The following is a 113,943-nucleotide window of genomic DNA, read 5'->3' on the forward strand; positions in this document are numbered from 1 at the left end:
ATGACACCGCACGAAGTTCCAGACGTTCCGGTCTGGACGGCCGTACTGGACGAACTCGTGCGCGACGATCGCATCACCCCGCAGCTCCACGGCTTCATCAGCCTCGCGGTGCCGCAGGGCGTGATGGGGGGAACGCTGTACCTCGACGTTCCCAATGATCTGACCGCCGCACAGTTCACCAAGCGCATGCGCGCACCGATCCTCGAGGCGCTCACGCGCGTCGGGCAGGACGTCCAGGACCCGGCCTCGAACTTCCGTGTGGTCGTCAATCCGGACCTCGCCGACGCCCACCTCACCGCGCCGATCCCGATCCAGTCCACCGCGCCGGTCATGCAGACGTCCGCGCCGATCGGCCGCCCGCACGTCGACGAGCCCGCGGAGCCGGCATCCGTCTCGCGCAGCGATACCCGCCTGAACCCCAAGTACACGTTCGACAACTTCGTCATCGGCCAGTCCAACCGCTTCGCCCATGCCGCGGCGGTCGCGGTGGCGGAGGCGCCGGCGAAGGCGTACAACCCGCTCTTCATCTACGGCGACTCCGGGCTGGGCAAGACGCACCTTCTCCACGCGATCGGCGACTACGCGCTCAGCCTCTACGCGGGCATCCGCGTGCGCTACGTGTCGAGCGAGGAGTTCACGAACGACTTCATCAACTCGATCGCCAACAACCGCGGCTCCGCATTCCAGGCGCGGTATCGGGATGTCGACATCCTGCTGATCGACGACATCCAGTTCCTGCAGGGGCGCGCCGAGACGCAGGAGGCGTTCTTCCACACGTTCAACCAGCTGCACGATCATGACAAGCAGGTGGTGATCACGAGCGACGTGCCGCCCAAGCACCTCACCGGCTTCGAGGACCGCATGCGCAGCCGGTTCGAGTGGGGCCTCATCACCGACGTGCAGGCGCCCGACCTCGAGACGCGCATCGCGATCCTCCGCAAGAAGGCGCAGTCCGAGCGTCTCCACATCCCCGACGAGGTGATGGAGTACATCGCGACCGTGGTGTCGTCGAACATCCGCGAGCTCGAGGGCGCACTCATCCGCGTCTCGGCGTTCGCGAGCCTCAACCGCTCGACGCTCGACATGTCCCTCGCGCAGACGGTGCTCCGCGACATCGTCGACCAGGATGACGCCAACGTCGTCTCGCCGACCGACATCATCACGGCGACGGCGGCCTACTTCAAGCTCACCGTCGACGACCTGTACGGGTCCAGCCGCTCGCAGCAGGTCGCGCAGGCCCGGCAGATCGCGATGTACCTGTGCCGGGAGCGCACGAGCCTGTCTCTGCCCAAGATCGGGCAGCTGTTCGGCAATCGCGATCACACCACCGTGATGTACGCCTATAAGAAGATCAGCGAGCTCATGAAAGAGCGCCGGTCGATCTACAACCAGGTCACCGAGATCACCGCTCAGCTCGGCCGCAACGGCCGCTGACCAGCCCTGTGCTTGCCTCGATGGGTCCGTGCGTCACGACGCACGGACCCATCCGCGCATATGCCCCGAAAAGTTCTTGACAGGTGCCGCGAGCAGGGCCATTATTCCGGTTCTGCACAGTGTGGAAAACCTGTGGATAACTCTCCAAGCCTGCGGAAACTCCTGTGAACGGGCGGGGGAAGCCTGTGGATGGATTGCGGATGCCGGGGGCCGCGGCATCCGTCTTCCCGACGTCCCTCCGCAGCCGTTCCACAACTCACACTCTTGTGGTTTCCCTGTCCCGACTGGCCACGCGCGAGTTGTCCACAGTTTCCACAGTCGTTAACACCATGACAAGAAATCTCTTTGATGAACCCGTCCGATCACCTTTGCGGTGGAGAGCGCCTCGCGGAACGGACCGGGCTGGCAATCCTCAGGCCTGGCACTAGCATGAGAACCCCGAGCCCGCAGTCGAAGGGCCCGCTGCAGAGGGAGCGTTCGTGAAGTTCCACGTCAATCGCGATGTGTTCAGCGAAGCCGTATCGTTCGTCGTCAAACTCCTGCCGCAGCGCAACCCGCAGCCGATCCTGGCGGGCGTGCTGATCGAGGCATCCGCCGAGGGCCTCTCGCTCGCCGCCTTCGACTACGAGGCGTCGGCCCGCACGACGATCGAGGCGACCGTCGACGACCCGGGCACGATCCTGGTCCACGGCCGGCTGCTCTCGGACATCGCGAGCCGTCTGCCGAACGCGCCGATTCAGATCGAGGTCGACGACGACGGCGGCATTCTGCTGACGTGCGGCTCGGCCCGGTTCACCCTCTCGTCCATGCCGGTGCAGGAGTATCCGGCCATCCCCGAGGTCACCGGCGATTCGGGTCTGGTGCCTTCCGAGGACTTCGCCACCGCGATCGCCCAGGTGGCCTTCGCCGCCTCGCGCGACGACGTGACCCCTGTGCTCACGGGTGTGCAGCTCGAGGTGTCGGGGACGACGCTCAGCCTCGTCGCCACCGACCGCTACCGTGTGGCGCTCCGCGAGATCCCGTGGGACGGCGGCGGCACCGCGACCGACGAATCGACCACGGCGCTCGTGCCGGCTCGCACCCTCACCGAGGTCGGCAAGACGTTCGCGCACGGCGGCGACATCTCGATCGCCTTCTCGGGATCGGGCGATCGCGAGATCATCGCGTTCACGGCGGGCAACAAGACCGTGACGTCGCTGCTCATCAAGGGCAACTTCCCGCCGGTGCGGCGACTGTTCCCCGAGGCGACCGAGCACCACGCGGTCGTCAACACCGCCGAGCTCGCCGAGGCGGTGCGACGCGTGTCGCTCGTGCTCGACCGTTCCGCGCCGCTCCGGTTCACCTTCACCGCCGACAGCGTGTCGATGGATGCCTCGGGCACCGAGCAGGCGCGTGCCACCGAGTCCGTCGACGCCACGCTGCTGGGCGGCGACGATGTGACGCTCGGCCTGAACCCGCAGTACCTGCTCGAGTCGCTCGGCGCGGTCAAGAGCGAGTTCGTGCGCATCACGTTCACCTCGAGCGAGAACGCCAACAAGCTGAGCCCCGTGCTCATCACCCCGCAGACCTCGGTCGATCGGGCCGGCTCGGACTCGTTCCGCTACCTGCTGCAGCCGAACCTGCTCCTGCGCTGACGTCGGCGGCGATCACTAGGCTTGTCCGGTGATCGTGGAGCACCTGAGTCTCGTCGACTTCCGCAACTATGCGGCCGCCGACGTCGAGCTCGGGCCAGGGCCCAACGTGTTCGTCGGCCGCAACGGTCAGGGCAAGACCAATCTCGCCGAAGCCATCGCGTTCTTCGCGACGCTGGGGTCGCATCGCGTCTCGAACGACGCACCGATGGTCCGCGACGGGGCCGAAGCCGCCATCATCCGGGCACGGCTGGCCCACGGCGAACGCCGGGTGCAGCTCGAGGCGCAGGTCAACCGGCAGGGTTCCAACAAGGCGCGGGTCAACGGCGCCGCGGTGAAGCCGACCGAGCTACCCCGCTACGCGCAGGTGGTCCTCTTCGCACCGGAGGATCTGCAGATCGTCCGCGGCGACCCGTCCGCACGCCGGCGGTTCGCCGATCAGCTGCTGGTGCAGCGGGCTCCGCGCATGGCGGGCGTGATCTCGGACTACGACCGCGTGCTCAAGCAGCGCACCGCCCTGCTGAAATCCGCGAAGGCACGGCGGGTCCGCGGCGACGCCCTCTCGACGCTGGATGTGTGGGACGACAAGCTGGTCTCGCTCGGCACGCAGCTCATCGCTGCCCGGCTCGCACTCGCGACCGACCTGGCGACACCGCTCGCCGCCGCGTACACCGCCATCGCCGGTGCCGACCACCGTCCCGAGATCGAATGGGCACTCTCGGTCGCCGGCGCCGTCACCGATGAGGAAGGCGACGGCGCCGCGCCGAACTCTTCGCCCGATTCCCCGCGCGACGCGGCCGGCACGTCGGCGGAGCGCATCGCGGATCTCTTCCGTCAGGCTCTCGCCGCCAAGCGCTCCTCCGAACTCGAGCGCGGGCTCACGCTGGTCGGGCCGCACCGCGACGACCTGCTGCTGCGCATCCGCGGACTTCCGGTGAAGGGATATGCGTCGCATGGCGAGTCGTGGTCGGTCGCGCTGTCGCTCCGTCTCGCCTCCGCCGAGCTGCTCCGGGCCGAATCGCGCCTCGGCGATCCGGTGCTCATCCTCGACGACGTGTTCGCCGAGCTCGACACGGATCGCCGCGCCCGGCTCGCGCTGCTCGCCGTCGGGTACGAGCAGGTCGTGGTGACCGCGGCGGTCGAGGGCGACGTGCCCGAGGAGCTGCGGGCGCGGATGGTGCGGGTGGAAGCCGGACGCATCCTCGATCCGGCCGATGCGGAGGCGACCGATGCCTGACCCTTCGACAGGCTCAGCGACCGGGGCGGGTGCGGACGGCGTGCCCGACCGGTCCGACATCCCCGAGACGATCGCGACCTATCTGCGGCTTCGCGGACTCGAGCCGTCCGGGCGGTCGTTCCGCAAGCGCCGGCGCCGCACGGTGGACGACGAGAACATCCCCTTCGCGCCCGGACGCGACCCCCGCGGGGTGGGCGACGTGATCGCCGACCTCACGCGGGAGGCGGGGTGGAACGGTCAGCTCGCCCGCGAGGACGTCGTGCGCGCCTGGGCGGAGGTCGCCGGAGAAGACACCGCGCGGCACACCCGTCCGGTCGCCTTCTCGGAGGGGTCGCTGACCGTGCAGGCGGACTCCACGGCATGGGCGAAGCAGCTCCAGCTGATGCGCGCGCACATCCTCTCCGAGATCGTCCGCCGCTTCCCCGAGGCGAAGGTGGATGCGGTCCGCTTCATCGGGCCGGACGTCCCCTCCTGGAAATGGGGTCCCAGAACGATTCCAGGCCGCGGTCCGCGCGATACCTACGGATAAGGCACGTTCGGAGTCATCCGGGCAACTTTCATGCGCTCACAGGGGCGTAGAGCGCTGTGATCGGGCCGTTACCCGATAGACTGTCAGGGCACCCGTCGAAGCATTTGGAGCCCTCGCGAAGATGACGTCTGACACCCCCGATAACGTTTCCGAGGAACCCGAAACGCCCGAACGGGCTCCCAACGCATACGGGGCAGATGACATCCAGGTCCTGGAAGGCCTCGAAGCGGTGCGCAAGCGCCCGGGCATGTACATCGGGTCGACCGGGCCGCGTGGCCTCCACCACCTCGTCCAGGAGATCGTCGACAACTCGGTCGACGAGGCCATGGCCGGCTACTGCGACACGATCGATGTCACGATCCTCCCCGACGGCGGCATCCGCTGTGTCGACAACGGCCGCGGCATCCCTGTCGACATCCACCGCACCGAGGGCAAGTCGACCGTCGAGGTCGTGCTCACCGTGCTGCACGCGGGCGGCAAGTTCGGCGGCGGCGGCTATGCCGTCTCCGGCGGTCTGCACGGCGTCGGTTCCTCAGTGGTGAACGCACTGTCGACGCGACTCGAGGTCGAGGTGAAGCGTCAGGGATACGTGTGGCGACAGTCCTTCCGCAACGGCGGTACACCGCTCGCGCCGCTCGAGCGGGGTGAGACGAGTGATGAGACGGGCACGACCATCACGTTCTGGCCGGATCCCACGATCTTCGAGACAGTGCACTTCGACTACGACACCCTACGCACCCGCTTCCAGCAGATGGCGTTCCTCAACAAGGGACTGCGCATCGACGTGCGCGACGAGCGTCCCGACGCGGCGTATGAAGAGGCACTCGAGCCGGGGGGCGATGTCGTGATGCAGCAGCCGAACGACAGTTTCCTCTACGAGCGCGGGCTCGTGGACTACGTCGAGTACCTCAATCGCGTCCGCAAGGCGGAGCACGTCAACGAGGAGGTTATCGCCTTCGAGAGCGAGGATCCCGTGCGCAAGATCTCCGCCGAGGTCGCGATGCAGTGGACCACGAGCTACACCGAGAACGTCTTCACCTACGCGAACGTCATCAACACCCACGAGGGCGGCACGCACGAAGAGGGCTTCCGAGCCGCGCTCACGACGCTGGTCAACAAGTACGCCCGCGCCCAGAACCTCCTCAAGGAGAAGGACGAGAACCTCTCGGGCGACGACGTGCGCGAAGGCCTCACGGCGGTGATCTCGGTCAAGCTCTCGGAGCCGCAATTCGAAGGTCAGACGAAGACGAAGCTCGGCAACACCGAGGCGAAGGCTTTCGTGCAGAAGGTCGTGGGCGAGCAGCTCGGCGACTGGTTCGATCGCAACCCGGCACAGGCGAAGAACATCGTGCGCAAGGCGATCGACGCCGCGTCCGCACGCATGGCCGCCCGCAAGGCGCGCGAGACCGCACGCCGCAAGAGCGTCTTCGAGTCGGCGGCGATGCCCGACAAGCTGAAGGACTGCACGAGCAAGGATCCCTCGATCAGCGAGATCTTCCTCGTGGAGGGCGATTCGGCCGGCGGCTCCGCCGTCTCGGGCCGCGACCCGCACACCCAGGCGATCCTGGCCCTGCGCGGGAAGATCCTCAACGTCGAGCGCGCACGCCTCGACAAGGCGCTGGCCAACAAAGAGGTCCAGGCGATGATCCAGGCCTTCGGCACGGGCATCGGCGAGGACTTCGACATCGACAAGGCGCGCTATCACAAGATCGTGCTGATGGCGGATGCCGACGTCGACGGTCAGCACATCACCACGCTGCTGCTCACCATGCTGTTCCGCTACATGCGCGGGCTCATCGAGGCCGGCTTCGTGTACCTCGCGATGCCCCCGCTGTACCGCCTGAAGTGGACCAACGCGGCCCACGAGTACGTCTACTCCGACAAGGAGCGCGACGCGCTGCTCGAGGACGGGCTCGCCAACGGCAAGCGGATCCCCAAGGACTCCGGCATCCAGCGGTACAAGGGCCTCGGCGAGATGAACGCCAAGGAGCTGTGGGAGACCACGATGGATCACACCACCCGGACGCTGCGCCAGGTGACGATCGACGACGCCGCGGCCGCGGACGAGATCTTCTCGGTGCTGATGGGCGAGGACGTCGAGTCGCGCCGCACGTTCATCCAGCGCAACGCCAAGGACGTCCGCTTCCTCGACATCTGACCGGCACCGACCCGGTCGTTGAGCGAGCACAGCGAGACGAAACGCCCAGACACGAAAGAAGCCCATGGCTGAAGACGAACGCCCCGAGCCTGAGCACGATCACGGCCGCATCGACCAGGTCGACCTCCAGCTCGAGATGCAGCGCAGCTATCTCGACTACGCGATGGCGGTCATCATCGGCCGCGCGCTTCCGGATGTGCGCGACGGCCTGAAGCCGGTGCACCGCCGCGTGATCTACGGCATGTACGACGGCGGCTTCCGCCCCGACAAGTCGTTCTCGAAGTGCGCGCGCGTCGTCGGCGAGGTCATGGGCCAGTACCACCCGCACGGCGACACGGCGATCTACGACGCCCTAGTCCGCCTCGTGCAGCCGTGGTCGCTGCGCTACCCGCTGGCCCAGGGCCAGGGCAACTTCGGCTCGCCCGGCAACATGGGCGCCGCCGCCCCGCGGTACACCGAGACCAAGATGGCTCAGCTCGCGCTCGAGATGGTGCGCGACATCGAAGAAGAGACCGTCGACTTCCAGGACAATTACGACGGGCAGACGCAGGAGCCGTCGGTGCTCCCGGCGCGCTTCCCGAACCTCCTGGTGAACGGCTCCGTCGGCATCGCCGTCGGCATGGCGACCAACATCCCGCCGCACAACCTGCGCGAGGTCGCCGCGGGTGCGCTGTGGGCGCTCGAGCACCCCGACGCCTCGCGTGAAGAGCTGCTCGACGCGCTCATGGAGCGCATCCCCGGGCCGGACTTCCCCACGGGCGCGCAGATCCTCGGCACGAAGGGCATCCGCGAGGCGTACCGCACCGGCCGCGGCTCGATCACGATGCGCGCCGTGGTGTCGATCGAGGAACTGCAGGGACGCACCTGCCTCGTGATCACCGAGCTGCCGTACCAGGTCAACCCCGACAACCTCGCGGTCAAGATCGGCGACCTCGCGCGCGACGGCAAGATCACCGGCATCGCCGACATCCGTGACGAGACCTCCGACCGCACCGGTCAGCGTCTGGTCGTCGTCCTGAAACGGGATGCCGTCGCGAAGGTCGTGCTGAACAACCTGTACAAGCACACGCAGCTGCAGGAGAACTTCGGCGCGAACATGCTCGCGATCGTCGACAACGTGCCGCGCACGCTCGCGCTCGACGGCTTCATCGCACTGTGGGTCGAGCACCAGATCGACGTCATCGTCCGGCGCACCACCTACCGGCTGCGCAAGGCCGAGGAGCGCATGCACATCCTGCGCGGCTACCTCAAGGCGCTCGACGCGCTCGACGAGGTCATCGCGCTCATCCGCCGGTCGCCCACCGTGCAGGAGGCGAACGAGGGTCTGCAGAAGCTCCTCGACATCGACGACGTGCAGGCCGAAGCGATCCTGCAGATGCAGCTGCGTCGCCTCGCCGCACTCGAACGACAGAAGATCATCGACGAGGCCACCGAGCTCGAGCGCCAGATCGCCGATTACCAGGACATCCTCGCGAAGCCCGAGCGCCAGCGCACGATCATCCGCGACGAGCTGACGGCGATCGTCGACAAGTTCGGCGATGAGCGTCGCACCCACATCCTGCACGGCTTCGACGGCGACATGTCGATGGAAGACCTCATCCCCGAAGAGGAGATGGTCGTCTCGGTCACGCGTGACGGCTACATCAAGCGCACGCGCAGCGACAACTACCGTCAGCAGCACCGCGGCGGCAAGGGCGTCAAGGGCGCACAGCTGCGCGCCGACGACGTGGTCGAGCACTTCTTCGTCACGACCACCCATCACTGGCTGCTGTTCTTCACGGACAAGGGCCGTGTGTACCGGTCGAAGGCGTACGAGGTGCCGGAGGCCGGGCGCGATGCCAAGGGTCAGCACGTCGCGAACCTCCTGGCGCTCCAGCCCGATGAGGAGATCGCGCAGATCCTCGACATCCGCGACTACTCCGTCGCGACCTACCTGGTGCTCGCCACCCGCAACGGCCTCGTGAAGAAGACCCGCCTGACCGAGTACGACACCAACCGGCAGGGCGGCATCATCGCGATCAAGCTCCGCGGGCAGGTTCCCGAAGAGGGCGATGAGATCGAGGCCGGCCCCGATGACGAGGTCGTCAGCGCCCTCCTCGTCGACGAGGGCGACGACATCCTGCTCATCAGCCGCCACGGCATGTCGCTGCGCTTCTCGGCGACCGATTCGGCGCTGCGCCCGATGGGCCGCTCGACCTCGGGCGTGAAGGGCATGGACTTCCGCGCCGGCGACAGCCTGCTCTCGGCTTCGCTCGCGAGCGACGAAGGATACGTCTTCGTGGTGACAGAAGGCGGCTACGCGAAGCGCACGGCGGTGGACCAGTACCGGGTGCAGAACCGCGGCGGACTGGGCATCAAGGTGGCCAAGCTGAGCGAGGATCGCGGCGATCTGGCGGGCGGTCTCATCGTCTCCGAGGACGACGAGGTCTTGGTGGTTCTTGCCAGCGGCAAGGTGGTACGCTCTGCCGTGGCCGAGGTCCCCGCCAAGGGTCGAGACACGATGGGTGTCGTGTTCGCCCGCTCCGGCGGCGACGACCGCATCCTCGCGATCGCCCGAAACGGGGAACGCGGCCTCGCCGAAGAACCCGAGGACGCCGCTGACGCAGCCCCCGAGGCCACGTCACCTGAGACCCCGTCATCAGAAGACACCGACGGGTCGGATGCCTCCCCCGAGACCCCCGAAGAGAGCACTGACGCATGAGCACGGTAGCCGACAAGCTCGCCAAGAAATCAAGTCACAAGACCAGCGCCAAGCAGGTGCGCCTGCGCCTGGTGTACGTGGACTTCTGGTCCGCGGTGAAGCTGTCCTTCCTCGCCGCGATCGCGATCGCGGTCGTGACGGTCGTCTCCTTCGTGATGGTGTTCCTGGTGGTGTCGACCACCGGTCTCATCGGCAAGGCCGACGAGTTCTTCTCGAGCTTCACCGACGGCAGCATCCTGCTGTCGGACTTCGTGAGCTTCCCGCAGGTCCTGGCCTTCTCGGCCGTCGTGGCGATCCTCAACCTCGTCGTCGTCACGGTGCTCGGCGCCGTGATCGCGGGCATCTACAACCTGGCCGTCAAGGTGACCGGCGGGCTGCTCGTCGGCTTCACCTCGAACTGACGGAAAGCCGACGGGCTCGATTCGTGAAATCGCGCCGCGTCGGGTAAAGTCTTGGAGGTTGCGGAACGCAGTTTCCATAGACATTCGGGGCTATAGCTCAGGCGGTTAGAGCGCTTCACTGATAATGAAGAGGTCCCAGGTTCAAGTCCTGGTAGCCCCACACAACGCCCCGGGGCCTTAGCTCAGTTGGTAGAGCGCCTGCTTTGCAAGCAGGATGTCAGGAGTTCGAATCTCCTAGGCTCCACAACGTGAGGAAAGCCGGCTCCCGCAGGGGACCGGCTTTCCTCGTTTTCCCGAGAGCCTCCCGTGGGTATGGTGAAGCATGGACCTGCGCGTCGCGGCCTACGCGGTGATCCTCGATGAGGACGACCGCATGCTGCTCGCCCATTGGAATGAGGGACGACGCTCCGCCTGGACGCTGCCCGGCGGCGGGCTCGAAGAGGGCGAAGACCCCGAGCGGGCCGCTCGTCGCGAGGTCAGGGAAGAGACCGGCTATCGGGTGGCGATCGACGCGCTGCTCGGCATCCACTCCCGCGTGATCCCGCCCGGCCGGCGGCTGATCCCCGGCGCCGACCTTCCGCTGCACACCCTGCGCGTCGTCTATCGCGCCCATATCACCGGCGGGCGCCTGCGCCACGAGACCAACGGCACCACGGATCGCGCCGAGTGGTTCCCGCTCGCCGAGGTACGGGCGCTGCAGCGCGTGAAGCTGGTGGACATCGCACTCGAGATGGCCGGGCTCGAACTGCCGGTGCGCTGACCGGCGGAGCGCGCCGTCAGTCGGTCGGCTGCGAGATGTCGGCGACCGTCGCGCCGTAGGCGGCGATGAGGTCATCTGCGTCGACGAACATGCTGTAGCCGTGCGCGCCTGCACCCATGGCGATGCGCTGACCGACGATCTCGCTGTCGGCGTAGATCGGCCAGTCGTGGGTGCTCCCCAGGGGCACGATCGTGCCCCGCTCGTATCCCGTCGCGGCGAGGGCGCGCGCCGGATCCGGCAGCTGCAGCTTGTTCACGCCGACGACCGCGCGCAGCTTGGGCCACGATATGGCCCGATCCCCCGGGATCAGCGCGAACAGATATGTGTCGTCACTGCGCTTGACCACGAGGGTCTTCACGATGCCCGAAGCCGGGATCCCGAGGATCGCGGCGGCTTCCGGCAGGCTGTTCGCGGCCGGGCGCTCGCGGATCTCGATCGCCAGGCCGCGAGCGGAGGCCGCCGCGCGAACGCGGTCGACCCCCGTCGGTGTCTCGTCGGTCGTCGGCTCAGGCATCCGGCGCGCGCAGCGGGTCGTCGGCGACCCACAGCTCGTCGTCGGCGCGGAGCGTCTGCCACGCGGCGTAGAGCACGCCGACCGCCGCGGCCACACCCAGGATGATGGCGATGACGCCGCCGGCGCCGATGCCCTTCTTCTGGGGCTCGGCACGGTCGAAGCGAGCCGAGAGGGCTCGCGTGGCCTCGCGTGCGTACTTGTCGGCCTTCTTGGCGTACGTCTTCTTGTCGGGCAGTGCGCGACCGCCGGTGAGGTGCGCGCGGGTGTCGTTCGCGGCATCCCACACCGAGAGCGCGGAGCCGACCACGGCACCGGCTGCCGGGATGACCGTGCTGCTCACGACCTTCTTGCCCTTGTCGACGTAGGGTGCTGCGTACTTCTCGTAGCCTGCCTGCACCTGCGGCTTGACCTGCTCGCGTCCGAAGTGTCCGAGCTGCCGACTGGCCTCCCGTGCGACGGACGCGGCCTCACCCACCAGAACCTGCTGGGTCTCCCACAGCTGATTGGCCTGCTTCTGAAGCTTTACGAGTTCCTTCTTGCGCTTGCGGCTGACGCTCACGGTTGCCCTCCCTGTCGTGGGGATGTCGGTCTCCCCATCTTGCCAGACCACCGCCAGGACGGGAGGGGTTGCAGGGAACTCTGAGACAATGTAGGAATGCCGCTTCACACCGCTGTCGCAACGATCCACACCAACTACGGCGACATCGTCGTCAACCTGTTCGGAGACCACGCCCCCCGCACCGTGCAGAACTTCGTCGGGCTCTCCGACGGTTCGCAGGCGTGGACGCACCCGGCGACCGGCAAGCCGGGCGAGGGCCCGCTGTACAAGGACGTCATCTTCCACCGCGTCATCTCGGGCTTCATGATCCAGGGCGGCGACCCGCTCGGCCAGGGCGTCGGCGGACCGGGCTACAACTTCAACGACGAGATCAACGGCGAACTCACCTTCACCGCGCCGTACAAGCTCGCCATGGCGAACGCGGGCCTGCGCCGCAACGCGATCACCGGCCAGCCCGAGGGCACCAACGGCTCGCAGTTCTTCATCACCGTCCCCGGCCAGGGCGGCCGCGGCCCGGAGTGGCTGCAGGGCAAGCACTCGATCTTCGGCGAGGTCGCCGACGACGCCTCGAAGGCCGTCGTCGACACCATCGCCGAGGTGCCGACGGCAGCCGGCGACCGCCCGGTCGAGCCGGTCGTCATCGAGTCGATCGACATCGCCTCGGTCTGATCCTCCGCGAACCGGGCTTGCAGCGATGACGCCGCTGCAAGCCCGGATCCCGGCAGGCCGGCGTTCCGCGCCCGAGCCCGCGAACCCCTGAGCCCACAAACCCAGAGCCCCACGACAGAGACGGGCGCCGCGTGACCACCGACGAATTCCAGCGCAACCGCGAGAACTTCTGCTACCGGCATCCCGACCGGCAGAGCTTCGTGCTCTGCCAGCGCTGCCTGCGCACCATCTGCCCCGAGTGCCAGACGCCGGCCGCCGTCGGCGTGGTCTGCCCCGAGTGCCTGCGCGATCAGCAGAAGGCGCAGTCGCCCGCACAGCGCAAGGCCGAGCGCCAGTGGTCGCGTCCGCGCGCGGTGGCGGCGTCGTCGGGACGACCCATCGTGACGTACGCCCTCATCGGCATCACCGTCTTCGTGTACCTGCTGCAGCTCATCCCCGGGTTCGGCGACACCGTCACCCGCGCGCTGATGTTCACGCCGGCCTACCTCTACCCCGGCTGGTTCGGCGTCTTCGAGCCCTGGCGGCTGATCACCGTGCTCTTCGTCCACGATTCGAACGGCATCTGGCACGTCGCGCTCAACATGCTGGCGCTGTGGATGCTCGGACGCAGTCTCGAGCCGCTCCTCGGACGCGGCAGGTTCCTCACCCTCTATCTGCTGAGCGGTCTCGGCGGCTCCGTCGCGGTGGTCCTGCTGGGCTTCGACACCTTCGTCGTGGGTGCATCGGGTGCCATCTACGGATTGTTCGGTGCCCTGCTGATCATCGGGCGCCACATCGGTGCGAACATCACCGGCATCGCGGTGGTCCTGGGGATCAACCTGGTCATCACGTTCCTGCCGCTCCTGTACGGCGGCGGCGTGCGGGTGTCGTGGCAGGCGCACCTCGGCGGTCTGCTGGTCGGTCTGCTGGTGGCCTTCATCTTCACGCGCACGCGTGCGGTGCGACAGCGAAGGCTGCAGATCGGCTTGCTCGTCGCGGTCGGAGCCGGTCTGGTGGCGCTGCTGTTCGTGCCGGTACTGTTCCCTCCACTCATCCTCGGCTAGGCGTCTCTCCCCTCCTCCGACCGGAGTTATCCACAGGCCCATCCACAGCCTGGGGAGAATGACAGCGGTGTAATTCACAGGTGTTAACAGAGTTGTTAACAACTCCGGATGCCGGACGCCGAGTGCCTCGCGAGCCACGACTGCCGGCATCCGGGCACGGAAAAACCCCGGTCGTCGTAGACCGGGGTTTCTCGTTCGCAGGGTTCTCTATCGCCAGCGCGTCGTCATGAGGAAGCCGATGAAGGCGATTCCGAAGCCGATCACCAGGTTCCACGCCCCGATGTCGGGAATCGGGAACGCCATGCCGCTCAGATAGAAGACGAGGATCCAGACCAGGCCGATGAGCATCAGTCCGATCATGATCGGCTTGAACCACACCGGATTGGGTGCGGCTTCGCCTTCTGCGCGCTCGACGAGCGAGTCGTCGTCTTTGCCGGGTCGTGCCATGGTCAAGAGTCTAACTGCCAGCCGGCCCTCACCTGTGCTGTGGGAGAATCGGCCTGTGGATGAAGCCGTGTCCGACCCGGGGCGCGCCGCGCGCAGGGGACGTACGCCGCAGCGGCGCACGTCGGTCGTCGGCGTCATCGGCGAGGTGCTCATCACCGCCGGCGTCATCGTCCTCCTCTATGTGGTCTGGCAGCTGTGGGTCGGCGATCTGATCTACGGCGCCGAGCGCAACGCCGAGGGCACGGAGCTGTCGCAGGAGTGGGCCGAGCAGTACGAGCAGGAGGCCCCGGTCGCGGCGCCGACCCCCGATGCCGCGGCGCCGGTGGAGCCTGTCACCGCGCCGCCGCCCGTGCTGCAGGAGCCTGCCGACGCGCAGGAGTTCGCGGTCATGCGCATCCCCCGCTTCGGCGACGACTACGCGGTGCCGATGGCGGGCGGCGTGACGCGTGCGCGCACCCTCGACACGATCGGGATCGGCCATTACCCGGGCACCAGCATGCCCGGCGAGCCGGGCAACTTCGCCCTCGCCGCACATCGCACCACGTTCGGCGCTCCGTTCAACCGCATCGCCGAACTGCGCGTCGGCGACGCCATCGTGGTGGAGACGCAAGAGGGCTGGTACACGTACCGCTTCCGCACGCTGCAGTACGTCCGCCCGGACGAGGTCGAGGTGCTCCTGCCCGTCCCGCAGGCGATGGACGTCCCCGCGGGCACCGCGTACATCACCTTGACCAGCTGCAGCCCGAAGCTGTCGATGACGGAGCGCATCGTCGCCTACGGGGTGTTCGAGTCGTTCACTCCGCGCGCCGCCGGTCAGCTGCCGCCGTCCCTCCAGGCGGTGGCCTGATGTACGGCGCTCTCTGGCGGGTGCTCCCGGGACCCTGGTGGGTGCGGGTGCTGATCCTGCTCGTGCTCGTGGCGGCCGTGCTCTACGGGCTGCTCTTCTTCGCGTTCCCGTGGGTGAGCCAGTTCGTGAACCCGCAGGAGGTCACGGTCACCCTTCCGGCGGCGCCGGCCGGCGCGTCGGTGTCGTGAGCGCCCGAGCGTCTTCGTCGCGCATCCTCGTCGTCGACAACCACGACAGCTTCGTCCACACCCTGGTCGGGTACCTGCACGAGCTCGGCGCCGAGACGGATCTCGTCGAAGCCGACGCGATCGACGACGTGGCGGGGGCCGTCGAAGGTCGGCCGGGCGTGCTGGTCTCGCCCGGTCCGGGCACGCCGGGTGACGCAGGGGCGTCCATCGCCGTGGTCCGCGCGGCGGCGGCCGCCGGCACCCCCCTCCTCGGCGTCTGCCTCGGCCACCAGGCGATCGGCGAGGCGTTCGGTGCGACGGTCGATCACGCGACCGAGCTCATGCACGGCATGACGTCGCTCGTGCATCACGACGGGTCGCCGCTGTACACCGGGCTGCCCGACCCGTTCACCGCGACGCGCTACCACTCGCTCGCGATCGTCCCTGAGACACTTCCCGCCGAGCTCGAGGTCACCAGCCGCACGGCGAGCGGCGTCATCATGGGCGTCGCACACCGCACCGCACCGATCGTCGGCGTGCAGTTCCACCCCGAGAGCGTGCTCACCGAAGGCGGGCATCGGCTGCTGGGCAACTGGCTCGCCTCGGTGGGATACACGGATGCCGCGGCCCGCGGCGCGACACTGAGCCCGCGGCGCGACACTGAGCCCACGTCGCGACGCCTGACCGCGCGTCGGGACGGCTGAGCCCCGCTGCTCGCGACGCCTGAGCCTCGCGCGACCGCGGGCTACGACCCGGTGCAGTAGGTCAGCGTGATCTGCGAGTGCACCGGAACGTCGCCCGGGGTGAGCGACTGCGACTGCACGGTCCGCGGGTCGGCCCCGGGGCAGTTCGGGTCCTCCTGTGCGGTCACGATGAGTCCGACATCCTCGAGTTCGCGGGTGGCGGCGTCCACGGTGTAGCCGCGCACGTCGTCGATCGCCACGCGGCCGGACGCCACGACGAGGTTCACCATCGTGCCGGCGGCGACACTGGCACCGTCGACCGGGTCGCTCGAGATCACGGTGCCGGCGGCGAGATCCTTGTCGTTCTGCGACGTCACCGTGCCGAGCTGCAGGCCGGCGCCGGTGATCGCGGAGATCGCGACATCCTGTCCGAGGCCGCCCAGTGGCGGCACCGTCGACATCTGCTGCCCGGTCGACACGTAGACGCTGATCTGCTGGTCGACCTCCACCGACGTGCCCTCCCCCGGCTCGGTGCGGATGACATTGCCGGCGGCGACCTCGGTGTTCTCCTCGTCGACGCGGATCGCCCGGAGGTCAGCGTCGGCCAGGGCCTCGTTCGCCCGCTCGTAGGTCATGCCCGACACGTCGGGCACCTCGCGCACATTCGTGGGCAGATCGTCGCGCGGCTGGATGGAGAGCACCCAGAACAGCAGCGAGATGAGGAGCACCGCGAGCAGTGCCACGCCCGCCCAGATCCAGGCGACGGGCGGGCCGGCCTGGGTGCGCTTCATGGTGGTGTCGGTGCTGAGCTGGCGCAGCGACCGCGCCGTCTCGGCGGCCTGTCGGGGGTTGGGCCCGTACAGCTCGCTGGTGAGGGCGCCCACCTGCCGCTTGGACGGCTGCCGGCCGTCGACGGTCGCATCGAGCGCCTCGCGGAAGCCCGCGGCATCCTGGTAGCGCTGGAACGGATCCTTGGCGAGGGCGCGCAGCGCCACCGCGTCCAGCGCCCGGGGCACCGTCTCGTTCACCTCGGACGGCGGCACCGGAGCCTCGCTCACGTGCTGGTACGCCACCGCGACCGGCGAATCGCCACGGAACGGCTGGCGGCCGGTGAGCAGCTCGTACAGCACGACGCCCGTGGAGTACACGTCGGCGCGGGCGTCGACCGGCTCACCCTTGGCCTGCTCCGGCGAGAAGTACGCCGCGGTGCCGAGGATCTGCGTCGTCTCGGCGACGGTCGACGAGCTGTCGGACACCGCGCGCGCGATGCCGAAGTCCATCACCTTGACCTGGCCGGCGTCCGTCACCATCACGTTGCCCGGCTTGATGTCGCGGTGCACGACGCCGGCGCGGTGCGAGTACTCGAGAGCCTCGAGGATGCCGTCGACATAGCGGACGGCATCCGTGACGGGAACCGGCCCGGCCGAGATGATGTCCTTGAGCAGGCGCCCCTTCACGAGCTCCATCACGATGAACGGCACCGGGCGCACCGTGCCGTCGGGCGAGGTGAGGGAGTCCTCGCCGGCGTCGTAGACGCGCACGATCGTCGGGTGCGCCATGCGCGACGCGGCCTGCGCCTCGAGGCGGAACCGGGTGCGGAACGCGTTGTCGTCGGCCAGTTCGCGGTCGAGGATCTTGATCGCGACCTGGCGGCCCAGCGTCAGATCGTATCCGCGGTAGACGCTCGCCATTCCTCCCCGGCCGATGGGCTCGTCGATGCGATAGCGCCCCGAAAGCACACGCGGCTCAGCTGTCACGGTCACTCCCTGCCTGGAACATCAGCCACCCTAGCCGAGGCCGAGCGGGTCACGCGTGTCGCGCGACCCGCTCGGCGCATTCACTCAGCTCGGCTCACGGGGTCGGCGTCGGCGACGGCTCGGGCTCGGCGGCTTGGATGAGCACCGTGGCCTCGCCGGACGCACCCGATGTGCGACTGCCGGCGCTGCCACCGCTGCACGTCACGTTGTAGGTGACGATGACCGTCTGACCGGGCGCATCGGCGGCCGTCACCTGGGCGGAGCGGGCGTTCTGCGGGAAGCTCGGGCCGTTCGCGATCGTGCCGTTCTGCACCGTGAAGGTGTAGGCGCTCACGGAACCGGTCCCCGAGGGACAGGTGTAGCCGTCCCACATGACGGTGAGCTGGCCGTTCGGCTCTACGGTGGCCGGCGCACCCTGGAAGGTCGGGCTGTTGGGCGTCGGCATCGGCACCTGGCCGGCGTACGTCGTCAGCTCGATGACGGTGCCCTTCTGGACGTTGCCCGTGGGGCTCACGTCGTAGACCTTGCCTTGGCTGGCCTCGTCGGGCGCGGCGTTGCCCTCGGCACAGCTGGCGCCGAGACCGAGCGCGTCGAGCGCCGCGGATGCGGTCGCGCAGTCCTGCCCGAGGTAGTCCCCGGCGACCACGTTCGCCGTGGTGGGCGTCGGGGTCGGCGTGTTGGTCGGGGTCGGGGACGGTGCACTCGTGGTGGTGCTCGTCCGGGGCTCCGGCTCATTCTGGTTCGCGGCGACGACCGCCCAGATCGTGCCGATCAGCACGAGCAGCAGCAGGGCGATGAGGGCGATCAGGGGCCACGTCCAGGGGCTGCGCTTCTTCTTCTCGCCCTCCCCTTCGACGCCCTCTTCACCCGGCGCCGGCATGACGCGCGTCGCGGCGGCCGTGTCGGAGCCCGGCACGAGCAGCTGCGTCGCCGCATCGCCCGCGGCGAGGCCGGCGATCGCCGGGACGGCGGCGGCGGCCGCGGCGACATCGCCGCGACGCAGTGCCGTGGCGGCACGTGCGACGGCGGCAGCGGACGCCGGGCGCTCGTCGGGCTTCTTCGCGATCATCGCCATCACGAGGTTCTGCACCGGGGTGGCGACCGTGGCGGGCAGCGGCGCGGGCTGCTCATTGATCTGCGCCATCGCGATCGCGACCTGCGACTCGCCCGTGAACGGGCGCTTGCCCGCGAGGCTCTCGTAGGCCACGATCCCGAGCGAGTAGATGTCGGTAGCGGGGGATGCCGGGTGCCCCGAGGCCTGCTCCGGTGACAGGTACTGCACCGTGCCCATCACCTGACCGGTGGCGGTCAGCGGGACCTGGTCGGCGATGCGTGCGATGCCGAAGTCGGTGATCTTCACGCGACCGTCGGGGGTGATGAGCAGGTTGCCCGGCTTGATGTCGCGGTGCACGAGGCCGGCCGCGTGGGCCGCCTGCAGCGCCGCGGACGTCTGCGCGACGATGTCGAGCGTCTTGTCGGTCGAGAGAGAGGTGTCGCGCTCGAGGATGGTCGAGAGCGCCTCACCGGGCACGAGCTCCATGACGAGGAACGCGCTGCCGGCCTCCTCGCCGTAGTCGAACACGCTCGCGATGCCCTCGTGGTTCACGAGCGCCGCGTGGCGGGCCTCCGCACGGAAGCGCTCCAGGAATCCCGGGTCTCCCATGTACTCGTCTTTGAGGATCTTGATGGCGACGGTCCGTCCGATGACGTGGTCGGTCGCTTCCCAGACCTCGCCCATGCCGCCGATCGCTATGCGCGAATCGAGTTCGTATCGGCCGCCGAAGGTCACGCCCTGCGTCGGTCTCATTTGCCCAGCACCGCCTCCATGACCTTCTTCGCGATAGGAGCGGCGATGGTGTTGCCGCTTCCCGATTGTCCTTGCCTGCCGCCGTCCTCCACGACCACTGCGACCGCGACTTCGGGATTCTGGGCCGGGGCGAACCCTGTGAACCAGAGGGTATACGGCTCGTCGCCGGTGTTCTCCGCGGTACCGGTCTTACCGGCCACGTCGACCCCGTCTATTCTTGCACCCGACGCAGCACCGTCACTGACATTGGCCACCATCATGGCGACCAGCTCGTCCGCGAGGCTGCCGTCGAGCGCCCGCCCGAACTCACTGTCGTCGAAGGTCTTCTGGACCGACAGGTCCGGGCCGATCACGCGGTCAACCATGCGGGGATTCATGACCATTCCACCGTTCGCGATGCCGGCCGACACCATCGCCATCTGCAGCGGTGTCGCCGTCACCTGCCCCTGGCCGAACCCGCTGAGCGCGGTCTGGGCGTCGTCCTGGATCGTCCGCGGGTAGCCCGAGGGCGTCGACAGGAGCGGGATCTCGACAGACTCGTTGAAGCCGTACTTCTCGGCCTCTTCGCGGATCGCCGTGTCGCCGAGTTCCACCGCCAGCTCGGCGAAGGGGATGTTGCAGCTCAGCCGCAGCGCGTCCGCGAGGGTCACCGTGTCGCCGCCGCCGCACGTGCCGCCGCTGGCGTTGTGGACGATGCTGCTGGACTGCGGCAGCTGGTAGGTCGCGGGGTTCGGCAGCGTCGACTCGGGCGTGTAGTCGCCGGAGGCGAGCGCGGCCGAGGCGACCACGAGCTTGAAGGTCGAGCCGGGCGGATTCAGATCCCCGGCGATGGCACGGTTCGACAGCGGCTTGCCGGGATCGGCCACGAGGGCGTCGTACGCCGCATTCACGTCGTCGGTCGCGTGCGACGCGAGCACGTTGGTGTCGAAGCTCGGGCTGGTGACCATCGCGAGGACGCGGCCGGTGGCCGGCTCGATCGCGATGATGCCGCCCTGCAGGTCGCCGAGCGCCTCGTAGGCGGCGCGCTGCACGTCGGCATCCAGCGACAGCACCACGTTCGAGCCCCGCGGCGGCTGTCCGGTGAAGATCCGCTCGACGCGCGAGAAGAACTGCGATCCCGCCGTGCCGCTGAGCTCCTGGTTCATCGCCTGCTCGATCCCGGTCACCGAGCCGGGGCCGAGTGCGGGGTTGATGTAGCCGGTCACGGGCGCCCACATGTCGGCATCCGTGTACACCCGCTGCCAGCTGTAGACGTCGTCCGACGGCACCGACGACGCGATGGCCGAGCCGCTCGCGATGATCGAGCCGCGCTGCACCTCGAACGAGTCGTACAGCGCCCGGCGGTTGGCGGAGTTGGCCGCGAGCTCGTCGGTCTGGATCACCTGGATCCAGCTCGTCGACGCGAACAGCGCGAGGAACATGACCAGCATCAGGATGCTGAGCCGCCGCAGTTCCTTCGTCATCAGCCGATCACCACCCGGGGCCGGCTGCGCACGGCGTCCGAGATCCGCAGCAGCAGCGCCACGATGATCCAGTTCGCCACGAGCGACGAACCGCCCGCCGCGAGGAACGGCGTCGTGAGGCCGGTCAGGGGGATCAGGCGGGTGACGCCGCCGACCATGATGAACACCTGCAGCGCGATCGTGAACGACAGGCCGGTCGCGAGCAGCTTTCCGAAGTCGTCCTGCCCGGCCAGGCCGATGCGGATGCCGCGGCTCGTGAAGACCATGTACAGGCAGAGGATGGCGAACACGCCGATGAGGCCGAGCTCCTCGCCGAGCGCCGGCAGGATGTAGTCGCTCTCTGCGACGGGCGTCAGGTACGGCCGCCCCTGTCCGAGCCCGGTGCCCAGCAGGCCGCCGTTGGCCATGCCGAAGATGCCGTTGACCAGCTGGAAGCTGGAGTTGTCCATCAGCTCGGGGTTGAAGGCATCCAGCCAGTTCGTGAACCGCGCGCCCACGTACGGGAGGATCCGCGACGCGAGGAAGGCACCCGACACGGCGAGCACCACGCCGATGAGCACCCAGCTGGTCTTGCCCGTCGCGACGTAGAGCATGGCGACGAACATGCCGAAGATGAGCACACCGGTGCCCAGGTCGCGCTGCAGCACGATGATGCCGAGCGAGATGAGCCAGATCACCAGCAGCGGGCCCAGCTCGCGTGCGCGCGGCCAGGTCATGCCGAGGAACCGGGTGCCGGTCGATGTGAGGCTCTCGCGGGTGCGCACGAGGTACCCGGCGAAGAAGATCGCGAGGGCGATCTTGGCGAGCTCGCCCGGCTGGAACGTGAAGAAGCCGAGGTCGACCCACACGTCGGCGTTGCCGCCGCCGCTCAGCCCGGGGATCACCGGAAGCACCAGAAGCACGATGCCGACGAAACCGAAGATGTACGTGTAGCGGAACAGCACGCGGTAGTTGTGCAGGAACATCACCACGAGGATCGCCGCGATCAGGGCGATGGCCGCCCAGGCGAGCTGCCGCGTCGAGTACGCCTCCCAGCCGTGGCGCTCCCACTGGAGGTCGAGCCGGTAGATCATGGCGAGGCCCAGCCCGGTGAGGAGCGTGGCGATGGGCACGACGAACGGATCGGCGGCGCGGGCGCGCAGGCGCAGCAGGATGTGCAGCGCGATCACGAGGGCGGTGAGGCCGCCGCAGTAGACCAGGAAGGTCCAGTCGATGGCGCCGAGCGCACCGAGCTGGACGAGCGCGATGGCTGAGCCGTTGATCGCGAACGCGAAGACCAGCAGGGCCAGTTCGCGGTTGCGCTGCGTCTGCGGCACGCGGATGCGGCGCAGCGCCCGCACCACCGCGGTGTCGGCCGAGACGGCGTCCGTCGGCGTGCTCGTGGGGGCGCTCATCCGCCTCCTCCCGACAGGTCGCTGATTCCGGACACGATCAGCCGCGCGTGTGAGAGCGAGTTGGCCGAGATCGTCCCCTCCACCGTCGCACGGGCGAAGTCCGACAGCGAATCGAGGGGGATGTCGGTGTCCTCGAACGGAGTGGACAGCGAGATCGGCCCGATGTTCTGCTGCACGCCCTGGTAGATCACCACGGTGTCCTCGTCGGCGCCGACGAAGTAGCGCGTCTGCGTCCACTGATAGCCGAGCCAGGCGGCGCCGGCGAGGATGACGAGCACCAGGGCCAGCCCGACGATCCACCCGATCCGTCGGCGTCGTGCGCGTCGGCGGTCCTCCTCGATGAGCTCCTCGAGGAACTCCGCGGCGGGCTCGAAGTGCGTGGGCTCGTTCGCCGCCTGCCGGTTCGGGTGCAGCCAGCTGGTGCGTCCGGGACGCGCGGCGGGCACCTCGACGCCGGTCGGGTTGGACGCGGACCCCACGATCGTGGGGGTGCCCGAGAAGAGCGGATGCTGCCCGCCGACGTCGACGATGACGATCGTGACGTTGTCGGGGGCGCCGCCGTCGAGGGCCTGCTTCAGGAGGCTGTCGGCGGTGCGGCCCGGGGCGAGGCCCATGCCCATCGCCTTGGCGGTGTGCGGGTCGTCGACGACGCCCGACAGGCCGTCCGAGCACAGCAGCCAGCGATCGCCCGGCTGCGTCGGCATGATGAACGTGTCGAGCTCGGGCTCGGTGTCCATGTCGCCGAGCACGCGCATGAGCACGGAGCGCCGCGGGTGGTACCGGGCCTCCTCCGGCGTGATGCGGCCCGAGTCGACGAGTCGCTGCACGAACGTGTGGTCGGTGGTGATCTGGGTGAGTGCGCCGTCGCGGTACAGGTAGATGCGCGAGTCGCCGATATGGGCGATGACGGCGTAGTCGTCGACCATGATCAGCGCGCTGACGGTCGTGCCCATGCCGGCGAGCTCGGCACGGAGGTTGACCGTGTCGGCGAGGTCGACCGCGGCATCCGAGATCGCGTCGCGCAGCGCCCGCTCGGCGTCGGACGTCGAGTCGTAGGGGCGGTCGAGCGTCTGCAGGCGTGTGATGGCGATGCTCGAGGCGACGTCGCCGCCGGCGTGGCCGCCCATGCCGTCGGCGACGACGAACAGGTTCGAGCCGGCGTAGCCCGAGTCCTGGTTGTTGGAGCGCACCTTGCCGGTATGCGAGATCGCGGCGCTCGAGCCCTGGAAGACCATGTGGGAGGGGTCCGCCCGCTACTTCCGCAGCTCGAACGTCGTCGCGCCGACCTTGATGGGCGCGCCGATGTTCACGGGGACGGGTGAGGTCACGCGGGCGCCGTCGTGCCAGGTGCCGTTCGTGGAGTCGAGGTCCTGGATCATCCACTGGTCGCCCCACAGCACCAGGCGCGCGTGGTGGCTCGAGGTGTAGTCGTCGCGGATCACGAGCCCCGACTCGCTCGAGCGCCCGATCGTGAGGGGCTCGTTGCCGAGCGGCAGCTCGAGGCCCGTCTTGGGGCCGCTCGTGATCACGATGCGAGAGACCGCCGCGGTGGTCGCGGGTCCGCCCGGCTGTGCGGGCGCGGAAGACGGCGACGCGACGGGAGCAGTGACTCCGGCGGCGGAAGCGGGAACGGATGCCGCCGGCCCGGCCGCAGCGGCCGCGGCATCCGGCATCCGGCGCACCTTCACGCCGAACAGGTCGGCCCGCAGCGAATACACGACGGCGAAGACGAACGCCCACAGCAGCACCAGGAATCCGATGCGCAGCAGCAGCAGGGTGAGTTCGCTCATGCCAGCGGCCCCCTCTCCTGCGGGTCGTAGGCGCTCCGGGCATCGAAGGCCCGCGTGGCGTCGTCGACGGGTGCCTGGGGGCGGGGCGTCGAGGCCTGCGCGACGACGCGGAACACGATGTCGGTGCGGCCGATGCGGACGGTCGAGTCCGGCGGCAGCGCGGCCTCTCCGACCTTGCGGCCGTCGAGCAGCGTGCCGTTCGTCGAGCCGAGATCGCGGACCATGGCGCGCTCGCCGTCCCACAGGATCTCGACGTGCTTGCGGCTGGTGCCCGAGTCGGCGACGGTGATGTCGGCGTCGCTGCCGCGGCCGATGACCGTGCGAGATTTGGTGAGGGGGATGCGGCGGCCCTCGACATCCACCACACCGCGCCAGGCGACCCGCCCGCCCTGCGCCGTCGAGGACTCGACCCGCAGCGTGCCGGTGGAGAGGTCGTCGTCGCGTCGCAGCGAGATCGTCACCGGACCGGCGAACGAGTAGCCCTGGGCCTTCGCATGCGCGTGCACGAGCGTGTCGAGCTCGTGCGTGAGCGCGTCGCCGAGCGCCGAGATGCGGTCGTCGTCGGCGGGTGACAGCCGCACGGTGAAGGTGTTGGGCGCCAGGATGCGGTCGCGGCTCACCACGGCCGCCTTCTTGTCGAGCTCGCTGCGCAGGGCGGACGCGATCTCGACAGGCTGGATGCCGCTGCGGAAGGTCTTCGCGAACGCGCTGTTCACAGCGCGTTCGAGACCTTTCTCGAAGCTGTCAAGTAGTCCCACGGAGCTCCTCTGGAGGGGGGTGCCGGTTGCTACATGCTAATTGCACAGTCTGTGCCGGCGATGGACCGCGCTCGCGACCGGGCCGAGTTAGAAGCAGGCCGCGACGCATGATATCCTCGGCAAGTTGAGTTTCGCGGGATCTTCGGATGCGGCGACTCGCGCGAGTGGCGGAATAGGCAGACGCGCTGGCTTCAGGTGCCAGTGCCCGAAAGGGCGTGGGGGTTCAACTCCCCCCTCGCGCACAGCGCAGAAGAAGGGCTCCCCGGAAGGGGAGCCCTTCTTCGTATCCGGCAACCTCAGGCGCCGTCGAGGGTCGGAGGCAGCGTGAAGACGATCTCCTCGATCTCGCGGCGGACGCCCGGGGCGTAGTCGACATTGCGCGACACCTCGGTGAACCCGACCTTCTGCAGCACGGCGATCGAGGCGGTGTTGTGGGCGGCGGCACGCGCGTACAGCGGGCGGATCGGCTCGCGCGAGATCAGCAGACGCAGCGCCGCGGTCGCGACGCCGCGGCCCCACGCGTGCCGGGCGATCCAGAATGTGACCTCGCGGTCGCCGTCGACCGTGAACGCGGCGATGGTGCCGGCGAACCCGCCGTTCTCGGTGACGACGAACGACTGCACGTGGGCGTCCGCCCGGTGGCGGGCGATCCATGCATCGAACGCGGCGCGGTCGTCGGGATCCTGAGCCGTGAACGCGGCCATGGCGATGGCCTCACGGTCGCGCATCATCTCGAAGATCGCGTCGAGGTCGTCGTCATCCAGCGCCCGCAGCTCGATGTGATTCACGTGCCCCACGCTAGCCACGGCATCCGTCACGGAGAAGAGCGCGCGGCCAGTGGGTTCAGACGAAGCCGTGGATGCGGCGCAGCACTTCCTCGGCGTGATGCCCGTCACGGCGGATGAACGCCTCGCGGAACTGCTCGTACGCCGCGGTCCGGCCGATCGGGCACTCGATGAACGGCTGCCAGCCCGCGATGTTGCGACGGATCGCGATCTCGTACTCGCGGATGAACTGGATGAGGGCGATGTTGTCGGTCGCTCTCGTGACGACGGCGAAGAACGCGTGACTGGCGTGTGCGAGCCCGGAGTGGTCATCGGCGCGGGAGGCGGCGATCACGTCGTCCAGCCGGTCGATGGCGGTGGCCAGGGTCTCGTCGCTGCAGCGGGCGGCCGCCATGCGGACGGCCATGCCCATGTTGTAGGCCACGAGCTCGAACGTGTCGGCCTCGGCCTTGTCGTTCGGCTGCGACACCCGCGTGTAGCGGTGGGGCGACACCTCGACCAGGCCCACGCGCTCGAGTCGCTGCAGCGCTTCGCGCACCGGCGTGCGCGAGACGCCGAGCCACTCGGCCAGCTCGTGGTCGCGCAGTCGCTCGCCCGGCGCGAGGCGTCCGTCGAGGATCGCCTCGCCGAGGCGCACGTACACCTCATCTCCGAGGACGGCGCGGCCCGGCTCGAGCGGGAGGAAGGGGGCAGTCATGGGTGGCACAAGTGTACGCCGGAGGATTCACGCGCATATACCATCCGGAGCGGTCCCTGATGCGGGCGATCCGAGGGTCTCCGATGCGCGGTATTCCGCGGCATCCGACCCTCGCCCTGACGCTGATATATCGGTACGATGAGTGCGTCCACGTTTCGACGTGGCCTATCCGGGGGGATCCGTCGACGCCCGGGCTTTCGAGCCTTGCTCAGCCCGGGCGTACGATGGGAAACCTTTGCCCAGGGGTCTGCAACATTTGTGTCACCTTCCGAAAAGGGTCTCGCCGCGCGCGCGTGTCTTCACTACGTTGGAGTCAATCGCCGCAATCGCGGGGAGATCAACGAAGAACGGCAAGTAATGAGCACGCAGGGCACCGTCAAGTGGTTCAACTCCGAGAAGGGCTTCGGCTTCATCGCTCCCGATGAAGGCGGCGCAGACGTCTTCGCGCACTACAGCGCGATCGAGTCGAGCGGCTACCGCTCGCTCGAAGAGAACCAGCGCGTCGAGTTCGAGATCGCCCAGGGACCCAAGGGTCTCCAGGCCGAGAACATCCGCCCGATCTGATCGGCGGATCGATCGCTTCACGCGATCGAAGCCGCGGTGTCCCGCTTCTCTGGAGCGGATGCCGCGGCTTCGTCGCGCCTGGCCCACCCCCGCCGGTGGCAGGCGAACCCTTGTGCGCGTTCGGTTCGGGCGCGGACCGACGCTAGTCGCGGTCGCCCCTCACCAGTTCGATGCCCGCCCCCGCGAACTGTCGCAGCGTCGCGTCCGGCAGGAACGCCCGCGTGAGCGCGCCGCCGATCCGGGTGAGGTCGCTCTCGTCGCGGAACAGCAGGTACATCGTCTCGTACCGGGGATGGAACTTCTGCTTGAACCGGTGCAGCGACCGAAAGCCGTAGACGGGCTCGAGCGCCTCGGCCAGTCTGTCGCTCAACGCCGCGATCATGCCGGCGTCCGGGGGGTAGTCGTGGGCGAGCGGCGCTCCTGAGAGCGACATGATCTCGGCGCCCTCTTCGCTGAACTGCCGGGCGGACGAACCGATGAGGTACTCCATCACGGGGCCGAAGCCGCCCTCTCGGCGACGCATGAGGTCGAGCGTCCAGCCCCGCACGGCCCCCTCCGACCCGTAGACCGGCAGCCACGACAGGAAGCCGTCGACGTCGCCGTTCGGCGCGATCGCCAGGGCGAGGCGCACTTCCGGGTCCTCGGCCTCGACGAGAGTGCCGAGCGTGAACCCCATCTCGGGCAGCCCCTTGTCGCCGACCCACATCTCGGAGATCGCGCGCAGCTGCTGCTGCACGCCCCACGACTCGTCCTTCAGCCGCGTCATGCGGAATGTCATCTCCTCGCGGCCCGCGCGGTTGAGCGCGGTGCGCACGGAGTTCCACCGCTTGCCGGTGAATTCGAGGCCCGGCAGGTCGACGATGGTGTCATCGGCCACGACGAGGCTGCGCCACGACGCCGGCACCGCGGCCCGCGTCGCCTCGTCGGCGCTGAAGAAGCAGGGGACGAGCCCTGCGCGCTCGGCATCCTGGATGAACTCCCGAACGGATGCCGCACGCGACGCGGGCGGTCCGAGCGGGTCTGCCAGGGCCAGCGCGACGCCGGCGCGGCGCTGGTAGCAGACGATGCCGTCGGCGGTGCGGGCGTAGCTGTTGCCCTCCCACGTGGTCATCCACGACAGCGTGCCGCCGCCGTCGGCGTGCAGCATCCGCTTGACGTCGTCGACCTCCGGCGCCGGCTGCCGGCCGAGCGCCGATCTGCGGCGGGCGCGGAACGCCCGGCGCACCAGGGTCAGGTACACGAGCATCAGCAGCCACATCACACCGCTCGCGAGCGCGAGCTCGGTCTCGGCGTCGATCGTCGCCTCGAGCTGCGCCTGGCTCGTGACGATGATGACCACGAGCACGAGCAGCGCCGTCAGCACGTTGACGACGGCGAGGATCACCGCGACCACCCAGCTCCAGCGGCGGCCTCTGCGCAGTCCGTTGGCGACCACCAGGATCACGATGGCGTCGACGGCGAAGTCGATGAAGCCGCCGGACGCCGGCTCAGTCGGCCCGAAGGGACCGTCGGTGGGCACGAGGATGGTGACGATCTGGACCGCGCCCAGCACGAGGACCGCGATGAAGGCGATGAGGCGCTGCTCGCGGATCGTCGTCCGCTGGATGCGCAGGGACCGGTCGACGAACAGCACCAGCAGCACGGCGAGCAGGTGCTCGAGGTCGGCGAGGGTTCCCCAGAACAGCATCGCGACGAAGACGAAGCCGAGCAGCACCAGCCACGCCCGCACGCGCCACGGACTGCGGAAGAGGCCGATCGCCGCGGCGATGCACGCCATGGTGCCACCGGACGCGCCGACGTCCAGCGCCGCGGCCTGCGTCTGGGCCCACGCCCACGGCAGCTGCGAGAACCCCCACAGCATCAGGGCGGTCGCGAAGATCGCGAAGAGCTGGCCGACCCAGTAGTACGCCAAGGCGATCCGTGTGCCCCGCCGGAACTCGAGGTACGCCATGCCGACGAACCCGGCGATGGTGAAGACGTACACCCACGGCTGGTTGACGAAGAAGGTGCCCGTCAGTGGCGTCCACCAGCGACCGGCCTCGAAGGCGGGCAGTCCGTATGCGACGAGGTCGTAGAGGTCGGACTCCTCGAAGGGCCGCCACAGCCCCTGCCACACCACGCCGACCACGAGGATCAGCGCAACCATGGTCAGCGTCCCCGGCACGCGCCTCATGCCCGCGAGCACGCGGTTCGGTCGGTGAGTCGCCCCGTCGCTCATGCGATCACGATAGCGGTGGGCCGTCCGGCACCTGCGCGGCAGGGCGGCTCGGGGCGTTTCGTCTCGGTCGCTGGCGCTCCCTCGCTCAGCGACCGGGACCTCTCCTCCCGGTCGTTGAGCGATCGAGGAACGCGTTCGTCGTTCCTGCGGGGGAGGTCAGTGTCCGGGCGAGAGCCGGGCGTCCTCCGCGAGGGCCTTGGCGTCCTCGGCATCGCGCATCGCGCGCCGCGCGGCGTCGAGCGCGGCCACCGGCTCCTCGGCCTGGCGGGCCTGGGCCAGCTCGCGCTGGGCAGAGAGCAGCCGCGACCGCGCGTCGGCGCCGGCATGAGCACGGGAGACGGATGCCTCGGCCTGCGCGAGTGCGCCGCGCGCGGCGGCGAGGGTTCCGGGCAGCGCCGTGCGCGCGCTCCGCAGGCGCTGCTGCGCGGTGCGGGCGTCACCCAGAGCGAGGTCGAGGCGATTGCGCAGGCGTGCGATGGCGTCGACCGTGCGGGTCGGGTGGCGCGCGGCATCCGTCTCGATGCGGGTGAGGTCCTGCTCGATGACACGGAGCTCTCCGCCGAGCCGTTCGGCGTCGGGGGCGGCAAGGTGCTCGCGGGTCACGGACGCCTGGCGCAGGGCGGTGCGCGCCGCCGCGATCTCTCCGGGAGCGGCCTGCGCCGCCTGCAGGACGAGGCGGTGCGTCTCTTCGAGGTGGCGCGCGTCGGCTTCGGCCTGACGGAGCGCCCGTTCGGCGGCGGCGAGATCGGGCAGCGCACTGAGCGAGGCGTCGGCGGCGCGCGTGGCGGCCGCATCGAGGTGGCGCTCGGCGACAGCGACCCGCGAGAGGGCCGCATGCGCCGAACGCGAGGCCGCGTGCCATTCCTCCTCGGCGAAACGCGACGACAGCTCGGCGACCAGCGCGGCCGGGTCGCCCATCGACGCACGAAGCTCGGCCAGCCGGCGGCGGGTCGCATCGATCTGGCCCGCGGCAGACACGTGCGCGGTGACCCACGCGCCGTGCTCGCGGCGCGCGGCGGCGACCGTGGCGAGCGCCTCGCCGGCGTGCTTGTCGATGCGCGTCGAGACGCGGCGCACCTCGGCGGGGGCGACGGCGGGGTCGCTGATCGCGCGGTAGTCCTCGAAGGCGTCGTCGCGGACGTGCTGCGCCGTCAGGCGAGCTCGCCGGAGCGACGACGGCGCATCCCCGCCGTAGAGCGCTCCCGAGAGCGCGACCTCGAGGTCGAGCTCGCCGACCTCGTCGTCGAGCTGCACGAGGGTCGCACCGGCTTTCGCCCGCGCCCGCTCGGCCGCAGCGCGGGCGCGAGGCGAGCGCCGTGCGCGCCGTACGGCCCACACCAGGACGGCGACGGCGATCGCCGTCACGCCGAACACCACCAGGGCCGGCACGAGCCACCCGACGACCGCGGCGCCGAGCTCAGCCATCGGCGCCCACGACGGCGTCGGCGGCGGTCTCGCGCGCGTTCTCTTCGACGAGGAGCAGTGCGCGAAGCTGGTCGACGTCGTCGACGGCGGCCTGCGCGCCCTCGGACTCGTGCGGCCAGCTGAAGCCCCACCGCACGAAGATCACCGGCACGCCGTGGGCGGCGCCGCCCTCGACGTCATGGTGTCGGTCGCCCACGAGCACCGGACGGCTGATGTCGACGCCTGCCGCGGCCAGCCGGCGCAGCGCCTCGGCGACGATGTCGGCCTTGGCGCTGAGGGTCTTCTCGTCCTGCGTGGCGCCGACGATGGCGGTGAGCGACGTCGAGAGGTCGAAGTGGTCCATGAGGGCCACGACCTGCACCTCGGGCTTCGAGCTGGCGGTGGCCTGCGGGATGCCGGCGGCTGCGACATCCGTGATCAGCTCACCCATTCCGGGGAAGAGCTTGGCGCCCGTCGAGTAGCCGTCGATCTTGTTGAGGCCGCGATAGAAGGCGACGGCCTCGGTCGCCTGCGCGGGCGTCATGCCGACGTTGACCTGGAACGAGTCGTACATCGGCGGGCCGATCCAGTGCACGAGCTCGGCGCGGGTCGGCGGGCGCCTGCCGAAGTGCTCGAGGGCGATCGTGAGGCGGCGGAGGATGCCGTCGGACGCGTCGACGATCGTTCCGTCCACGTCCCACAGCACACAGGTCCACGGCGATCGTCTCGGCATGCCACCAGCCTATTCGCCAGTCGCCCGGCCCTCCGCGCCGGCTCCCGCCGAGGACTCAGCGATCCCGCCGGTGCACGCGGGCGAGCCGCGCCATCATGCGCCGGAGATCATCCAGCTCGGCGGGCGACCAGTCGGCCAGGAGGGTCTCCATGTTGGACTCGGCGGTCGCCATGATGCGCTCGCCGATGCGGCGCCCCTCGTCGGTCAGCGCCACCAGCACGCCGCGGTCGTCGTCGGGTGCGGCGACCCGCACCGTCAGACCCGCCTGCACGAGCCGCCCGACGATCTTGCTCATGTTGGTCGGCGTCTGGCCCAGTGCGAGCGAGAGCTCGACGGGACGCATCGCGCCGTTGTACGAGAGCTGATTGACCACGAGGAACATGCCCATGTCATCGATCGGGAACGCGACCTTCGTCATCACGTCGCGGCGGACGCCCGTGCTGTCGGCCCAGTGCACGATCGACGCCAGCGAGAGGCGCAGGTCGAGCGGGTCGTCGCCGATGACGGGACTCAGGTCGGCGGAGGCACCGGGGTCGACGTCGCCTCGGGCCATCGTTCCTCGTTCCTCTCGGTGCCGGGCTCGCCGTATGCGGTGCCCGGATCAGTCCTCGCGCAGCAGCAGCACCGGTCCGACGAGGCCGTACTCGCGCACGACCGCGTTCTGCGTGCGCGCCTCCCCGGTGAGCTGCGCCCCGATGTCGGGGACGCGCTCATAGTATCCGCGGGCGCGGAGCCGGTTGTTGAGAGAGCTGGCGACGCGCACGGTGACGGTGTTGTCGCCCGGGCGGAGGTCGCCGCTCACGTCGACGATCGGGTTCGCGGTGTCGAATCCCCGCGCGGTGCCGTCGCCCACGCGTACCGAGCCCAGGCCGCCGCACGTCGATCCGAGGTCGAGGACGTAGCGCGCGCCGGGTTGCATGTCGGAGACCGAGATCGTCGTGGTGTACTCGCCCACACCCGAGACGTCGGGGCCGACCGCGGGCAGCTCGGACCAGGGCACGAGCTCCGTCTCGCCGGCGTCGAGGCGTGTGACGGCGGTGGTCGGGCGGACCTCGCGAGAGACGTAGCCGAGGCCGCGGTCCTCCGTCAGCACCTCGGGCTCGCCGGCGTCCCAGCTCTCGACGACCACGCGCCACCGCTCGGGGCGGGCGATCTCGGTGACGGCGGGGGCGGCCGAGTCAGAGGCATCCGACGTCCTGTCGAGGACGACGACGGCGACCTCTCCCGGCGCGAGCGTGAGCTCGACGATCGTGCGGTCGCCGTCGCGGCGCGCGCCGCGGTGCGGGCGCAGCTCGCCCGTCCACGCGTCGAGCCGGTGCGCGGAGCCGGTGCCTTCCAGCGCGATCCCGACCGTCGTCGGCTCCGCGGTCTCGTAGAGGAAGTGGTACGCGTACAGCACCGTCAGGTCGCCGTCCTGGCGCAGGTGCGTGAGCACGCGGGGGTCGTCATCGACGAACCGGGCACGGCCCCCCGCACCGAGACCGTCGAGGGCCGCCACGACGCCGGAGGGTGCGGTGACGCGGACCCCCGGCATCCGTCGCAGTTCCGCCATGATCGCTGCGAGCTCGTCGTCCCGCCCGTCGAGACCGGGAGTGGCGGATGCCGCCGCCTCGTGCGTGCGGTGGCGTCCGGCCATGAGCGACTCGAGCTCGCGTGCACCGTCGACGATCACGAGCCGCAGACCGCTGCGCGCCCACGCGAGGAGGTGCGCGGCGACGTCGGCGTCGAGCGTGCTCTGGTAGACGATCAGCGCGCGGTAGCCCGGGCCGGCGGGCTGCACCTCGTCGCCGTCGAAGGCGACGTCGTCGCGGAGCAAGAGGGAGCCGTCGAAGAACTCGTAGGTGATGCCGGCGTCCTGCATGCCGAGGTCCTGCCACCAGTGGTTCTCGCGGTCGCGCATCCACATCGTGCCGTAGGCGACCTCGTCGGGGATGCGCTCGCCGTTCGGGCCGATCAGCGCCATGCCGATGAGGTTGTCGGTGAAGTGGTCGGTGCGCAGGATGCCGACGTCGATGCGCGGCCGGCCGCGTCGCAGCGCGTACTGCAGGCGGGCGATCGCGGCGGTCCACAGCGGGTAGAACTCCGATCCCGGCTGGCGGGTGTCGAATCGCTCGGAGAACATCGGCCACATGCCCTCGTGGCCCGGCCACTCCGTCACGCCTTCTGCGCCGGCGGGGCTCGCCCAGCCGTGCAGCACGGTCTTGGTGATGCCCGCCGCCAGCTGCGTCGCGATGATCTGGTCGTAGAAGCGGTGGTCGAGCATGTGGTTGCGCGTCGTCGCGCCCGTCTCGGACGAGTACTGCTTGCCGAACAGATGCGCGGGACCCGCCATGAGCCGGTACGCGTCGATCTGCGCTCCGAACTCGAGGGACTCGGTCTCGATGCCGTCGACCTCGGGACCGGGGCGGGTCAGCTCGAAGGGCAGGCCGTAGCTGATCTCGGCGCGCAGCGTCATGCCGACCTCGTGCAGGAACGCCGCGAAGGGGCGCAGCATGTTCTCGATGTAGAGGTCGGTGAGGGTGCGCACGTAGTCGAACCGCACCTTCTCGACGGTGACCCGGTCGGCCCCGTCGGCGGGCTGGTGGTGGTAGACGGTCGAGACCGCCATGAACGGCGCGTCGCGCGTGAGGAACGGCAGCCATGGCGTGATGTCGTACCCGCGCCGGGTGCGGAACTCGTCGGCGACGGTGAAGCCCCAGAACATGCCGCCCGCGCCGTAGGTCGAGAGCTCGAGCGAGTCCATGTACATCTGCGCGCGCGGGTTGCGGGCGACCTCGGCGCGCAGCGCGGGCGTCAGGACCACGTCATCCCAGTAGGCGATGACGGCGTCGACGCCGTCGCGGTCGAGGTAGTTGACGGTGTAGTTGACGCTCGCCGAGGGCGAGGCCGTCTGCCCGGTGCCGTGCACCCAGTACGCGAACAGGCGCCAGTCGCCCTCGCCACCCGGAGCGGTCCACTCCAGCGCCTCACCGTCCACCTCCTCGGTGAGATCGATGACGGATGCCGCATCCAGCAGCCCGTCCCCGGTGACGCGCGCCGCCACCACGGCGACGAGGTGCTGCTGCGTGATGGTGCCGCGGTGCCCGGGCAGCGTCGTCTCGGCGATCGGAGCCTCGAGATCGATCCGTGGCAGCGCGCCGCTGCGCGCCTGCCCGGCCGAGAGCGTCTCGTGCACGACGTCGAGCTCCTGCGCGGCGGCGCGCTGGTCGGGGTCGATCGTCGGAAGGTTCGCGTTCGACCAGTTCGTCCCCGACGTGAAGCTCACCGACATGCCGCGGCGCGTGGTCTCCTCGACCACGATCTGCGAGTCGTGCACCCATTCCTCCGAGCCCCAGCCGTAGCGCGCGTGGTCGATCGCGCCCTCGTCCATCGCGAGGAACTCCATGCCGCCGAAGCCGAGGCGGTGCGCGTCCTCGATCTCGCGCCGCAGCGTCGCATCGCTGTGGAGCCCCTCTGCGAGCCACCACCGCAGCTCGGGGCGGAAGTCGATGGCGGGTTCGGCGATCTCGCGCCGGAAGTCGTCGAGCGTCATTGCGCGGCATCCGTTCGTCAGAAGAACTGTCTGCGCGACAGTATGTACTTTCCTGACGACATGAACAAGCCCTTGTCGCTGTCACGCGACGGGCTGGTGGGGGCGGTCAGAAGAGACGCGGGGCGCCGGACTCGATGCCCTTCATGCCTTCGTAGTCGAGGGTGACGCAGCGGATGCCGCGGTCCGCAGCCAGCACCTTGGCCTGGGGCTTGATCTCCTGGGCCGCGAAGACCCCGGTCACGGGCGCGAGGTGCGGGTCGCGGCCGAGCAGCTCCAGGTATCGGGTGAGCTGCTCCACGCCGTCGATGTCGCCGCGCCGCTTCACCTCGACGGCGATCGTGCCGCCCTCGGGGTCGCGGAGCAGCAGGTCGACGGGGCCGATCGCCGTCGGGAACTCGCGTCGCACGAGGGTCAGGCCGTCGCCGATGACGTCGACCTGCTCGGCGAGCAGGCGCTGCAGGTCGGCCTCGACGCCGTCCTTCTGCAGGCCGGGGTCGATGCCGAGCTCGTGCGACGTGTCATGCAGCACCTCGTAGATGCGCACGAGCAGCGCGTCGCCGGTCTTCGCGTGCGTGACCCGCCAGTGCTCGAGCACTCCGGCCGCGGCGGAATCGGCATCCGGAATCTCGACGTCCAGGCGGCACGGCGGGCTCATCCAGTTGAGCGGCTTGTACGAGCCGCCGTCGGAGTGCACCAGCAGCGAGCCGTCACCCTTGTGCACCAGCAGGCGGGTCGCGAGCGGCAGGTGGGCATTGAGCCGGCCCGTGTAATCGACGGAGCACCGGGCGATGACGAGACGCACCCGACGAGCCTAGCCCCGCGGCTGCGAGCAGCGCCCCGGGCCGGATGCGCCGCGCTCAGTGATGGGCGTGGCCGGCGCCGACCTGCGAGCCGGCGATGGGCTTCGCCGCCCCCGAGGCGAGCCCCGACATGACGATGAGGCCGACGATGATCCAGAGGGTCGGGAGGATGCCGATCTCATGGCTGATCCAGCCGAGGATGGGCGGGCCGCAGAGGAATGCGAGGTAGCCGATCGTGGCGGCGGCCGAGACGGATGCCGCGGCCTTGGCCGGATCGTCGGCCGCGGCCGACATGCCGAGCGGGAAGCCCAGCGAGGCACCCGCACCCCAGAGCGCCACGCCGATGAAGGCGATCGGGAGCGACGGCGCGAGGATGAACATGACGAGGCCGATCGCGGCCATGACGGCGAGGATCCGCAGCGTCCACACCCGGCCGATCCGGTCGACGAGCGGCCCGCCGAGGATGCGGAAGACGGTCATCGCCACCGAGAAGACGGTGAGCGCGACGGCGCCGACCGCCTCGGTCTGGCCGTGACCGTCGACCACGGCGATCGCGAGCCAGTCGTTGGCGCTGCCCTCGGCGAACGCCATGCCGAGCATGATCGCGCCGATCGCGTAGGTGCGGGGGTCGCGCCAGACCGACAGCACCTCGGCGAATCGCTCGCGCCGGGTGGTCGTGGTCGCCGGGTCGTCGTGGACGATCTCGCGCGTCGGCACCGCCCGCAGCGACAAGAGCCCGGCGGCGAGCACCAGCACGCCGATGCCCCACAGGTGCCAGGCGACGCCGATGTTCCAGGCGGCCATGGCCACGCCGATCCCCGCGCCCACCACGGTGCCGATGCTGAAGAACGCGTGGAAGAGCGGCATGAGCGTCCGCTCGAAGGCCTGCTCGACGGCCGCCGCCTCGACGTTCATCATGACGTCGGTGGCGCTCATGCCGATGCCCATCAGGCCCAGCCCCACGGCCGTGATCGCATACGACTGGAAGAACTGCACGCCGAGGCCGACGACGATCACGCCGAGCGAGAAGGCGATGATCGTCGCGATCATGCCGCGACGGGCCCCCCACCGCACGACGATGACGTTCGCCAGCGACAGCCCGACGATGGACGCCGCGCCCGAGACGAACAGCAGCACGCCGATCTCCAGATCGGTGATGCCGAGGTCGTTCTTCACCGCGGGCAGCCGCGATGCCCACGACGCGAAGCCCAGGCCGGTCACGAAGAAGATCGTGAAGATCGCGGTGCGCCAGCCGACCAGCTGCGTCCGGGTGAGCACGGTGTCCATCCGGACACTTTACCGAATCGATTCGACCCCGCTTCGCACAGGTGACCCGGCCGGGGCGCGCGACGGGCTACGATCATCACGACATGAGCCGTCAGGACTCCGGCACCCGCCGTGCCACGATCTCGGACGTCGCCCGTGAGGCAGGCGTCTCACCGTCGACGGCCTCCGTGGTCTTCAGCGGCAAGACGCCCGTGTCGGAGGCGACCCGGCGCCGGGTGATCGATGCGGCGGCCGCCCTCGGCTACACCGGTCCCGATCCCCGGGCCGCGTCACTGCGCCGCGGGCGCTCGGGAATCGTCGGCGTCGTCTTCGAGGAGCATCTGCGCACGGCGTTCCTCGACCCCGTGAAGACGCTGATGATGGACGGCCTCGCCGACGCCGTCACGCCGATCGGCGCCGGGCTCCTGCTGCTCCGCGACCACGATCCCACCGGGGTCGGTCCCTCGCTCACGACCGCACCCCTCGACGCCGCCGTGCTCATCGGCTGCAGCGGCCTGCTGCGCGAGTCGCTCGAGACGGTCAGGGCACGCGGCATCCCGGTCGTCGTCATCGAGGGCGATGCCGGCGAGGACATTCCCCGCATCGGCCTCGACAACCGCGAGGCGCAGCGCCAGGCGGCCAGCCATCTGCGGGCTCTGGGGCATCGCGAGGTCGCCGTCGTCGCGCTGCCGGTGCGCGCGGGCTGGGAGCGCGGCTGGATCGACGACGGCGCCGCGATCGCGGTGGACGTCACCCGCGAGCGGCTGGCCGGTGCTCTGGACGTCTTCCCGCATGCCTCGACCTACGCGGCCGCCGGCAGCTTCATCGACGAGGGGCACGCGGCCGGCCGCGCGATCTTCGCCGATCCGCAGCGGCGGCCCACCGCGGTCATCGCGCAGAGCGATCTTCTCGCCGCCGGCGTGATCCGCGCCGCCGAAGAGGCGGGCCTGCGGGTGCCCGAGGACGTGAGCGTCACCGGCTTCGACGGCATCGTCGTCGACGGACTGGCCCCGTACGAGCTCACGACCCTCGTGCAGCCGGCGACCGACAAGGGCCGCGCGGCGGGGGCGGCGGTCGCCGCGATGCTCGAGGGCGCCCCGGCGGCCTCGATCCGCTTCACCTGCACGTTCCGCGAGGGCAACACCACCGGCCCCGCGTCGATCGAGGGCTGACCCGGCGTTCGGCCCTGGCCCGACGCGGCGTACCCGGGGCTGATGTATGCCGCGGCGGTCAAGCATCGGAATGCGCCGGGTAGGATGATTCCGACACCCCGATCGCCTGGGCCTCTGCGCTGTCCGCCTTCGACAGACGCAGGCCGACGACCACGAGGAGGCCCGAATGCTCCTCGTGCTCGGCGCGTTCGCGGTCGTGCCGATCCTGCTGCCGTGGCTCGTGGCACGCATCGGCGCTCGCGCGTTCTACGTCGCCGCGGTCCTGCCGATCGCCGCCTTCGTGCACGCGGCCGTGCTCACGCCGCGCATCGTCGCGGGAGACATTCCCTTCGAGACATACGCCTGGATCCCGCCGCTCGGCATCGACCTGTCGATGCGCATGGACACCCTCTCGTGGCTCATGACACTGGTGGTCACCGGAGTCGGGGCGCTCGTGATGATCTACTGCCGCTGGTACTTCCGCGGCAAGACCGACAATCTCGGCCAGTTCGCCGCGGTGCTCCTCGCCTTCGCCGGCGCGATGTACGGGCTCGTCCTCACCGACGACCTCGTCGTGCTCGTGATGTTCTGGGAGGTCACCAGCGTGCTGTCGTACCTGCTGATCGGGTACTACAACAAACGCGCGGCGAGCCGACGTGCCGCACTCCAGGCACTCCTCGTCACCACGCTCGGCGGACTCGTGATGCTGATCGGCGTCGTGCTGCTCGTCGTCGACGCGGGCACATCGAGCATCTCGACGATCCTGGCCGAGGCGCCGACCGGGGCGGTCGTCGACGCCGCACTCGTGCTGATCCTCGTCGGCGCCCTGAGCAAGTCGGCCATCTTCCCGTTCCACTTCTGGCTGCCCGGAGCGATGGCGGCGCCCACGCCGGTGAGCGCCTACCTCCACGCCGCCGCCATGGTGAAGGCCGGCATCTACCTCATCGCCCGCCTCGCCCCGGTGTTCGCGATCGCCCCCACCTGGCGGCCGATCGTGGTCGGGCTCGGCGTCTTCACGATGCTGCTCGCCGGCTTCCAGGCGCTGCGCGAGACCGACCTCAAGCGCGTGCTCGCGTTCGGCACGGTGAGCCAACTCGGCATGCTGACCGTGGTGCTGGGATACGGGACGAGGGATGCCGCTCTCGCGGGTCTTGCGCTGCTGCTCAGCCATGCGCTCTTCAAGTCGGCGCTGTTCCTCGTCGTCGGCGTCATCGACCGCCAGCTCTCCACGCGCGACCTGACCGAGCTGTCGGGCGTCGCACGCCAGGCGCCGGTGCTCACCACGTTCTCGATCATCGCCGTCGCCTCGATGGTCGGCATCATCCCGACCATCGGGTTCGTCGCCAAGGAGGGTGCGCTCGCGTCGCTCCTGCACGAGGCGCTCGGCGGCGCGGTGTGGGGCATCGTCGCCCTCGTCGGCATCGCGCTCGGCTCCGTGCTCACGGCCGGGTACGGCATCCGCTTCGTGTGGGGCGCGTTCGCGACCAAGCGCCAGCCGGACGGCGACCGTATGCCCGATACGGAATGGCCCGACCCGCCCATCGGCTTCCTCGTGGCCCCGATCGTGCTGGCCGGCCTCACCGTGGTCGCCGGTGTCGCAGCGCCGTGGCTCGACAAGGTCTTCACCCCGTACGCCGATCAGGCGCCTGCGGCGACCGCCGGCGTCACCGCTCCCGAGCACCCCGCGCACCTGCTCGTCTGGCACGGTTTCGAGGCGGCGCTGTGGATCTCGCTCGCCTCCATCGCGCTGGGCGTCCTCGTCTTCTGGGCGACCCGCGGCTGGCGCCCGGTCAAGCGCCTGCTGCCCTTCACCGCCGCCGAGGCGTACAACGGCGCGCTCCGCGGCATCGCGCGCCTCTCGGTCCTGACGACCAGCCTCACTCAGCGCGGCTCGCTGCCGGTGTACGTCGGCACGATCTTCGTCGTCTTCGTCGCCGCCGAGGGCACGGCGCTGATCGCGAGCAACGAATGGCGGGCACAGCTCGATGCCTTCCAGACGCCGACGCAGCTGTTCGTCGCGCCGCTCATGATCGCCGCCGGACTGATCGCGATCCGGGCCCGCAAGCGCTACACCGGCGTCGTGCTCGTCTCGGTGACAGGGCTCGGCATGGTGCTCCTCTTCGCGACGAGCGGCGCGCCCGACCTCGCCCTCACGCAGATCCTGGTCGAGACCGTGACCCTGGTCGCGTTCGCGCTCGTGCTGCGCCGCATCCCCTCGCGGCTCGGCGAGCACAACGCCTCGGTCTGGCCCATCGCCCGCGCCGTGCTCGGTGCCGCGGTCGGCGTCACCATGGCCCTGATTGCGATCGTCGCCACGGGGGCGCGGGTCGAGAAGCCGATCTCGGAGCGCTTCCCCGAGCTGGCCTACGAGCTCGGGCATGGGAAGAACGTCGTCAACGTCGCCCTCGTCGACCTGCGCGGCTGGGACACGATGGGCGAGCTGTCGGTGCTGATCCTCGCGGCGACGGGTGTGGCATCCCTCGTCTTCGTCACCCACCGGGCCGACACCCTGTCGCGGTTCATCCAGCCGCTGCCCTCGGGCGCGACGCGCGCGCGCCGCCCTCTCGTCGAGACGTCGGACGGGCTCAAGCAGCGCGGCGATGAGCGCGGCAGCGGGCGCATGGCGTGGCTGGTCGGCGGCCAGCGGGTGCGGCCTGAGAACCGCTCGATCATGCTCGAGGTGATCGTGCGGATCCTGTTCCACACGATCATCATCGTGTCGCTGTACCTGCTGTTCGCCGGCCACAACCTGCCGGGCGGCGGCTTCGCCGGCGGCCTCGTGGCGGGCATGGCGCTCGTCATGCGGTATGTCGCGGGCGGCCGGTACGAGCTCGGCGCTGCAGCGCCCACCGACGCGGGCCGTCTGCTCGGCGCCGGCATGACCATCGCGGTCGCCTGCGCGGTGGTGCCGGTCTTCTTCGGGCTGCCACCGCTGTCGAGCGTCTTCTTCGAGACCACGCTGCCGGTGCTGGGCCACGTCGAGTTCGTGACCTCGACCATCTTCGACGTCGGCGTCTACCTCGTCGTGATCGGCCTGGTGCTCGACGTGCTGCGCAGCCTCGGCGCGGAGGTCGACCGTCAGGCCCAAGAGGCCCGCGAGCAGCAGGGGGTGAGCGTCTCGTGAACGTCTCGCTCGTGCTCATCATCGTGATGGCCGTGCTGTTCGCCTGCGGCGTCTACGCGATGCTCGAACGCAGTCTCACCCGCGTGCTCATCGGGTTCCTGCTGCTGGGCAACGCGACGAACCTGCTGCTGCTCATCGTGATGGGGGCGCCGGGTGTCGCGCCGTTCTTCGGCTCGGCATCCGTCGAAGAGATGTCGGACCCGCTGCCGCAAGCCCTCACCCTCACCGCCATCGTCATCACCTTCGCGGTCTCGGCGTTCCTCCTCGCGCTCATCTACCGCTCGTGGCAGCTCGGTCAGGCCGACACGGTCACCGACGACATCGCCGACCTCGAGGTCCGCGAACGCGGCCCCGCGGACGAGGACACGATGGACGAGGAGACCGAGATCGAGCACACGGACGACGATGCGACCACCGACTTCGTGGGCACCGACACCGCGCCGATCATGATCCTCGGCACGCGCGACTTCGCCGGACTCCGCGACGACGCGCCGGTCGACCGCCCCGAGCAGCGCCGTCGCACCGACGAGCGCGATCGAGGTGATGACGCGTGACGCAGATCGCCCCCGCCCTCGTTCCGCTGCTCGTGACGCTGCCGCTGCTCGGCGCCGCCATCGCCCTCATCGCCGGACGCCACCGCAAGACGCAGGTCGCCGTCTCGGTGGTGACCCTCACATCGGTGCTCGTGATCGCGGCGGTCCTGCTGTACGTCGTCGACGCGGGCGACGAGCCGATCGCGGTCTCGGTCGGCGGCTGGCCCATCCCGTTCGGGATCGTGCTCTACGTCGACCGCCTCTCGGCGCTGCTCGTCGTCGTGTCGAGCATCGTGCTCCTCGCCGTCCTGCTCTTCTCGGTCGGGCAGGGTGCCGCCGACGGCGACGACGAGACCCCGGTCTCGATCTTCCACCCGTCGTACCTGATCCTGGGCGCCGGCATCTTCAACGCGTTCATCGCGGGCGACCTCTTCAACCTCTACGTCGGGTTCGAGATCCTGCTGGTCGCCTCGTATGTGCTGATCACCCTCGGCTCGACCGAATCCCGCATCCGCACCGGCGTCGTGTACATCGTGGTGTCGCTGGTGTCGTCGATCCTGTTCCTCGCCGCGATCGCGATGATCTACGGGGCGCTGGGCACCGTGAACATGGTGCAGATCTCCGAGCGGATGGGCGAGCTGCCGCAGGAGACGCAGCTGATCCTGCACCTGATGCTGCTGCTCGCGTTCAGCATCAAGGCGGCCGTGTTCCCGCTGTCGTTCTGGCTCCCCGACTCGTACCCGACCGCCCCGGCGCCGGTGACCGCGGTGTTCGCGGGCCTGCTGACCAAGGTCGGCGTGTACGCGATCATCCGCACCGAGACCGAGCTGTTCCTCTACAACGACGTGAACCAGCTGCTCATGTGGGTCGCGCTCGCGACGATGATCGTCGGCGTGCTCGGCGCGGTCGCGCAGGCGGAGCTGAAGCGGATCCTCTCGTTCACGCTCGTCAGCCACATCGGCTACATGATCTTCGGGCTCGCGATCGCGACTCCGGCGGCCATCGGGGCGACGATCTACTACATGGTCCACCACATCGTGGTGCAGACGACCCTGTTCCTCGCCGTCGGGCTCGTCGAGCGCCGCGCCGGCTCGACGTCGATCCTCCGGGTGAAGGGGCTGATGAAGGCCGCGCCGGTGATCGCCGTGCTTTACTTCATCCCGGCCGTGAACCTGGGCGGACTGCCGCCGTTCTCCGGCTTCATCGGCAAGTTCGCGCTGTTCGACGCCGCCGCGCAGGTCGGCACGCCGATCATGATCGTGCTGATGGTGGGGGGCATCGCCACGAGTCTGCTGACGCTGTACGCCCTCATGCGCGCGTGGAACCTCTCGTTCTGGCGCGAAGAGGACGACTCGGCCGAGACCGAGGCGCGCATCTCGTACCTCGGCGCGGCGCCCGCGGCCGGCGTCGAGACCGAGCGCCGCGTCATCCCGAAGATCATGACCGCGGCGACGACCGGCATGGTCGCGATCACCGTCGCGCTCACGGTCTTCGCCGGACCCCTCTACGACGTGTGCACGCGCATCGGCGAGTCGCTGCTGCAGCCGGTGTCGCTCACGCAGCTGCAGGACGACCTGCAGAGTACGGAGAAGACGCCGTGAGCCCCGACCTGCCCCGGAACCGCCTGCGCCGCGCGACGCTGACGGTGTGGCGGCAGCTGCCGTTCTTCGTCTGGCTCATCGCGCTGTGGATGCTGCTGTGGGGGCAGTTCACGTGGCTCGCCTTCCTCACGGGACTGGCCGCCGCGGTCATCGTGACGCGCATCTTCCGGCTGCCGCCCGTCGAGCTCTCGGGGCGCGTGAACCTCTGGTGGGGTTTCGTCTTCGTGCTCGAGTTCCTCGTGGCGGTGGTGCAGGGCTCGCTCACGGTGGCGTGGCATGTGCTGGACTTCCGCCGGCAGCCGGGCGTGGCGATCATCGGCGTGCAGCTGCGCACCGACGACGACCTGATCATGACGCACACCGCCGTGACGGCATCCCTCATCCCCGGCTCGCTGATCGTCGAGTCGGATCGAGACCGCCGCATCCTGTACCTGCACGTCATCGGCGTGCGCGACGACGCCGGCGTCGAGAAGCAGCGCGCCAAGGTGCGCTCGTGGGAGGCGCGCATTGTGCGCGCGGTGGGTTCGCGGGCGCAGCTGCGGGCCATTCGAGCGGATGCTGCCCGAGGCGCAGGAAGCGCGGGCCGCGGCCCAGACATCCTGAGAAGCGGGGGGAGTGGGCGATGAACCTCCTGATGCTGGCCATCTACGTGGTCTTCGGCGTGGCGGCGCTCCTCACGCTGTGGCGGATCGTGATCGGGCCGTCGATCCTCGACCGGGCCGTGGCAGCCGATGTGCTCCTCACCGAGGTGATGTGCGTGCTCGGGGCCGAGATGGCCATCAACCAGCACACGCGTACGCTGCCGGTGCTGCTGATCATCGCCGCCGTGGGCGTGTTCGGGTCCATCTCGATCGCCCGGTTCGTGGCGAGAAGGGATCAGGAACAGTGATGGATGCCGCAACCGCCCTCGACGCCGGGCTGAACGTCGCGTCGCTGATCCTGATCCTCATCGGCGCCCTGCTGTGCCTCACCGCCGCGATCGGGCTGCTGCGGTTCCGCGACGTGCCGACGCGCCTGCACGCCGCGACCAAGCCGCAGGTGCTGGGGCTGATCCTCATCTGTCTCGCGGTCGCGCTGTCGCTGCGATCCTGGCCGGTCGTGGCCTTCCTGGTGCCGATCGTGCTCATCCAGCTCGCGACGGCGCCGCTCTCGGCGCACATGGTCGGGCGGCAGGCATACCGCAACGGCACGATCGACCACACCGCGCTGCACGTCGACGAGCTCGCCGACTCCAAGCAGACTCCGCCTGCCGCCGGCGGCTGAGGCCGAAGCCGACGCCGGCGCCCCGGGCCGCTGTCAGCGCGACGTGCTCGCGGGGCGGCGCGCCCAGGTGGGCGCCCTCTCGGGTCGGGGGCCGACGCCGATGATGAACGCGGGGATGACGGTCAGTCCGGGCAGGCGACGGAGGACGCGGATCAGCCGGCGCGGCGGGGTGACTCCTGCGCCGCTGAGCGCGGGCAGGATGAGGCGCGCGTGGATGAAGCGCTGCAGCGCCTGGATCATGACCGTGGGCGGCGTCCGCCGGCGCTGCACCCGCGCGAGCACGCGCTCGCCGTCGGCCGTGGGGCCGCGGAACGTGCCGCGACGCAGCGGGTTGGCGAGGATGCGCGCCGCGGCGACGGCATCTTGCACGGCGAGGTTGATGCCGACGCCTCCGACCGGCGACATCGCGTGTGCGGCGTCGCCGATGCAGAGCACGCCGGGCGCGTGCCAGCGGCGCAGGCGATCGAGGCGGACGTCGAGGTGTTTGACGTCGTCCATGGACGCGATGCCGCCGACGTCGCCGGCGAGCTCGGGGAGCAGCTGCGCGGTGTCGGCGCGGAAGACGTCGATTCCCCGGCGACGGACGGCGGCGTCGGTGCCCTTGTGCCCGAGGGCCGCGACCTGGACGTAGCCCTTGCGGGGGATCGCGATGGCGACGCGGCCCCTTCCGATGCGAGGCAGCAGGGACTCGCCGAGCGGCTGCGCCGTGTTGACGCGGTACCACCAGACATCGAAGCCGACCCGGAACTGCCGCGCCGGCAGGCCGACGGACCGGCGGACGACCGACCAGCGGCCGTCGCAGGCGACAGTGAGGTCAGCGAGGAGCCGGCCGTCGCCTGCCGGCGACGAGTACTCCACGCCGACCACACGATCGCCCTCGCGGATGACGCCGGTCACCTCATGCTCGGTGCGCAGCGAGAAGGGCTGCTCGGCGGCGGCGGCATCCGCGATGAGGTCGAGCAGGTCCCATTGCGGCACCATCGCGATATACGGATGCCGCACGCGCAGGCGCGAGAAATCGGCCATCTGCACGTCCTGCCCCGCGGGGCCGGGAAGGACGACCCGGCTGATCCGCGAATGGGGCAGCGCGTCGAACCGGTCGAACAGGCCGAGGTCGTCGAGCAGGCCGAGGGTGGTCGGATGCACCGTGTCGCCGCGGAAGTCGCGGAGGAAGTCGGCGTGCTTCTCCAGGACCGTGACCGCCACGCCCGCGCGGGCGAGCAGGAGGCCGAGCACGAGGCCGGCAGGGCCGCCGCCCACGATGACGCACGTGGTGCGCGGCGGCCCGCCGGCGTCTGGGCCTGCGGTCGTATCGGCATCCGTCTCAGCACCGCTCTCGGTATCCACCTTCGACGCCTCCTCGAGTGCCCGCGCTCCGCCGAGCCATCCGCACCCAGGGTACGACCGCGGCGTCCGTGAGCGGCTAGGCCCGTTCGACGGGCAGCCAGAGCTCCGTCGTCGAGGTGCTGAAGTCGTCGGCGCGCTCGAGGACCGCGACGATGGAGGGGCCGGGTCGCAGCCGCCACGGGTTCGACGGGAACCAGTCGGCGGCCGTCGCGGCCCACGTGGACTGCAGAGCTGCGGGGTACGGTCCGGAGGTGCGGAACACCGCCCAGCTCCCGGCCGGCACCTCGATCACGTCGACGTCGTCGGGCACGCTGGTGCCCTCGCCGACGGCGACACCGTGCAGATAGGTCAGCTCGCTGCCCTCGGTGTAATCGGGGTCGACGTCGGCGCTCACCTGCAGCAGCCCCGCGGGCTCGGTGCTGCTCAGTGCCTTGAGGCGGAGGTGCTCTTCGGCGGGAAGCGCGGCGATGTGCGCCTGGATGTGCGGGTTGACCCCTTCGTGGATGAGCGGCACGCGGGCGGCGTGGCCGACGAGCCGGAGGTCGGGGAGTTCGGCGATGCGGGTGTCCATGGGTGTGTTCCCTTCTACGGTCAGGCGGAACCTGAGCTGCGGTTGTGTGCGAAGGGGACCGCCGTCTCGGCGCACGTCGCCCGGGCTGACGCCGTGCACCGCCCGGAACGCCCGGCCGAACGCCTCGGTCGAGCCGTAGCCGTAGCGGACCGCGATGCCGAGCAGGTCATCGCCGCCGACGACATCGGCTGCCGCGACGGACATGCGCCGCCGCCGGATGTACTCCGACAGGGGCATGCCGGCCAGCGACGAGAACATGCGACGGACGTGGTACTCCGTCGTGCCGAGGCTCGCCGCCAGGCCGGCGATGTCGATGTCGTCGGCGAGGTGCTCCTCGACGTCCTCGACGATGCGGTTGAGAATCGCGATCACGGTTCCTCCTTCGACATCCAGCCTGGCCGTCGGTGGCATTCCGCACCCTACTATCGCGGTCCGATTCGATCGGCGCCGCACCTCGCGATCAATCCACCCGCGCTCGCCGCGGGCTCAGGCGTTTCGTCTCGCTCGCTGGCGCTCCCTCGCTCAACGACGGAACCTGTCCCTGGGTCGTTGGCGTCGCTCGCTCAACGACCGGAACCTGTCCCTCGGTCGTTGAGCGAGCGAGGAACGAGCGAGACGAAACGTGCTGCACCCCGCGGAGAAGGGCGGCTCGTCGAGACGCGTCAGGGCATCAGCACCAGGGTGTCGGTGGTGGCCGCGTCGACCGCCTTCGACGAGAACGCCCACGGCGTCAGCTCGGCCTTCTGCCAGGACTCGACCTGGTCGGTGTAGTTCGTGTGGAAGGCGTGGCCGCTCTGGCCGGTGAGCTGGTTCCAGCGCGAGTCGTCGAAGTCCGAGAGGTCGACGATCATGCGCATGGACGGCACGGTGACGGTCTCGAAGCTCTGCCCGAGGTCCCAGCCGGTCGCGTTGACCACCGACGAGCCGCCGCCGACCGGGTACGGTCCGCGGTTGAAGAGCCACTCGATCGGCGCGATGCCCGACTCGCCGAAGCTGCCGTTGGTCAGGGGCAGCGCATGCAGCGAACCCCAGTTCCACCGCGACGGGTTGTCGTCCTGCTCGTCGACGAGCCGCTCGTACGCGTCGATCGCCGAGCGCTTGAGCATGTCGGCCATGCCGGAGACGCCCAGCTCTTCGTTGGTCCACCACGGCGATGCCTCGTCGTCGAGCAGCGCGTCCACGACGAGGAACAGCCGCCCCTGGCCGCTCAGGGGCGCCGGGTTCTCGCGTCCGTCGACGAAGACGTTCTCGACCAGGGTGTCCCACAGCACGTTGGCGTAGGCGGCGGCCGGCGAGTCGGCGTTGTTCTGCGCGTCCCATTCCTGCAGGAGGTCGAGTGCGGCATCCGTCTCGTCATCGCCCGTCGTGATCTCGGAGTAGGCCGCCGTCAGACGCATGCCGATGAAGGAGTAGTCGTCGGCCTGGATGGCGTTCAGGTCGTCGGCCGTGACCGGCCCCTTCGCGATCGCGCGCTGGATCAGCTCGTCGATGCGCGCGGCGCGCCAGCCGTAGTCCCAGTCGGCCGTGAGGCCGTACTGGTAGTCCGCGGCGACGATCGCGTTGTTCGCCGTCACGATGTAGCCCTCGGTGGGGTTGTACGAGACCGGGAGCTCCTCGAACGGGATGAAGCCCTGCCACGCGTACGTCGAATCCCAGCCGGGCTGCGGCATCGAGCCGTCGCCGGCGCCGCGGATCGGCAGCTTGCCCGGCGTCTGGTAGCCGATGTTGCCGTCGACGTCGGCGTAGATGAGGTTCTGCGCGGGCACGTCGAACAGGGCCGCGGCGCCGCGGAAGTCGTCGAAGTCCTGCGCGGTGTTGAGCGCGAAGATGGCGGATGCCGTGGTCCCCGGCTGGAGTGCGGTCCAGCGCAGGCTCACCGCGTAGTCTCCCGCCGGGGCATCGGTCGGCGCGACGACCGTGCCGCCCGTGCCGACGTAGGGGCTCTCGGCGATGGCGGTGAAGTCCTCGGTGAGGCCCGACACGATCGGGCCGCTCGCCGTGGAGCGCACCTCGAGCTCGACGTCCTCGCCGCCGGCGACCTTGAACGTCTCGGTGCGCGTCTCGAGCGGCACGAGCGCGCCGTCGTACCAGTACGAGTCGCCCTCGAGCTTCTCGAGGTAGAGGTCGGTGACGTCGGTGGTCAGGTTGGTGAATCCCCAGGCGATGCGCTCGTTGTGGCCGATCACGACGCCGGGCAGACCCGAGAAGCCGAAGCCGGCGACGTTGAAGGGGCACTCCTCGGAGACCGTCGAGCACTTCAGCTGGATCTGGTGCCAGACGCTCGGCAGCGAGGCGCCGAGGTGCGGGTCGTTGGCGAGGAGCGGCATCCCGGTGTCGGTCACGCTGCCCGACACGACCCACGAGTTCGAGCCGATGCCCTCGCCCGCGTCGCCCACCAGCTCGCTCACCGCGTCGATGACGCTGTCGGCCTCGGTCCACTCGATCGCGGCGGTGGAGGCATCCGTGTCGCCCGAAGCATCGCCTCCCGTGTCGCCCTCGGTCTCGCCCTCACCCTCAGCGGCCTCGCCCTCCGCGGGGAGGTCGGGCGCGGTCCCGACGGCGGGCACCGTCGCGATCTTGGGCACGATGACGGGGTTCCGGTCGAAGGGGTACCCCGGGTAGAGACCGTCGATCTGCGCCTCGGTGAAGCCCGCGGCGAGGACCGCCCGCTCCGTCTCGTTCTCGATGTTGCTGCGGAGGTCCCAGGCCATGGCCTTGAGCCACGCGACCGAGTCGGCGGGCGTCCACGGCTCGATCTCGTAGTCCGGGTTCTGCAGACCCAGTACCGCGTACTCGAAGGAGGCGTCGGCGCCCTGGTTCTCGGCGAGGTAGGCGTTCACGCCGTCGGCGTAGGCGTCGTAGTGGGCACGCGCGATCGGGTCGAGCGCTTCGACCTCCTGCTCGGCGGTCGCGTGCCAGCCGAGGGTGCGCAGGAACTTGTCGGTCCCGAGCTGAGATTCGCCGAACAGCTCCGACAGGCGTCCGCTCGTCACGTGACGGCGGAAGTCCATCTCCCAGAAACGGTCCTGCGCCTGGACGTATCCCTGCGCGAAGAAGAGGTCGTGCGAAGAGTCGGCCGTGATGGTCGGGATGCCGAGCACATCGCGCTGCACCGTCACCTGTGCATCGAGGCCCGGCGCCTTCACCTCGCCGCTGAGCTGCGGGAACGAGCGCTGCGCGGTGAACGCCACGAAGCCGACGGCGATGAGGGCGAGCACGACGATGCCGGCGACGATGCTGAACAGGGTGATGCCGACCGTCCGCCCGACGGATCGACGGGGGGCGGTGTCGTCGACGGCATAGGGCGATGGCTGGGGCTTCGGCATTGAAGTGCTTTCCGAGCGAGGGTGGGGGAGAGACGCGGTGCCAGGCACCGCGGGATCGGGTCCCTATGCGTTCGGGTGGCACAGGCACCGCTCCGCATGCTAACCCCGACTCGCGGGTTGTGCCGAATCGTGTTCGCTTTTCGCCCCGCGACCGGCCCTTGTCGCAGCAGCGCGGTGGTGACGGAGTCGGCGGTTCCCGGGCCGCATGTCAGCCGATGACGCTGGGATGCAGGTCGCGCGCGTCGAGTTCGACCTTCACGCCCCCAATGGCACGAGGGTTGCCGCGGAGGCGGGGACCAGCACGTCGGGGTGCTCCTCGAGCAGCGCCGCGGCCTCGCGCCACGAGAGGCCGGCGACGCTGAGCACCGCCCGCACCGCGAGGTCGCGGGCGGCCGGCGACGAGGCATCCATCCGGGTGATCACGGTGCGCGCGGTCTCTTCGAGGAGCCGCGCGAGCGTCGGGGCGGCGACGTCGGTGCGCAGCACCTCGGCCTCCTGGCCGTCGCGGACGATGCGCACGACCGTGCGCCGCAGCGGGGCCAGCGCGGTCGCGGTCTCTTCGAGGTGGGCCTCATCGAGCGCGATCGCCGCGAGCACCTGGACGTGCGACGCCTCGGTCCACAGCGCGGCCGCCAGCCGTGCCAGTGCCACGCGTGCGTCTGCGTCGTCGACCGTCTCGGCGATGGCGTTGAACCTCTGCGCGCCCAGCGTCACGAGCTCGCGCACCAGTGCGTCGCGGTCGTCGAAGTGGCCGTACAGCGCTCGGCGCGACAGTCCCGCCTGCCGGGCGATCGCGTCGACCGATGCCCGCGGGTCGTGGGCGAGGGCCACGAGCGCGGCTGCCAGGATGCCGGCGCGGTTCTCCAGGGCGTCGCGTCGCGGCCGGCGCACGGCATCGATCGAAGAGTCCATGCCTCCAGGCTAGATATGTTGCACGATGGTGTGCAATTTGCCGGGCAGAGGCACGGCGAAAGCCCAGGTATCGCGGCTTTCGACGCGTGAACCGGGACGCGGGTGCGCCGGTCAGTCCGTGCCCGAGTCGAACGCGGATGCCTCGTTCGCGGCATCCGTCGCCTCTGCGAGCTCTTCCTGCTCGGCGCTGAAGCCCTCGGCGTGCTCGGTGATCTCGCCCGCCTCGCCCTGCGTGAGGTGGCCGACGAGCTCGCCGGTCGTGCCGCCGATGATGCCGGCCGCGGCGTAGTGCTCGAGGCGCACGCGCGAGTCGGCGATGTCGAGGTTGCGCATGGTGAGCTGGCCGATGCGGTCGGTGGGGCCGAACGCGGCGTCGCCGACGCGCTCCATCGACAGCTTGTCGGGGTGGTACGACAGGCGCGGGGCGCTGGTGTCGAGGATCGTGTAGTCCTCGCCGCGGCGCAGACGCAGCGTCACGGTGCCGGTGATCGTCGATCCCACCCACTTCTGGATGGACTCGCGCAGCATGAGCGACTGCGGCTCCAGCCAGCGGCCCTCGTACATCAGGCGGCCGAGGCGGCGGCCCTGCTCGTGGTAGGTCGCGAGGGTGTCCTCGTTCAGGATGCCGTTGACCAGGCGCTCGTACGCGGTGAACAGCAGCGCCATGCCCGGCGCCTCGTAGATGCCGCGCGACTTGGCCTCGATGATGCGGTTCTCGATCTGGTCGCTCATGCCGAGGCCGTGGCGGCCGCCGATGCGGTTCGCCTCGAACACGAGCGCGACCGGGTCGGGGTACTCGACGCCGTTGAGCGCGACCGGCCGCCCGGCTTCGAAGGTGACCGTGACGTCTTCCGTCTCGATCTCGACCGACGGGTCCCAGAACCGCACGCCCATGATGGGCTCGACGATCTCGAGCGACACGTCCAGGTGCTCGAGGGTCTTGGCCTCGTGCGTCGCGCCCCAGATGTTGGCGTCGGTCGAGTACGCCTTCTCGGCGGAGTCGCGGTAGGGGAACCCGTGCGCGACGAGCCACTCGCTCATCTCCTGGCGTCCGCCGAGCTCCGTCACGAAGTCGGCGTCGAGCCACGGCTTGTAGATGCGCAGGGCGGGGTTGGCCAGCAGGCCGTAGCGGTAGAACCGCTCGATGTCGTTGCCCTTGTAGGTGGAGCCGTCGCCCCAGATGTCGACGCCGTCCTCCTTCATGGCGCGCACGAGGAGCGTGCCGGTGACGGCGCGGCCGATCGGCGTCGTGTTGAAGTAGGTGCGCCCGCCCGAGCGGATGTGGAACGCGCCGCAGGCGAGGGCGCCGTAGCCCTCCTCGACGAGCGCCGGCTTGCAGTCGACGAGACGCGCGACTTCGGCGCCGTACTCGAGAGCCCGGTTCGGGATCGCGTCGATGTCGTCTTCGTCGGGCTGACCCAGGTCGCCGGTGTACGTGCACGGGATGGCGCCCTTGTCACGCATCCACGCGACCGCGACGGAGGTGTCTAGGCCCCCTGAGAAGGCGATGCCGACGCGCTCGCCGACGGGCAGGGACTGAAGGACCTTCGACATGGTCCCTAAGTCTAGTTTGGGCGGGCGGGGCGCCGCGGGCAGGCGTCAACGGTGCGGATGACGGATGCCCGGAGCCCGCGGCATCCGTCCCGGTGAGGGCCCTCCGCAGACCGGACAATTTTCACAATGGTCACACGCCGGGTCTGGAATCTGCTCCTGATCTGGCCCTAGGCTGACGAAGGCACGGGCACTCAGGGGGTTGGTATGAAGCGGCGTCGGAGTCTTCTGGCAGGGGTCACAGCACTGACACTGGCGGCCGCGTCCGTCTTCGTCGGGGTCGCGTCCCCGGCGTTCGCGGTCGCCGCGTTCGCGATACAGAAGACCGCCGTCGAAGCGGGACCCTTCGGGCCCGGCGACTCGGTGACGTACCAGATCACCGTCAACTGCTCGTCGACCAACGAGCCCGGCTGCGACAACACGCTGGTGAGCGACGCGCTCCCCGAGCCCCTCCTCTTCAACCCGGGAATCCCGAATCCGGTCACGGTGCAGATCAACCCGCCCGCCGGCCAGCCGGCGGGCACGTACGACCTCGAGGTCGACGCGGCCGCCAACAGCTTCACCGTCGCTCCGGGTCTGGATCTCGCGGCGAATCCCGTGCTCTGGCCGGCCGGCTACAGCATGACGATCACGGTGAACGCCATCGTCGACCCCGGCACCGACGGCACGTGGGACGGTCAGACCGTCACCAACACGGCGACCGCCACGGGCGACAACGCCCCCTCTGCTTCGGCCACCGCCGACATCGTGCTCGACATCGAGACGACGCTGCTGCCGAGCATCGCCAAGTCGGTCGAGCCCACGAGCACGATTCCGGCCGTCGCCGGGCAGCCGGTGGACTGGACCGTCACGCCGGGCAACGGGTCGAACCAGAACGTCGACACGATCGTCATGCAGGACCCGGTGACGCCGCCGGCCGACTTCGGCGGCTACCTCGACTTCGCCGGCGTCGACATCACGGCGCCGCCGGGCACCACGTCCACGACCACCGAGTACTTCGTCGCGGGCGCCTGGACGACGACCGAGCCGGACCCGCTGTCTGACGCGGGCGGCGTCCGCGTCACCTTCACCGGAACCTTCGCGCCCGGCGCGACGGGCGAGGTCATCGTGCACAGCGCCACGAACGACTCCGTGACGGACATCCCCGACGAGACCGATGTCACGGTGACCAATGACGCGCAGTCGACCGTGGCGATCGGCGGCGAGACCAGCGACCCGGTCACCGCCGAGGCCAGCGTGACGATCGCGCAGCGCGAACCCGACGTGAGCATCGAGAAGTCGTTCGCCGACAACACGCTGGTGAGCGGCCAGAGCACCACCGCGAGCATCACGGCGACCGTCGGCGAGCAGACCGTGCAGACGCTCACGATCACCGAGCCGTCCGCCGGGACGTCGACGTTCACCGACCAGGGACTGAGCTTCGACGGCTTCGGCGACGGGGTCGAGTGGCCCGTCGCCGCCACCACCGCAGAGATCACCTACACCTACAGCGACTGCACGGAGAGCACCGCCTCCACGACGGCCGTCGGCACGCTCCCCGCGCCGACCGCGGGATGCACCGTCGACAGCTTCACGGTGGTGTACTCGGCCGACGGCGACGACATCGTCTCGGGCGCTTACGCGACGATCCCGATGAACGTCACCGCGCTGCCGACAGACGCCACGCTGTCGTCCACGAACGTCGTCGACACCGCTGTCGAGAACACCAACGGCCAGACCGGCGTCGACGACGCCGAGGCGCCCTTCACCATCGAGCCGCAGACCCTCGACACGACGGTGACGAAGTCCATCACGCCCGAGACCATCTGGGGCGTGCCGGGCACCAACGCCGATGTCACGCTCACCGGCAACGTCACTCCGGAGTCGACCGTCGGCTCCGAGAAGCTCGTGATCTCGGATCCCGTCGACCCGGCCGCGGGAACCGACTTCTGGGACAACTTCACCGCGACGTCGATCAGCAACACCGAGATCCCCGAGTGCACGACGCTCACGTTGCGCTATTGGCCGATCCCCGATGGACCGTGGACGGACTTCCCGGGCGCCACCGAGGTCCCCGGGCCGGAGGAGCTGTGGTCGTACCAGATCCCCGCCGACCTGCAGGACGACATCGGCGGCATCCAGTTCGAATACCTGCCGATGGACGCCGCCGGATGCCCCGAGCTGCTGCCGCCCGGATTCACGGTCGCCGCCCACATCGACGTGCAGGTGACGGAGCCCCACGACGAAGAGGTGACGTACACGAACGACGCGCAGTCGCTGGTGGACAACCCGGACGCCGGCGGCGAGCACACCGACACCGACAGCGACGACATCAACCTGCTTCCCATCGATGGCGGCCCCGGCCCTGACTTCCTCGACAAGGAGTGGGTCCCCGATTCAGGCGTGGCGGCGTTGTCGGGCGACACCCGCACCGCACGCCTGTGGTGGTCGACGGACGGGCTGAACATCAGCGAGATGACGCTGACCGACATCTCGGAGCTCGAAGACCCCGAGGACACGGTGGCGTCGGTGTACGACGCGTTCGATCTTGTGGCGATCGACCCCATCACGACGGCCACCGACCCGCTGATCGTCGACGCCGAGGTCACCGAGGTGTCGCTGTGGCTCGACGACGCAGGATGGACCGACATCACCGACGCCGCCTGTGCGAACGGCTGCGTGGGCGAGTTCGGCGGTTACGAGCTCAGCGAAGCGGAGAGTGCAGCCGCGCTCGCCGTGCGCGTCGTGCTCACCGAGCGGACCGCGGGTGCCGGCGTGGGCGCGTCGTACGATCGCCGCCCGTTCGACCTCGACTTCCGCGTGCGTGACACGCTGCGCAGCAACTCCGAGGTATGGGTCCTGGGAAACTTCCACGACTACACGTACAACACCGACTCCCCGGGTCTCGTGAACAACACTGCGAGCGCCCACGGCGTGAATGAGGCGACCGGGGTCGACAGCACCGATGTCGACGCCGACACGATCCTCATCGTCGACGAACCCATCAACGCGACGCTCACGAAGGAGTTCGATCAGGAGGTGCTGGGCCTGCCCGACCCCTCGCTCGGTGTGGATCCCGTCGACTACCCGCTGATCAGCGGCAAGCTCGTGGCGACGAACACGTCCTCCGCGCGCGTGACCGGCATGGTCATCTCGGATCCGTCCGCCGACCAACCCGCTCCGACGGCGTTCGACACGCTCAACCTGTACGACATCGATGCGATCCAGCGACCTTCGGGGATCTCGGAGACCGAGACGATCGTCACCCTCGATCGAAGCGGCATCGAGACGCCGTACACCTACGCCGACGCGCTCGCCCTCGAACGGGATGATCTGCTCGACGTGACGGGGATCACGGTGACGTTCCGCTCGGCCGACGCCAGCGCTGTCATCCCCTCCGCGGCGAACGGCGTCGTCGACCTGACGTGGCAGCTGCGCGACGTGCTGCGCTCCGACCCGAGCACTCCGGTCACGGTGACGCCCTCCGGCGAGACCATCCTCAACGAGGCCGAGACCCAGCTCCAGAGTCCTGTGCTCGATGGCTGCGCCGACAACCAGTGCGGCACCGGGTCGGCGGACGCCGGCGACGAGTTCGCGATCGTGGCCGCGTCCTATGCGATCACCACGACGAAGTCGATCGCTCCCGAGTCGATCTACGAGGACCAGTCCAACAGCTACGTCACGCAGCTCGGGGGACGCCCGAACGGCACCGCTCGCGCCACGTTCTTCAGCCTGACCGACACGACGCCGACGTTCTGGAACACGATGGACTACCTGGGCGCGCAGATCACCGTGCCCGCACCGGTGAACCAGGTCGCCATGGACGTGCTCCTCGATGACGATGGCGCCGGCGACATCGAGTACACCGAGGTCGGCGGCGTGCTGACCGCGACCTGCAACGGCGCTCCGCTCGAGGACGACTCGCCCTGTTGGTTCGACGGCGACTGGGTGGATGCCGCGCCGGGCGACATCGTGACCTTCGACCTCCCCGACGGGGTGACCGACGAGAGCACCGTCGTAGGGGTGCGGTTCCGTGCCCAGGAAGTCGATGAGGCAGGCACCGTCCTGCAGTGGGAGCGGCCCTACAACCCGCAGCTGACGTTCTCGGTGACCACCGAGCGCCGCGAATTCCTGCGCAGCGACCCGACCGTGCTCGTGTCGACGACGCGGCCCGACCTGCAGCCGAACCCCGGCGAGACCGGTCTCGGGGTCATCAGCGACGACGTGCAGTCGTTCAGCGAGGCGCAGTTCGGCGCCCAGACCTTCGAGCAGTCTGGCGAGGCCGCGGATTCGACGGTCGTGCTGCACCGCCCCAACGCCGTGAGAGTCACCAAGACGCGCGGCTCGTCGGCGCTCATCAGCCAGAACGGCACCATCCCGTACGTCATCACCGTCACCAACACCGGCCAGTGGAACATGACCGGTTTCACGATCGTCGACCAGGTGGACACGGATGCCGAGGGCTCACTGCTCGTCGAGCCCGACCCGACCGCCTACACCTTCGCGCTGAGCGGCACCGGCGCACCCGCCGGTGACCCCGGATTCACGGCATCCCTCGACGAGACGACAGGGTTGCTGACGATCGAGGCTCCCGCCGACTTCGTGTTCAGTGCCGGCTGGACCCTCACCGTCCAGGCGCCGCTGCAGTTCCGCGACGACGTCACGCCCGACACGACGGTGAGCAACGAGGTCACCGTGTCGTCGGACCGGCTGTTCGAGACGTGTGAAGGTACGACGGTCGTCGACGGCAGGGACCTCACGCCCAAGCCGATCGAGAACACTCCGCCGGGAGTCGCCGAGTGCTCGGCCGACACCTCGATCTCGCCGATCGCGATCGCGACGATCGCCGCGAAGAAGTACGTCAAGGGGGACGACGCCGGTGACCCAGCGGTGCCCGGCGACGACGATCTCGGTGTGCTGAACGTCGAGGGCGACGCGGCCGCGTGCGACCCGAGCGTGCCGGGCGTCACGAACGACGGGTTCTACTCCTTCCCGTGCGCTCCGGTGACCCGACCCGGCGGACTGGAGACGTGGCGGCTGGACTTCACGAACACCGGCAACACGAGCGCGCGCGTCGTCGCCGCGCTCGATGTGCTGCCCGCCGTCGGCGACGAGGGTGTCATCGTTCCCGGTGCGCGCGAATCGCAGTTCCCGGTGACCCTGAACGGCGACGTCTTCGCGAACTTCGGTGAGCTAGCCGACAGTGCGAACGCCATGGGCAGTGTGCTCATCTCACCGGTCGAGCTGAGTCAGGAGTGCAACACCAACGCGATCAAGGTGTACACCGAGGACGCGGCGCCGCTGCCGGGCTGCGACTTCGGGTGGGTCCCGGTGACCCCTATCACCCCGGTCAGCACACTCAACGCCACCCGCAGCATGCTCCTGGTGCTCGAGTACCAGAACCCGGAACAGCTGTCTCCCGCCCCGGGCCTGCGGCCCGGCGAGACGCTGCGTCTGATCTACGACACGCAGACGCCGTACCTGCTGCCGGCCCAGTCGGCGGTGCCGTCGGGTCTGCCCGTCGCGTACAACTCGTTCGCGACGGCATCCCGCTCGAACCCGACGGTGACCCAGCCCGAGCGACCTTCGCTCGTCGTCGAGCCCCAGAAGGTCGGCGTCGCGGCTGCGACGGGTCAGCTGCTGCTGTCGAAGGTCGTCGAGGCGCCCGAGTTCGCCACCGACATCGAGTTGCCCGCCGGCTACCCGCTGCTGGTGACCTGCACGTCGGGCGGCCTGCCGGTGACCCTGCTGCACGCCGACGGCTCGGACGCCAGCCGGCCCTCGGTGGATGCCGACGGGACGGTGCTCGCCTACAACAGCATCACCGGACCGGTGAACCTTCCGCTGTTCTCGACGTGCACCGTGGCGGAGGATCCGCTGATCCCCGGTGTCACGGTGACGGTCGACCCCGAGGACGGGGTGACCGCCGACCGGGACTGGAGCGAGGAGCCCTCGGTCTGGAATCCCTACAGCGGAGATCCTGAGCAGTCGTCCATCGAGGTCACGAACGTGTTCTCCGCCGGCGGTTTCACCGTCGAGAAGAGCGTCGACAACGGCGGTGCGGTGAACCAGGGCGGCGAGCCCATCGTGTACGAGCGCACCTACGCGTTCGAGGCGAGCTGCATCTATCTCGACCAGGAGACGATTCCCGAGGCCGACCTCGAGTTCACCCTCGTCGACGGTCAGTCGAAGACGTTCTCCGGCATCCCCGCGGGCGCGGAGTGCACGGTGACGGAGACGGATGCCGCCGGTGCCGCCGACACCACCATCACGATCGCCGAGAACGGCGGTGAGCCGGCCGCGGTGGATGCGGCATCCTTCACCGTCCTTCCCTACGCCGACGAGACGAGCACCGCGCTCACCGCCGTCGCGTTCGAGAACGCGTACACGACCGGATCCGTCGAGGTCACCAAGGTCATCGTCGATCCGGGCGGGTGGGGCACCGCCGACTTCACGGTGGACATGACGTGCACGCTCGACGGCGTGACGCCGAACCCGGTATTCGAGGACTCGGCGACGCTCAACGCGACGAACACCACATGGCTGGTGGAGAACCTGCCCACCGGCGCCGAGTGCACCGTCACCGAGTCGGAGGACGGCGGCGCGAACTCGTCGACCGAGAGCGTCACCGTGATCGTCGGAGACGACCCGGCGGCTCCGGTCGAGGCCGACATCACCAACACGTTCACGATCGGCTCGCTCGAGGTGCAGAAGCAGCTCGAGGGTGCTCCGGCGAACGCCCTCGACCCCGCCACGACCTACGAGTACGAGGTGAGCCTCGCATGCACCCGCGTCGTCAACGGCGAAACGGTGGACGTGGCGATCCCCGGCGGCGCGACGCGCACGATCACGGGTGCCGGCACGGCGGTCTACGAAGGCCTGCCGACCGGTGCGCAGTGCACGGTGACCGAGACCGATGACGGATTCGCGACCGATCGCACCATCGACCCGACGCCCGTGGTCGTCGGGGACGGCGAGACCCCGGTCGTCGTCACGGTGACCAACGTGTTCGAGAACGGCTCGGTATCGGTCGCCAAGACGGTGGACGCCCCGGAGGGCTTCCCGGTTCCCGAGGAGTTCACGGCCACGGTGTCGTGCACGTGGCAGGGCGCCGACGTGCCCCTGGCGGGCGACGGGGTCGTGACGATCGTGCCCGGTGAGGACCCGGTCGTGATCCCCGACGTTCCGGTGGGGTCCGTCTGCACGGTCGTCGAGGACGACTTCGGCCAGACCGCCACGACGCCGGATCCGGAGTCGATCACCGTCACCGAGGCCGACCAGACGTTCGCCTTCGACATCGAGAACACCTATGAATGGGCGTCGCTCGCGGTCGGCAAGCAGGTCGTGTCCCTCGCGCCGGAGGTGCCGACCGGCTTCGAGTTCCACGTCGTCTGCACCTTCCAGGGACAGACCGTGGTCGACGAGACCTTCACCCTGGATGCCGGAGAGACCGAAACGATCACCGAGATCCCGGCACGCTCGGAGTGCACGGTGACCGAGACCGACGACCGCGGCGCCGACGGCACCGTCACCGCCGCCGACGTGCCCGGCGTCGATGGCGAGCTCGCCCCGGTCATCGACCAGGAGACGCGCACCGTCGTGATCCCCGAACTGCAGCCCGACAGCACCGCCGAGGTGAACACCGTCACGTACACGAACCTCTTCGACGCGACTGCCGTCGTGCTCGTGAAGGAGTTCGAGGGTGCCGGAGCCGACCAGTTCGGACGGGACCAGACGTTCACCTTCACTGTGATCTGCTCCTACGCCGGTGAGACGGTGCTCGATGAGCAGGTCGAGCTCAACGCCGAGAACGGGTTCAGCACGGCCGTCCACGAGGTGATCGCCGGTGCGGAGTGCACCGTCGAGGAGAACGACCTCAACGGGGCCGACGCCGTGGTGATCGAGCCCAACGACGGCGAGAACACCTCGGTCGGCAGCGGCGTCGTCCCGGAGGGCGGCGGCCTGTTCACCGCCACGGCGACGAACTGGTACCTCACCGGATCGCTCGAGGTCACCAAGACCCTCGTGGGCGACGGAGCCGAGAAGTTCGGCACCGCCGCGTACGAGCTGCGCCTGGCGTGCCTGCGCGACGGCGAGATCGTCGACATCCCTGATGGCGGCATCCGCATCGTCAGCGCGGACGCGCCGACGGCGCTGTGGGAGAACCTGCCGACCGGTGCCGAGTGCCGGCTCGTCGAGGTCGATGCCGGGGGCGCGAACGAGACCGAGATCCTCGACGCCGAGGGCAACGTCGTGGCCGGAGACGGCGAGGGCTATGTCTTCACCGTCGAGACCGACCCCACGAACCTGAGCGTCGAGGACCAGCCGCAGCCGAGCCTCGAGGTGCGCAACACGTTCAATCTCGCGCAGGTCTCCGTCTCGAAGTCGGTCGAATCGGAGGCGACGGGCATCGACGGCGAGCCGATCGCGTATGGCCCGTTCGAGGTGACCCTCGCCTGCCTCTGGGACCAGCAGCAGGTGACCGCGGCGGAGCCCATGACGCAGCAGATCGCCGATGGCGAGACGGTGACGTGGACGGAGCTGCCCGAGGACGCCGAATGCACGGTCACCGAGGCCGACACGGCGGGCGCCGAGTCCACCACCATCGTGGTGACCGAGGGCGGCGAGGCGGGTGACCCGGCGACGGCGACCACGACGGAGCTCGCGCCGCTTCCGAACACGGATGCCGAAGACCAGACGGCGGTGGCGATCACCAACGCGTTCGGCGCCACCGATCTGAGCATCTCGAAGATCGTCGACGGCACCGCGGCGTCGACGATCACGCGCACCTTCCCGGTGGACGTGGTCTGCGTGCTCGTCGATCCGTCGCATCCGGCGCCCGGTCTCGTGGTGCACGACGCCTCCTATGAGATCGGCGGCCCGCAGGGGCTGTCCGCCGAGGTCGAGAACCTGCCGGCCGGCAGCGAATGCACCGTCACCGAGACCGACACCGGCGACGCGGATCAGACGACGATGACGGTCGACGGCGAGGAGCAGCCGGGTGCGTCCGGCACGGTCACCCTCGCGTCGGGGAGCGTGACGATCGCGGTCACGAACACGTTCATCGCCCCGCTGCCGCCGACGGGCCTCGAGGGACGCGCCCTCGTGATCGCCCTGTCGGTCGGGTTCGCCGTGCTCGCGGGCGGCGTCGTGCTGGTGGTCGCCGCGATGCGTCGGCGCCGGCTGAGCTGAACCGCGTGAAGGGCGGGGCCGGATGCTCCGGCCCCGCCCTTCACATCTGCGCGCGATGTGCCTGTCATTCAGACCGGCTGCGCATGCTCGCTGTTCAGACGGGCAGTGCTCCGCGGGCGGCCGGTGCGCCGTGGCGCATCGCTCGGCGCTCCCGGTAGCGGCCGATCACGATGATCGCGGTGCCGATCGCCAGGAAGCCGGCCAGGATCGCGCCGATGTAGAGCAGCGCCGACGGGTATCCGCCCGTGCCGTGCGGGTCGAGGAACGGGTAGGGATACCACCACGCCGTGGTCCCGTCGGGATTGCCGACGCGCTCGCCGCGGACCATCGTGTACGCGGTCCAGCCGAGCGGGTAGCCCACCAGCACGGCCAGCGACCACCACGGCAGTCCGCGCCGGTGCGGTGCCAGCAGCAGGTCGAGCAGGAAGTAGATCGGCAGCACGACGTGCAGCACCTCCGCGGCGTAGCTGTCGAGCATCGCTATGCCGACCGAGTCGCCGAGGGCGACAGGTGCCGGCAGACCCCGCAGCAGCGCGTTGTACACGAGGCCGAGCAGCAGCACCGGTCCCGTGACCGCCGCCAGGGCGAGCGCGATGCCGAGCGGCTCACGCCCGGTGCCCGCGTGCCGCATCCCCCATGATGCGGCGACGAGCAGCGTGACGACAGCGAGCAGCGTCGAGATGATCGTGAACAGGCTGAAGTAGTTCGCGAGCACCTCGTCGAGACCGTGCCCCTGACGCGCCGCGCGATCCACGTTGACGATGAATCCGGCGACGACCCCGGAGAACCCGGTGATCGCCGCGACGATTCGAAACCATGACCAATGCATGTCTCCCCCTTTTCGACACCACGCGGTTGCGTGTCGTCTTCCCCGAGCACAGATGTACTCCTGCGGATACCCTCGCGGCGGAAACATGTGTGTCGGCAGGCGGTGGAAAGCGCGCGCCAACCCGGGCGCGTTGTGCAGAACCTACAACGTGTCCGCCGTTAGGGGGACAGAACCGATAAACGGCCTTTCGCGGCGATTTTGCTCAGTCCGACAGGGCGGAGGAGCGCACGGATGCCGCCGCCGGCGCCTCGGCCGAGGCATCCGTGTCCGTCATGCCGGACCGACGGCCCCACCACACGACGAAGGCGCCCACCGCGACGATCGCGACCGCGATGCCGATGACGTAGACGAGCACCGAGGGCCACCCGCCCGGGTTGTTCGGGTTCAGGAATGGGTACGGATACCAGAACGGATCGCTCGACACCGGGTTGGTGATGAGAGGTCCCCGGATCAGCGTGTAGGCGACCCAGAGGATCGGGAAGGCGACCACCGCCCACAGGCTCCGCCACGGCAGCGCGCGGCGCAGCGGGCCGACGAAGACGTCGGCCAGGAGGAACAGTGGGCCGATCAAGTGCAGCACCTCGTTCGACCACGGGATGGGTTCGCTGCCCTGCGGCAGCGTGATGCTGCGCAGCAAGGTGTTGTAGACGATGCCGGTGATGATCATGTAGGTGCTCACGCAGGCGAGCGCGACGGCCAGCGCAGGTGGTTCCGCGATCGTCCTGCGTCCGCGCGCGAAGTACCAGACCGCCGCCCAGATCAGCACGACCGCCGCCAGAGCGTTGGAGAGGATCGTGAAGAAGCTGAAGAAGTTGGCGATCGTCGTGGTGACGTCGCGGCCGAGATCGGTCGCGGTGCCGACCGACTTCGACAGCTGTGCGGTGATGGCCGTGACGGTGACAGCCGCCATGGCCAGTCGCAGCACCGTCCACACCGTCGCCCATGCCCGAGAACGCGTCATGGCCACACCATAGCGATCCGCGTCCGCGGTGCGGCGCCGCGGTGCACACGGCGTGGCGCGGGTGGTGGCGCGGCGTGCTGCGACCCGTTCACGCGCAGACGATGATCAGCCGCCGAAGCGATCCGCCTGCATCCGGAGGGCGGCGGTGGCGGGATCCTCGTCCCACACGCGCGACTGAGCGCCCTCCAGCACGCGGACGAGTGGCACCCAGCCGACCCAGCGCAGGGGCTCCCAGCCCGGCGCAGGTGGCAGTGCCTCGAGCTCCCGGTACTCGTCGACGCGCACCCGATCCCAGGCGTGGACGACTCGGTGGTTGCCGAGGGTCAGGCCGACGTGGCCCCAGTCGCGGCGATCGCCGAAGAGCTCGCCGACGCCCTCGTAGAACGCCAGGGCGTAGGCAGGGGGCGCACCGGTGTTCAGCGACGCGCCATACAGCTGCGCCGATTCGGCCGCATTGTCGCCGCCGAAGACCTCGAGGTCGTTCGAGCGCTCGATCGCATCCTCGACGAACGCCAGGCACCGCGTCGCGTACGCGGTCGAACCGGTGTGCCCGAGCGCCCAGGCCGCGGCGTTCGCACCGCACGTTTCCACATCGAAGCTCATCCACAGCAGGCTAGCGAACACGAACCGTCCATGTGATCGGCGGGCATCGGATACCGGGGCCTGCGTCGCCGGAATTGCGCGGAAGCCGTGCGAAGGTCCCGGCGCCGCACGTGTCGTGCGGTCTGAACAGCGCATCCTGCGGTGAACGGGACGTCTCGTGCGATCAGAAGGGCGCGTCGCGGCTCCCCGTCGAACGGAACACCGGAACCGCGCGTTCCGGCTCGACCAGGTAGCGACGGCCGGAGGGCGAGGTCCAGAGGATCGCGCCGCCGGACCCGGCGACCTGTCGGATGCTCCAGTCGGTGTGATGTCGGACGGTGTGATGCCCCTCGCACAGCGGCCCGAGATTCGTGAGCTCGGTGTGTCCCCCCAGCGCCCAGTCGATGTTGTGGTCGATATCGCACCGGGAGGCCGGCATCCCGCAGCCTGGTCCCATGCATCGATCGGCGCGCCATTTCACCAGCTTCTGAAGCGCCGGTGGCGGGCGGTACTGATCGCGGCCGACCGAGAGCACCATGCCCGTCTCGGGGTGGGTGAGCACGCGCGTCCATCCCGACGCGCCGCCCGCGAGTTCCCGCGCCACCGGCAGCGGGATGGGTCCGATGCCCTCGACGACCGGCGGGTCGATCCCGGCGGCCGCGCGGGAGGCGTCTGACTCGTGCAGGAGCGCGAGCACCGGGGTGGTGACGAACACCGTCGCCTGCACGCCCCGTACGTGGTCGGGGTGCGTATCGAGCACGCCGTCGATGAGAAGGTCGAGGACCACATCGGCGCGCGCCTGGTCGAGGGTGCGGGTCTCTCCCTCGCGGGCCGCGATGCCCTTCGCCATGGCGGTGGTCCGACCGAATGCGGCCTGGATGGCGACCATGGGTGCATACACGTGCACCCATCCCATGGCGTCGTCGTCTGGCTCGATCGCGATCCGTCGCCGGTTGAGGGCGCGCTCGTAGCGTTCGGTGAGGGTGGCCGACCGCACTGCGTCGATGAGGGCGCGCAGCTTGCGGCGGAAAGTGCCGACGGCCTCCGCCTCCGCGAGGGCGATCCCCGGCTCGAGCACCTGCGGGCGGAACTCCGGCTCGAGGTCGTTCACGGCGGCGATCAGGATCTGCGCGTGCCGTTCCGTGATCCGTGCCCGCTCCATCGAGACGAGCACCGCGGGGTAGGAGTGCACCAGGGCTTCCGAGAAGCCCAGCAGATCGCCGGCGGCGTGCTCGGTGATCCGCAGCGCGGCCGCGAGCTCCAGCCGCACGCCGCGCTCCACGACCTCGGTCAGAACCCGGCCGTTGCGGGTCGCCTCGCGAAGCGCCTCACGCCGCATCGCGTCGATCCGGACCAGTCGCTGGGCGGCGAGCACCGTCATCATGTCGGCCGCCTCGATGACCAGATCGAGCTCGTCGGGGAGCATCCGATCATCGAGGTCGAGGTCGTGTGACATGCTTCAAGAGTAGAACATACGTACGACACTAAGCTCATGATGTGGCCCGTCAGGCCTCGATCGTGCGACGGATCGACACCAGGGCCCGCAAGCGGTCGTACGTACCCTTCGACGAACACTGCGGTGGGGATCCGTTGACAAGATGGACCGATGGGACAGCCGCCGGGCTCACGCTGGAACCACAACATCCACTTCCACCCGCTCGTGATGAACGCCATCCGGCCGGGAGCAGCATCCGCTCTCGATGTCGGCACGGGCGACGGTGAGCTGGCCGGCGACCTGCGGAGCTCTCTGTCCGACGTCACCGCCGTCGACGTGGATGCCGATGTCCTGGCGAGAGCGGCGGCGAACCATCGCGGCATCCACTGGATCCACGGCGACTTCATGACCTACGACTTCGGCCGGACGTTCGACATCGTGGCGGCGGTTGCCACCATCCATCACCTGCCGAGTCTGCCTGACGCGCTGCAACGGTTGGCCGACCTCACCTCACCTGGCGGCGTCGTGGTGATCATCGGCCTCGCACGGCCGACAACGCCCCGCGACCGCCTGCTCGGTCTGGCGGGGGTCGCACAACACCAGTGGCTGTCGCGCACGCGGAACTTCTGGCAACATTCCGCGCCCACAGTGTGGCCGCCTCCGCACACGTACTCCGAGGTCCGCGAATGCGCAGCCCGTGTCCTTCCGGGCGTTCGGTGGCAGCAGTTCGCCTTGTGGCGCTATGCACTGACCTGGACGAAGCCCCACCTCTCCGGCGCGGATGCCCGCTGAGGGATCCGACGTCCTGCACCATCGGCTACTGCGGGGCTCCGGGTGCTGCGGGGATGCCGATCTCGTCGAGCCAGTCGGAGAGGAGCGCTGCCATGAGACCGGGGCGCTCGTGAGGAAGCGCATGTCCGGCGTCGCCCGCGGTGACGACAGTGGCACGGGGGTACTGATCTCCGAGGCGCTGCTGCCGTTCCCAGCCGACCCAATGATCGTGTCGGCCTGAGACCACGAGCACCGGAGTGTCCACGGGCACCGTGTCGGGATCCGCGGCATGCGGTCCCGCGGTGATCGCGCTCTCGAGCGTCTCATCGTCGACTTCCCCGACGACGGGCAGCACCGCGCGACGAAATCGCTCGAGGGTGTCTGCCGTCCGAACGACGAAGTACCCCTCGTACTCGGCTCGCTGATCCGGATCGAGTGCGGTGGACACCTGATCGTCTCGCACCACTGCCGGCGCAGGGATGCGCTGTTCCCCGGCAACGGCCGGGCAGATCAGCGCGATCCCGGCGATCCGGTCGGGATGCCGCGCCGCGATGGCGCGCGCGAAGTGCCCGCCGAACGAATGCCCGAGTACGAGAAATCCGCCGGTCGGTGCTTCCCTGTCAAGGAGGCGGTCGATGAGCTCCAGCACATCATCTGGTTGCCGAACCCCGGATGAGGGGCGGGAGTCGCCGTGGCCGGGTAGGTCGACGTACACCCGGCGAACCGGCCGTGCATCGATCATCGGCTCGAGGAAGTCGCGTACCTCGCCCCGCGCCGAGTACGCGCCGTGAAGAGCGAGGAGCGGGATGCCGGCCCCGACCGCCTCGTAAGCCAGCGAAGCGGTGTCGCTGAGCTGAACCCTCATCGTCATGGTCCCCATGATGGTTCTATCTCAGTACTCGCCCACAGAGACCCGTCGCGGCTTTGAACTACGCGGTGACGGCGGTCGCACGGATGGACACGAGGATCCCGGGCAGTTCGACGCCGAGCTTCGCGACGTATCGCGCCGGTGCAGCTGACGGGAACCAGCGTGCGTACTCCTCGTTGAGACCTGCGAAGTCCTCCGGCCGCGTGAGGAGGATGCCGATCTCGACGACGTCCTCCAGTCCCGCCCCGGCCGCCTTCAGGATCGCCTCGCAGTTCGCGAGCGCCTGGCGCGTCTGCTCTTGGATGGTGTCGCCGGCCAGTGTGCCCGTGCCCACGTCTACGCCCACCGTGCCCGAAACGTACACGTGCGTCCCCGCACGCACCGCCTGACTGTAGAACGGCGAGCTCGGTGCGTCCGGCGTGGTGATGGTCTCCCTGGGCATCGCGAGCCTCCTCATTGAGCGGATACCGCTGCCGTGCATGCTGGCAGAAGACCACAGGCATTTCCAGGGGCCGGGCGGCACCGAGGGGCCGTCACGTTAGCATTCGGGGATGACGAAGCCCGCTCCGAGGGAAGACGCACCGATCGAAGATGTGCCGATCGGCGGTGAGGTCATCCGCCTCGGGCAGTTCCTCAAGTTCGCCGGGCTCCTCGACTCCGGTGGCAACGTGAAAGAGGCCATCATCGACGGCTATGTGACCGTGAACGGCGAGGTCGACCGCCGCCGCGGACGGCAGCTGCAGCGCGGCGACATCGTCGGCTTCGAGGGGCGTCGGGTCCGCGTCTGCCCATGACGCGGCCCGGGCGGGACAGCGGTGGGCGGCTGGAACACGAGCCGGCTCGCGGAGAATGAAGGGATGGAGTCGTGGGAGATGCGCGAGTGGTACGCCGAGTACATCGACGCCTGCAACCGGCACGACCTCGACGCCATCCGCTCGTTCGTCCATCCGTCGGTGCGCCGAGCGCACCTGCCCGGCGGCGCCGATGCGTGGATCGCGGACATGGCCGACCTCTTCCAGGGTTTTCCGGATTGGCGGTGGCGCCGCATCCAGCTCGTCGTGGAAGACGACCGCCTCGCCGCATATCTGCGCGGCAGCGGCACGCATCTCGGCACATTCGGCGGCATCGCTCCGACCCGGCGCCACGTCAACGTCGCGGAATTCGCGATGTACCGCGTGACGAGCGGGCGCTTCACCGAGTTCACCGGCTCCGAGAACGGCCTCGAACTCCGCGCGCAGCTCGCCCAGTAGCCACTCCCGCGCGCGGCCGCACGGAGGGGGCCGCGAAGATCGCGGCCGCCTGCCGTTGGGCAGGAGGTGCGCGTGTTCCCATACGCCCCGCCGGAGGACCGGCTCGGCGGGTTACTCCGGCGCGTACTTGAACGAGAGTTGGATCCGCGCTCGGAACAGCAGCGTCCCGTCGTCGCCGACGACGACGTCCTGCTTCGTCACCTCCGCGACGCGAAGATCGTGCAGCGACCCCGCGGCGGTATCGATGGCTTCTCGGGCCGCCTCCTCCCAGGACGAGGCACTCGTGCCGATGACATCGATCACTCGGTAAACGCTCATGCTGACCCCTCATCACTGGATGCGGACAAGTCCATACTGATCGCGCCCGGGTCCGTAGGGAAGGGCCCCACCCGCCGTCAGCCGCCGGCCGCGGGGATCGTCCTGCGCATCACGGTCTTGCTCTTGCCGATGTGACGCTCGAACGTGAACCCCGCCTTCTCGAACATCGCCCTCGTGCCGTTGTGCAAGAACGACGACGACGTCCTCTTGCCGGGGGCGAGCTCGTTGGGGAACGAGACCACCTCGCCGCCGCCGGCCTGCGCGATCAGCGCGAGCGCGCCGTCCAGGGCCTCGCGTGCCACTCCCGAGCGCCGGTGGTCGCGATCGACGAAGAAGCACGTGATGCGCCAGGGCGCCGGCTGAGCCTCGCCGCCGTCGTACTGCTTGCGGTGGTAGATGTTCGGAAGCTCGGCGGGACTGCCGTACTCGCACCACGCGATCGCATCGTCGCCGTCGAAGACGAGGGCGGCGTGCGCCACGCCCTCCGCCACGAGCCGCTGCTTGAACGTGGGCCCGTCGTACTCGTCCTTGACCGTCTGCTCGGTGTCGCCGTGGAAGTACGAGCAGTAGCACCCGCCCCAGACGCCGTTGTGCTTCTGTGCGAGCGCCAGCCACGCGGGGAACGTCTCGGGAGTGAGCGGCTTGATCACGTGCGCAGTCGTCACGCGCGCGCCCTTCGGGGCGTCCTCATCGGCCATGGCAGCATCCTCGCGTCGGTGCTGCCAGTCTGGGACCAGACTCGGACCCTCGACAAGTGGCACGGCCACCGACCGGGTGAGCCGGCGAAGCGCCGGCCCACCGCGATCGGTGGCCGAAGACAGGCCCGCCGTCAGCCGAGTCTGCCGAACGTGGAGTCGATGTCTGCCATCTCCATCAGCGCAGTGGCTTCGATGAGCGCCAGCAGCTCCGGGTCGGCGCCGGGAGAGAACTCCTCGGGGCGCTCGGGTGCGATCTGGATGGGCACGCCCTCGGGCGCCTGCTCGGTGGCGTCGAGCTGCGTGCCGTCGTCTGACGGTGACATTCCCTGGAAGATCCTCCCCGCCTCCGACTGGTCGCCGAGGTCGAAGGAGTACTGCTTGCTCTGCAGGCCGAGGTCCAGCAGCCGCTTCACCTCGGGGAACCGCTCCGCGCTGGTCTTGGGGATCGGAAGGGCCGTCCGCCAATTGACACCGAGCGTCTCGAGGGCCTTGGCGTAGGCGTTCTCGTGCGCCTGGTCCCGCACGATCAGGTACGAGATCGTGGATCGGGCCATCTTGTTGTCGGTCATCTCGTACAGCCGGCACTTCTGGAGGCGACCGGTGGATTCGAGCATGAGGTTGTAGAGGAGATCGAGGACGAGGTTGCCGGAGTTGTAGACGTAGCTGCCGCTCCAGGGGTTTCCGACCGCGTCCACCGGCAGTGCCCCCTGAGCCCCGACCAGATAGTGATGGATGTTCCCGTGGTCCAGGGCGATGTTCAGCGGGGTCGCTCCGCGTGCGCCCGGGAGGTCGACCGGGTCGTCCGGCTTGCCCCGATACTCCGGGGATCCATCGAGCAGACGCGCGATCGTCGTGCCGATCAGCTCGACGTGACTGATCTCCTCGGTTCCGATGCCCTGGATGAGATCCTTGTACGGCTTCGCGTTGGCGCCGCGGAAGTTGATGCTCTGGAACAGGTACTGCATCATCGTGCGCATCTCGCCGAACTGACCACCCAGCCCTTCCTGCAAGGCGTTGGCCGCGGCGGGATCCGGCTCGTCCTGCGCGATGGGGCTGATGAGGTTCTGCAGGTGAAAATACATGGGTTCTCCTCCGGTGTCGGCGAATGTACGGAACACCCTCCGACTCCGTGCGCGGCGTCGGCACCGGGATGGACACGGCGGCACGTGACGCGTACCATCCGCAGCCCCGCAAGCCCGCGAGCGGACGTGATCCCGAACCGTGACGCGAGCCGAGAGAATGATCGATCGGATGCCGTCACTCCGCTGCCCTGCGCCGGCGCTGCGTCCGCGATGATGTCAGCGTGGAGTATGTGTCCAGGGTGCCCGGTCCGCCGCTCGACGGGCTGATCCACGACCTCTACTACCTGGAGGGCGCCCCGCCGTACTCCCGGCTGATCCTGCCGGCGGCGCCCGCGCCTTTGCTCATCGTCAATCTCGGGGCGCCGTTTCTCATCCGCGCCGGCAGCGACGTAGAGGCCGTGGAGTACGCCGACGGCTGCGCGGTGACCACGCCCTCCCGTGCGTGGGAGTTCGGTTACCCCACCCCGACGCGGTCCGTGGGCGTGCACTTCATGCCTTGGGGGCTGGCACCGCTCCTGCCGATGCCCGCGGCCGAGTTGTGCGACCGGCCGGCGACGGTGCAGCAGATCTGGGGCCGGCCCGCTGCTGCTGAGCTGCACCGCCGACTGGCCTCAGCGGACACACCGCACGAAATGCTGATGGTCCTCGAGGAGGAACTCGTGCGACGGCTGCGCGTGATCGACGGCCTGGACATCGTCCGCCAGCTGAGCAGCGCCATCGCGAACACCGGCGGAGCGGTGCCGATCAGCGAGCTCGGCGTGGCAGCCCGCGCCAGCAGCACGTACTTGGCGAAGCGGTTCAAGGAGGTCATCGGCGTCACACCCAAGCGGCTGGCGCGCAGCTACCGGTTCACCACCACCGTGTTGGCGATCGACGTGGCCGCACCTATCGACTGGGGCGCGGTTGCCGCTGGCGCCGGCTATTTCGACCAGGCCCACTTCGTCCACGAGTTCCGGGAGTTCACGGGGCTCACGCCGACCCGGTATGTCGAAGTCCGGCAACGCTTCCTCCGCGAACATCCCGACCACGCGCTGGACGGCTGGCCGCTGCCGGCCGATTGATTTCCTACAAGAGCGCCGACCCGCCACACACGAGACTGGGGACTCCGAACAGAGGAGGACCCCATGGGGAAAGTGGTCATGAATGCGTCGGTCTCGGTGGACGGCTTCATTGCGGGGCAGAACGACGATCCCGGTCCGCTGTTCGAATGGCTGGTCAGCGGTGACGTGCCGTTGGACGACAGCGGCGTACTCAATGTGTCGCAAGCGTCCTACGACCACATCCGGCCGTACTGGGATCACGTCGGGGTGACGATCGCCGGCCGCCACAGCTTCGACATCACGGACGGCTGGGACGGGAAGCCTCCGAGCGGGATCGATCACGTGGTCGTCGTGACGCACCGGCCGGCGCCCGACGGCTGGGACGCCAGCGCGCCGTTTCACTTCGTCCACGGCATCGAGGCCGCGGTGACCAAGGCGCAGGAGCTCGCGGGTGACCGCATCCTCGAGGTCGCTGCCGGCGACGTCGGCGGCCAGGTGCTCGCCGCGGGGTTCGTCGACGAGGTGCGGATGGATGTCGCACCCGTCGTGTTCGGATCAGGCAAGCGCTACTTCGGCTCCGTCGATTCGCAGCACCTGCTGGCAGACCCAGACGTCGTCGTTCAGGGCAACCGGGTGCTTCACCTCCGCTATCGGGTGCGCCGTTGACCGAATGCACTTCTCCAGAACGTCGGCGGTGGGCTCATGAGGACCGAATTGCTCGGCAAGGATCGCACCGCTCGGAGTCCAGCCGTGACCGAAGCGCTCCCGCGACGATGAGGATCGGCAGGATCGGATCGCTCGGCGCGATCGGAGCGGCCCTGCAAGCGCAGCACCGCGGCTCTTGTGCGGCTGTGGGCACAGTGCGATCATGCAGCCATCGAGGGCACTGAAGTCTTCGCTGGGGAGGACGCCGCCATGTTGCGGAAATCGGTTCTTGCTGTGCTGCTCGTAGGAACTCTCGCCTTGGGGTCGGGCGGTGCCGCCAGCGCCCATGACCCCCTGCCACCCGAGGGCCTGCCTGCCGACGCGATTCTCCCGGACGTCATCGAAGAGGTCCCGCATCACCTCCAGATCCAGAACACCCAGCAACAAGAGTGGCTGCGCTTCTCGACGACGCATATCAACGTCGGCGAGGGTAATCTCCAGATTCGCGGCGGCGGGCAGGTGCAGCCGTGTGAGACCGACGAGATCGAGTACGACCAGTGCACTGTCGCCACGCAGGAGATCCTGAACGGGTCCGGTGAGGTCGTCTACGAGCATCCAGCCGGCGTCGCCGTCTTCCATCCCGAACACAATCACTGGCACCAGTCGGCGGTGGCGGAGTTCGACGTTCGCACGGATTCCGCTGATCCGTCGACTGCGGTCGCCCGCGGTGTCAAAATCACGTTCTGCTTCGTCGACGTCGAGTTCATCGGAACGACCGGTGGCCAGAAGAAGGCAAAACCCCGCACCTACTTCGACTGCAACGGCGAGCTGCAGGGCCTGGCGTCGTGGTGGGCCGACTCGTACCACCAGTCGACGCCGCTGCAGGAGCTGGACATCACCGGCTTGGCGGAAGGCACCTACTACCTGACCCACACCGCCGATCCCGAGGACCATTGGATCGAGTCGGATGAGGACAACAACTTCACCTGGGTCGAGTTCTTCCTCGACCGCCATGGCGACGACGGAGTACCGAACGGGAACGCGTCCGTGACGGTCACCGGAAACTCCGGATGCGTTCCCGAGATCATCTGCGGGTTCGGCGGCAACCCCTGATCTCGATTGCAAGGCCAGATCGTCGCCTCGGCGGTCTCGGTCTGTGAACAGGCACGATCGAGCGGTTCGCACGATGTGCTCGCTGCGACACCCACGCACGTGGTGCCTGAGCGGAGATCGGCGTCTCGGTGACGAGTGTGGAGCTCGAAGGCGTCCCGTCCTGCCGCCGCCCGATGGCGGGTCCCCAAGCGGGCGGGAGACGGAAGCCGCACACATTGCGATTCGGCGTGAGCCAGGACGGGTTGGCCTCTCCAGCGAAATGGATCAGTCGGAGCCGCCTTCACCGCAGCTGTTCGATGCGGTCCCCTCTTCGAGCGATCGTCGATAGCGGCGTCGAAGCGACACGCGAGTGGCCGGGATGGTCGATCGCGTCGCTGGTCTGCGGCGACCTCGCCAGCGTCGACGACTCCGCAGTGTGATGTCTCCCCAGGAGGCTGCCTTGAAGAGCATGTAACCCACCCACCACAGCAGGAGGGCTCCCGAGAGCCAGGGCCCTAGGCCGGTCAGCCCTGGGCTGTGGACGATGTTGTTGGACTCGTCGCTGATGATCGCGGTGGGCTGATAGCTGGCCCGCGTGGTGCCCGTATCGTCGGTCCAACCGTCCAAGTAGACCCCACGCTTGACGATGTCTCCATCGTCGCTGACCCACGTCCCGACCGGACGACAGCCGCCGCGCGGTCGCGGCTCGCAGTCCGTCTGTGTGAACGCGCCCCAGATCCGTGGCTGCGCGAGGTCAAGCACGCTGGCGACAAAGAGCGCCGCGATGATGACCGCCAAGCATCCGCCGAGCACGTAGCCCAGGAGCTGACCGAGTCGACGCCACCAGGCGCCCCATCGACGCCGCCGCTCCATGTAAAGGTCGTATGCCGCGTGCGGATCCGGCGCACGCGTTTCAGTCACGGGCGGATCGCACGGTGCTTGGGCGCGCAGGTAATGCGCCGCGGCCGTCTATCGCCATCCCCAAGCCAGCGAGCCGGTGCAAGCGAATGTATCGCGACGCGTTTGAAGGTAGGAGCATGAGCCCGGATGCGGCGGCGACGAGCGATGGACCATCAACGCGCTGCAGGACGTCGTGTACTTGCATGCCGGCCACGAGCTAATTGTCACAGGAACTCGAAGACGACCACGCGGCAACTCAGACGGCGTGGCGGAAGACACACCTGCGCCGCAGAAGAACAGATAGCCGGTGGTCAGCCGGGCAAAAGAGTCCGCGACCATGCGACTTCTCGCCCCAGTTGCCCGGTCTGCCGGAACATGCGCACTTGATGGGTGTCAGCAAGCACCTCGGCGAGTTCGTCACGATTGGCGGGTTCAAATCCCAAGCTCTGCCAGAACGGGCCAGAGCGACGGCTGAACAACCACGCCGTGGTGGCACCCTCTGCGGTCGCGCGTTCGAAAGCGAAGCGGGCCAACGCGCTACCCGTGCCCAGGGATCGCTGCGATGGGCTCACCGCCACGCTTCGGATCAAGGCGTGCTGGCCGTCGGCGCTGATTTCGTATCCGGTGCAGCCAACGATCTCGCCTCGCTCACCGCGCCCGAGCCATAGCCGGACGCTTGGCGCATCCAGGCCGCTCAAGGTCAGGTCGGCCTCGCGTAGGAACACTGTCAGCGCCTCAACATCCGAGGCCCGACACGGTTCAAGATCCACGACCACAAGTCAACCATCCAGTCCCCATAGCGACCGAGGAACAGGATGAGGGCACACTCGCGTGGTTCGCACGGCGCGTCGACGTATCGGGATCATCTGAGCTGCGCGGAAGTCGGTCCCTGTGGGGTTGCGGTGGTCAGCTGGCGATGGGTGGCTTCCTGTCCAGGCATGGGCTAATTCGGTCTTGCGGCCTACCGCGGCTGATTGAGCACGAAGATGACGAGCACGACTACCGCCAGCATGGATAGGGCGGTTGCCGCGGATACCACCCACGGTCGGAGGTCACCGGGGAAGACTAGGCCGAGGACCACCTGGCCAAGGCGTCGGCGCGGCTTCCCACGCGGCACATCTCGGCGAAGTGGAGGGTCCCCTTAGATTTCTCCCGTGAGTGCAACGCCGTCGACTAGTCAGATTCTGAGGTCGCTCCGGCCATCGCTGGAGGCGATCGGGTTGGTCAGGCGGCGCGACAGTTTCTACACGATGGACACGGCCCCCGGCTTCGCGTTCTGCGTGGGACTGGGGAGTACGGTCGGCGGCCACCCGAAGGGGGTGCGTGGCGTGTGGCCGGTCGTGGGCGTTCGGCATGATCCGACCGAGCGGCTTCTCGCTCAGTTCAGGGCACTGCGCACGCCACTGATGCACACCGTTGGTACCCCACTGGGCTACCTCACCCCCATGAAACAGTTTCGTGAGTGGGAGTTGTCGACGTCGCAGCAGTACGACGACGCTCGGTATGACCTGGCCTCCGCGATCCAAGAGTGGGGAATGCCGTTCTTCCGCGCCTACGACAGTCTCGAGTCTCTTCTACAGGCGCTCGACGACGGGCTCTCCCTCGATGCCGAGCACACACGACCGGTCGTTCTGCTCCAGCTGGGTCGTATCGACGACGCCTTGGCCGCCGCGAGCGCGTTGCTCGCCGGCCTGCCGCCCGAGCCGACGGAGTACACCGAATCTGTGCGCGAGTGGGTCGCTCGGTTCAACGCTGAGGTCCACAGCAGAGTCAGCGAGGAAAGGGAGGTGCGTTAGGAGCTAGGTGTGCTGCCCAGGGACGTTGGTTGAGGTGTGACGCGATAGACGGGTGAGGACCTCCCGGTCGAGAGTGGAGCTGTCTAGTTCCCGCACTCGAGACCAAGGAGGTCCTCGTGACCCACGCTAACGCTGCGCTGACCCCTCGCCAACGCCTCCGGCTCGCCCGACAGGTCGTCGATGACGGCTGGTCCGTCGCTGCGGCTGCGAGCTACTTCCGGGTGTCGTGGCGGACCGCGGAACGGTGGGCGCGCCGCTATGTCGAGATGGGTGAGGCGGGGATGCAGGACCGCTCCTCCAGGCCGCACTCGAGTCCGAACAGGACGCCCCGGCCGGTGGTGCGGAAGGTCGTGCATCTGCGGTGGAAGAAGCGGCTCGGTCCGGTCGGAATCGGCGCTCAGCTGGGGATGCCGGCGTCGACCGTCCATGCGATCCTGACGCGTTGCCGGGTGAATCGGCTCAGCCACGTCGACGTTCGCACCGGCGAGCCCGCCCGCCGCTACGAGCACGAGCATCCCGGCTCGTTGATCCACGTCGACGTGAAGAAGCTCGGCAACATCCCCGACGGCGGCGGGTGGCGCTACGTCGGCCGGTTCCAAGGCGACCGCAACCGAGCGGTCACCGCCAAACGGACCGGAAGACGTGGCATCGCCGGCGACATGGTCACCGGGACAGCGTTCATCCACACCGTCATCGACGACCACTCCCGCGTCGCCTACGCCGAGATCCACGACGACGAGACCGCAGCCACAGCCGTCGCTGTTCTGCGACGCGCGGTCGGCTGGTTCGCTGCCCGCGGCGTCACCGTCGAGCGCGTCCTCTCCGACAACGGCTCCGCGTACCGCTCCTTCGCTTGGCGGGACGCCTGCGCCGAACTCAGCATTCGACCGAAACGCACACGCCCCTACCGGCCACAGACGAACGGGAAGATCGAACGATTCCACCGCACGCTCGCCGACGGCTGGGCCTACTCACGGCACTACAACTCCGAGTCAGCCCGCCGCAACGCGCTCCCGACCTGGCTGCACTCCTACAATCACCACAGGCCCCACACCGCGATCGGCGGCCACCCACCCATCAGCAGATTGACCAACCTGCCTGGACAGCACAGCTAGGGCGCCCCTAACCGTCCCTAACGCGCACTGCTCGGCGGACAGACCGCCCCTGCGCCGGTCCCGATGAGCGCCGCGTAGGCGTGAGGAACCGGTTACGCGCACATTGGCCCGGCTGGCGTTCGTTCGGGTGATGGGCGTCGTCTGCATCGGCGCGTCGGTCGCCGTGCGCGTCTGGTCCCTGACCGGGATTCAGCCGCTGCGGATGCCTGGCCATACGAAAGAGGCGGCAACGGAACGTTGCCGACGACCGTGAACAGATGGCATGCCGGGGAATTGTAGGCGCAGGGGTCGTCGCGCAATAGCACGTCGTCCGCCGGCCAGCGGGTCGAAGACTCGGACGAGAAGAACTCCAACCAGACGAAAGCGCAGCTCGCCAGCCAGCGAGACTTCACGGCCGCCCTCGGTCGCACCGACCTGGTCGAGTAGCCCACCGCTCAGCCGTGGGCGGCTCACTAGCCACGTGTTGGCGGAGGTGATTAAGAGATCTGGAACAAGCCCACCAGGGCGCCGAGGAGAAGCATCAGCGCGATGCCGAAGAAGACGCTGACACCGATGACGGCGGCGCCGATCAGGTATCTGCTCATGGCGCGGGCGTGGCGGTGCGGGTCGGGAATCGGATAGCCCGCGATCGCCTCGAAATGTCGGTATTCCCACATACCGGAACCGACCACGATCAAGAACCGGAGTCGCCGGTCTCGTAGCGTCGCAACGTATGTCGAGTATCCGCGGCCGGGCAGTGTGATTCGTGCCGTTCTCACCGAGTCGGCCTCCACCCGGCGGCGCCCGAGCACGGTCATCCCCGACAGCCACGCCTCATCGGCGCTCGTCAATGCGAGCGAGCTGACCGGGAGCAGAAGGAGCGGCCACACTATTGCCAACGCCAGCAGGAACGCGAGTGTGACGTCGGCTATCCAGTGGGAAGGAGTCCCCGTCAAACGCGGAGCAGACATCCAGACCGGGCGGGCAAGCCAACTTCCCACGAGAACGATGCCGAGCACGGCGAGGTACCCCCGGCCCGCCCACACGAGCGTCCGAGCGATGAGCACCCGGTCCCGCGGATGCTCACCGCGTGTGCGCTTTGCGAGCTCGCGTCGTGTGAGGGCCATACGCAAAGTCAACACCGGAGCGTGGGCACGAACGAACGCCAGCCCGATGTGCGCCGACCGGTCCGTCAGCGCGCGTGTGGTTGACTCCCGCTACGTTGACGAGGTGGAGATTCTCAACGGCGGTGCGGTGAATGCCGGGCGGGTGGTGCGACTCGGCGACGTGATCCGGAGGCCGGTTCCTTCCAACGCGTCGACACTGCACTCACTCCTGCGCCACTTTCGCTCCGTGGCATTCGACGGGGCCCCGTTACCCGTGGGCGTCGACGGCGACACGGAGATCATGGAGTTCGTCGACGGCGATGTCGCAGTGGCGCCGTACCCGGCGTGGGCGAACACTGAGAGTGCACTCACCACCGTCGCGATGCTGTTGCGACGGCTTCACGATGCCTCGGTCAGCTGGCGGGTGCCGGTCGACGCTGCCTGGTCCACCGCCCTGGCCGATCCGGAAGGCGGCGCGGTGATCTGCCACAACGACGTGTGCCTCGAGAACGTGGTGTTTCGCCGTGGCTCGGCGGCCGCGCTTATCGACTTCGACTTCGCGGCACCCGGGAGACGTGTCTGGGACGTTGTCATGACCGCCCGCTACTGGGTGCCTGTCACCGATCCGGACCTCCCTACTGCGACCGCCCGAGGCCTTCGCGACCCGATTGCCCGGCTCCGCGCTTTCATCGACGCATACGGTCTCGAGGACAGTGACAGGCGCTCGGTCGTGGAGGTGCTGCTGCAGGCGGAGGACGTGTCTCGCCGCTTCGTCGAAGCCGAGGCATCGAGGGGCGCCCCGGCCTTCATCGCGATGTGGGACGAGGACGCTCGGCGGCGTTTCGAGCGCAAAGTCGACTGGATCCACCGCAACGCCGCGACGATCACCGAAGCGCTGGTGCACACGCAGTCGACTGAGTCGACACCCTCGCTCTGACTCGGCGACGTCTTCGAACCAACGCACTTCCCCATCGGACAACGCTCCGAGAGCGGTCCGTGCTGTCGACCCCCTCACGGACGCTCGTCAGAAACCAACTGGCTAGGGCCGGCTCATCACGTGTCCCACAGCCCGATGCGATTTGCGAAGTCTTCGGCGATGCGGGAAACGACGCCGTCCTCGGCCACCGCGTCTCGTACATCGTTGGCCGACGCGGGAGCGCCGTCGCACCACGCCAGCAGCTGATCGAGTCCTCCCGCGAGATCGGGGCGATGTCTGCGCCAGCGAGCCGCCGCTGTCGCCCGGTCCGTTGACCACGTGCCCTCGGCCACACTGACGAGTCCAGCGGTGGCGAGCAACGTCTTGCGGCCGACCAGCCTACCGAGGGCCGCGGCATCCGTAGTGTCCGCTTGCCGCCACCGGTCAAGCGCTTGACGGATGTCGCCATTGAATCCGCGCGCCGCGCGTGCGTCCCCCGGGAATCGGTCGTCGCCAACGGGCGAGTGGCCCAGGAGCGGAACGCAGTAATGACGGAGGAACACCCGATTGCCGTATGCCTCGTCGCTGGGCCCCTCGTGATCGTGTCGCCCGGCCACAGCAATTGCGACCTCGCGGCAGACCGACCGGTGCGCGTCGGAAAGCTCCCGAGCGAGCGCCGCGGCCCGCTCCTTCTCGACACCGATCGCGACGAGATCGACGTCCGACCGACCCGGCTCCGCCATTCCGGTGGCCACTGAGCCGTACAGAAGCATCGCGGCATCCGTGTCGATCGCCTCGCGCCGCCGGAGATCGTCGAACGCGGACGTGGCGTCGAGGACGACCTGCTGAAAGGCCGGCGGGACCCGATCGCGCGACGCCCCCGTGCGGATACAGCCGTCGGTGGTCAGCCCTTCGTGGGGGTCACGCATGAGGTGAGGGTAGCTGGTCGGTCAGCCCCGCTCGAGCTCGCCGTCGGCACGGAACGGTGAGCGGTCCTCGAGCGGACGATTCAGTGGGACTCATCGTTCGCTGCGGTCTCGATCCAGTCGACGGCGTTATCCGAGAAAAAGAAGCCGCCCGGTCCTGCCCCGCCGACCCACCACGCGCTCGAGGTCACGGTGCCGCCTGCCGCCACAATCTTGCTCAGCACTTCCGGTGACACGGTGGGAGGTGTCCGTTGACGATCGCGTGGGCGACCTCCTGCAGGTCGACGTTCTGGGCGCGTGCGTACTCCCGTAACCGCGTCTCGGCGACGTCGATCGGAAGCGCGCCGTGCGCTGAGATTACTCCCGCGGCCCGCGCGACGACTCGTCGCGAGGTGGGGGAACGCTACGCCACATCGTCGTGGTCGCGGCTCAGCGCCCACCTAGGCTCTTGCTCATCGACGGCGGACGCCTCGGGATAACTGAGTCCGCGGGTCAGCCTGCGCAGCCGTGCAACGACTTCCTTGTCGACCAGCTCGTCGACGGAAGGCACCGCCTTCGCCACGATCTGACTAGCCGGTCCGATGAGGAATCTCGCCGTCGTTTGTGAGCCGTCAGGCTCGCGGACCGGGATCTGCACGAGCTGCGCTTGGTCCTCCTCGCCGAGCGCGCGGCTGTACTCCAGTAGCGCGTCAGCGATATCGTCGCCTGTCAGAAACTCGCCACCCGCGTACATGATCACCTGCATGCGCCTCTTTCTAGAACGCGGCATGCACGGCAGCGACATCCTTGCCAGGATGAGCCCGAGAAGCCATAATGCGCGGGTGAGTCCCACTACTGGATGCTCCGCGCGAGGGTCCACGCAATTCGGCGCCAGAGACTATGTGAGGAAGCCGTCGCCGAGGATGCCGTAGAAGCACACGTACGCGGCCAGATTGGTTCATAGAACGGTCCGTCGGCGTGCCGAACCCTCTGGCAATGCGGGATCGCCGTCGGGATCAATCTGCGCTGTGAGGGAGCCGCCGCGTGATGGGCGACAATGTTGCCGTGACGAGCGATCACCAGCCAGCCGAACCGGGGTCGGACGACTGGTCTTCAAGGTTGGCCACGCTGAAATCACGTCTCGCGGCTGACCCACGCGACGAGGCCGCCCGGCGCGGTTTGGTCCAGATGTATCGGGCTTCCCGGCATCTTGATCAAGCGGGGCGTTACGGGATCGCTGTTGATGGCCTCGCCACGCGTCGTGAGCTCAGCGCCTACGGTGCCATGCTCCGCGGTCTGAGCGCGAGCGACGCTCGCATGCGCATCCTGAGCAGACTTCCCGAAGGCACGGAGATCTCCTCGACGGCGCGAGAGGCCCTTGATGAGACGCGCCCCTCCGATGGATTCCTCGCCACAGCGCTTCCGGTCTCGTGGCTGATCGTGGGTGGGAGCATCTGAGTGATGCTCGTCGGGACTTTCATCGCTGCGCTCACGAATCCCACAGACGTGAATGGCGTCGCGGTCACCTTCAGCATCGTCACCCTCGGGGCCATCGCTCTGGCCTCGCTGGTCACGGCCTCATGGGCCGCGACACAGAAGGCCTGGCGGTCGACGGCGGTATGGAGTGCCATCGGCGCCACTGCGACCGTCGCCGGCGTGGCTATTCTGTCTGGCTGATCTCGCGCGCGCGGCGGTCCGTTCAACGCGCGGCTCGCAGGCGCGGGGCCTTGGCTCCGAGGGCGCCCGAATGCGAGCACCGTCGACCATGTACCGCAAGCCCTGGCTCAACTACGTTGCCCGCTACTACCCTGATCGGACGAGCGGGGACGAACGACCTCGCGGTGTGGAGACGATCATGGCCGGAAACGACGAGATCCTGAAGTCACTGCCGGTGGATGAGATAGCCGCCAAGCTCGGGGTCGACCCGAAGGTTGCGCGGCAGGCGATCCAAGAGGGCGGCGCGACGATCCTGACCGGTCTGCAGCGGAACGCGCAGACACCCGAAGGCTCGCAGGCGATCCTGAAGGCCGTCGACAAGCACTCGGACACGATTGGCGAGGGGCCAGTGGATGTCGACCGCGTCGACACCGCGGACGGTCAGAAGATCCTCGGGCACATCTTCGGCGACCAACAGCGCGCCGTCGCGCAGAAGCTCACGTCCGAGCCGCAAACGGCGGGCATCGACTTCGGGAAGCTCCTGCCGATCCTGGCGCCTATTGTGCTCGGCTTGATCGCGAAGAAGCAGGGCGGTGCGGCAGGTCCGTCCGGATCCGGCACGGCCGCCGGTGGAGGCGGCGTCGGGGACATCATCGGCGGACTGCTCGGTGGCGGTGGATCGGGCGGCGGGTCGTCCGCGGGCGGTATTGACATCGGCGGACTGCTGGGCGGGCTCCTCGGGGGAAAGAAGTAGGTACGGAGCGGAGCACCCCAGCGGCGACACGCATCACGACCGCCCCGCGTAACCGGCTGGCTGCGGAACCATCTCGCTCGGCCAGCGTGCGAGAGTCGGTCGCCAATCGGTCATGCCCGGCGATCGGCTTCGACCCGGCGCGGGCGGCGGATGATGAGGGAGGTCAGCACCCGCCGATCGGGCATTGGCGCCGCTCGGTTCATGACGGCGCGAATTCCAGTGAGTCGACTATCGGCGGAAGTTGCGCCCGGAAGTGGTCGGCGGTGCGCTGTTTAATCGACAGGACGAATCCTGAGAGAAGCGCGGCCGATCGGCGGCGAGGGGGACCCGTCACGCACCGATCAAGATCCTCGTCCGCCTGTACGTTGAGGTTGCTTACCCCGTCGGCGCGAGCGAGGGCCACAACGTGGCGACGATATCTTCTGTGTAACCCTCCGGCGCGAAGTTGGTCCAGTGCGTGGCGACCCAACTGTCATCCCGGAAGTAGTGCGTCTCTCCTACGGTTGCGTAGAGTTCCCCGTCGACGAAGAGATCCTCCCAGGTGCGGCAGATCGTACCCTCGGCGTGTGGCTTGCATGTCATCCCGGACTCGACGGCGGCCCGCTCGACTGATGTCGATTGAGCCGCATCCACGATGGTGACGTTGGTCGAGAGTCCGTACTCGGAGGGCCCGCCCCACGTGCACCGGAGGCTGGGGGCCACATCGAGCACCTCCCGGCCGGCCGCCAGCTCCGTGGACGGCGTGGTGTGCCCGGGATCGTTGAGCGGAGGCGCCGTGGCTGTCAGATGGGCGAACATCGCGTCGGAGTAGATGTCCTCGCACGCTGCCGGAAGAACCAGCGCGGTCGCCTCATGCTCAGCAAGGGCGGCCGGCGAGGAGAGGGCCGCGCTCGACGGAGGATGGCTGGATGTGGTCGGCGGGGTGCTGACGGAAGCCTCGGGCGGCGTCGCGCAGGCGGCGAGCGCCGCGACGACGAGCGCCACGCCTGCGAAGGCGGACGCGGTGCGAACCGCGCGCCGGTCGGTGGTTGCCACGGATCCTCCAGAAGCTCGAGGGAGCTCCGCGTAGGCCTCGAAGGCGCTCGCTTGCGCGGCGTCCGCGTCGACCCGGCCGGCGGGGGACGCCCCGACTGCCTCCCCGTGTCTCTCGAATGGTCCGGCGAAGGCGGACGGGATGTCGATCGACCGTCTGATTACTTCGTTGTTTGCGCTCATGTTAAGTAATGTCCGGATCGGGCCGATACGTTCACGATGCATCGTGCGACGCCCACGAGGGTCCATCGCGAGACGCATGCGATCGTGGCTGTGACCCCATGGTCACCCCGACTTCGCCTCGAGCTCCGCTGTCGCGTCGCCACCGCTTCCCTGCCCCTGACAGGCGCCACGCCGTCGGGGCTCGGTCGTCTCACGGCGAGGCAGCCCGCAAGCGGATCCCCAGCCGTGCGGAAATGAGACGCGCATCGTCGGCGTGCGCGATTGAGATGTTGGGCCCGGGCCAGCGCCTTGACGCTCCGGTGTGGGTTCAAGCCAGGGAAAGGACGAAGGAAAGGACGAATCCCGCCGCGGTGGAGAGCGCCACCGCAGGGCCGCCGTGTTCGAACGCTTCAGGCATCAACGTGTCGGCCAGCGACGCGATCACCGCCCCTGCTGCGAATGCCAGTGGCAGCGACACCACCGCGGGATCCGTGTCGGCCAGCCATGCTGCTCCCGCCAGCACGGCGAGCGTCAGCAAGACGGCGCATACCGTCCACAGGCCGATGACCTGGACCGCCGATCGACCTTGTTCACGCATCGACGCGGCGCCCACGAGTGCCTCCGGGAAGTTGGAGACGAAGATCGCCGCCAGCAGAGCTAGGCCGCCGGTACCCTCCGTTAGCGAGATCCCCAACGCCAGATTCTCCGGCACACCGTCGAGTGTCACTGCCGCCAGCAACGCCAGCCCGGCCGTGCCCCGGGTCGTCGCCGCCGCGGGGACGCGCTGTTGTGCGGCCGCATCCGTATCCAGCTTGGCACTGCCCTGATACTCGTCAGCCGGCTTCGGATGTGCAGCAGGTTGGGCCCATCGGTCGAGCAGGGCGCTCAATACGGTGAAGACGACCGCGCCGACGAAGAGGCCGATCGCCGCCAGCCAGATGCCTCCCCGCTCGTATGAATCCTCGAACAGCTCAAAGCTCAGCGCCGTGATCAGAGCACCCGCCGCGAAGGCGAGCAACATCGCGAGGAGCCGTTTCGGAAGCTCGAACCGCACCCCGATCGCAGCACCCATGATGAGAGCGCTCGATGCCACCGCACCGAACAGCAGAGTGCCCCACATCGCATCTGCTCCTCACCACCGCAAACCCGCGTTCGCCCGATGGCGCGAGACTGGCACCTGGCGAGGAAGGCAAGAAGGGCCTTGACGCTGTTCGTAGCAGCATGCAACGAGTCGGCGCCCTTCTCCGAAGACCACACGCCCACCTTCGGGCTTGTTCACCGGCGTGCGTGCCGGGGCAACGCTGTCGTTGGATCGTGCAAGGCCTGGCGCACGCGACACCTGCCGTTGACAATGGCGCAATGGACAACTCCGACGCCCTCGAGCAGCCCGCCGAAGCGATCTCCATCGACGCGGCAATTCACCGGATCGCCACCCGCTACCCCGATATCGACCGTTCTCGTATCGAGTCGCTCGTGAGCGACTCCGCACACCGCCTCGACGGAGCCCGCGTGCGCGACTTCATCCCTGTCCTCGTCGAACACGACGTCATGGAACAACTGCGCGCGGAGGCAGAACCCGTCCCCATCTCAGAACTCGACCTGGAATCCACCCTCGTCGACGACCGCGCCGCGCACGATCGCGGGCGCCCCGATCCTCAGGAGGTCGAACGCAAGTCGAAGCACACCGGGCTCCTGCACGGAGACCTCACCAACGGCTGATCGCCTACGCTGCCCTGAGGCATCAAGAGGGTGCCGTATGCCCAGTGGCCATACCGCCTTCGCTCCCTGCACGCATACGGATCCCTCTGCGAGCCCGGCTGCCCACCGTGCGTGGTCGCAAGCCCGATTGCGGATCTCGCTGCGCGGCGGCGTGCGGAGGGGCGGGACCAATGGTCACTCGCGTCGTTGGCAGAGGCTGTGGCCGACCGAGGGACGTAGCACTCGTCCGCGACGCTGGCAACCCCACCTTGATTTCATGCTCGCTCACGGCTGGCACGCATACGATTGCGCGACCGCACGACGAAGGGAGACGAGAATGACCGACGTCCAGGGAGACTCCGAAGCCACCCAGGCGGCGCGAGACGCCGCCGAGCGAGTGCGCACATCGGCCGCCAACGGCGCAGAATCGTTCGGCGCCACGGCGGAGCAGATCGCTGACGAGGTCTCGGCCGGCGCGGAAACCGCGAGGAGCGATATCGCAGGAACCGTGAGCGACATCGCAGACAAGGTGAGCGAGAAGGTCAGCGACGTCGTCGATGGAGCCAAGAGCGCTGCATCCGAAGCGAGGGGCGCGGCCGGAAGAGCCGCGGATGCCGCCGTCGATGCCGCGAAGGCCGCAACCACGAGTATCAAGGATGTCGCCGACAACGTCGATCTCGACAGCCTTGTCGCCCACACCAAGACGGTCGCGGGGGAATGGACTGACAAGCTGAAGCAGACCTATCGCGAGCGACCCGGCGTCGTGATCGCCGCAGCCGTGGGCGCTGTAGTGGTGCTCGGCGGGATCGTGCGCTCGATCAGTCGTCGCTGACACTGACGCTTACTGTATCCAAGCCCCGGAGGCGTGGAGGCAATGCGCTGAGCGCATCACGCCCGATCAGCAATGGCTGTCGGTGCTCGAGACCCATCCATGCGCGGGCACCGGCAGGAGGAGGGGCGTCACCGGTCAGACCGGGCAAAGCAGTCGCTCGAACGGCGGCTCCCACGCAGAGTGGACTCTTGATCAGTGGGTTGTGGGTTTCGCTGGTCCTCGCTTGGACAGTCGGCGCCCGATCGCCCCGGCGATCAACGGCGCACCCACGATTGTCGGCAGGACCCAGAACACCCACGGCGGTAGCAAGCTCCAGACCGGTAGGGCGGATCCGTTGTCCACATAGAAGGCCGTCAGCAAGGCCACGTACGAGACGCCCATCGCGAAGATGTGCCAGGTGTCCGATCCGTGGCGACGCCGGTTCAGGAAACCGAGCCCCGTCGCCACCAACGCGATCAATCCCATAACAGCGAGGTGATTGTCGAGCGGCCATCGGATAACCGCCATGACGGCCATGGTTGCGAACACCACTGCGATGCCGCCGACGTAGACGCGACCGAAGGTGATGTGGATTCGACCACCCTTGGGGCTGACCATCGCGACGATGCCGGATACGACGCAGGTGATCCCGGCGATGATGTGCACGCCGACGGCCACCAAAAACACCGGACCCTCGTCCGGGATTGGGATGCCGAAGAAGTCGACATCGAGTCCGCTCACGCGCTCAGTATGCGCCGACGCGCGGATGGTCGACAGGGTGCGCCGCGGGGCTTGCTTGCGGGTACTAGCCGGAGGACTGGTCGACGGCATCGGCGCCATGAGTCCGATGCGTTGCTCGTGGCGTGCTGCCGCACGATTGACCGTCGGTCAGCGCGCTCGATCTTTCGTGTTGGCGGCGTTAGTCCCCGGTACTTCCTGGCAAGATGTCTCGGTCAGCGCGGACGAACACCGTATCCAAGCGCGGGTCGTTGCGCAGTTGCCGGAAGATCGACAGCTCCGCGGCCACAATGAGAGAGTCCGGGTACAGTCGGCCACCCCATGCCAACCGCTTGTCTGCATCCCATGCGAACTCCGGGATGCGTCGTCCCGCTTGTACGTCGGCGGGGACCAGGTCGGCTTCGAAGTAGTCCTCCCCATGCACGCGAACCGATTGCTCGGTGGGGACCTCGCCGTATCCCACCCACCACAGGCATCGCAGCGGCGCATCGCCGATGGCGTCGCGGAGCGCCTCCGCGGTTGATTCGTCCGGTTGGCCCATACAAGAGATCAGGTCGCGAAGGGCGGGTTGTTCGTCCGAGAGGTGACGTGTCGCTTCGAACCAGTTCAGCGACGCGGAGTGTTCCTCGACGTCGACATACTGCGACCAGCGCACGAAGTTCCCCTTTCGGTCTATGAACGGCAGATATACGCGCAGCATGGACAGTTCGCGGTGGGACGCGGGGACGAAGTCGCGAGCAGGGACGTGCCATCCCGACTCATCCAGTTCTACGGTCCTCTCGGCCATGCAATCGACCGTACCCAAGCCCACCGCACCACCGCTGGAACTGCGGTCGGCGGAGCGGCCCTACGTGGCGGCTAGATACTCACATGCCGGCCCTGGTGCGGGGGCAGGCCCGTGTAAGTCGGAAGTCAGGCTGGGATCAGGCGCTCGACGCGTGCCGTGAGATACGGAGGTCAACAACGTCTCGCACGTCCTCCGGTCGCCCAGCGGGCGCCGACTTTCGCGCTCCTGTCGCATAGCGTCGGTCGCATGTGGGAACAAGTAGGTGATCCCGTCAGCGTGCCGAACGTCGTCGGAATGCCCTTCCATCTCGCTGATGCTCTTGCAGCCAGCCATGGCGTCACGCTCGCCAACCCGGATCCTGATGGACCACCCATTGGCGCCATCGCATGGCGGCGCTTGGTCTACATCACGAGCCAACGTCCCTCGGCCGGCAGCACCGTTACCCGGCACTCCTCTGTCACTGTCGAAATCGTTCAGCAAGGCGACGCCGACGATATGGCTGTCCAGGGTCAGCCCGACGCTCCCCCCGCGGACGCCGCCCACGTCCACCTCGAACGCACCCAAGTCATTCAACTCAACCAAGAAGAAGATCGGAGCACGTAGGCCGGTCGTTCCACGAGCGCCACCCTCCTATCCGGAGTCGGTCGGTCGGGCGCTGCGTGGCGGCCCGTAGGCTCGCGGGCATGACTCCGACGTACTCCCGGCCCGCCATAGCAGACCAGCCGTGGACTCCTCGAACAAGCGCCGTTTGAGTGCGGCCGAGCACGTTCGTACGCGGGTCCGTTAGCGGGCATCGGCGCCGCGAGTCTATTCGAAGACGACGTCCGCGAACGCGTCGACCTCGCTTCGAAGCCTTTCCGCCACCCACTCGCGGTCGCGCAGCCAACGCTGACGGTTCTCGTCAGTGTCCCAGCCTTCGAACGGATCGCAATGCTCCTCCCAGAAGGCGTACCAGCCCGCCAGATCTTCCGCGAGCTCGCCAGACAGTCCGTAGGTCTCGGGTGTCGTGGTGTATCCCACATCCCAGGTCGGCGTGGAGTTCTCCCAGAGTGGCCAGTGGTGCCCGTGATCGGGGAACAGCCGGATCACCCGGCGTGCGGGAGGTATCTGCTCCATCGGCAGAAGCTACCGCGCATCGGCCGGTGGTCGCTCGCTGAGTGGGCGTTAGGGGACTAGGTCAATGCAGCTATCTTCGGAATTGCTTTCTAAGTCCGATCGGGGTCACCGTGCTCGCCAAGTTCGCCGCCTTCTACGTGCGAGAGGGCTTCGCTTTAGGCATCTTGATCGGTGTCGTGCTCGCAGTCTTGATGCCGCAAGAGTTGCCGTTCAAGATCATCGGGTTCGTTTTCGGCGTCGTCGTGTCGCTGGCTGCATGCGCAGTTCAGTTCAATCGCGCACTCAAGCGGGAGCGCGGCGACTGATAGAGGCGCCCGTATCTCGGTCGACCAGCAGCCCATCCATGGGCGTTACCCGGTCGACAACCGCACGTGGATGTCGGGTTTAGTCGCTTGGCGGAGCGCTTCGCTCAATCGAGTGATCGCGGAGGCCATCGCGGAAGATCCGGCGTCCTGAAGTCCGCCCATCCCGCCGCCGTACAAGCGGAGGGCATGTCTGGCAGCGGCGCGGAGTTCGTGGGAATCGGTGATGCCGGCGAACTGCCGCTCGAGTTGCTCGGCCGAGTGACGCCGCTACGGATCTTTGTCCTGAACGGCAGCGTAGCGAAGACCCGCGATGGCGTTTGTAATCTCCTCGACGGTGTCAGCGACGGACGGCACGGCCCGACCATAGTCGATTCACGCCAACAACGGCAGTCCGCAAGCGGGTCCTTCGTCGCGCATGCGTCGGCATCCCGACTTCCTCCCGGCGCTCTCGCATCGACTACGTAACGAAGCCCCCCTTTGGACCCGGCGTTGCTTCACCGCATGCGCATGCGCATGCGCCCAACGCGGACGCTTGCGGCTACTGCTGCGGCGGTCTATCTAGCCTCGGCCTTAGCGGGGTGTGTCTCGGTGCAGGGCTGTCCCGGCTGGGCAGGGTAGGCGACCCCCGACGACGCGGCTGACAGCGCGGACGCCGTGGGCCTGGACGGTCAGCATCCTGGTGGCGACGTCGTCGACTGACAGCCTCGAACCGGGTGCCACAAGATTGTGGCTGCGCAGCCGAAGTGCGAGAAGCTGCGTCGTGGTGATCGTGACATTCACGGTGTCATCGATTCGACGGCGGCGCGGTAGCGTCCTGCGAGCAGATCGATGTGCGCGACGAGCTCGGGCGGATCCGCCACCGTGAAGTCGAGACCCAGCATCCCGATGTAGACGGCGATCGTCTCGTAGCTGTCAGCACCTGTCGCCAGTGCCGAGGTGTGCTCATCGAGGATTTCCACGACGCCGACGGTCGGATCGATTCGCGCCAAGACCTCTTCGGCCGGTGCGTGCACGACGATCCTGGCATGTACCCGCCATCCGGCGCCGGCGACGCCTCTCAGCACGAGAGTCGATGCATCTGCAGGCAACTCGCGAGGTGTGAATAGGCGGAAGGTGCGAGCGCTCGGATGCATGCGGTCGAGGCGGAAGGTGCGCCAGTCGTCGCGCTCGAGGTCGAACGCCACCAGGTACCAGCGACCTCGCCAGCTGACCAGGCGGTATGGCTCGACCCGACGCTTCGCGGCCTCCTCGGCGGAGCCGTTGGCGGAGAAGCGCGTGTAGCTGAATCGCAGCCACTCATGCTCCTGGATAGCCATGGCGACAGCGGTCAGCGTCTCCGCATCCACGATCGCAGGGTCTGCTCCGCGTGTCGATGGCACGGGGACCTCCGTCGCCGTGCGCAGAGCGGCGACTTTGGCGCGCACGTGGCTGGGAATGACCTGTTCAAGCTTCGCGAGCGCGCGCTGAGCGCTCTCATCCATGCCTGCCATCTGACTCGTCCCGACTGTGGCGAGTGCGATGGTCGTGGCCACAGCCTCGTCATCGTCGAAGAGCAACGGCGGCATGTTCGCCCCGGCGCTGAGCCGGTAGCCACCGGCGGAACCATGGCGGGCATCGACCGGGTATCCGAGCTGGCGGAGGCACTCGATGTCGTTGCGGACAGTGCGTGTCGACACGCCGAGCCGCCGAGCCAGCTCGGGACCCGGCCAGTGCGGCTTGGACTGCAGGAGCGAGAGGAGGCGGAAGAGCCGCGCAGACGTTTCCAACATTCCGTCAGAATGCCTGAACAAGCGGAAGTAGGTCTTCCTATTGCCGAAATAGCCTCACCATATGACAAACACGACGGCGTCGATGACGCAGACCACGACCTTCCGTTCCCGCGAGGCCTCGACACCCGACGAGTCCGTTCGTCCATTCACGGTGGCGATCCCGCAGGTGGAGATCGACGATCTGAACGACAGACTCCTCCGCACCCGATTCGCGCCCTCGGCACCCGGCGACGACTGGGCATATGGCGTTCCCACCTCGTGGATCGCCGAGCTCGTCGAGTACTGGCGCACCGAGTTCGATTGGCGTGCGCTCGAAGAGAAGATCAACGCCTTTCCCCATTTCCTCACCGAGATCGATGGGCAGCAGATCCACTTCATCCACGTCCGCTCTCGCGAGAAGAACGCGCTGCCCATCGTGCTCACGCACGGTTGGCCGGGATCGTTCCTCGAGTTCCTCGACATGATCGGACCTCTCACGGACCCGGTGGCGCACGGCGGTCGGGTAGAAGACGCGTTCGATGTGGTCATCCCCTCGGTCCCCGGCTACGCCTTCAGCTCCCCGCTCGTCGAGGGCGGGTGGTCGTCGGCCCGGGTAGCCGCGACCTGGGACACGCTGATGAAGCGTCTCGGTTATGAGCGCTACGGGGCACACGGCGGCGATGGCGGATCGCTCATCGGTCGCCAGCTCGGACTGCTGAACCCCTCCGGCCTGGTCGGCACACACGTGCTGCAGCTGTTCTCATTCCCGTCCGGAGACCCCGCGGAGTTCGAGAAGCTCAGCCAGAAAGACCACGAGTCGCTCGCCACGCTCGCCAACTTCCAGGCGCGCGCGGGCTTCTCTGCGATGCAATCCACCCGCCCGCAGACCGTGGCCCATGCCCTGTCCGACTCACCGGCCGGACTCCTCGCATGGAACGAGCTGATCGTCGGCTTTGGCGACGGCAACCTTCTCAGCCGCGACCAGGTGCTCGGGAACGTCGCGCTCTACTGGTTCAGCAACTCGGCAGGGTCAGCTGCCCGCCAGTACTACGAAGACGCCAAAGTCACGGATCACAGCGCCCCAGCCCCGGTGAATGAGGCGCCGACGGGCGTGTCCGTCTTCGCGAACGACTTCCGCACGATCCGGGCGTTCGCCGATCGTGAAAACAGCAACATCGTGTACTGGTCGGAGCACGATGAAGGCGGTCACTTCGCCGCGATGGAAGTACCCCTCGCACTGTCGGAGGACCTCAGAGACTTCTTCTCCGCACTCCGCTGACCACAAGACTGAGGCGGGCCCGTGAACAGGGCCCGCCTCAGCACCGTGCTGTGCTTCAAAACCCGAGGTGCACCTTCGAGATTTCAGCACATGAGTGGCTCAGCCGCCACGCTGCGGACGCCCGCATGCCGGTCCTCATGCGGGCGAGGAACGAAGGCCGAGCCATGTCCGCGCAACTCGGCTCGATCATGCCGGTCGACGATTAACCGTTGGTACCGGAAGCCTGGCGGAGTTGAGATGAGAACCGCAGCGACTCCGGCCGCGCGCTGCTATGGCGTCCACCACGGCCGCAGCGGAAGGTCGGCATCGTCGCTGTTTCCCCGGGAGTTGACGGCCAGAACGTGGTGCAACTCGATGCCGCCCGATTCGAAGGCGAGCCGTGATCCGGCCATGTAGAGGCCCCACACCTTCGCGGCGGGCAGTCCGATCTCGGTGACCGCTTCGTCCCAGTGCTCGACGAGGTTCGCGCACCAGTCACGGAGCGTCAGTGCGTAGTGGGGGCGCAGGTTCTCCTCGTGCAGCACTTCGAGCCCGGCATCCTGTGCCTCGGTGACGATGCGACCGGAACCGGTCAGCTCGCCGTCCGGGAAGACGTAACGGTCGATGAACCCCCGCGCCGCGGGCTCGGTCTTGTTGTCACTGCGGGTGATGCAGTGGTTGAGCAGCAGGCCTCCCGGGCGTATCCGCGAGCGCAGGAAGCGGAAGTACGCCGGGTAGTTGCGCACCCCGATGTGCTCGAGCAGCCCGATGGACGACACCGCGTCGAAACCGGTCTCGGCGATGTCGCGATAGTCGCCGTACCGCACCTCAGCGTGCTCCAGCCGTTCGTCGGCGATGGCGCGCTGCGCCCACGCGGCCTGCTCCTGCGACAGCGTCACTCCGAGGGCGTGAACGCCCCGACGAGCGGCGTAGCGCACCATGCCGCCCCAGCCGCAGCCGACGTCGAGGAGCCGGTCGCCCGGCTTCAGCCGCAGCTTCTCGAACACGAGCCGGTACTTGTTCTCCTGTGCCTCCTCCAGCGAAGCGTCGAGGTGCGGGTAGCACGCGCACGTGTAGGTCATCGACGGGCCGAGCACCCACTCGTAGAAGATGTTCGAGACGTCGTAGTGGTGGTGGATCGCCTCGGCATCGCGCGACTTGCTGTGCCGCAGGCCACCGGCGATGCGTCTCCAGCGCGGGGGCACCTCCTGCGGCGGCGGCGCGACCGGGCGCAGATGCTCGATGCCGATCGAGCGGACGATCCGGGCCATGAGCCGCGGCGATGCTCGCGGGAACTCGAGGGTCTCGAGCGTCTTGAGCAGCTCGTATGGGTCGCCGGGGTGCACACCTCGGATGTCGAGATCGCCGGCGATGTAGGCGCGCGCGAGCCCGAGGTCGCCGAACCCGGTGACAAGATACGTCGTGCCGCGGGGTGTCTTCAGGTCAAGGGTGAAGGCCGCGTCGGGAGGGCCGGCCGTGCTGCCGTCATACGCGGTGAAGCGCAGCGGCAGCCGGCCCGCCGTGAATATCTCAAGCACCTCGGCGAGCGTGAGTTTTCTGGACTCTGCGTCGGCCGTGCCGGCCGCGTCGCCATCGGCCGAGGCATCCATCCCTTCCTTGGATGTGGTCATCGTCGTTGCACAGCCTTCTGATAGAGGTCGAGCAGGCGCCCGTCGGGGTCGTACCGCCTTTTCGCCGCTCGATAGTCCGCCCCGCCGTAGAGCGAGTCGAAGTCCTCCCGCGAATAGAACGCGTCGGAGTACAGCGATTTATGCCCGTCGAGCTCGCGCACCTTCCGCTCGATCAGCCGGTTCGTCTCGCCTTCAGTCCCCCCGACCGGAACGGTCGACCAGAAGCCGACGTTGACGTAGGTCTCGGCTGGATGCAGCGGGTAAAGCGGCCACGCGTGATGGTGGCGCAATCGCAGCGGACAGAGCCAGATGGGCGTGATCGGCACGTTCCCGAGGAACCAGTCGACGAATTCGGCGCACCGGGCGATCGGCACTTCGACGTCCTGGATCACGCGCTCGCGCGCGGGGCGCCCGTGCAGCTTCTCGAGGCGATCGCCGATGTCGAATCGGCGTTCCAGCCGCATGAGCCTGCTGTACGTGGCGCTGCCGAGGTAGCGTCGGGGCCACACGCGACGGACGAAGGGATGCTGCGCCCCGAACGCCGCCGAGCACCAGAACCAGTCGGTGTCCCACCGCCAGAGGTAGTCGTGGATGGTGAGCCGGTCAGCTTTCCCGACGTCGTCGTGCTGGATGGACCGGTAGTAGATGTGTCGCCCCGTGTAGTCGCTGACCGGGCCGGGCGCGGAGCTCTGGGTCCCGACGCACAGATAGCTCTCGTCGGCGCTGAACACCACGCCGTCGAGATAGTCCACTGGCACGTCGTGCAGCAGACGCGTTGCGACGATGCGGTCCATCGCCGCCATCAGATCGGCGATCGTGTGAAAGCGCACCTGCCGGAGGGTCACGAACGGCTGGACCGTCTCGAGTTCGATGCGCAGACGCACCGCGTAGCCGAGAGTGCCGTAGGAATTGGGAAACGCCCGGTACAGGTCGGCGTGCTCGCTCGGGGATGCAGTGATCACCTCCCCTGCGCCGGTGAGGATGTCCATCTCGAGCACTGATTCATGCGGCAGCCCGCTTCGGAACGACGTCGACTCGATGCCCAGGCCCGTGACCGCGCCGCCGAGCGTGATCGTCTTCAGTTGCGGCACGACGAGGGGTGCCAGCCCGTGCGGCAGTGTCGCGGCGACGAGATCCTCGTAGGTGCACATGCCCGCGACGTCCGCCGTGCGACCCTCAGGATCGACGCGGATGACTCCCGTCAACCCCGACGTGTCCAGGCCGGGGGCGGCAGTTACCGAACGCGAACGGAACAGGTTCGAGGTGCGCTTGGCGAGCCGGACCTGCGCGTCCGGCGGCAGCGCCCAGTAGCTCTCGAGCAGCCGCCGCACGCCGGCGGCGTGCGCGGTGCGGGCGTCGGTCGCGGGTGCGGACACAATCCCACGCTAGTCCGCGGCGGGGTTCGGGTGAAGGATCCCGCTCCCTGCCGGTCTGGTCGTTTCACAGCCAGCCCCGCGCTCGTGTCGAATTCGTTGCCGAGGTGGGCAAGTGTGGGCCCGAAGCACGACGTCGCGTGCACCAGGGGTCGATCAGCGAGCGGGTTCCCGCGGCCGTATCAGGAGCACGGATCCGAGGAGGATAAGTCCTACGAGCGTGGACCACATCGAGATCGCCATGACCACCGCGTCGCCCGGCAGCATTGCGCACCCGGCGGAGGTGTCCTCGTAGGAACAACTGCGCCACGGCTGGAAGAAGTAGATGACCGTGATGATTCCCGCTACGACCGTGATTCCGGTGCTGACGACGATGGCGATCTTCCGCGTCCGAGCGTTCATGGCCTCACCGTACTGTCGTCCCGCTGGCCCGCCCGCTGGTCGGTCCCTTAGCGGGCGTCGGGTCACGCGAGGCGGATGAGGCCCGCTTCGGTCGGGACGAAGCCGCAGGCCTCGTAGAACGTACGCAGGTGTGGTTCGAAGTCGACGTGCAGCCAGTCGCACCCGGCCGCGAGGACCTCGGTGCGCAGCGCCTCGAGGAGAGCTCGTCCGATCCCTCGACGCTGGTGGGCGGGATCGACAGCAGTATCCAGGACGAAAGCGTGTGCGCCCCCGTCACCACAGGCGTGCACGAAGCCCACGAGCCGTTCATCGTCGAAGGCGCCGACCCAGCTGACGCCGTACCGACGAAGTCGTGCCGCCCAGGGCAGGACTGTCGGCTCGGGAGCGCCGAATGCCCGCGCGTGAAGAGCGCTCAGCTCAACGTCATCGACCGCGAACTTCACTCTCACTTCGATCGCGCTGCTCATGAGCCCATCGTCGCAGAGTGGCTCGATCTACGTGGCCGCGATGGGGACCGACAAAGCCCGCAACCGGTCCTCAAGCGGGCGTTCGAGGGTTGCTTCATGGATCATTGCTAGAGGAGCGCGCATGCCCACGTGGCTGCTCGATCAGCTCCCACGAGGAAAGGATCTTGATGTCTGCTACGAGCCCGATCATCCCGACCGACGAGCAGGTCGTGGACGCGTACCTGTATCTGTTCGGACGGCTGCTGGTGGCCCGGCAGGAGAAGTACGACATCGAGGTCGAGAAGGTGGGCTGGAACAGGATCAAGTACAACCCGGTCGGGTCGGCCGAGTTCGTCAACCCGAACCTCGATGTCGCCTACCTGGAGGCATGGATCGGCGTCGACGCTGACCACGCCGTCACCCTCAACGTGCCGGAGATCAGCGGCCGCTACTACACGGTGCAGATCATGGACGTGTGGGGCGAAGTCATCGCCAACGTCAACGAACGAAACTTCCCCGACCATCCGTTCGGCGCGGTCGCATTCCGGCTGGCCGGGACCACCCCGATCGTCCGCGACGACGCGCTGGTGATCGATCTGCCAGGCCCCAAGGCGAAGATCCTGGCCCGCGTCGAGCTGAAGGACACACCCGACGAGGCGGTCGCCCTGCAGAAGCAGTTCACCATCGACGCCCCCGACGGCATCCGGATCGCACCCACCCCGGCGATCCCGGACTTCACCAACGCGCAACTGCCCGGTGTCGACGCGTTCCGGCTGGGTCCGGCCCTTCTCGCGACCGCGCCGGATGCGATGCCGACCGCACCCGCACACGCGGCCTCGGTCGCAGCGATCGCCGACTACGTCGCGTCCGGCGACGACGCCGCTGCAGCAATCGACGAGATCATCGCCACCAAGGCGTGGCCGGCGTTCCTCGCCGGCACCAAGGGCTTCGGCACCCAACGCAACGGATGGTCCGTGGCCTTCGCCGCCGGCCGCTTCGGAGACGACATCCTCGCCCGCGACATCGTGAACTACGGCGGACTCTGGGCGAACATCATCGACGAAGCCATCTACTACGTCGGGCAGCTCGGCAGCGACGAGCAGCTCCTCAACGGCGACAACACATACGAGATCCGGTTCGCATCCGGCGAGCCGGACTCGATGGTGCACGCGTTCTGGTCACTCACGCTGTACTCCGTACCCGACTACCGTGTCGTCCCGAACCCGATCGATCGCTTTGACATCAACTCCGAAGCGCGTCTCGCGACCAATGACGACGGCACCACCAGCATCTGGCTCGCACCCACTCAACCCGCAGGCGCACCGGCAACCAACTGGCTGCCCACCCCCGCGGGCCAAGGCTTCTCGCTGAACCTCCGCCTCTACGTCGCCCGCGAGCCCGCTCGACACGGTGACTGGTTCCCGCCCGCCATCACGCTGGCGGACTAGACGTCAGTCCCCGGCTGCGGATCGCTGGGCGCAACACCTCCGGCCGGCGCGCGAGGGTCCCTGACCGCGCGGTGGCTCTGGGCCGGGCGCGGAATGCATCTCTAGGCAGGTCCTTTCCACACCAACTCCCGCGGCGAACCGCGGGAGCTGGGACGGGGCGTTACTGGTATGCGGCAGCGACCCGTCGTTTCACTTCTCGGTAGATGGTCGCCCGGGACACACCGAATAGTTCAGCGATCTCGGTCTGTGAGTACGCACGACCATCGAGCAGTTCATAGAGGTGTGCTCGCTGCGTGCGCGTCAGCTTCGGCTGCTTCCCCTTCAGCTTGCCCTTCGCTCGAGCGATGGCCATACCCTCGCGGGTACGCATCCCGATCAGGTCCGTCTCGAACTCCGCGACCATGCCGAGCACGTTGAACAGCAGCCGCCCGATCGGATCCGTCGGGACGCACGTGCTGCCACCCAGGCTGAGTACGACGCCCTTGAGCGTGAGCTCGTCGGCGATATCGCGCGCATCCCGCAGAGAACGTGCGAGACGATCCAACTTGGTCACGACGAGCGTGTATCCGGATCTGACCGCCGCGAGCGCTTCCCGCAGACCGGGCCGTGCTCGGTTCGTGCCCGTCATCCCGTGATCCACGAAGATGCGGGCTTCATCCACCCCCAACCGCACCAGAGCCTCGAGTTGAGCAGAAAGGTCATGCTCGATCGTCGACACTCTGGCGTAGCCAACCTTGATCTCATTCATTGCCACATCGTCTGGCCGACGGCGACCCTTCACCAGCGCATCGGCGCGGGGTCCGCTCTGCGGGCAGCACGAGAGATGTGCCGCGTCCGCAGCATTTCACCGGTGTGGTGGTGGTGAACGCTGAAGGAGAGCATCCCGTCAGCAGAAACGTCCTGCGGATCGTGCACCCCGCGGAACCGCGACCGGAACGGCCGACGCACACCGGTGCCCGTTTGACCCGCCCGATGCATCCGCGCGGACAGGCACGCCAAACGGGCGGGGCGTGCGAACACCGCGCACGGCATCCGCCGGAGACCGCAGTGGCGAAGCCAGCTGCACCTCGCCGAGCCGCAACCGCCTCTCGTCAAGGGCGTGTCGGCGTCGCCCCGATAGGATGGGGTGTAACCGTCCGATAACGGGGGAGTAGCCCATGCCAGGCATCGTGATCGTCGGAGTCCAGTGGGGAGACGAGGGCAAGGGCAAGGCCACCGACCTCCTCGGTGAGCGCACCGACTGGGTGGTCAAGTTCAACGGCGGCAACAACGCCGGCCACACGGTCGTGATCGGCGACGAGAAGTATGCGCTGCATCTGCTGCCCTCCGGCATCCTGTCTCCCGGGGTCAACGCCGTCATCGGCAACGGTGTCGTGGTCGACCTCGAAGTGCTGTTCGCCGAGCTCGAGGCACTGCACGCGCGGGGCGTCGATGCGTCGCGACTGCGGGTGAGTGCCAACGCGCACCTCATCACGCAGTACCACCGCACACTCGACAAGGTCACCGAGCGCTTCCTCGGCAAGCGTCAGATCGGCACGACCGGCCGGGGCATCGGGCCGGCGTACGCCGACAAGATCAACCGCGTCGGCATCCGCGTGCAGGACCTCTTCGACGAGAACATCCTGCGCCAGAAGGTCGAGGGCGCCCTCGACCAGAAGAACCACCTCCTGGTGAAGATCTTCAACCGCCGTGCGATCACGGTCGACGAGATCGTCGACGACCTGCTGTCGTACGCCGAGCGCCTGCGGCCGATGGTGGCCGACACCGGGCTGCTGCTGAACGAGGCGCTGGATGCCGGCGACGTCGTCGTGTTCGAGGGCGGCCAGGCCACGATGCTCGACGTCGACCACGGCACCTACCCCTTCGTCACGTCGTCGTCGGCGACCGCCGGCGGCGCCGCCACCGGCTCGGGTGTCGGCCCCAACCGCCTGGACCGCATCGTGGGCATCGTGAAGGCCTACACGACGCGCGTCGGCTCGGGGCCCTTCCCGACCGAGCTCTTCGACGAGAACGGCGATTTCCTGCGCTCGCGCGGCTTCGAGTTCGGCACCACGACCGGGCGCCCTCGTCGCGTCGGCTGGTACGACGCGCCGATCACGCGCTACGCGACCCGCATCAACGGCATCACCGACCTCGTCCTCACCAAGCTCGACATCCTCACGGGCCTGGACCAGATCCCCGTGTGCGTGGCGTACGACGTCGACGGCGAGCGGTTCGACGAGATCCCGGTGAACCAGTCCGACTTCCACCACGCGAAGCCGATCCTCGAGTACTTCCCCGGCTGGAAGCGCGACATCTCCGGCGCCCGCAGCTTCGACGATCTCCCCCTGGAGGCGCAGGAGTACGTGCTCGCGCTCGAGGCGATGAGCGGCACGCGCATCTCGGTGATCGGCGTCGGCGCGTCGCGCGACGCGGTCATCGTCCGCCACGACCTCGTCGATTGACGTCGCGGGGCCCGAACCCGTGCCGAGCTTGACGCGTTTCGTCTCGCTTCGCTCGCTCAACGACCGAGGCCACGACGTCGAGCGGGCTCGCCAGCCGAAAAGCCTCGACCGACCCGGAGACACATGAGATTCCTGCTGGGCGGCTACACCGCCGACATGGAGGGCCGCGCAAGCGGGATCGGGATGCTGCTCGCCGGCGCCCCCGACGACGCCTCCGCCGGTGGCGCGCTCGCGTTCGCAGGCGACGTCGCGACGACCGACTCGCCGTCGTGGCTCGCACCGCACCCGGGATCGGGGAGCCTGTCGAAGGGCGACGTCGTATACGCGGCGCTCGAGAAGCGCCGGCAGGTGCAGGCGTTCCGGCGCACCGGCGACGCGACCTTCGTGCCGCTCGGTGCACCCGTCGCGGCCGGTGAGGCGGTGTGCCATGTGGCGGTGTCGCCCGACGGCCGCTTCCTGATCGCCAGCTGCTGGGGCGACGGCCGCGTGGTCCGGATGGACCTGGATGCCGCGGGCCGGCCGTCGTCGCCGATCCTGGCGCCTGCGGCGGTCGACCCGTACGGGCCCGATGCCGCATCCGCCCCGGCCTCGGCCGGCGACATCGACCTCGTCGCCGCGGCCCGCGCCCTGCGCGAAGCCGCCGGAGCCGAGTATGCGCATCTCGTGCCCGATCACGGCGGCACCGACGAGGCGGCCGCGGAGGCCGACACCGATTCCGACGCGACGCGTCCGTCGCGGGCGCACCAGGCCGTCTTCCTGCCGGGCGGGCTCGTGGCGACGACCGACCTCGGGTACGACGTCGTGCGCTTCTGGCGAGACGGCGGCGATCGCCTGCGGCCGGTGCAGCAGGTGACGCTGCCGCGAGGCAGCGGACCGCGCCACATGGTCTGGCACCCGAGCGGCCACCTGTACGTCGTCACCGAGCTGTCGTGCGAGCTGTTCGTGCTCGCGCCCTCGGCCGACGGCACGTGGCGGCTGGTGGGCGGAACGCCGCTCGGGGCGGGCACCCTCCCCGGTGACAGCGCCGCCGAGCTGGCGCTGTCGCGCGACAGCCAGTTCGTGTACGCCGGCGTGCGCGGCAGCAACACCCTCGCGACGCTCCGCGTGCGCGGCGCCGGCGACGAGGTCGCTCCGGTCGCCCTCGTCGACTCCGGCGTCGACTGGCCGCGGCACCACGCGGTGGTGCGCGACATCCTGCTCGTCGCCGGGCAGCTCTCGGACGAGGTCGCCTCGCTCACGCTCGACACGCGCACCGGTGTGCCCGGCCGCGTGCGGCACCGCACCGACGCGCCGTCGCCGACGTGTCTGCTGCCTCTTCGCTGATCGCGGAGCGATCGCGTCCGGTTGTATAGCCTGGTCGGGGTCGGAAGGCGGGAATGAGTTCGAACACGACGCTGAGCGGCGCCGCGCGGGGACGCCTGCTCGCCTTCAACGGGTTCGTCTGGATCTTCGGGCTGGTCGTCGTCATCATCATCGGCGCGGTCCTGCTCGCCGAGGCAGGCGATGAGGTCTCTGCGTCCGACGAGTACGGGTACGAGCCGTGGCTGAACCCCGACCCGGTCCTCGCCGACGACGAGGGCGACGGCGTGTACAGCGGGGTCGACGGCGCGATGGTGCGGCTCGGCGGACTCGATCCGGCTCAGCCGCTGCTGCTCACCGAGCTCGACGGCACGTATGTCGGCCGGGTGTCGGTCACCGGTCCCGGCGGCGCGATCCTCACCGAGGGTGAATACGGCGGCCCCGCTGAGTTCGAGTCCTACCTCGCGACCGAGGGCCGCTGGGTCATCGTGCCGCAGAGCGACGTCGAACTCTGGATCGACGGGTTCAGCGACGAGCGCTGGCGCATGAAGATCACCACGCCGCCTGTCGAGCCGCGCTCCGGCACGGTGAGCGGATTCGGCCCGGCGGTGTTCGCTCTCGACGGGAACGCCACCACGGCGCGCGTCAGCTCGCGCGGCGAGGGCCGCGTGAGCATCGAGACCGTCACCGAGAACGGCATCACGGAGGTGTTCAGCGAGAACGAGCCCACCGACCGCTCGATCGCGTGGGCCGACGGCCGGCCCGTGCTGTTCGTGATCGACGCCTGGGACGACGCCGGCTGGACCATCGATTTTCCGGAGGATGCGGCATCCACCCCCGCGGGAACAGCCGCGCCGACGCCCGAGCCGACCGTCACAGGGGTGAGCCCCTGATGGCAGGCGCCGAGCGGATTCGGCGGTTCTCGCTCGTGACCTGGATCGTCGGCACCATCGTCATCGCGGCGATCGCCTTCACCGTGCTGCCGCAGGTGGCGGTGAACCCGCAGACCGGCGACGTCTACGTGGGCGAACCCGGCGAGGACGACTACCAGCCGTGGCTCGCCGACGATCCGCAGGAGTACGAGATCGTGGACGGCCTGATCGACGGCACCGCCGCGGGCGGCTTTCTGCGGATCGACGGGGGCTCCGACCTCCTTATGCTCGAGAATCCCGAGGGAGCCGGCGAAGCCGACTGGGTGCGCGTCTTCCAGCAGCAGGGCGTCGAGTTCGACGTCGATTCCGAGCAGTGGCAGTACCCGGCCTACCTCGGCTCGCTGTACCCCGATTCCGACGTCCTGGTGCTGCCGGGCGCGGAGGACGGGCTGCTGTGGTTCTCGCCCTCGCTCACCGACTGGACCGCGCGCGTCTCGACACCGGAGGTGCTGCCGATGGGCGAGACCGCCACCGGTCAGGGCAACGCGGTGCTGGTGTACGAGGGCGAGGCGCTGAGCGGCCGGTTCCAGCACACCGGGAGCGGCCTGTTCATGGTCGCGGTCGTGACCGTCGGCGGGTGGGACCTCCTCGTGAACGAGTTCGATGAGGTGGACGTCCGCGCCTCCTGGGAGCCGACGGATCGCGTCGTCTTCCAGGTCGAGGCCGACACGGGCGAAGGCTCCTGGACCATCGCGCTCGACACGCCCGCGGGCGATCCCACCCCCTCGACCACCCCGACACCCGCGCCGACGCCATGACGCGGCATCCGATCGACAAGGAGCAGACGTGACGTTCGCCGACACTCTCACCGAGGCGTTCAAGGCGCGCCTTCCGCTGCTGTACATCGAGACGGGCGAGGAGGTGCGCGCGATCGGCGCGATCTCGGACGCGGCCGAGACGCAGCGGCACCCGCGCGCGCTGTGGACGTGGACCGCCGCCCTCGGGCTGCTCGGCCCTGACGGCAAGGCCGTGGCGAACACGGCCAACCCGGCGCGGGCCCTCCAGCACGTCGCCGGCGTCCACGAGCCGAGCGTGTTCGTCTTCTGCGACCTGCACGCCTACTTCGGCGGCGAGCACCGCGCCGGCGACCCCGCTCTCGTGCGCACCGTACGCGAGACGGCGCTCGAGTTCCGTCACGGCGACGTGTCGCGCACCCTCGTGATCACGGCTCCGGTGCGGGTCATCCCGCCCGAGCTCGACGAGGTCACGCACCTGCTCGACTTCCCGCTGCCGACCGCGGCCGAGATCCGCGAGCTCCTCGAGACGATGATCGACAACAACGCGTCGGGCGACGGCAGGATCCGGGTGGATGCCGACGACACCGCCCGCGACCAGCTCGTGCACGCGGCACTCGGCCTGTCGATGGCCGAGGCCGAGAACGCGTTCGCCCGCGCGATGGTGAACGACGGGCGTCTGTCGGGGCAGGACGTGCCGATCGTGCTCGACGAGAAGCGCCAGGTCGTCCGCAAGTCCGGCGTCCTCGAGTTCGTGCGGGCCGAGATCGATCTCGACGACGTCGGCGGGCTCAACAACCTCAAGCGCTGGCTGTCGCGCCGTGACGGCTCGTGGCTCGGCGACGCGCGCGCGTACGGACTGCCGGCGCCGAAGGGCGTGCTCATCACCGGCGTCCCCGGCTGCGGCAAGTCGCTGACCGCGAAGGCGACCGCGGCGTCGTGGGGGCTGCCGCTGCTGCGGCTGGACATCGGCCGCATCTTCTCGGGTCTCGTCGGCTCGAGCGAGCAGAACCTTCGCACGGCGATCGCGACCGCCGAGGCCGTCGCGCCCTGCGTGCTGTGGGTCGACGAGATCGAGAAGGGGTTCTCGAACACCACCGGTCAGGGCGACTCGGGTACGACCGCACGCGTCTTCGGCACCTTCCTCACCTGGATGCAGGAGAAGCGGCACCCGGTGTTCGTCGTCGCGACCGCCAACAACATCGACGCGCTGCCGCCGGAGTTCCTGCGCAAGGGCCGGTTCGACGAGATCTTCTTCGTCGACCTGCCGACGGCCCACGAGCGCGAGGTGATCTGGCGGCTGCAGCTGCGCTCGCGCGCCACCGACGCGAACGGACTCGAGGCGGTGGCGTCCGACGACGCGGCGATCGCGGCGCTCGTGGCCGCGAGCGAGAACCACTCCGGTGCCGAGATCGAGCAGTCGGTCGTCTCGGCGCTGTACGAGGGCTTCACCACCCGCGGCGAGGTGACGGCCGACGTGGTGCGGCAGGTCGTGGATACGATGATCCCGCTCGCCGTGACTCAGGCCGAAGAGGTGCAGCGCATCCGCACGTGGGCGACCGAGCGCGCGGTGCGTGCCACCGGCAGCGAGGATCTGGACCCGGCCGAATCGGCCGGCGCTGTCGCCGAGGGCGCACTGTCGTCGCGTCGCGGCGGCCGCACCGTCGACTATTGAGCACCGCGGACTGTTGACGACCACCATCGCCGCCGACGGAAGGATGACGAGATCATGGCCAAGCAGCTCGTGGTGAGGCTCCGCGCCGACGGCACCGTCGACGCCGAGACCATCGGCATGCACGGCGCGGAGTGCCTGGATCACATCGAGGCGCTCGAGGCGTTGCTCGACGCCGAGACCGTCTCGTCGCGCTTCACCGAGGACTACGCGACCGCGTCGGTGGAGGGCCGGACCCGGCTCGAGGCCGAGCAGACGGACGGCGCCTCATGACGCCCGTCGCGCAGTCACCGGGCGTCGGCGGCGGGACCTCGCTCCTCGGCACGGTCGAGCCGGTGCGACGGGCCGATGCGGGGACGCCGCCCACGCTGCGCTGGTCGCGGTTCCTCGCGGCCACGGAGGCGGAGGGGCCGGGGGTGCGCGCCGCGGTCTGGCTGCAGGGATGCGCCGTGCACTGCCCCGAGTGCTTCAACCCGCAGCTGTGGGCCGACCGCGGCGGTCTCGTCGGGGCCGCCGACGTACTCGCGGCCGAGTGGGTCGAGAGTGCGACGGCGGCCGGGGCGGAGGGCGTGACCCTGCTCGGCGGCGAGCCTTTCGATCAGGCGGCGGCTGCGGCATCCGTCGCCCGCGCCTTCCGCGCAGCGGGCCTCGGCGTCATGACCTTCACCGGCTATCCGCTCGACCGCCTCGCCGCGTGGGCCGCCGGCGGTCGCGACGACATCGCGGCGCTGCTCGACGCCACCGACCTCCTCTGCGACGGGCCGTACCTGCGCGGCCTGCCCGACGTGGGGCGCCCCTGGGTGGGCTCGCGCAACCAGGGCATCCGCGCGCTCACCGATCGGTACGCCGACGACGTGCGCCGCATCGCCACCGCCGGTGGCGCCGACCGCATCGAGGTGCGAATCGCCCGCGACGGCACCGTCGCGGTGAACGGCTGGGCGACGGATGCCGCGCTCGCCGCCCTGCTGGACGACCTCGGCTCGCGGGCCGACAGTCCCGCGCAGGTCGCGGCGGGAAGACAGGCACGAACGAGAGTGGAGGCCGCGCGATGAGCGTGTCGCTGATCCTGATCCCCGCGGCGCTCGCCGCTGTCACCGCGATCACCGCCGCCGGCGGCATCGGCGCGCTGTCGCAGACCGGAGGGGTCCGCGACGACGACCGCGCCGGCACGGACGCCACCGCCCGCACCGGTCCCCGCCCGATCTCGGTGCGCACCCGCATGAAGGACCCCGACCTGCTCGCCGACGCCCTCCGCGACATCGGCGCGACGGAGCTCGCGCGGCAGGGCGACGACGTCGCCGCGGTGATCGACGGCGTCGAGCTCACGATGACGCGCACGCCGGAGGGCGTGTGGGGCGCGCACTTCCGGCGCCCGGACGGTCTCGAACTCGCCGAGGCCGATGCCGCGGCTCTCGTCGAGCGGCTGGACGCCGCCTACGCGCTGCGGGTGCAGCAGACGGTCGCGGCGCGCATCCGCGAGCGCGCGGCATCCGCGGGCTTCGAGCTCGTGTCCGAGACGCGCGACGACGACACCGTCACGATGGTGCTGGACGTGAAGGACTACGCATGAGCACCTCCACCCGGATGGGCACCGCGCAGGACGCCCCGAGCATCCCATGGATGCTCGGTATGAGCTCGTGGATGCTGCTGACGGTCATTCCCGGACCGATCGTCACCTGGCTCGGCTTCTCGATCATCGGGGTCGCGTCTCGCAGCAGGCGCCTCCTCATCCTCGCCGTGGTGTGGGGTGCGGCCGCGATCCTGGTGAGCCTCGAGATCTGGGGGCAGTGGCAGCCGCTCCTCCGCGGGATCGTCTATCTCTCGGGCATGCTCGTCGCCCTCATGGTGAACCCGGGATGGCTCCGTACGATGTGGCAGCGGCGCCTCGACCGGGTGAGCGGGAGCGGGGATTCCCCGTCGCGGACGGGCGCGACCGCCTCCGGTCGGCCCTCCGGCTCGGGTGCGAGCACGAGGAAGCCCACTGCGCGGTCGTCGCGGCGCTCCCGGGCCGCCACGAAGGCCGAAGCCGACAGGAAGGCGCAGGCGCAGGCACAGGCGAAGGCCGAAGAAGCGACCCGGGCGAAGGCTGACGAAGCGTCCCGCGAGAAGGCCGATCACGCGGACCGGCTCGCGGCGGCGGCGGGCGCGTCGCCGTCCGACTACCTCGAGCCCGGTGCCCCCGCCCCGGCTCCGATCGACGTCAACACCGCGCCCGCCGCCGACCTCGAGGAGCTGCCCGGCATGACCCGCTCGCGTGCGCGCCGGGCGGTCAAGGAGCGCGAAGCGCAGGGCGGCTTCACGTCCGTCGAGGACTTCGGCGAGGCCGTGGGCCTGCAGCCGCATGAGATCGTGCGGCTGCGCAAGCTCGCGACCTGCTCGCCACGCCCCCGGGGCGAGCGCCGCTTCGGCCGTCGCGTCGACTACTGAGGCCGGGAGTGACGGATGCCGCGGGCCGCGGCATCCGTCACCAGGAGCGATCGGGGTCGCGCGACCGCGACCCGAGGGACGGCGCCGAGCCGCCTCAGACCTTGGCGTCCTGCTTCGGTATGAAGACCTGTTTGATGATCAGCAGTATCGATGCCGTGACGGGCACGGCGATCAGCGCGCCGAGGAGGCCGAGCAGCGTGCCGCCGATGAGCGCGCCGATGACGACGAGGGATCCGGGGATCTCGATCGCCTTGCTCATCACCTTGGGCGTGATCACGTACGCCTCGATCTGGATGTAGATGAGGTACGCGATGGCGAAGATCAGCGCCGACAGCGGGCTCGTGAACAGCGCGAGGACGGACGCGGTGATCCAGTAGAGCACCGGACCCACGAGCGGGATGATCGTGATCGCGAACGCCAGCACGCCCATCAGCAGCGGGAACGGCAGCTGCAGGAAGAAGTGCAGCAGGAAGGCGACGATCGAGTTGAAGAACGCCAGCACCACCATGCCCATGAGGTAGCTGCCGACCGAGTCGGTGATCTCGTTGGTCATCGACCGCACCTTCACGCGGTTGCGCGCCGGAGCGAACCGCATGAGCGACTCCTTGATCCCCGGCAGCGACGCGATGAAGTACAGGGTCAGGACGATCACGATGAGCCCGCCCGAGATGGCCGTCGCGATGCCGGCGCCGACCTTCAGCAGCCCGCCCGAGATCGCGGCGATGTTCGCGGGGTTGGTGATCCACTTCTCGACGTCGGTGACCAGCGTCCCGAGGCCCGTGCCGAAGATCCCCTCCAGCCAGTGGAAGAAGTCGGACTCCTCGAAGTTGTCGATCGTGTTCGGGATGCCCTTGATGAATGCCCCGATCTGCTCCACCAGCGTCGGGACGACGAGCAGGATGAGGCCGATCAGCACGACGCCGAAGGTGAGGAAGACGATGGTGATCGCCCACGCGCGCTTGACGTTGTGACGGACGAACCACTTGATGACGGGGTCGAGTCCCAGCGCGGCGAACATCGCGAAGGCGATGTAGATGATCACCGTCGAGATGTTGATGAGCGCGACCCCGAGCAGGGCCGCCGCGAGCCCGCCGAAGGTGAGCAGGAAGCCGACCGTGAAGGGGCTGTCCAGGCGCGCCCAGAACGGCTTCGCCGACCGATCCGCGGGGATGGCGAGAACTGTGCCGTCGGCGGCGGGCGCATCGCCGATGGCGTCGGTGCCCGCCGCGGGGTCGACGGCGAGCGGGTCGGCGGCTTCTGCGGCGCTCGCGCCGAGCGAGGACGAGGCGTCGGTCATGCGTCACACTCTAGGGGCGGGTTGACGCGCGGACGGACAGTGGTGCGGATTTCATGCTGATCGGGGGACGCCGGCCCCGCGGTCGCCCCGCGCGATCGGGCCACGCCGCTCGGGTATCGTCGTCGCGAGGAGGTTTGCATGACCGAGGATCCGACGGCGACGCTGCGGCGTCTGCGCAGCAGCATCGACAACATCGACGCCTCGCTGGTGTATCTCCTGGCCGAGCGGTTCAAGGCCACCAAGCAGGTGGGCCACCTCAAGGCCGAGCACGGCATGCCCGCCTCCGACCCCGCTCGGGAAGAGCAGCAGGTCGCCCGCCTGCGCCGCCTCGCCGAAGAGGCCGACCTCGATCCCGCCTTCGCCGAGAAGTGGTTCAACTTCGTGGTGGCTGAGGTGATCCGGCACCACACCGATCTGCGTGAGGGCAACGGGGCCGCCGACAGCCGCTGAGATGTGAATGACGGATGCCCCGACCCGGCGCACAGCGCTGGTTCGGGGCATCCGCTCTCCGGGTGGAAGCCCGAGATCCGGAGAGGCTCTACGGCACAGCGCGCCGCAGGGTCAGGTACGAGATCCCGCTGAGGACCAGCGTCAGGACGAGACCGCCGAGGGCGAACCCGACCGGGCCCTGCACGACGAACCACGTCCAGACGTCGCCCCACATCTCCCAGCGCGTGATCGCCCAGACGGCGAGCAGCAGCACCACGCCGACGCCCACCCAGATGAGGGTCAGCAGCAGGGCGCCGAACCGCTTGTACATGGTCGCCGACCAAAACCCCAGCATGAAGATGAGCATCGCCATGACGAAGTAGAAGGCCGCGGCCCCGAGGGCTCCCCGCGACACGACCCAGTCGAGTGCGAAGAAGTAGCCGTTGATGCCCCAGCCGTTCGTCGCCTCCTCCACGAGGCCTCCGATGGCGAAGACGGCGGCGAGCAGCACCGCGCACATCGCGGCCGCCAGCATGGTTCCGAAGAAGAACTCCCGCCGTGTGACGCTCATCGCCTGCGAGAACGGGAACGTGAGCGTCAGCGATGAGATCCCCACGAACAGCAGCACCCACAGGGGTGCCTGCGAGCCGCCGCCGTAGAAGGGGCCGGACAGACCGGAGCTGTAGAGGATCGCGTAGATCACGATCGACATGGCGAACGACGCACCGAGCACGATCAGCGGCACCCAGACGAACGTCTGCTTGTTGATCAGCTGCATGCGCACGACGTTGACGGTGCGGTTCATCGCAGGGCTCCTTCGTCGAGGGTGGATGCCGATTCGCCGGCCCCGTGCGCGTGCGCCGTCGTGGTGCGCACGATGAGCTGCTGAAGCGACACCGGTGCGACGTCGAGCCCGGCGGCATCGAGGCGCTCACGGTCGGCGAGCGACAGGGCGCCGAGGACGGTGACGGATGCCACGTTGCCCAGGCGCTCGCGGTGGATGACCTGGCGGCCCGCGACGAACGCGTCGACGGCGGAGGCGTCGCCGACGATGTTCGCGGCGCGGTCGCGCACCGAGTCGGTCGCCTCGTCCATGATGATCCGGCCGCGGTCGATGACGAGTACGCGCTCGATGAGGTTCGACACCTCGTCGATCAGATGGCTCGACAGGATCACGGTGCGGGGGTGCTCGGTGTAGTCCTCGAGCAGCCGATCGTAGAAGATCTGCCGCGCGACGGCGTCGAGGCCGAGGTAGGGCTCATCGAAGAAGGTGACCTCTGCGCGTGCCGCGAGGCCGATGATCACGCCGACCGCCGAGAGCTGTCCGCGCGACATCTTCTTGATGCGCGTCTTCATCGGCAGCTGGAAGTCCTCGATCAGCCGATCGGCGAAGTCCTGGTCCCAGTTCGGGAAGAACAGGCGCGCCGTGCCGAAGGCGTGCTTCGCGAGCGCGTCGTCAGGGTACTTCTGGCTCTCGCGCACGAAGCACAGGCGTGAGAGCACCTTGGCGTTCTCGTACGGGTTCATGCCGAACACGCGCACGTCGCCGCTCGTGGCGAAGTTCTGTGCGGTGAGGATCGACATGACGGTGGTCTTGCCGGCGCCGTTGCGCCCCAGCAGACCGTAGATCGTGTTCTTCTCGATGGTGAAGCTCACGTCGTCCACCGCGACGACGTCGCGGTAGCGCTTTGTGAGACCCTTCACCTCGATGACGGGCATCCCGGTCGTCATCGTGGGTTTCCTTCCATGGTGGGGGCGGCGTGCGCGCCGGCACGGTCGCGGATGAGCGCTGCGAGGTCGTCGGGCCCGAGCCCGAGCTTGCGAGCCTCCGCCAGCAGCGGATCGACGAAGCGGTCGGCGAACGCGCTGCGGCGCTCGGCGAGCAGCAGATCCCGCGCTCCCGGGGCGACGAACATCCCGATGCCGCGCTGCTTGTACAGCACGCCCTTGTCGGTCAGCATGGCGATTCCCTTCGCTGCGGTGGCGGGGTTGATCCGGTAGAAGGCGGCGAGCTCGTTCGTGGACGGCGCTTTGGCCTCCGGGGCGAGAGAGCCGTCGATGATCGAGTCCTCGACGCTCTCTGCGACCTGGAGGAACAGGGCACGGCCTTCTTCGATCACGGCACTCCTGGGTGAGTTGGTTACTTACTTCAGTAGGTAACCATTGAGGTTGCGGGCTTGTCAAGTGGGGCGCAGCGCTGAGCGTCCGTCGGCCTCACGGCGCAGCCACCGGGGAGCCGTGGTATCACGCGTGCGCGATGTACGCAGGGAGCCGGCGACTGTCCAATTTGCCCGGCCGCGCGCCGTCGTGAAACGGTGGATCAGGCCCCTCATGGGGCTGTTCCCGACCAGTCCGCGGTCACGGGTGACGCCCTCACGGGGCGTCAGACCGGTGAGCGTATGGTCGGCGGCCGAAGCGGGGATCCGACATCCGCTGCGTGTACGGCCGCCACCCGGGCGCAACCGCTGCAGCTTCTGCACGGAAGCTGCCGAGGTGCACACAGTGACGCTTCCTCCTGCCATCGAGGCGAAGGGCCTCTTCAAAGTCTTCGGACGAAACCCCAAGGACGCCGTCCGGCGGCTCCGCACCGGCGCGACGCGTGCCGACGTCGCGGACGCCGGCTCGGCCGCCGTGATCGATGCGAGCTTCACCGTCCAGTCGGGAGAGATCTTCGTCATCATGGGGCTGTCCGGCTCCGGCAAGTCCACCGTGCTGCGCATGCTCAACGGGCTGCTTCCGCCCACTGCCGGCGACGTGATCGTGCAGGGGCAGAGCGTCACCAAGGCCTCGGCGAAGGCGCTGCGCGGCATCCGTCAGCGTTCCGTGTCGATGGTGTTCCAGCACTTCGCACTGCTGCCCCACCTGACGGTGCTCGACAACGCCGCCTACGCGCTCGAGATCCAGGGCGTCGGGCGCGACGAGCGACGCGAGCGTGCGCGCGAGATCCTCGGCAAGGTCGGTCTCGGCGACCGCGCCGACGCGATGCCCGACGAGCTCTCGGGCGGCATGCGCCAGCGCGTCGGTCTCGCCCGGGCGCTCACGTCGGGCACCGACATCCTGCTCATGGACGAGGCCTTCTCGGCGCTGGACCCGCTCATCCGCCGCGAGATGCAGGAGCAGCTCATCGAGCTGCAGCGGGAGCTGGGCCGCACCATCGTGTTCATCACCCACGACCTCAACGAGGCGATGTTCCTCGGCGACCGCATCGCGGTGATGCGCGACGGCCGGATCGTGCAGAACGGCACGCCCGAGGAGATCCTCACCGACCCGGCGAACGACTACGTCGCGCAGTTCGTGCAGGATGTCGACCGGGCACGCGTGCTCACCGCCGGCTCGGTCATGGCGCCGCCGGCGGCCACCACGCCCGTGAGCGCCGGCGTGCGCGGGGCGCTGCGGGTGATGCGCGATCTTCAGGTCGGATCGGTGTCCGTCATCGAGAACCGCAGGTTCTTGGGCACGGTCACCGACCGCGCGGTGATCCGCGCCGTCAAGGACGGCCGCACCGATCTGCGCGCGATCGTGCACACCGCCCACGCGGCGGTGCACGTCGATGACCCGCTGACGGATGTCGTCGAGCGGGCGGTCGAGCGCCCGGTGCCGGTCGCCGTCGTCGACGATGCCGGCCGCCTCGTGGGAACCATCCCCCGGGTGACCCTGCTCGCCGCGCTCGGCAATGTGCCGCCCGTCACCCGCGAGAACCCCGTCATCGACCTGCCCGCCACCGTGCCGGCGAGCGAGATCAGGCAGACCCTCGCGGCGGTGGAGCACCCCGCACCCGCCCTGACCGAAGGAGCCGCACGATGAACGATGTCTTCCGCCTCCCGCTGGGTGATGCCGTCGAGGCCGGCGTCCGCTGGCTGATCGACGTGCTCGGCGGCTTCTTCGACGTCGTCGCCGTCGTCTTCAACGGCCTCTACGGCTGGCTCGACGCGTCGCTCTCGACGCCGCCGTTCTGGGTCGTGATCCTCGTGATCGCCGCATTCGCCTTCTGGTCGAGGGGTCTCGTGCTCGCCGTCGGCAGCGCTCTCGGACTGCTCGTGATCGTCGCGGTCGGCCAATGGGCCAACGCGATGGATTCTCTGGCGCTGGTGATCCTGGCGGCCGCCGTGGCCATCGCGCTCGCCGTGCCGCTCGGCATCTGGGCCGCACGCAGCGATCGCGTGTCGGCGGCGCTGAGACCGGTGCTCGACTTCCTGCAGACGATGCCCGCGTTCGTCTACCTCATCCCCGCCATGCTCATCTTCGGCGTGGGCCCGGTGCCCGGCATGGTCGCCACGATCGTGTTCGCCCTCGCACCCGGGGTGCGTCTCACCGAACTGGGGATCCGCGGCGTCGATCCCGAGATCGTCGAGGCCGGCCATGCGTTCGGTGCGTCGCCCGGGCGCATCCTGCGCCAGATCCAGCTGCCGCTGGCGTTGCCGAGCATCATGGCCGGCGTGAACCAGGTGATCATGCTGAGTCTGTCGATGGTCGTGATCGCCGGCATGGTCGGCGCCGGCGGTCTCGGCGGACAGGTGGTGCAGAGCCTCAGCCGCATCGACATCGGCCTGGGCGTCGAGGCGGGCCTGTCGGTCGTGATCCTGGCGATGATCCTCGACCGCGTCACGTCGGGCTTCTCCACGCCGCGCCCGCGCACGGTGCGCCGCGCCGGCGCCGTTGCGAGTGAGACACCGGACGCAGAGACGGATGCCGCACGCCCGGTGACCGTCGGCCGAGGCGTACCCGCCACCGAGGCAGCGGCATCCGTCTCCGACGACGCGCCCTCCGCGCAACCCGAGCCCGTCCGCGTCTGACCCGACCCGAGAGGACCTGACATGACCATGCGACGCACCATCGCCGCCGGACTCGCGCTGGCCGGAACCGCTGGGCTGCTCGTGACCGGCGCGCTCGCGCAGACCGGGGCGGGGTCCGCCGGCGCGCGGCACCTCGAGATCGCGGTCTTCAACGGCTGGGACGAGGGCATCGCCGTGTCCGAGCTGTGGAAGGCCGTGCTCGAAGAGGAGGGGTACACCGTCGACCTCGCGTACGCCGACCCCGCGGCCGCGTACACCGGCATCGCCCAGGGCGACTACGACCTGACGCTCGACACCTGGCTGCCGCTCACGCACGCCGACTACATGGACACCTACGGCGACGACCTCGTCGACCTGGGGGCGTGGAACGACGAGGCGAAGCTCACCATCGCGGTGAACGAGGACGCGCCGATCGACTCGCTGACCGAGCTCGCCGCCAACGCCGACCTGTTCGGCAACCGGCTGGTCGGCATCGAGGCCGGATCCGGCCTCGTCACGGTGACACAGGACGAGGTCATCCCCGGGTACGGACTGGAGGGCATGGACTTCGTGACGGCGTCCACTCCGGCGATGCTCACCGAGCTGCAGGCGGCGACGGATGCCGGACGCGACGTCGCCGTCACCCTCTGGCGCCCGCACTGGGCGTACAACGCGTTCCCGATCAAGGACCTCGAAGACCCCGACGGCCTGCTCGGCGACGCCGAGGGCATCCACACCGTGACCTCGACCGCGTTCGCCGAGGAGTTCCCCGAGGTCTCGCGCTGGCTCGAGGACTTCCGGATGGACAACGAACTGCTCTACTCGCTCGAGGACGCCATGTTCGGCGCGTACGACGGCGACGACTACGGCCCCGTCGTGGCGGAGTGGATCGCCGACAACCGGGATTGGGTCGACGGCCTCACCCGCTGACCCCGGGAATCCCTGCCGCGGCCCCGCGCCCGAAATAGGGTGTGGGCATGACGGTG

107 protein-coding genes and 3 tRNA genes (1 of these 110 only partly in view) are annotated in these 113,943 nt (G+C 68.8%); 57 read left to right on the top strand and 53 right to left on the bottom strand.

Annotated features, from left to right (window positions below; genetic code table 11):
- The 10 genes from dnaA (at position 1) to ABG085_RS00050 (ending at position 10,851) form a co-directional block, all read left to right on the top strand.
- Complete coding sequence (gene dnaA, locus ABG085_RS00005; protein ID WP_347977413.1) at positions 1-1,434, top strand: chromosomal replication initiator protein DnaA; 1,434 nt, start codon at positions 1-3, stop codon at positions 1,432-1,434.
- Positions 1,435-1,913: 479 nt separating this feature from the next.
- On the top strand, positions 1,914-3,068 hold the full coding sequence (gene dnaN / locus ABG085_RS00010; protein ID WP_163616277.1) for a DNA polymerase III subunit beta: 1,155 nt from the start codon (positions 1,914-1,916) through the stop codon (positions 3,066-3,068).
- A gap of 28 nt (positions 3,069-3,096) precedes the next feature.
- Entirely contained in the window at positions 3,097-4,302 is a 1,206-nt protein-coding gene (recF, locus tag ABG085_RS00015; RefSeq protein ID WP_347977414.1) for a DNA replication/repair protein RecF, read from the top strand.
- A complete protein-coding gene (locus ABG085_RS00020; protein WP_347977415.1) occupies positions 4,295-4,831 on the top strand; it encodes a DciA family protein in 537 nt (178 codons plus the stop codon). The genes recF and ABG085_RS00020 overlap by 8 nt, the downstream gene beginning before the upstream one ends.
- A gap of 121 nt (positions 4,832-4,952) precedes the next feature.
- Complete coding sequence (gene gyrB / locus ABG085_RS00025) at positions 4,953-6,989, top strand: DNA topoisomerase (ATP-hydrolyzing) subunit B (protein ID WP_347977416.1); 2,037 nt, start codon at positions 4,953-4,955, stop codon at positions 6,987-6,989.
- Positions 6,990-7,053: 64 nt separating this feature from the next.
- Positions 7,054-9,690, top strand: a complete 2,637-nt coding sequence (gene gyrA, locus ABG085_RS00030; protein WP_347977417.1) for a DNA gyrase subunit A — start codon at positions 7,054-7,056, stop codon at positions 9,688-9,690.
- Positions 9,687-10,091 carry a DUF3566 domain-containing protein gene (locus ABG085_RS00035; protein WP_347977418.1) on the top strand — a complete coding sequence of 135 codons (405 nt, stop codon included), beginning with the start codon at positions 9,687-9,689 and terminating at the stop codon, positions 10,089-10,091. The genes gyrA and ABG085_RS00035 overlap by 4 nt, the downstream gene beginning before the upstream one ends.
- 86 nt (positions 10,092-10,177) lie before the next feature.
- Positions 10,178-10,251, top strand: a tRNA-Ile gene (locus tag ABG085_RS00040).
- A gap of 11 nt (positions 10,252-10,262) precedes the next feature.
- Positions 10,263-10,335: transfer RNA gene (locus ABG085_RS00045), tRNA-Ala, on the top strand.
- 78 nt (positions 10,336-10,413) lie between these two features.
- Complete coding sequence (locus tag ABG085_RS00050) at positions 10,414-10,851, top strand: NUDIX hydrolase (RefSeq protein WP_347977419.1); 438 nt, start codon at positions 10,414-10,416, stop codon at positions 10,849-10,851.
- 16 nt (positions 10,852-10,867) lie between these two features.
- Here the strand turns inward: ABG085_RS00050 and ABG085_RS00055 are convergent, their stop codons facing one another.
- The gene (locus tag ABG085_RS00055) at positions 10,868-11,365 is read right to left on the bottom strand and encodes a YbaK/EbsC family protein (RefSeq protein WP_347977420.1); all 498 of its coding nucleotides are present in this window, start codon (positions 11,363-11,365) and stop codon (positions 10,868-10,870) included.
- Positions 11,358-11,924: a DNA helicase gene (locus tag ABG085_RS00060; protein WP_347977421.1), complete on the bottom strand. Its 567-nt coding sequence runs from the start codon at positions 11,922-11,924 to the stop codon at positions 11,358-11,360. Before ABG085_RS00060 ends, ABG085_RS00055 begins: the two co-directional genes overlap by 8 nt.
- A 96-nt stretch (positions 11,925-12,020) precedes the next feature.
- Here ABG085_RS00060 and ABG085_RS00065 point away from each other — a divergent pair, with 96 nt between their 5' ends.
- Positions 12,021-12,593, top strand: a complete 573-nt coding sequence (locus ABG085_RS00065; protein ID WP_163616294.1) for a peptidylprolyl isomerase — start codon at positions 12,021-12,023, stop codon at positions 12,591-12,593.
- Positions 12,594-12,724: 131 nt separating this feature from the next.
- On the top strand, positions 12,725-13,636 hold the full coding sequence (locus ABG085_RS00070; protein WP_347977422.1) for a rhomboid family intramembrane serine protease: 912 nt from the start codon (positions 12,725-12,727) through the stop codon (positions 13,634-13,636).
- 207 nt (positions 13,637-13,843) lie between these two features.
- Here ABG085_RS00070 and ABG085_RS00075 read toward each other — a convergent pair whose 3' ends face one another.
- Complete coding sequence (locus ABG085_RS00075) at positions 13,844-14,083, bottom strand: cell division protein CrgA (RefSeq protein ID WP_045301992.1); 240 nt, start codon at positions 14,081-14,083, stop codon at positions 13,844-13,846.
- A gap of 55 nt (positions 14,084-14,138) precedes the next feature.
- On the opposite strand from ABG085_RS00075, the gene ABG085_RS00080 reads away from it, so the two are divergent.
- From ABG085_RS00080 to ABG085_RS00090, 3 genes are read left to right on the top strand one after another with little or no spacing between them, the layout of a single operon-like run.
- Positions 14,139-14,930, top strand: a complete 792-nt coding sequence (locus ABG085_RS00080) for a class E sortase (protein ID WP_347977423.1) — start codon at positions 14,139-14,141, stop codon at positions 14,928-14,930.
- The gene (locus tag ABG085_RS00085) at positions 14,930-15,118 is read left to right on the top strand and encodes a hypothetical protein (RefSeq protein ID WP_347977424.1); all 189 of its coding nucleotides are present in this window, start codon (positions 14,930-14,932) and stop codon (positions 15,116-15,118) included. Before ABG085_RS00080 ends, ABG085_RS00085 begins: the two co-directional genes overlap by 1 nt.
- Entirely contained in the window at positions 15,115-15,801 is a 687-nt protein-coding gene (locus ABG085_RS00090; protein WP_347977425.1) for a gamma-glutamyl-gamma-aminobutyrate hydrolase family protein, read from the top strand. The genes ABG085_RS00085 and ABG085_RS00090 overlap by 4 nt, the downstream gene beginning before the upstream one ends.
- 41 nt (positions 15,802-15,842) lie before the next feature.
- Here ABG085_RS00090 and pknB read toward each other — a convergent pair whose 3' ends face one another.
- The 7 genes from pknB to ABG085_RS00125 all read right to left on the bottom strand — a co-directional run bounded on the left by pknB (position 15,843) and on the right by ABG085_RS00125 (position 24,749).
- The gene (pknB, locus tag ABG085_RS00095; RefSeq protein ID WP_347977426.1) at positions 15,843-17,537 is read right to left on the bottom strand and encodes a Stk1 family PASTA domain-containing Ser/Thr kinase; all 1,695 of its coding nucleotides are present in this window, start codon (positions 17,535-17,537) and stop codon (positions 15,843-15,845) included.
- A 94-nt stretch (positions 17,538-17,631) separates the two neighbouring features.
- Positions 17,632-19,344 (bottom strand): serine/threonine-protein kinase, encoded by a 1,713-nt coding sequence (locus ABG085_RS00100; protein ID WP_347977427.1) that lies wholly within the window; start codon positions 19,342-19,344, stop codon positions 17,632-17,634.
- Entirely contained in the window at positions 19,341-20,807 is a 1,467-nt protein-coding gene (locus ABG085_RS00105) for a penicillin-binding transpeptidase domain-containing protein (protein WP_347977428.1), read from the bottom strand. Before ABG085_RS00105 ends, ABG085_RS00100 begins: the two co-directional genes overlap by 4 nt.
- On the bottom strand, positions 20,807-22,201 hold the full coding sequence (locus tag ABG085_RS00110) for an FtsW/RodA/SpoVE family cell cycle protein (RefSeq protein WP_347977429.1): 1,395 nt from the start codon (positions 22,199-22,201) through the stop codon (positions 20,807-20,809). Before ABG085_RS00110 ends, ABG085_RS00105 begins: the two co-directional genes overlap by 1 nt.
- Complete coding sequence (locus ABG085_RS00115; protein ID WP_347977430.1) at positions 22,198-23,436, bottom strand: PP2C family serine/threonine-protein phosphatase; 1,239 nt, start codon at positions 23,434-23,436, stop codon at positions 22,198-22,200. Before ABG085_RS00115 ends, ABG085_RS00110 begins: the two co-directional genes overlap by 4 nt.
- 18 nt (positions 23,437-23,454) lie before the next feature.
- A complete protein-coding gene (locus tag ABG085_RS00120; protein ID WP_347977431.1) occupies positions 23,455-23,991 on the bottom strand; it encodes an FHA domain-containing protein in 537 nt (178 codons plus the stop codon).
- Complete coding sequence (locus ABG085_RS00125) at positions 23,988-24,749, bottom strand: DUF3662 and FHA domain-containing protein (RefSeq protein WP_347977432.1); 762 nt, start codon at positions 24,747-24,749, stop codon at positions 23,988-23,990. The genes ABG085_RS00120 and ABG085_RS00125 overlap by 4 nt, the downstream gene beginning before the upstream one ends.
- A gap of 158 nt (positions 24,750-24,907) precedes the next feature.
- On the opposite strand from ABG085_RS00125, the gene ABG085_RS00130 reads away from it, so the two are divergent.
- A tRNA-Leu gene (locus ABG085_RS00130) sits at positions 24,908-24,991 on the top strand.
- Between the two features lie 54 nt (positions 24,992-25,045).
- Here ABG085_RS00130 and ABG085_RS00135 read toward each other — a convergent pair.
- Positions 25,046-25,537: a GNAT family N-acetyltransferase gene (locus ABG085_RS00135; protein WP_347977433.1), complete on the bottom strand. Its 492-nt coding sequence runs from the start codon at positions 25,535-25,537 to the stop codon at positions 25,046-25,048.
- Positions 25,538-25,592: 55 nt separating this feature from the next.
- Entirely contained in the window at positions 25,593-26,231 is a 639-nt protein-coding gene (locus ABG085_RS00140) for a GntR family transcriptional regulator (RefSeq protein ID WP_347977434.1), read from the bottom strand.
- 357 nt (positions 26,232-26,588) lie between these two features.
- Between ABG085_RS00140 and ABG085_RS00145 the strand changes: the two genes are divergently transcribed.
- Complete coding sequence (locus ABG085_RS00145; RefSeq protein WP_137845695.1) at positions 26,589-26,795, top strand: cold-shock protein; 207 nt, start codon at positions 26,589-26,591, stop codon at positions 26,793-26,795.
- Positions 26,796-26,937: 142 nt separating this feature from the next.
- Here ABG085_RS00145 and ABG085_RS00150 read toward each other — a convergent pair whose 3' ends face one another.
- The 7 genes from ABG085_RS00150 to ABG085_RS00180 form a co-directional block, all read right to left on the bottom strand.
- Complete coding sequence (locus ABG085_RS00150) at positions 26,938-29,013, bottom strand: DUF2156 domain-containing protein (protein WP_347977435.1); 2,076 nt, start codon at positions 29,011-29,013, stop codon at positions 26,938-26,940.
- 156 nt (positions 29,014-29,169) lie between these two features.
- Positions 29,170-30,438: a hypothetical protein gene (locus ABG085_RS00155; protein ID WP_347977436.1), complete on the bottom strand. Its 1,269-nt coding sequence runs from the start codon at positions 30,436-30,438 to the stop codon at positions 29,170-29,172.
- Positions 30,431-31,150 carry an HAD hydrolase-like protein gene (locus tag ABG085_RS00160; RefSeq protein ID WP_347977437.1) on the bottom strand — a complete coding sequence of 240 codons (720 nt, stop codon included), beginning with the start codon at positions 31,148-31,150 and terminating at the stop codon, positions 30,431-30,433. Before ABG085_RS00160 ends, ABG085_RS00155 begins: the two co-directional genes overlap by 8 nt.
- A 55-nt stretch (positions 31,151-31,205) precedes the next feature.
- Complete coding sequence (locus tag ABG085_RS00165) at positions 31,206-31,703, bottom strand: MarR family transcriptional regulator (protein WP_347977438.1); 498 nt, start codon at positions 31,701-31,703, stop codon at positions 31,206-31,208.
- A 48-nt stretch (positions 31,704-31,751) separates the two neighbouring features.
- Positions 31,752-34,682, bottom strand: a complete 2,931-nt coding sequence (locus tag ABG085_RS00170) for a glycosyl hydrolase (protein ID WP_347977439.1) — start codon at positions 34,680-34,682, stop codon at positions 31,752-31,754.
- Positions 34,683-34,788: 106 nt separating this feature from the next.
- Positions 34,789-35,484 carry an endonuclease NucS gene (gene nucS / locus ABG085_RS00175; RefSeq protein WP_163616331.1) on the bottom strand — a complete coding sequence of 232 codons (696 nt, stop codon included), beginning with the start codon at positions 35,482-35,484 and terminating at the stop codon, positions 34,789-34,791.
- Positions 35,485-35,539: 55 nt separating this feature from the next.
- Complete coding sequence (locus ABG085_RS00180; protein ID WP_347977440.1) at positions 35,540-36,769, bottom strand: MFS transporter; 1,230 nt, start codon at positions 36,767-36,769, stop codon at positions 35,540-35,542.
- An 83-nt stretch (positions 36,770-36,852) separates the two neighbouring features.
- On the opposite strand from ABG085_RS00180, the gene ABG085_RS00185 reads away from it, so the two are divergent.
- The 7 genes from ABG085_RS00185 to mnhG all read left to right on the top strand — a co-directional run bounded on the left by ABG085_RS00185 (position 36,853) and on the right by mnhG (position 44,420).
- A complete protein-coding gene (locus tag ABG085_RS00185; RefSeq protein WP_347977441.1) occupies positions 36,853-37,920 on the top strand; it encodes a LacI family DNA-binding transcriptional regulator in 1,068 nt (355 codons plus the stop codon).
- A 166-nt stretch (positions 37,921-38,086) separates the two neighbouring features.
- Positions 38,087-41,023: a Na+/H+ antiporter subunit A gene (locus ABG085_RS00190; RefSeq protein ID WP_347977442.1), complete on the top strand. Its 2,937-nt coding sequence runs from the start codon at positions 38,087-38,089 to the stop codon at positions 41,021-41,023.
- On the top strand, positions 41,020-41,577 hold the full coding sequence (locus tag ABG085_RS00195) for a Na(+)/H(+) antiporter subunit C (protein ID WP_347977443.1): 558 nt from the start codon (positions 41,020-41,022) through the stop codon (positions 41,575-41,577). The genes ABG085_RS00190 and ABG085_RS00195 overlap by 4 nt, the downstream gene beginning before the upstream one ends.
- On the top strand, positions 41,574-43,157 hold the full coding sequence (locus tag ABG085_RS00200) for a Na+/H+ antiporter subunit D (RefSeq protein ID WP_347977444.1): 1,584 nt from the start codon (positions 41,574-41,576) through the stop codon (positions 43,155-43,157). Before ABG085_RS00195 ends, ABG085_RS00200 begins: the two co-directional genes overlap by 4 nt.
- Positions 43,154-43,783 (top strand): Na+/H+ antiporter subunit E, encoded by a 630-nt coding sequence (locus tag ABG085_RS00205; RefSeq protein WP_347977445.1) that lies wholly within the window; start codon positions 43,154-43,156, stop codon positions 43,781-43,783. Before ABG085_RS00200 ends, ABG085_RS00205 begins: the two co-directional genes overlap by 4 nt.
- Entirely contained in the window at positions 43,780-44,046 is a 267-nt protein-coding gene (locus ABG085_RS00210; RefSeq protein WP_347977446.1) for a monovalent cation/H+ antiporter complex subunit F, read from the top strand. The genes ABG085_RS00205 and ABG085_RS00210 overlap by 4 nt, the downstream gene beginning before the upstream one ends.
- The gene (mnhG, locus tag ABG085_RS00215) at positions 44,046-44,420 is read left to right on the top strand and encodes a monovalent cation/H(+) antiporter subunit G (protein ID WP_347977447.1); all 375 of its coding nucleotides are present in this window, start codon (positions 44,046-44,048) and stop codon (positions 44,418-44,420) included. The genes ABG085_RS00210 and mnhG overlap by 1 nt, the downstream gene beginning before the upstream one ends.
- Before the next feature lie 33 nt (positions 44,421-44,453).
- Here the strand turns inward: mnhG and ABG085_RS00220 are convergent, their stop codons facing one another.
- The 5 genes from ABG085_RS00220 to argG all read right to left on the bottom strand — a co-directional run bounded on the left by ABG085_RS00220 (position 44,454) and on the right by argG (position 52,130).
- Positions 44,454-45,767 carry an FAD-dependent oxidoreductase gene (locus ABG085_RS00220; protein WP_347977448.1) on the bottom strand — a complete coding sequence of 438 codons (1,314 nt, stop codon included), beginning with the start codon at positions 45,765-45,767 and terminating at the stop codon, positions 44,454-44,456.
- Between the two features lie 76 nt (positions 45,768-45,843).
- Positions 45,844-46,710: an AraC family transcriptional regulator gene (locus ABG085_RS00225; protein WP_347977449.1), complete on the bottom strand. Its 867-nt coding sequence runs from the start codon at positions 46,708-46,710 to the stop codon at positions 45,844-45,846.
- A 290-nt stretch (positions 46,711-47,000) separates the two neighbouring features.
- Positions 47,001-49,664: a penicillin acylase family protein gene (locus ABG085_RS00230; protein WP_347977450.1), complete on the bottom strand. Its 2,664-nt coding sequence runs from the start codon at positions 49,662-49,664 to the stop codon at positions 47,001-47,003.
- Positions 49,665-49,919: 255 nt separating this feature from the next.
- Positions 49,920-50,576: a helix-turn-helix domain-containing protein gene (locus ABG085_RS00235; protein ID WP_347977451.1), complete on the bottom strand. Its 657-nt coding sequence runs from the start codon at positions 50,574-50,576 to the stop codon at positions 49,920-49,922.
- A gap of 111 nt (positions 50,577-50,687) precedes the next feature.
- Positions 50,688-52,130 (bottom strand): argininosuccinate synthase, encoded by a 1,443-nt coding sequence (gene argG / locus ABG085_RS00240; RefSeq protein ID WP_347977452.1) that lies wholly within the window; start codon positions 52,128-52,130, stop codon positions 50,688-50,690.
- A 204-nt stretch (positions 52,131-52,334) separates the two neighbouring features.
- Here argG and ABG085_RS00245 point away from each other — a divergent pair, with 204 nt between their 5' ends.
- Positions 52,335-61,298, top strand: coding sequence for a DUF5979 domain-containing protein (locus ABG085_RS00245; RefSeq protein WP_347977453.1), 8,964 nt, complete (start codon positions 52,335-52,337; stop codon positions 61,296-61,298).
- A gap of 94 nt (positions 61,299-61,392) precedes the next feature.
- On the opposite strand, the gene ABG085_RS00250 is transcribed toward ABG085_RS00245, so the two are convergent.
- The 4 genes from ABG085_RS00250 to ABG085_RS00265 form a co-directional block, all read right to left on the bottom strand.
- Positions 61,393-62,127, bottom strand: a complete 735-nt coding sequence (locus tag ABG085_RS00250; protein WP_347977454.1) for a Pr6Pr family membrane protein — start codon at positions 62,125-62,127, stop codon at positions 61,393-61,395.
- Positions 62,128-62,329: 202 nt separating this feature from the next.
- The gene (locus ABG085_RS00255; RefSeq protein ID WP_347977455.1) at positions 62,330-63,088 is read right to left on the bottom strand and encodes a Pr6Pr family membrane protein; all 759 of its coding nucleotides are present in this window, start codon (positions 63,086-63,088) and stop codon (positions 62,330-62,332) included.
- A gap of 105 nt (positions 63,089-63,193) precedes the next feature.
- Positions 63,194-63,691, bottom strand: coding sequence for a hypothetical protein (locus tag ABG085_RS00260; protein ID WP_347977456.1), 498 nt, complete (start codon positions 63,689-63,691; stop codon positions 63,194-63,196).
- A 163-nt stretch (positions 63,692-63,854) separates the two neighbouring features.
- Positions 63,855-65,126, bottom strand: coding sequence for a DUF222 domain-containing protein (locus tag ABG085_RS00265; RefSeq protein WP_347977457.1), 1,272 nt, complete (start codon positions 65,124-65,126; stop codon positions 63,855-63,857).
- 150 nt (positions 65,127-65,276) lie between these two features.
- On the opposite strand from ABG085_RS00265, the gene ABG085_RS00270 reads away from it, so the two are divergent.
- On the top strand, positions 65,277-65,897 hold the full coding sequence (locus ABG085_RS00270) for a class I SAM-dependent methyltransferase (protein ID WP_347977458.1): 621 nt from the start codon (positions 65,277-65,279) through the stop codon (positions 65,895-65,897).
- 25 nt (positions 65,898-65,922) lie between these two features.
- Here ABG085_RS00270 and ABG085_RS00275 read toward each other — a convergent pair whose 3' ends face one another.
- Both ABG085_RS00275 and ABG085_RS00280 read right to left on the bottom strand, forming a co-directional pair.
- A complete protein-coding gene (locus ABG085_RS00275; RefSeq protein ID WP_347977459.1) occupies positions 65,923-66,747 on the bottom strand; it encodes an alpha/beta hydrolase in 825 nt (274 codons plus the stop codon).
- Between the two features lie 58 nt (positions 66,748-66,805).
- A complete protein-coding gene (locus ABG085_RS00280; RefSeq protein ID WP_347977460.1) occupies positions 66,806-67,186 on the bottom strand; it encodes a RidA family protein in 381 nt (126 codons plus the stop codon).
- A gap of 109 nt (positions 67,187-67,295) precedes the next feature.
- On the opposite strand from ABG085_RS00280, the gene ABG085_RS00285 reads away from it, so the two are divergent.
- Both ABG085_RS00285 and ABG085_RS00290 read left to right on the top strand, forming a co-directional pair.
- Positions 67,296-67,538 (top strand): RNA-binding S4 domain-containing protein, encoded by a 243-nt coding sequence (locus tag ABG085_RS00285; RefSeq protein WP_347977461.1) that lies wholly within the window; start codon positions 67,296-67,298, stop codon positions 67,536-67,538.
- 63 nt (positions 67,539-67,601) lie between these two features.
- The gene (locus ABG085_RS00290) at positions 67,602-67,994 is read left to right on the top strand and encodes an ester cyclase (protein WP_347977462.1); all 393 of its coding nucleotides are present in this window, start codon (positions 67,602-67,604) and stop codon (positions 67,992-67,994) included.
- 111 nt (positions 67,995-68,105) lie between these two features.
- On the opposite strand, the gene ABG085_RS00295 is transcribed toward ABG085_RS00290, so the two are convergent.
- The 3 genes from ABG085_RS00295 to ABG085_RS00305 form a co-directional block, all read right to left on the bottom strand.
- Positions 68,106-68,312, bottom strand: coding sequence for a dodecin family protein (locus ABG085_RS00295; protein WP_163620867.1), 207 nt, complete (start codon positions 68,310-68,312; stop codon positions 68,106-68,108).
- Between the two features lie 77 nt (positions 68,313-68,389).
- On the bottom strand, positions 68,390-69,010 hold the full coding sequence (locus tag ABG085_RS00300; protein ID WP_347977463.1) for a GNAT family N-acetyltransferase: 621 nt from the start codon (positions 69,008-69,010) through the stop codon (positions 68,390-68,392).
- A 131-nt stretch (positions 69,011-69,141) separates the two neighbouring features.
- Positions 69,142-70,092 (bottom strand): manganese catalase family protein, encoded by a 951-nt coding sequence (locus tag ABG085_RS00305; protein WP_347977464.1) that lies wholly within the window; start codon positions 70,090-70,092, stop codon positions 69,142-69,144.
- 221 nt (positions 70,093-70,313) lie between these two features.
- Here ABG085_RS00305 and ABG085_RS00310 point away from each other — a divergent pair, with 221 nt between their 5' ends.
- The 3 genes from ABG085_RS00310 (at position 70,314) to ABG085_RS00320 (ending at position 72,890) form a co-directional block, all read left to right on the top strand.
- A complete protein-coding gene (locus ABG085_RS00310; RefSeq protein WP_347977465.1) occupies positions 70,314-71,153 on the top strand; it encodes a helix-turn-helix domain-containing protein in 840 nt (279 codons plus the stop codon).
- Between the two features lie 63 nt (positions 71,154-71,216).
- Positions 71,217-71,798: a dihydrofolate reductase family protein gene (locus ABG085_RS00315; RefSeq protein ID WP_347977466.1), complete on the top strand. Its 582-nt coding sequence runs from the start codon at positions 71,217-71,219 to the stop codon at positions 71,796-71,798.
- 177 nt (positions 71,799-71,975) lie between these two features.
- On the top strand, positions 71,976-72,890 hold the full coding sequence (locus ABG085_RS00320) for a lysyl oxidase family protein (RefSeq protein ID WP_347977467.1): 915 nt from the start codon (positions 71,976-71,978) through the stop codon (positions 72,888-72,890).
- Between the two features lie 264 nt (positions 72,891-73,154).
- Here ABG085_RS00320 and ABG085_RS00325 read toward each other — a convergent pair whose 3' ends face one another.
- Positions 73,155-73,790 carry a hypothetical protein gene (locus ABG085_RS00325; protein WP_347977468.1) on the bottom strand — a complete coding sequence of 212 codons (636 nt, stop codon included), beginning with the start codon at positions 73,788-73,790 and terminating at the stop codon, positions 73,155-73,157.
- A 290-nt stretch (positions 73,791-74,080) separates the two neighbouring features.
- Entirely contained in the window at positions 74,081-74,539 is a 459-nt protein-coding gene (locus ABG085_RS00330) for a GNAT family N-acetyltransferase (RefSeq protein ID WP_347977469.1), read from the bottom strand.
- Positions 74,540-74,923: 384 nt separating this feature from the next.
- Between ABG085_RS00330 and ABG085_RS00335 the strand changes: the two genes are divergently transcribed.
- Together ABG085_RS00335 and ABG085_RS00340 are read left to right on the top strand one after the other, a co-directional pair.
- The gene (locus ABG085_RS00335; RefSeq protein WP_347977470.1) at positions 74,924-75,565 is read left to right on the top strand and encodes a hypothetical protein; all 642 of its coding nucleotides are present in this window, start codon (positions 74,924-74,926) and stop codon (positions 75,563-75,565) included.
- A 116-nt stretch (positions 75,566-75,681) separates the two neighbouring features.
- Entirely contained in the window at positions 75,682-76,680 is a 999-nt protein-coding gene (locus ABG085_RS00340) for an IS481 family transposase (RefSeq protein ID WP_347976106.1), read from the top strand.
- 476 nt (positions 76,681-77,156) lie between these two features.
- Here the strand turns inward: ABG085_RS00340 and ABG085_RS00345 are convergent, their stop codons facing one another.
- On the bottom strand, positions 77,157-77,678 hold the full coding sequence (locus tag ABG085_RS00345; protein WP_347977471.1) for a hypothetical protein: 522 nt from the start codon (positions 77,676-77,678) through the stop codon (positions 77,157-77,159).
- A 154-nt stretch (positions 77,679-77,832) separates the two neighbouring features.
- Here ABG085_RS00345 and ABG085_RS00350 point away from each other — a divergent pair, with 154 nt between their 5' ends.
- Positions 77,833-78,702: an aminoglycoside phosphotransferase family protein gene (locus ABG085_RS00350; RefSeq protein WP_347977472.1), complete on the top strand. Its 870-nt coding sequence runs from the start codon at positions 77,833-77,835 to the stop codon at positions 78,700-78,702.
- A gap of 116 nt (positions 78,703-78,818) precedes the next feature.
- Here ABG085_RS00350 and ABG085_RS00355 read toward each other — a convergent pair whose 3' ends face one another.
- Positions 78,819-79,610, bottom strand: a complete 792-nt coding sequence (locus ABG085_RS00355; protein ID WP_347977473.1) for a nucleotidyltransferase domain-containing protein — start codon at positions 79,608-79,610, stop codon at positions 78,819-78,821.
- A 400-nt stretch (positions 79,611-80,010) separates the two neighbouring features.
- Entirely contained in the window at positions 80,011-80,352 is a 342-nt protein-coding gene (locus tag ABG085_RS00360; RefSeq protein ID WP_347977474.1) for a hypothetical protein, read from the bottom strand.
- Positions 80,353-80,651: 299 nt separating this feature from the next.
- On the opposite strand from ABG085_RS00360, the gene ABG085_RS00365 reads away from it, so the two are divergent.
- The 3 genes from ABG085_RS00365 (at position 80,652) to ABG085_RS00375 (ending at position 81,996) form a co-directional block, all read left to right on the top strand.
- Positions 80,652-81,044 (top strand): hypothetical protein, encoded by a 393-nt coding sequence (locus tag ABG085_RS00365; RefSeq protein ID WP_347977475.1) that lies wholly within the window; start codon positions 80,652-80,654, stop codon positions 81,042-81,044.
- Positions 81,045-81,047: 3 nt separating this feature from the next.
- Positions 81,048-81,263 carry a hypothetical protein gene (locus tag ABG085_RS00370; RefSeq protein ID WP_347977476.1) on the top strand — a complete coding sequence of 72 codons (216 nt, stop codon included), beginning with the start codon at positions 81,048-81,050 and terminating at the stop codon, positions 81,261-81,263.
- A 178-nt stretch (positions 81,264-81,441) separates the two neighbouring features.
- Positions 81,442-81,996: a DUF937 domain-containing protein gene (locus ABG085_RS00375; RefSeq protein WP_347977477.1), complete on the top strand. Its 555-nt coding sequence runs from the start codon at positions 81,442-81,444 to the stop codon at positions 81,994-81,996.
- Positions 81,997-82,371: 375 nt separating this feature from the next.
- On the opposite strand, the gene ABG085_RS00380 is transcribed toward ABG085_RS00375, so the two are convergent.
- Both ABG085_RS00380 and ABG085_RS00385 read right to left on the bottom strand, forming a co-directional pair.
- The gene (locus ABG085_RS00380) at positions 82,372-83,031 is read right to left on the bottom strand and encodes a hypothetical protein (RefSeq protein WP_347977478.1); all 660 of its coding nucleotides are present in this window, start codon (positions 83,029-83,031) and stop codon (positions 82,372-82,374) included.
- A 487-nt stretch (positions 83,032-83,518) separates the two neighbouring features.
- Positions 83,519-84,310, bottom strand: a complete 792-nt coding sequence (locus ABG085_RS00385; protein ID WP_347977479.1) for a zinc permease — start codon at positions 84,308-84,310, stop codon at positions 83,519-83,521.
- 239 nt (positions 84,311-84,549) lie between these two features.
- Here ABG085_RS00385 and ABG085_RS00390 point away from each other — a divergent pair, with 239 nt between their 5' ends.
- Both ABG085_RS00390 and ABG085_RS00395 read left to right on the top strand, forming a co-directional pair.
- Positions 84,550-84,909, top strand: coding sequence for a DUF3562 domain-containing protein (locus ABG085_RS00390; protein ID WP_347977480.1), 360 nt, complete (start codon positions 84,550-84,552; stop codon positions 84,907-84,909).
- Positions 84,910-85,165: 256 nt separating this feature from the next.
- Entirely contained in the window at positions 85,166-85,720 is a 555-nt protein-coding gene (locus ABG085_RS00395) for a hypothetical protein (RefSeq protein ID WP_347977481.1), read from the top strand.
- Positions 85,721-85,912: 192 nt separating this feature from the next.
- Here ABG085_RS00395 and ABG085_RS00400 read toward each other — a convergent pair whose 3' ends face one another.
- Together ABG085_RS00400 and ABG085_RS00405 are read right to left on the bottom strand one after the other, a co-directional pair.
- Positions 85,913-86,440 carry a hypothetical protein gene (locus ABG085_RS00400; RefSeq protein WP_347977482.1) on the bottom strand — a complete coding sequence of 176 codons (528 nt, stop codon included), beginning with the start codon at positions 86,438-86,440 and terminating at the stop codon, positions 85,913-85,915.
- 178 nt (positions 86,441-86,618) lie between these two features.
- Entirely contained in the window at positions 86,619-87,224 is a 606-nt protein-coding gene (locus tag ABG085_RS00405; protein WP_347977483.1) for a hypothetical protein, read from the bottom strand.
- Positions 87,225-87,470: 246 nt separating this feature from the next.
- On the opposite strand from ABG085_RS00405, the gene ABG085_RS00410 reads away from it, so the two are divergent.
- Entirely contained in the window at positions 87,471-87,827 is a 357-nt protein-coding gene (locus tag ABG085_RS00410; protein WP_347977484.1) for a PASTA domain-containing protein, read from the top strand.
- Between the two features lie 204 nt (positions 87,828-88,031).
- Here ABG085_RS00410 and ABG085_RS00415 read toward each other — a convergent pair whose 3' ends face one another.
- On the bottom strand, positions 88,032-88,340 hold the full coding sequence (locus ABG085_RS00415; protein ID WP_347977485.1) for a hypothetical protein: 309 nt from the start codon (positions 88,338-88,340) through the stop codon (positions 88,032-88,034).
- Between the two features lie 110 nt (positions 88,341-88,450).
- Here ABG085_RS00415 and ABG085_RS00420 point away from each other — a divergent pair, with 110 nt between their 5' ends.
- The gene (locus tag ABG085_RS00420; protein WP_347977486.1) at positions 88,451-88,645 is read left to right on the top strand and encodes a hypothetical protein; all 195 of its coding nucleotides are present in this window, start codon (positions 88,451-88,453) and stop codon (positions 88,643-88,645) included.
- A gap of 776 nt (positions 88,646-89,421) precedes the next feature.
- Here the strand turns inward: ABG085_RS00420 and ABG085_RS00425 are convergent.
- On the bottom strand, positions 89,422-90,414 hold the full coding sequence (locus ABG085_RS00425) for a YafY family protein (protein WP_347977487.1): 993 nt from the start codon (positions 90,412-90,414) through the stop codon (positions 89,422-89,424).
- Between the two features lie 61 nt (positions 90,415-90,475).
- Here ABG085_RS00425 and ABG085_RS00430 point away from each other — a divergent pair, with 61 nt between their 5' ends.
- Positions 90,476-91,672 carry an epoxide hydrolase family protein gene (locus tag ABG085_RS00430; protein WP_347977488.1) on the top strand — a complete coding sequence of 399 codons (1,197 nt, stop codon included), beginning with the start codon at positions 90,476-90,478 and terminating at the stop codon, positions 91,670-91,672.
- Positions 91,673-91,941: 269 nt separating this feature from the next.
- Here ABG085_RS00430 and ABG085_RS00435 read toward each other — a convergent pair whose 3' ends face one another.
- The 4 genes from ABG085_RS00435 to ABG085_RS00450 form a co-directional block, all read right to left on the bottom strand.
- Entirely contained in the window at positions 91,942-93,282 is a 1,341-nt protein-coding gene (locus ABG085_RS00435; RefSeq protein ID WP_347977489.1) for a class I SAM-dependent methyltransferase, read from the bottom strand.
- Positions 93,279-94,658: an FAD-binding oxidoreductase gene (locus tag ABG085_RS00440; RefSeq protein WP_347977490.1), complete on the bottom strand. Its 1,380-nt coding sequence runs from the start codon at positions 94,656-94,658 to the stop codon at positions 93,279-93,281. Before ABG085_RS00440 ends, ABG085_RS00435 begins: the two co-directional genes overlap by 4 nt.
- Positions 94,659-94,811: 153 nt before the next feature.
- Positions 94,812-95,057, bottom strand: coding sequence for a hypothetical protein (locus ABG085_RS00445; protein WP_347977491.1), 246 nt, complete (start codon positions 95,055-95,057; stop codon positions 94,812-94,814).
- Between the two features lie 62 nt (positions 95,058-95,119).
- Positions 95,120-95,524 carry a GNAT family N-acetyltransferase gene (locus tag ABG085_RS00450; RefSeq protein WP_347977492.1) on the bottom strand — a complete coding sequence of 135 codons (405 nt, stop codon included), beginning with the start codon at positions 95,522-95,524 and terminating at the stop codon, positions 95,120-95,122.
- Between the two features lie 167 nt (positions 95,525-95,691).
- Between ABG085_RS00450 and ABG085_RS00455 the strand changes: the two genes are divergently transcribed.
- Positions 95,692-96,951 carry a DUF1214 domain-containing protein gene (locus ABG085_RS00455; RefSeq protein WP_347977493.1) on the top strand — a complete coding sequence of 420 codons (1,260 nt, stop codon included), beginning with the start codon at positions 95,692-95,694 and terminating at the stop codon, positions 96,949-96,951.
- Positions 96,952-97,111: 160 nt separating this feature from the next.
- Here ABG085_RS00455 and ABG085_RS00460 read toward each other — a convergent pair whose 3' ends face one another.
- Positions 97,112-97,699 (bottom strand): recombinase family protein, encoded by a 588-nt coding sequence (locus ABG085_RS00460; RefSeq protein ID WP_347977494.1) that lies wholly within the window; start codon positions 97,697-97,699, stop codon positions 97,112-97,114.
- Positions 97,700-98,108: 409 nt separating this feature from the next.
- On the opposite strand from ABG085_RS00460, the gene ABG085_RS00465 reads away from it, so the two are divergent.
- From ABG085_RS00465 to ABG085_RS00505, 9 genes are all read left to right on the top strand, one after another.
- Positions 98,109-99,395 carry an adenylosuccinate synthase gene (locus tag ABG085_RS00465; protein WP_347977495.1) on the top strand — a complete coding sequence of 429 codons (1,287 nt, stop codon included), beginning with the start codon at positions 98,109-98,111 and terminating at the stop codon, positions 99,393-99,395.
- 123 nt (positions 99,396-99,518) lie between these two features.
- Positions 99,519-100,718 (top strand): beta-propeller fold lactonase family protein, encoded by a 1,200-nt coding sequence (locus ABG085_RS00470; protein WP_347977496.1) that lies wholly within the window; start codon positions 99,519-99,521, stop codon positions 100,716-100,718.
- 53 nt (positions 100,719-100,771) lie between these two features.
- Entirely contained in the window at positions 100,772-101,587 is an 816-nt protein-coding gene (locus ABG085_RS00475) for a hypothetical protein (protein ID WP_347977497.1), read from the top strand.
- Complete coding sequence (locus ABG085_RS00480) at positions 101,587-102,384, top strand: hypothetical protein (protein WP_347977498.1); 798 nt, start codon at positions 101,587-101,589, stop codon at positions 102,382-102,384. Before ABG085_RS00475 ends, ABG085_RS00480 begins: the two co-directional genes overlap by 1 nt.
- A gap of 28 nt (positions 102,385-102,412) precedes the next feature.
- A complete protein-coding gene (locus ABG085_RS00485) occupies positions 102,413-104,035 on the top strand; it encodes an AAA family ATPase (RefSeq protein ID WP_347977499.1) in 1,623 nt (540 codons plus the stop codon).
- A gap of 54 nt (positions 104,036-104,089) precedes the next feature.
- Positions 104,090-104,305, top strand: coding sequence for a DUF2997 domain-containing protein (locus tag ABG085_RS00490; protein ID WP_347977500.1), 216 nt, complete (start codon positions 104,090-104,092; stop codon positions 104,303-104,305).
- The gene (locus ABG085_RS00495; protein ID WP_347977501.1) at positions 104,302-105,084 is read left to right on the top strand and encodes a 4Fe-4S single cluster domain-containing protein; all 783 of its coding nucleotides are present in this window, start codon (positions 104,302-104,304) and stop codon (positions 105,082-105,084) included. Before ABG085_RS00490 ends, ABG085_RS00495 begins: the two co-directional genes overlap by 4 nt.
- A complete protein-coding gene (locus tag ABG085_RS00500) occupies positions 105,081-105,602 on the top strand; it encodes a hypothetical protein (protein WP_347977502.1) in 522 nt (173 codons plus the stop codon). Before ABG085_RS00495 ends, ABG085_RS00500 begins: the two co-directional genes overlap by 4 nt.
- A complete protein-coding gene (locus ABG085_RS00505; protein ID WP_347977503.1) occupies positions 105,599-106,459 on the top strand; it encodes a helix-hairpin-helix domain-containing protein in 861 nt (286 codons plus the stop codon). The genes ABG085_RS00500 and ABG085_RS00505 overlap by 4 nt, the downstream gene beginning before the upstream one ends.
- A 94-nt stretch (positions 106,460-106,553) precedes the next feature.
- On the opposite strand, the gene ABG085_RS00510 is transcribed toward ABG085_RS00505, so the two are convergent.
- Positions 106,554-107,756 (bottom strand): AI-2E family transporter, encoded by a 1,203-nt coding sequence (locus tag ABG085_RS00510; protein ID WP_347977504.1) that lies wholly within the window; start codon positions 107,754-107,756, stop codon positions 106,554-106,556.
- Between the two features lie 138 nt (positions 107,757-107,894).
- Between ABG085_RS00510 and ABG085_RS00515 the strand changes: the two genes are divergently transcribed.
- On the top strand, positions 107,895-108,206 hold the full coding sequence (locus ABG085_RS00515; protein ID WP_347977505.1) for a chorismate mutase: 312 nt from the start codon (positions 107,895-107,897) through the stop codon (positions 108,204-108,206).
- 88 nt (positions 108,207-108,294) lie between these two features.
- On the opposite strand, the gene ABG085_RS00520 is transcribed toward ABG085_RS00515, so the two are convergent.
- Genes ABG085_RS00520 through ABG085_RS00530 form a run of 3 tightly spaced genes read right to left on the bottom strand, consistent with a single transcriptional unit; the run spans position 108,295 to position 110,305 of the window.
- Positions 108,295-108,990, bottom strand: coding sequence for a hypothetical protein (locus ABG085_RS00520; RefSeq protein ID WP_347977506.1), 696 nt, complete (start codon positions 108,988-108,990; stop codon positions 108,295-108,297).
- A complete protein-coding gene (locus tag ABG085_RS00525; RefSeq protein ID WP_347977507.1) occupies positions 108,987-109,916 on the bottom strand; it encodes an ABC transporter ATP-binding protein in 930 nt (309 codons plus the stop codon). The genes ABG085_RS00520 and ABG085_RS00525 overlap by 4 nt, the downstream gene beginning before the upstream one ends.
- Positions 109,913-110,305: a GntR family transcriptional regulator gene (locus ABG085_RS00530; RefSeq protein ID WP_347977508.1), complete on the bottom strand. Its 393-nt coding sequence runs from the start codon at positions 110,303-110,305 to the stop codon at positions 109,913-109,915. The genes ABG085_RS00525 and ABG085_RS00530 overlap by 4 nt, the downstream gene beginning before the upstream one ends.
- Positions 110,306-110,687: 382 nt before the next feature.
- Here ABG085_RS00530 and ABG085_RS00535 point away from each other — a divergent pair, with 382 nt between their 5' ends.
- The 4 genes in view from ABG085_RS00535 to ABG085_RS00550 are tightly spaced (at most 47 nt apart) and all read left to right on the top strand, a layout consistent with a single transcriptional unit that may run on beyond the window.
- Positions 110,688-111,989, top strand: coding sequence for a betaine/proline/choline family ABC transporter ATP-binding protein (locus ABG085_RS00535; protein ID WP_347977509.1), 1,302 nt, complete (start codon positions 110,688-110,690; stop codon positions 111,987-111,989).
- Positions 111,986-112,978 carry an ABC transporter permease subunit gene (locus ABG085_RS00540; RefSeq protein WP_347977510.1) on the top strand — a complete coding sequence of 331 codons (993 nt, stop codon included), beginning with the start codon at positions 111,986-111,988 and terminating at the stop codon, positions 112,976-112,978. Before ABG085_RS00535 ends, ABG085_RS00540 begins: the two co-directional genes overlap by 4 nt.
- A 21-nt stretch (positions 112,979-112,999) precedes the next feature.
- Positions 113,000-113,887 (top strand): glycine betaine ABC transporter substrate-binding protein, encoded by an 888-nt coding sequence (locus tag ABG085_RS00545; protein ID WP_347977511.1) that lies wholly within the window; start codon positions 113,000-113,002, stop codon positions 113,885-113,887.
- 47 nt (positions 113,888-113,934) lie between these two features.
- Positions 113,935-113,943, top strand: the start of a protein-coding gene (locus tag ABG085_RS00550; RefSeq protein ID WP_347977512.1) for a patatin-like phospholipase family protein. Its footprint extends 906 nt past the window's final position; 9 of the gene's 915 nt are visible here — the first part of the coding sequence; its start codon is at positions 113,935-113,937; the stop codon falls past the right edge of the window.

The sequence above is a fragment of the Microbacterium sp. ProA8 genome (assembly GCF_039905635.1).
In the GTDB taxonomy this organism is placed as follows: Bacteria; Actinomycetota; Actinomycetes; order Actinomycetales; family Microbacteriaceae; genus Microbacterium; species Microbacterium chionoecetis.

Bases quoted from the DNA above. Each gene is read 5' to 3' on its own strand.
- ABG085_RS00170 (WP_347977439.1), bottom strand. From the start codon at position 34,682: ATGACGCTCGACGACTTCCGGCGCGAGATCGCCGAACCCGCCATCGAC.
- ABG085_RS00280 (WP_347977460.1), bottom strand. From the start codon at position 67,186: ATGCCCAGGGAGACCATCACCACGCCGGACGCACCGAGCTCGCCGTTC.
- ABG085_RS00495 (WP_347977501.1), top strand. From the start codon at position 104,302: ATGACGCCCGTCGCGCAGTCACCGGGCGTCGGCGGCGGGACCTCGCTC.
- ABG085_RS00455 (WP_347977493.1), top strand. From the start codon at position 95,692: ATGTCTGCTACGAGCCCGATCATCCCGACCGACGAGCAGGTCGTGGAC.
- ABG085_RS00230 (WP_347977450.1), bottom strand. From the start codon at position 49,664: ATGCCGAAGCCCCAGCCATCGCCCTATGCCGTCGACGACACCGCCCCC.
- ABG085_RS00140 (WP_347977434.1), bottom strand. From the start codon at position 26,231: ATGACTGCCCCCTTCCTCCCGCTCGAGCCGGGCCGCGCCGTCCTCGGA.
- ABG085_RS00465 (WP_347977495.1), top strand. From the start codon at position 98,109: ATGCCAGGCATCGTGATCGTCGGAGTCCAGTGGGGAGACGAGGGCAAG.
- ABG085_RS00510 (WP_347977504.1), bottom strand. From the start codon at position 107,756: ATGACCGACGCCTCGTCCTCGCTCGGCGCGAGCGCCGCAGAAGCCGCC.
- ABG085_RS00155 (WP_347977436.1), bottom strand. From the start codon at position 30,438: ATGGCTGAGCTCGGCGCCGCGGTCGTCGGGTGGCTCGTGCCGGCCCTG.
- ABG085_RS00290 (WP_347977462.1), top strand. From the start codon at position 67,602: ATGGAGTCGTGGGAGATGCGCGAGTGGTACGCCGAGTACATCGACGCC.
- ABG085_RS00020 (WP_347977415.1), top strand. From the start codon at position 4,295: ATGCCTGACCCTTCGACAGGCTCAGCGACCGGGGCGGGTGCGGACGGC.
- ABG085_RS00475 (WP_347977497.1), top strand. From the start codon at position 100,772: ATGAGTTCGAACACGACGCTGAGCGGCGCCGCGCGGGGACGCCTGCTC.
- ABG085_RS00120 (WP_347977431.1), bottom strand. From the start codon at position 23,991: ATGAGCGAACTCACCCTGCTGCTGCTGCGCATCGGATTCCTGGTGCTG.
- gyrA (WP_347977417.1), top strand. From the start codon at position 7,054: ATGGCTGAAGACGAACGCCCCGAGCCTGAGCACGATCACGGCCGCATC.
- ABG085_RS00165 (WP_347977438.1), bottom strand. From the start codon at position 31,703: ATGGCCCGAGGCGACGTCGACCCCGGTGCCTCCGCCGACCTGAGTCCC.
- ABG085_RS00355 (WP_347977473.1), bottom strand. From the start codon at position 79,610: ATGCGTGACCCCCACGAAGGGCTGACCACCGACGGCTGTATCCGCACG.
- ABG085_RS00500 (WP_347977502.1), top strand. From the start codon at position 105,081: ATGAGCGTGTCGCTGATCCTGATCCCCGCGGCGCTCGCCGCTGTCACC.
- ABG085_RS00235 (WP_347977451.1), bottom strand. From the start codon at position 50,576: ATGGACTCTTCGATCGATGCCGTGCGCCGGCCGCGACGCGACGCCCTG.
- ABG085_RS00435 (WP_347977489.1), bottom strand. From the start codon at position 93,282: ATGACCACATCCAAGGAAGGGATGGATGCCTCGGCCGATGGCGACGCG.
- ABG085_RS00245 (WP_347977453.1), top strand. From the start codon at position 52,335: ATGAAGCGGCGTCGGAGTCTTCTGGCAGGGGTCACAGCACTGACACTG.
- ABG085_RS00185 (WP_347977441.1), top strand. From the start codon at position 36,853: ATGAGCCGTCAGGACTCCGGCACCCGCCGTGCCACGATCTCGGACGTC.
- ABG085_RS00460 (WP_347977494.1), bottom strand. From the start codon at position 97,699: ATGAATGAGATCAAGGTTGGCTACGCCAGAGTGTCGACGATCGAGCAT.
- ABG085_RS00390 (WP_347977480.1), top strand. From the start codon at position 84,550: ATGGACAACTCCGACGCCCTCGAGCAGCCCGCCGAAGCGATCTCCATC.
- ABG085_RS00410 (WP_347977484.1), top strand. From the start codon at position 87,471: ATGTGGGAACAAGTAGGTGATCCCGTCAGCGTGCCGAACGTCGTCGGA.
- ABG085_RS00110 (WP_347977429.1), bottom strand. From the start codon at position 22,201: ATGAGCGCCCCCACGAGCACGCCGACGGACGCCGTCTCGGCCGACACC.
- ABG085_RS00115 (WP_347977430.1), bottom strand. From the start codon at position 23,436: ATGGTCTTCCAGGGCTCGAGCGCCGCGATCTCGCATACCGGCAAGGTG.
- ABG085_RS00480 (WP_347977498.1), top strand. From the start codon at position 101,587: ATGGCAGGCGCCGAGCGGATTCGGCGGTTCTCGCTCGTGACCTGGATC.
- ABG085_RS00315 (WP_347977466.1), top strand. From the start codon at position 71,217: ATGGGGAAAGTGGTCATGAATGCGTCGGTCTCGGTGGACGGCTTCATT.
- ABG085_RS00050 (WP_347977419.1), top strand. From the start codon at position 10,414: ATGGACCTGCGCGTCGCGGCCTACGCGGTGATCCTCGATGAGGACGAC.
- ABG085_RS00370 (WP_347977476.1), top strand. From the start codon at position 81,048: ATGCTCGTCGGGACTTTCATCGCTGCGCTCACGAATCCCACAGACGTG.
- ABG085_RS00430 (WP_347977488.1), top strand. From the start codon at position 90,476: ATGACAAACACGACGGCGTCGATGACGCAGACCACGACCTTCCGTTCC.
- ABG085_RS00255 (WP_347977455.1), bottom strand. From the start codon at position 63,088: ATGACGCGTTCTCGGGCATGGGCGACGGTGTGGACGGTGCTGCGACTG.
- ABG085_RS00350 (WP_347977472.1), top strand. From the start codon at position 77,833: ATGTGCGCCGACCGGTCCGTCAGCGCGCGTGTGGTTGACTCCCGCTAC.
- ABG085_RS00265 (WP_347977457.1), bottom strand. From the start codon at position 65,126: ATGTCACACGACCTCGACCTCGATGATCGGATGCTCCCCGACGAGCTC.
- argG (WP_347977452.1), bottom strand. From the start codon at position 52,130: ATGTCGAAGGTCCTTCAGTCCCTGCCCGTCGGCGAGCGCGTCGGCATC.
- ABG085_RS00520 (WP_347977506.1), bottom strand. From the start codon at position 108,990: ATGAACCGCACCGTCAACGTCGTGCGCATGCAGCTGATCAACAAGCAG.
- ABG085_RS00150 (WP_347977435.1), bottom strand. From the start codon at position 29,013: ATGAGCGACGGGGCGACTCACCGACCGAACCGCGTGCTCGCGGGCATG.
- ABG085_RS00360 (WP_347977474.1), bottom strand. From the start codon at position 80,352: ATGCAGGTGATCATGTACGCGGGTGGCGAGTTTCTGACAGGCGACGAT.
- ABG085_RS00250 (WP_347977454.1), bottom strand. From the start codon at position 62,127: ATGCATTGGTCATGGTTTCGAATCGTCGCGGCGATCACCGGGTTCTCC.
- ABG085_RS00515 (WP_347977505.1), top strand. From the start codon at position 107,895: ATGACCGAGGATCCGACGGCGACGCTGCGGCGTCTGCGCAGCAGCATC.
- ABG085_RS00210 (WP_347977446.1), top strand. From the start codon at position 43,780: ATGAACCTCCTGATGCTGGCCATCTACGTGGTCTTCGGCGTGGCGGCG.
- ABG085_RS00505 (WP_347977503.1), top strand. From the start codon at position 105,599: ATGAGCACCTCCACCCGGATGGGCACCGCGCAGGACGCCCCGAGCATC.
- ABG085_RS00190 (WP_347977442.1), top strand. From the start codon at position 38,087: ATGCTCCTCGTGCTCGGCGCGTTCGCGGTCGTGCCGATCCTGCTGCCG.
- ABG085_RS00180 (WP_347977440.1), bottom strand. From the start codon at position 36,769: ATGGACACCGTGCTCACCCGGACGCAGCTGGTCGGCTGGCGCACCGCG.
- ABG085_RS00260 (WP_347977456.1), bottom strand. From the start codon at position 63,691: ATGAGCTTCGATGTGGAAACGTGCGGTGCGAACGCCGCGGCCTGGGCG.
- gyrB (WP_347977416.1), top strand. From the start codon at position 4,953: ATGACGTCTGACACCCCCGATAACGTTTCCGAGGAACCCGAAACGCCC.
- ABG085_RS00490 (WP_347977500.1), top strand. From the start codon at position 104,090: ATGGCCAAGCAGCTCGTGGTGAGGCTCCGCGCCGACGGCACCGTCGAC.
- mnhG (WP_347977447.1), top strand. From the start codon at position 44,046: ATGGATGCCGCAACCGCCCTCGACGCCGGGCTGAACGTCGCGTCGCTG.
- ABG085_RS00300 (WP_347977463.1), bottom strand. From the start codon at position 69,010: ATGGCCGATGAGGACGCCCCGAAGGGCGCGCGCGTGACGACTGCGCAC.
- ABG085_RS00470 (WP_347977496.1), top strand. From the start codon at position 99,519: ATGAGATTCCTGCTGGGCGGCTACACCGCCGACATGGAGGGCCGCGCA.
- ABG085_RS00145 (WP_137845695.1), top strand. From the start codon at position 26,589: ATGAGCACGCAGGGCACCGTCAAGTGGTTCAACTCCGAGAAGGGCTTC.
- ABG085_RS00075 (WP_045301992.1), bottom strand. From the start codon at position 14,083: ATGGCACGACCCGGCAAAGACGACGACTCGCTCGTCGAGCGCGCAGAA.
- ABG085_RS00305 (WP_347977464.1), bottom strand. From the start codon at position 70,092: ATGTATTTTCACCTGCAGAACCTCATCAGCCCCATCGCGCAGGACGAG.
- ABG085_RS00055 (WP_347977420.1), bottom strand. From the start codon at position 11,365: ATGCCTGAGCCGACGACCGACGAGACACCGACGGGGGTCGACCGCGTT.
- dnaA (WP_347977413.1), top strand. From the start codon at position 1: ATGACACCGCACGAAGTTCCAGACGTTCCGGTCTGGACGGCCGTACTG.
- ABG085_RS00295 (WP_163620867.1), bottom strand. From the start codon at position 68,312: ATGAGCGTTTACCGAGTGATCGATGTCATCGGCACGAGTGCCTCGTCC.
- ABG085_RS00545 (WP_347977511.1), top strand. From the start codon at position 113,000: ATGACCATGCGACGCACCATCGCCGCCGGACTCGCGCTGGCCGGAACC.
- ABG085_RS00385 (WP_347977479.1), bottom strand. From the start codon at position 84,310: ATGTGGGGCACTCTGCTGTTCGGTGCGGTGGCATCGAGCGCTCTCATC.
- ABG085_RS00540 (WP_347977510.1), top strand. From the start codon at position 111,986: ATGAACGATGTCTTCCGCCTCCCGCTGGGTGATGCCGTCGAGGCCGGC.
- ABG085_RS00065 (WP_163616294.1), top strand. From the start codon at position 12,021: ATGCCGCTTCACACCGCTGTCGCAACGATCCACACCAACTACGGCGAC.
- ABG085_RS00105 (WP_347977428.1), bottom strand. From the start codon at position 20,807: ATGACGAAGGAACTGCGGCGGCTCAGCATCCTGATGCTGGTCATGTTC.
- ABG085_RS00035 (WP_347977418.1), top strand. From the start codon at position 9,687: ATGAGCACGGTAGCCGACAAGCTCGCCAAGAAATCAAGTCACAAGACC.
- ABG085_RS00375 (WP_347977477.1), top strand. From the start codon at position 81,442: ATGGCCGGAAACGACGAGATCCTGAAGTCACTGCCGGTGGATGAGATA.
- ABG085_RS00275 (WP_347977459.1), bottom strand. From the start codon at position 66,747: ATGACGATGAGGGTTCAGCTCAGCGACACCGCTTCGCTGGCTTACGAG.
- ABG085_RS00160 (WP_347977437.1), bottom strand. From the start codon at position 31,150: ATGCCGAGACGATCGCCGTGGACCTGTGTGCTGTGGGACGTGGACGGA.
- ABG085_RS00085 (WP_347977424.1), top strand. From the start codon at position 14,930: ATGTACGGCGCTCTCTGGCGGGTGCTCCCGGGACCCTGGTGGGTGCGG.
- ABG085_RS00405 (WP_347977483.1), bottom strand. From the start codon at position 87,224: ATGGCCGAGAGGACCGTAGAACTGGATGAGTCGGGATGGCACGTCCCT.
- ABG085_RS00445 (WP_347977491.1), bottom strand. From the start codon at position 95,057: ATGAACGCTCGGACGCGGAAGATCGCCATCGTCGTCAGCACCGGAATC.
- ABG085_RS00415 (WP_347977485.1), bottom strand. From the start codon at position 88,340: ATGGAGCAGATACCTCCCGCACGCCGGGTGATCCGGCTGTTCCCCGAT.
- ABG085_RS00450 (WP_347977492.1), bottom strand. From the start codon at position 95,524: ATGAGCAGCGCGATCGAAGTGAGAGTGAAGTTCGCGGTCGATGACGTT.
- ABG085_RS00270 (WP_347977458.1), top strand. From the start codon at position 65,277: ATGGGACAGCCGCCGGGCTCACGCTGGAACCACAACATCCACTTCCAC.
- ABG085_RS00285 (WP_347977461.1), top strand. From the start codon at position 67,296: ATGACGAAGCCCGCTCCGAGGGAAGACGCACCGATCGAAGATGTGCCG.
- ABG085_RS00395 (WP_347977481.1), top strand. From the start codon at position 85,166: ATGCTCGCTCACGGCTGGCACGCATACGATTGCGCGACCGCACGACGA.
- ABG085_RS00525 (WP_347977507.1), bottom strand. From the start codon at position 109,916: ATGACGACCGGGATGCCCGTCATCGAGGTGAAGGGTCTCACAAAGCGC.
- ABG085_RS00100 (WP_347977427.1), bottom strand. From the start codon at position 19,344: ATGAGACCGACGCAGGGCGTGACCTTCGGCGGCCGATACGAACTCGAT.
- ABG085_RS00425 (WP_347977487.1), bottom strand. From the start codon at position 90,414: ATGTTGGAAACGTCTGCGCGGCTCTTCCGCCTCCTCTCGCTCCTGCAG.